The following is a 114,317-nucleotide window of genomic DNA, read 5'->3' as shown; positions in this document are numbered from 1 at the left end:
AGCTGCTTGGTGACCACGTCCGGGTGGAAGGTGCGCTCGTAGCGGGCGCGGGCGGCCCCGGCCAGTGCGGGCGCACCGGCGCGGGCGACCGGCAGGGCGGCGGCCAGCGCGGCCGGCTCCGGGGCGACGACCCAGCCGGCGTCGCCGAGACCGGTCCCGGCCGGCATGGGCGACCCGTCCCCGGTCACCCGGGGAGCGACCGGCGAGGCGACCTCCGACGCGACCGGCGAGGCGACGGCGGAGGCGACGGCGGCCGGGCCGGTGCCGGCGGGCTCGTGCGGGGCGTCGGCCCCGACCAGGTACGGAATTCCGCCGAGCGCCGTGCCGAGCACCGGCCGACCGCTGGCCAACGCCTCGATGATCACGGTCGGCAGCACGTCGTGCCACATGGAGGCGGCGATCACCACGGCGCTCGCCTCGACCGCTGCCCGCACCCCGGCCCGGTCGAGCTGACCGAGGTAGACCACGTCGGGTCGCTCGGCGGCGGCGGACTCCACGAGCGGGCGCAACTCGCCGTCCCCGGCGATGCGCAACGTGCCGAGCGTGCCCACCGGGTGCCGACGCCAGGCGTCCAACAGCAGGTCGACGCCCTTCTCCGGGCTGAGTCGGGCCATGTAGAGGAACCCGTCACCGAGCGGCGTCGGCCGGCCCGGGTCGGGAACGGAGTTCGGCTTCACCACGATGCGGTCGTCCGGAATGCCGTAGTCGCGGAGGTGGTCGGCGATCGCCGAGGTGAGCGCGACGTACCGGTCCACCGAACGCCAGGTGCCCCGGTGCACGGCCAGGGTGGTCGCCATCAGGGCGCTCTGCGCGGCCGAATCGCGGTAGCAGCGGTGCTTGATCGCCGGCACCCCGAGCGCCCGGCCCTTGCAGTCCTGACAGATCACGCCGTCGCGGAAGTAGATCCCCGAGGAGCAGACCTGCCGGTAGTTGTGCACCGTCTGCACCACCGGCACGCCGTGGCGGTGCGCGGTCCGCACCACCCACGGCGAGATCAGGGGGTACGGGTTGTGCAGGTGCAGGACGTCCGGCCGGTGCTCGGTGAGCAGTCGGCTCAGGTCCTGCTGGGCACGTGGCGCCCAGATCGGCGAGATCGGCAGCAGCGCCTTCGCCGCCTTCGACATCGACGGGATCTCGTCCGAACTGCGGATGAAGGGCAGCACCTCGACGCCGGCAGCGGTGAGCTGCGCCATCTCCGAGTCGACGATCGTGTTCTCGCCGGAGGGCTGAGCTTCCCGGTACCGGTTGTGCGCCACCACGATTCTCACGGGAAAGAAGGCTACCGTTGGCTGGTGCCCGAACTACCGGAGGTTGAGGCGCTCGCGGGTTACCTGCGGCAGCGCGCGGTGGGGCGGCGTGTCGACCGGCTGGAGATCGCCGCGATCAGCGCCCTGAAGACGTACGAACCGGCACCGACCGCGGTCGCGGGTCGGACGGTGGTCGACTCCAGTCGGCACGGCAAGTTCCTCGACGTGCTCTTCGAGGGTGACCTGCACCTCGTGGTGCACCTGGCCCGGGCGGGCTGGCTGCACTACCGGGAGGCGTTCCCGGCCACCACCCCGCTGCGTCCCGGTAAGGGTCCGATCGCGCTGCGCGTACGCCTGGACGACGGCTCCGGCTTCGACCTCACCGAGGCCGGCACCCAGAAGAAGCTGGCCGCGTACCTGGTCACCGACGTGTCAGCGGTGCCCGGGGTGGCCAAGCTGGGGCCGGACGCGCTCGCCGCGGACCTGCCCACGTTCGCCGAGCGGCTGCGGAGCCGGCGGGGGCAGGTCAAGGGGGTGCTGACCGACCAGTCGGTGCTGTCCGGGGTGGGTAACGCGTACTCGGACGAGATCCTGCACGCCGCGAAGCTGTCCCCGTTCGCGATCACCGACCGGCTCACCGATGCCCAGATCGCCACGCTGCACGCGGCCACCCGGCAGGTGCTCGGCGACGCGGTCGAGCGGTCCCTCGGTCAGCGGGCGGCGGAGCTCAAGGGCGAGAAGCGCTCCGGGTTGAAGGTGCACGCCCGCACCGGGCTGCCCTGCCCGGTGTGCGGGGACACGGTGCGCGAGGTGTCGTTCGCCGATTCGAGCCTGCAGTACTGCCCGACCTGCCAGACCGGCGGCAAACCCCTCGCTGACCGACGGTTGTCCCGCCTCGTACGGTGAGTAATTCCACTCGGCGACTACGGAGCGGAATCGGCCTTCCTGAGCGGAAGCTCCGGTCCGCCGTTCTCGCCAGGCGCGCATCCATCGGTATAGTGGCCCGGTCCCCGGCTTCTGAAATGGTGCGGAGCCGGCCAGATCCCGCCGGCACCATCGGTCGCCAATCTCCTTCGGGGCGGCGACCGGTCGGAGCTCGCGTGGGAGACTGGGACGGTGGGCGACCCGGGCCCTCACGCCGAGTGAGCGGCCCGTGTCATGCGGGAGGACATGGGTGAGGTGACGGCAAGCCTCCAGCGCCCGGTAACCAACGAAGGCCGGAGCAGACTCGTGCGGCACGTCGACAGCTTCGAGATCCAGCCGCCGACGCCGCCGTCACACAACGGCGTCCCTCGGTCGGCGTGGACCAGGGCTCGACGCCGGGTTTCCCGTTGGCACCGCCCCTACATCGCGATCCTGCTGCTGCTCGACTTCGGCGCGGCGGCGTTCGCCAGCTGGGTCGCGATCCAACTCTTCGACCAGGCGCCCTCCGGCTTCTCCGGCTCGCACCGCGACCTAACCTGGTTTCACACCATTTCCTACCTGTTACTCCCACTCGGGTGGGTAGTCATCCTCTGGAGCAACCGAGCCTACGACCGCCGATATCTGGGGCTTGGCCCGGACGAGTTCAAGCGGGTAATCAGGGCTGCGGTGACCGTGACGGCCAGCGTCTCCTTCCTCGCCTTCTCCACCAAGACCGCGCCATCGCGCTGGACCGTCGGCACTGCGCTACTCGGGGCGCTGCTGCTGATCCTCTGGTGCCGGTTCGTGGCCCGCTGGGCGCTGCACTACATCCGGCGTCGGGCCGGCCAGGCCTCGCACCGGATGGTGCTGGTCGGCACCCTCCCGGAGTGCCTGGAGGTCTACGCGGCGGTCACCCGTAGCCCGAACGCCGGTCTGATGCCGGTCGCCATCCACATCACCGACGGCTACGCGGCGGCCCGGGGGATGCCGACCCCGGTTCCGGTGTACGCCGGCCGCGACGTCCTGGCCCTGGTCCGTGAGGTCGGCGGGGACACCATCGCCGTCTGCGGGTCGGCCAGTGCCGAGCCGGGCGAGCTGCGTCGGCTGGCCTGGCAGTTGGAGGGCTCCGGCGTCGACCTGGTCGTAGCGCCACAACTCACCGACATCGCCGGGCCCCGGGTGCACATCCGGCCGATCGAGGGCCTGCCGCTGCTGCACGTCGAGGAGCCGACCCTCTCCGGTCCCGCGCTGCTGGCCAAGAACCTGATGGACCGGGTCGCCGCCGGTCTCGGTCTGCTGCTGCTGATCCCGCTCTTCGTGGCGATCGCCGTGGCGATCAAGATCTCGGACCGGGGGCCGGTGTTCTTCCGCCAGCCCCGGGTGGGGCACGAGGGACGCACGTTCCGGGTGTGGAAGTTCCGGACCATGTACGTCGACGCCGAGGATCGGCTGGCCAGCCTCGTCGACCGCAACGAGACCGACGGCATGTTGTTCAAGATGAAGCAGGACCCCCGGGTCTTCCCGGTCGGTGGCTTCCTGCGGGCCTCGTCGCTGGACGAGCTGCCGCAGCTGATCAACGTGCTCTGGGGTGAGATGTCGCTGGTCGGGCCCCGCCCGTTGCCGGCCGACGACGGCGACTTCCTGGGCGACGTACGCCGCCGCCTGCTGGTCCGCCCCGGCATGACCGGGTTGTGGCAGGTGTCCGGCCGCTCCGACCTGTCCTGGGACGAGTCGGTCCGACTGGACCTCTACTACGTCGACAACTGGTCGCTGGCGTACGACCTGAGCATCCTGTGGCGCACAGTCGGGGTGGTGCTCGCCCGCAAGGGCGCCTACTAGGGGGTTGGCGGGTCGGCTCGCAGGGGCAAGGATCGCTGCGTGGGTGCCAACCTCTCCGCCGTGGTCGGCGTCGTGTCGCTCGTCACCGCGCTGACCGCCGCCCTGTTGGCGGTGCTGCGGTTGCGCGCCCGCCGTGGGATCGCCACCGCCACCCAGCGGGCCACCTACGAGGTGCTGCACACCGCCGGCCTGGCCGCCGAACCGCTGCGGGCGGGGCTGAGCGAGTCGGGCGCCGCGAAGGCCGTACGTCATCTGCGGGCCCTGGTGGGCGCGGTCGGGCTCGCGATCACCGACACCGACCGGCTGCTGGCCCTCGACGGGCGCGGCACGCACCACGGCGAGCAGTTGCTCGCGGCGGCCCAGCGGACGGTCGACACCGGCCGCTCGACGGTGCTCGGTGAGCAGGAGTTGCACTGCGACCGGGTGGACTGCCCGATCCGTGGGGCGATGGTCGCGCCGTTGCGGGGGGCGGACGGTCGGGTGGTCGGCGCGTTGGTGGCCGTCGCCGACAGCCCACCACCACCGGGGCTGGTGCAGGCCACTCTCGAGACGGCGCACTGGGCCGGCAACCAGCTGGCCCTGGCGGAGCTGGACTCGTCCCGGGAACGGCTGGCCCGCGCCGAGATCCGCGCGTTGCGGGCGCAGATCAGCCCGCACTTCATCTACAACGCGCTGACCGCGATCGGCTCGTTCGTCCGCACCGACCCGGAGCGGGCGCGGGAGCTGATCCTGGAGTTCGCCGAGTTCACCCGCTACTCGTTCCGGGCGCACGGCGAGTTCACCACCCTGGCCGAGGAGTTGCGCTCCATCGACCGTTACCTGACCATCGAGCGGGCCCGGTTCGGCGACCGGTTGCAGGTGCGGTTGCAGATCGCCCCGGAGGTGCTGCCGGTGACCCTGCCGTTCCTGTGCCTGCAACCTCTGGTGGAGAACGCGGTCCGCCACGGGTTGTCCCGCAAGCCGGGCACGGGCATGGTGAGCATCGAGGCCCGGGACGCGGGTGCCGAGTGCCACATCACGGTGGAGGACGACGGAGTGGGAATGGACCCGACCACGCTGACCGCCGGCATCGCCGAGCTGGCCCGCGGCACCGGCGACCCGGGCGACGACACGGGCCGGCACGTCGGCCTCTCCAACGTCGACGAGCGGCTGCGGTCGGTCTTCGGCGACCGGTTCGGCCTGGTCGTGGAGACCGGGCTGGGCTCGGGCACGAAGGTGAGCATGCGGGTGCCGAAGTTCCACCCGGGTGTACGGGCCGGGTCGTGAGCGAGCGGACCGGGACGGCCGCGGTGAACACGTCCGGCTTCCTCCGGGTGCTGGCGGTGGACGACGAGCCGCCCGCGCTCGACGAATTGGCGTACCACCTTCGGGCCGACCCCCGCGTGGCCCGGCTGCTCACCGCCGGTGACGCGACCGAGGCGCTGCGGCTGCTGCGGGACGGTGACGTCGACGTGGTCTTCCTGGACATCCGGATGCCAGGGCTGGACGGGATGGAGCTGGCCCGGGTGCTGCGCCGCTTCGCCCGGCCGCCGGCGATCGTGTTCGTCACCGCGTACGACGACGGTGCGGTGGACGCCTTCGACCTGGGTGCCACCGACTACGTGCGGAAGCCGGTTCGCGCGGATCGGTTGGCCGAGTCCCTGCGTCGGGTGATCGGGTCGCGGGTGGTGCCGTCGCACCCGGCGGCGCTGGCCCGCGCCGAGGAGGACCCGACGATCCCGATCGAGTTGGCCGGCACCACGCGGATGCTGCCGCGTTCGGCGGTGCGCTGGGTGGAGGCGCAGGGGGACTACGCCCGGTTGCACACCGCGGACGGGTCGCACCTGGTGCGGGTCTCGCTCGCCACGTTGGCGGAGCGCTGGGCCGATGCAGGTTTCGTCCGGGTGCACCGGTCGTACCTCGTGCAGTTGAAGTTGATCGCGGAGCTGCGGTTGGTCAACTCCGGCTATGTCGTGGTGATCGACTCGACCGAGCTGCCGGTGAGCCGTCGGCATACCCGGGAGCTGAAGGACAAGCTGGTCAGGGCCGCGAAGCAGGACTGGAATCGCTGAATCGGGAATGCAAAGACGCCTACCGTACGTTGTACGCTAGTCCGTACGACTTCCGGGAGGCCGCCGTGACCGTGACCCCGTTCGACGCCGAGACCGAGTTCGATCGCCAAGTCGACCACCTGGTGCGACTGGGCTACCCGGCCCTGGCCGGGCTGTCCGAGACCGCCTTCCGGGACCTGGTCGCGCCACTGCGGGCCAGGGCGGCCGACGGCACCGCCGGGCTGCCCGCCCCCACCGACGCGCGAGTGCCCTTCCTGCTGGTCATCACCCGGGACCTGGTCGGAGTACCGGAACGCCTGGGGCTCGCCACGCTGGCCGGCAAGCGCAAGCCCGGTGTCGTCGACCGCAACTACGCCGAGGACGACCTGCCGCGCTTCGACCCGATCAAGGAGTTGGAGGTGCCGGCCGGGCCCGCGTACCTGCTCTTCGACGTCGACCGGGGCGAGGAGTTCCGCAACCTGGCCCCGGCCACCGCCATGGAGCAGATCACCGCCCAGGGTCGGCTGCCGCTCACCATCGACGAAGGGCTGGCCTTCGTCACGCTGCACCCGGCGGCGCTGGCCAGCAACAGGTGCTTCTCGCTCGTCGGGTCCCGGTGCGGTGACAAGCGGGTGCCGGCGCTCTGGATCAGCCAGGGAGCACCGAAGCTGGGCTGGTGCTGGTACGGCAACCCGCACACCTGGCTCGGCTCCGCCTCGGCCCGTCCGGAGCGCGTCGGCCTGGACTGAGCATCTACGAGGGGAAATGCCCGGTCGTGCGGATCCGACCGACCGGGCACCCCGCCGTCATCACCCGTGACCTATTCTCCTGACACCGATTCGCGTACGGGGCGCCCGGATCGGGGCAGGCGGAGTCTGCTCGGTCGCCCCACCACCATCACGTTGGGACATCGATGCAGCTAATCCCAGGCCGCCGCGGCCTGCTGGCCGGTGCCGTCGTGGCGGCACTCGTGCTGCCCGGGGCCACTCCGGCTCAGGCCGCGCCAACGGGCGTCGTCAGTGGACGAGTCACCACCAACACCGGCACCCCCGCCGCAGCGGTCCAGGTGCAGCTCTACCGGAGCGACAGCTACGCGTACGTCAGCTCCACCGACACGGACTCCGACGGCAACTACAGCCTCGGCGGGCTGCGGGCCGGCTCCTACCTGGTCGGCTACTTCTCGTGGGATCGGCCCGAGCAGTACCACCACCAGAAGGTCAGCCCCTTCGACGCGGACCCGGTGACCGTCACCGAGGGCGGCACCACCCGGGTCGACGAGCAGCTCTTCGAGATCGGCACCATCGCCGGTCGCCTCGTCGACACCGCCGGGGACCCGGTCGTGGACCTCAGCGTGGACGCCCGCGAGGTCGACACGGGTGCCCGGGCCTGGGGCCGCACCGACGACCAGGGCCGGTTCACGATCGCCGTCAAACCCGGTGGCTACGTCGTGAGCATGCGGCCGATCGAGGGCTCCTACCAGGAGCAGTACGTGCCCGGGAAGCTGGACGAGGAGAGCGCCGACGTCTTCCAGGTGAAGGCGGACGAGACGACCGCTGTCAACGACACCGTCCTGCCGACGGGTGTGCTGGCCGGGCGGTTCACCACCGCCGCCGGCGCGCCGCTCACCGACGCCTCGGTCGACGTCAGCGCCGCCGACTCCTACGGCGGAGCGTGGGCGCAGACCGACGCGAACGGTGAGTTCTCCGTCCAGGTCCTTCAGGGTGCGTACAAGGTCGGCCTGAGCGCCGGCGAACGGCAGCAGTACTACCGCGGCAAGCTGACCCGCGAGGAGGCCGACGTCGTCGAGGTCCGGGGCGGGCAGACGACGTCCATCAGGGACAGCCTGCTCGGCACCGGCACGGTCACCGTGTCCGCCGTCGACTCGGTCACCGGCGCCCCGATCGCCGACTTCTGCGCCCAGTCGGTCTGCAGCAACGGCACCGGCACCGCGACCGTCACCGACCTGCCGCAGGGCCGCCACACCATCTACGTGGACGCACCGGACGAGCTTCACTTCAACCGCGAGGTGACCGGGGTGCGGGTCAAGGCGAACAGCGACACCAAGCTCACAGTGAAGCTGAAGCCCGCCGCGGTCATCAGCGCCACCATCGTCGACCGGCAGAGCGGGTCGCCCGTGCCGAACATCTGCCTGGATGCGTTCCTGCCCAAGCAGGCTTCGCTCCGCGACGGCTACGGCGACTGCAGCGACCACTACGGCCGGATCCAGGTCGGGCCGCTCACCGCCGGCGACTACAAGCTCCTCGCGGTGCCGCGCAACGACACCCACGGCCGCCAGTGGGTGGGTGCCGACGGTGGCAGTGGCGACGAGCGGGAGGCCGCAGTCGTCACGGCGACCGCTGGTCAGGTCGCCACCGCGCCGCAGGTGAAGTTGGATCGGGCCGGCACGATCACCGGCACGATCACCGACCCGTCGGGGCAGCCGATGCCGAACGTCGGTGTGTCGATCCTGACCGCCCACCCCGGGGTCGGTGCCGAGGACGCCACCACTGACGAGAACGGCGTTTACACCCTCAAAGGGGTGGGCCCGTACGCCTGGCCGGTGGTGGTCGGCGGCTATCAGTACGCCAGCGAGTGGTCCGGCGACAAGACCAGCCGGTACACCGCCGCTCCGGTGACGGTGACCGCCGGTGCGACAGCGACCTACAACGCCCAACTCGACCAGGGCACCGAGCTGACCGGCACCTTCCGCACACCGGACGGCACGGCGTTCGACAGTGGGTTCGTCATCGCCCGCAGCGTCGACACCGGTGACATCGCGGGCAGTGGCTGGATCAGCGAGGGGCAGTTCAGCATGCACCTCAAGGGCCCGCAGCGGATCTTCTTCACCTACAACGTGTCGCTCGGCGACGAGTACTTCGACGGCCGCTACCTGGTCACCCAACCGGACGGCACCCGCAAGCTGGAGCGGTTCACCGTCCCGGCCAGCGGCAGCATGTCCGTCGGTCTGGTCCTCGCGACCGGCTGACGTCTCACGTGGCGGGGCCGGTGGCGGTGTGCCACCGGCCCCGTTTCGTGTCCGAGGAACCTTCCGCTCGTGCGCCGAGGGGTGACGGTCAGAAGATGTCGGCCAGCGGCAGGGCGAGGGGGAACGGCTGCTCGGTGCGGTAGACCTCACCGACCGGCGGAGTTGCCTGCTCACGGTAACCGCCCGCACCGTTGACCAGCACGGTGAGGGTTTGCTTGCGAGGCTCCACCAGCCAGTAGAGCGGAATGCCGGCGGCCGAGTACTCATGACGTTTGAGCACCAGGTCGCGGCCGGCGTTACTCGGTGAGATCACCTCGACGACGAGGAGCACGTCGGCCGGGTCGAGCGCGGCACCGCCGCTGGACAGTGCGCTCTCGCGTGCGACGAAGAGATCCGGCACGAAGTACGAGGAGCGTCTCGCGCTCACCCCGATGCCCTGGCCGACGAGCACACCGGTGGGGGCCTGCCGATCGAGGAGCCGGCGGAGGCGGTTGGCGACCGCGCCGTGGAAGACATCCGCGTGGGGGGACACGAGCAGGCTCCCGTCGAAGATCTCGTAGACCTGGTCGTCCTCGGGGAGGCCCCGGAGGTCGTCCACCGTCCAGGCGTCGCCCCAGCCGGGCCGGGCAGGGTTGGTCACCGTCACACCTCCTCTCTACCGGACCACCCTGACAGCTCGGACCGTCGTCCACAACGAGCCTCGGGCGTTCACACAGGCCAGCTTGCGTCGTCGGCGAGTTATCCACAGGGGTGAACGATTCTCCACAAGTTATCCACAGCGGCTGCCGGCAACGCGCGCCATGCTGTCGGGTGCCTGCGCTTGACAATCCACCCCGGCGGGCCAGACTGCCGGGGTGGCCAAGCAACTCCCTGACGTGGGGTCGGGCGGTGCGGCACCCCCGCCCCGGCGGGCCCGGATCGTGCTGGCCGAGATCAACCGGCAGGACACCCGCGCCGAGCGGACCCGCGCCGAGTTGGCCCAGCAAACCCAGGTCGGTGAGGCGCTGGTTCGCGGCCTGGTCCGGGCTCAACTCGCCCTGGCGCTGCGACTCTCGCTGGTGGTGGCCATCGGGCTGGGTGGACTGCCGTGGTTGTTCGCCATCGCGCCCACGCTCGGCCGGACCACGGTCGCCGGCGTCAACCTGCCGTGGCTGCTGCTCGGTGTGGCCTCCTTCCCGTTCCTGATCGGGGTGGGCTGGGCGTACGTGCGGCTGGCCGAACGCAACGAGCAGGACTTCACCGACCTGGTGCAGCGGCCGGAGCACTGAGGTGGGCAACGGTTTCGTGGTGCCGGCCATCGTGGCGGTCACCCTGGTCACCGTCGGGATCGGCTTCTACGGGCTGCGGTTGGCCCGGACCACGTCCGACTTCCTGGTCGCCTCGCGGGCGATCAGCCCGACCTGGAACGCCGCCGCGATCGGCGGGGAGTACCTGTCGGCGGCGAGCTTCCTCGGCATCGCCGGGCTGGTCCTCAAGTACGGCGTGGACGTGCTCTGGTACCCGGTCGGGTTCGCCGCCGGATACCTGGCCCTGCTGCTCTTCGTGGCGGCACCGCTGCGCCGGTCCGGCGCGTTCACCCTGCCCGACTTCTGCGAGCTACGGCTGGGGTCGCGTCGGCTACGGATCCTGGCCACCGCCTTCGTGATCTTCATCGGCTGGCTGTACCTGGTGCCGCAACTCCAGGGCGCCGGGCTGACCCTGGCCACGGTGGCCGGCTCGCCGTACCCTCTCGGTGCCCTGCTGGTGGCGGCCGTCGTCACCGCGAACGTGGCGCTGGGCGGCATGCGGGCGATCACCTTCGTGCAGGCGTTCCAGTACTGGCTGAAGCTGACCGCGCTCGCCGTACCCGTGATCTTCCTGGCTCTGCAGTGGCAGGCCGACGGCCGCCCGGCGGTGACTCCGCCCGACGGGCCGACGTTCCGCACCGCGACCACCGTCGTGGTCGAGCACCGCGCGACACTCACCCTGGCCGACGGCGACATCCGGGAGGTACGCCCCGGCGACGAGCTGACCTTCGCGGCGGGCGACAGGGTGCCGGAGGTGTCCGGGGTGGCCACCGAGGCGAGCGACTGGTTGCTGCCCAGCGCGGCGGGGGACGACGACCGAGGGCTCTTCGCCACGTACTCGCTGATCCTCGCCACCTTCCTGGGCACCATGGGCCTGCCGCACGTGCTGGTCCGCTTCTACACGAACCCGGACGGCGCGGCGGCACGCCGGACCACCCTGGTCGTGCTGGCCCTGGTCGGCGCCTTCTACCTGTTGCCCACCCTGTACGGCGTGCTCGGCCGGATCTACACGCCGCAACTGCTGGTCAGCGGGCAGACCGATGCGGTGGTGGTGTTGCTACCCGGCGCGACCCTCGGTGACGGGACGGTCGGCCGGCTGCTCGCCGCGCTCGTCGCGGCGGGCGCGTTCGCGGCGTTCCTCTCCACCTCGTCCGGGCTGCTGACCAGCGTCGCCGGGGTGATCTCGACGGACGTGCTCGGCCGAGGCTCGGTACGCGGCTTCCGACTGGCCACGGTGATCGCCGGAGCGGTGCCGACGGTGCTGGCGTTGCACGTCTCCGGGATGGACGTGTCACAGGTGGTCGGGTTGGCCTTCGCGGTCGCCGCGTCGAGCTTCTGCCCGCTGCTGGTGCTCGGCATCTGGTGGCGTGGCCTGACCGACCTGGGCGCCGCCGCCGGGGTGCTGGTCGGCGGCGGCGCGGCGATCGGGGCGGTGCTGGTCACCGTGCTCGGGCCGCCGTTGTCCGGCTGGCCGGCCACGCTCACCACGCAACCGGCCGCCTGGACGGTGCCGCTGGCCTTCACGGTGATGGTCGCGGTGTCGATGGCGACCCGCCGACGGGCACCCGCCGACGTCGCGGCCACCATGCTCCGCCTGCACACCCCCGAAGCCCTCCGGATGCAGTGAGCGCAGCCGCCGCGGCGCCCCTCAGCCATGACCACTCGCCGACGTCGCCGCCATGCGCCGTTACCCGTGGAGTCACCGTCGCCATGGCGACGGTGACTCCACGGGCGCCAACAGGTCAACAGGTGTCAGTGCCGGCGCAGAGCCGCTGCGCCACCGGGTCGGCGTACCGCCGCGCCTCCTTCGGCGTGGTGTCCATGTCCAGAGCGACCTGTGCCACCAGATCGCCCTGCCGGACGACGAGCCAGCGGCTCCGCACGCCCTCGATGTCCGAGCCCACCAGCAGAGACTCGTCACCGGCCCCCAGCCCATCGGTCAGGACCGACAGCGAGCTGTTCGGCGCCCCGGGGTTGCAGTTGGTGAAAAACGCGCGGATGGCGTCCATCTCCGCGGCGGCGTTGCCAGCCGAGTAGCGGACGACCCGCTGGATCATGCTGACGGTGGGCGACTCGAACAACACGGCTCGCTGGGCGAGACCGCCGCTGAACGTCCACGACGGCGCTTCGCGACAGTAGATCGACACCGACTCCAGGCTCCAGTCGCCGTCGATGTCGCCCGCTGTCATGGTGAAGCCAGCGGGCAGATCCGAGAGCCGCAGCATGGCTTCGGCCGGGATCGCCGGATCGGCGGAACCGGCCGACGGCCGGCCACTGGTACGTGCCGGGCTCGATGGCGGCACGGCGGGAGTGGTGCTGGTCAACGACGGCCGAGGTGGGGCCGGGGTGGCGGGCGGCGTGGGTGTCGGGGTGGGTGATCCGGTCGCCGGCAGCACCGGCGTCGGCGCCCCCTCCCGGTCGCTGGCCAGCGCCACCGCCCCGGTGGCCACCAGCGCCACCGCCACCACGCCGGCAAGCGCCGCCGCGATCCTCGTGTGCCGGGTCCGGCGCCGGCCGCGCTCCCGCACCTGGGCGGTCGGGGCCCAGGTCAGGTGCTCAGTGTCCTGAAACAGGTCGACGAAGGGCTGATCAGGCATTGCTGACCTCCTCGGGGAGGGTGGTGCCGAGCAGAGGTGCGAGGGCCTTGCGCCCTCGGGCGAGCCGGGCCTTGACCGTGCCGACGGGAACAGCCGTCCGCGTCGCGATGTCCGCGACCGAGAGATCAGCTATGTGGTACAGGACGATCGCCTCGCGTTGATCCCTCGGCAGCTGGCGTAACGCGGTGACCAACGCGACGGTGTTCTCCGATGGTGGTCCGACCGCGGTCGCCGGACCATTCCGCCGACGGGCGGTGATCCCGTTACGGATCTTCCGCCAACGATTCTGGAGGAGCCGGTTACCGACGACGTGCACCCACGCCTCCGGATCGTCGTACTCGCTGATGCGCCGCCAGCGTTGCCAGGCCCGCACGTACGCCTCCTGTGCGACGTCCTGCGCCTCGTGGATGTCGCCACCGAGCGCGTACAGCACGGTGACGACCCGGTGCCTGCTGGCTCGGTAGAACTCCTCGAAGCCGTCGTCTCTGTCCAACGTCCCTCCCCGTGTCGTTCCTGCCTCTGTCACCCGCGAGCACGGCGCCCGGTTGCATCAGGTGCCCGCACGGAGAGTGGAACGTCGGCGGCGGCCCGATTGAGGGCTGAGGTGAGCACCGAGGACTTATTACACTGCGTCCGTGACGTACCCCTCGGATCTGAGCAGGTCGATTTCCGAGCTGCTGTCGACACTCGGCCGTGGCGACGCAAGTAGCCGTTCCGAGTCGCAGCCGGTCGTGCAGGGCGTGGGCGAGGCGGCCGACGGAATGGTCCGGGTGGTCGCACTGCCCGGTGGACAGATCGAGTCGGTCCGGATCGACCCCCGCATGATGCGCGGGGCCTCCGAGAGTCTGGCCGAGGGAGTCCGCGAGGCAACCAACGCTGCCCTGGCCGACCTACGCTCGGCACTGGCCGAGGTCGCTGCCGCACCGGACACGACGGCGTTGCTGGAGCAACTGCGCGAGGTACAGCGCAGCGCGGTGCCGCAGTTGCAGGGCATCATCGACACTCTCGGCGATGTCCAGGAAAGCCTCTCCTCCGGCAGGCGGCCCTGAGATGGCCCGGGTTGTCGACCCGGACGGGCTGCGCGACGCCGGCACCAACCTGCAGGACATCTCCGACCGTTTCCTCACCGAGCTGCGCACGTTCCTGGCCGACCTTCAGGGGTTCGGCGCTCCCTGGGGCGGCGACGACATCGGCAGCCTGATCGGTGCCGCCTGCGAGGAGGTGACCGCGTACGCCGCCGAGTGCTTCGAGTCCGCGATCGAGGAACTCGGCGTGGTCGGCGTCGACCTCAACCGGATGGCGCACCTGATCGACGAGGACGAGCGGACTGTCGCGGAGCGCCTGGCCGGCCTCGGCCAGCAACTGGGGTGAGCTGACGTGGGACTGCAACTGCCGGGTGAGCTGGCCACCTTCCTCAGCATGATCGGTTACGACTGGCCGCAGGCGGACGAGACTGCCCTTGTCGAAATGGGGCAGCGCTGGCTCACCTTCAGCGGCACCCTCCAGACCCTGACCGCAGAGGCGGGGCAGGCGGCCCAGCCGGTCACGGCCGGCAACACCGGGGCCGACATCGATGCCTTCCAGCGATACTGGACCGAGCAGGACGGCCCAGCGCAGGTCCTACGGGACGGGGCGCTGGCGGCAACCCTCGCCGGCACCGGACTCATGATCGTCGGAGCCATCGTGCTGGCGTTGAAGATCCAGGTCATCGTGCAACTGGTGATCCTCGGCGTCCAGATCGCGCAGGCGGTGGCGACCGCTGCCGCCACGTTCGGCGCCACCCTCGCGGAGATTCCGATCTTCCAGATGATCACCCGTGAGATCGTCGGCCTGCTGATCGATGAGGTGATCGGCGCACTCCTCGATGGGTAGGGGCCGGGGAGGAAAGCTCGTCCGCGCCGCTCTCGAACACATCCGTAAGCAACGTAGACGTTCCCGCACAGGGGAAGGAACCGGCGGTATGACGCCGGAACGGCTCCGGCACACGCTGCTGGGCGAGCGTGACGGCCGGGCCTCCGGTTGGCACCACCGCCCAGGTGGCATCGATCCACCCGGTGCCAAGTTGCTGAAAGTGACACGCCGCGACACGAGAACCGGTGTCTACAACGGTCGAGTCGCGTTCCAGAACCGTCGTACCGGCGAATGGCGGGAGAAGCGAGGAGGTAGCACGTTCTTCCCGGACGATTGGACACCGGCACAGGTGGACAACGCCGTGAACCGCGGTTTCGACTCCCCCGATGTGGTCAAGGACCCGGAGACGGGGCGGTGGTCCAGCATCTTCCGCAACGTCGAACTGGAAGGGTTCTACGATCCGGACACTGACACACTCAGACACGGTTACCCCGTTCTGCGGCACCCTGGAGGTACTCCCTGAGCACCATCGACTTCTACTGGACCGAGCGAGGTCGGGCTGAGTACCGTACGACCGATCCACGGCTTCGGTGCATCGGAATGTGGCTTACCGGGGACATCCAAGTGGTGCACGAGCTCTGCCTCGACCTCTTGGCCGACCTGGAGGACATCTCGGCTGGGCGGAAGGAGAGCGAGAGCTGGGAGGGCAACGCGTGGGCTGCGGAACTCAGCGCCGGTGGCGTTGACCTGCAGAATCTCTGGCGGGATGTGCTCAAAGCCCACTATCCCCTTCCGGAAGTCCGCCGGGTCGTGGCTCAGTACTGGCGGTTGCTCGCCGAGGACCCGGACCGTACGCGTGCCGTGATGGAGTGGGAGCGCGAGAACGGCCGCCAGCACCCGTTCCAAGGACTCTGATGACGTGATCCACTCCAGATCGTCCGTCTGGAACTGATCAACCGCTGGTGCCGTCGTCCACGACGCCCTGGAGGGACTCCGTCTGGGCATGTAGATCACCTGGGCGATATACAGGCATCCCCTGTCACCAACCCCCATCGACAGAGGATCTAGTCGGTGATCTTGGGATGGCCCGTGCCGGCGTGTTTGATCCAGCAGGTACGGGTGTCGTGGTCGGGGAGGTACCAGATGCGACCGCCTGCGGTGACCTCGTACTGCCACTGCGGCAGCGTCTTCCCGTTGTGCCCGGCGGTAGCGAGAGCGCCCTTGAGGGGATGTTGTCTGGTGGTTGGCGGGGAGGGACAAGGGTTGGCTTCGATGGCGTCGAACGCAGCGCGCGTGTTGGCGGCGGCCTGCCGACACAGATCTTCCCAACCCTTGGCCGCATCGTTCGTGGCGAATCGCAGACTGTAGCCACCCAGGCGCGGCGGTGGCGCCGCACGGTCGCCTCGCTTGGCGTTCACTCGTCAGACGGGCGCGCCACCGGCCCGAAGTCATCGGAGCTCGGCTCGGCCAGAATCCGGTGGAGGTCAGGGTCCGCGTGAATTTCGGCAGTGTGCCGCCACTCGGTAAGCAACTGTGAGATCGCCGCAGTATTACCCATCGCGGCGGCCGCCTCCGCCGTCGCGACAAACTCGCCAGCCATCTGCTCGAGGTCCTTCGCTGGGAGAAAACGCACCCACGGCAGCACCGTAGGCAGGGACTCACGTACCAGGGTTGGATCCCGGCGGGCGACGCTGGCGAGTAACCGGGTGGTCAGATCCACCACCTCGCCCTCCGCTGCCGCTCGGTCAGCGGACATCAGCACCAGGTCGGCGGCGTCCCTGCGGCGCAACCGTACTGCGCGAGCGCGAGAGAGCCGATCCGCAGTCTCGGAGGGCTGGCGCAGTAGCTCCGAGAACGACACGGACTCCGAGGGCATCGACACGACATCAATACTACTTCAGAAGTGCCCGCTGACACCTACGACTTCAGGATGATCCCGGTCCGCCCGTCGCCGGACGGCGGAACTGGCGGTGGCCGGATAGCGTCGACCCATGACTGTTGAGCACCCCGCGCTCGCACTGCGTGGCCTGGCCAAGCGGTTCGACGGCACGATCGCGGTGGCCGGCGTCGACCTGGACGTCCCCGCCGGCTCCTTCTACGGCCTGCTCGGCCCGAACGGCGCCGGCAAGACCACCACCCTGTCGATGGCGGTCGGGCTGTTGCGGCCGGACGCCGGCTCGGCCCGGGTGCTCGGGCAGGACGTCTGGCAGGACCCGGTCGCCGCGAAGCAGCTTCTGGGCGTCATGCCCGACGGGGTACGCCTGTTCGACCGGCTGACCGGGGCGGAGCTGCTCGCGTACAACGGGTTGCTGCGGGGCATGGACCCCGCGGTGGTCGACCAGCGGGCCGCGGAGCTGTTGGACGTGCTGGCGCTCGGCGACGCCGGGCGGACCCTGGTGGTGGACTACTCGGCGGGCATGAAGAAGAAGATCGGCCTGGCCTGCGCGCTGCTGCACGGTCCTCGGGTGCTGGTGCTGGACGAGCCGTTCGAGGCGGTCGACCCGGTCTCCGCCGCATTGATCCGGGACATCCTCAGCAGGTACGCGGCCGGCGGCGGCACGGTGATCTTCTCCAGTCACGTGATGGAGGTCGTCGAGCGGCTCTGCTCCCACGTGGCGATCCTGGCCGGCGGCACCATCAAGCGGGTCGGCACGATCGACGAGGTCCGTGGTGACCGCTCGCTGGAGCAGGTGTTCGTCGAGGTGGTCGGCGGGCGCACTGCTACGGGCGAGGAGCTGTCGTGGCTGTCGCGGTGAGCACGGAAGCCGGGCCCGCCACGCCCGTACGCACTGTCTCCGCCCGGCACTTCGTGCGGCTCAAGCTGCGGGTGATGGGCAACAGCTTCCGGGGTCAGGGCTGGCGGATCGCACTGTTCATCGGCGGGGCGCTGCTCGGGCTCTGGTTCGCCGTCAGTGGCTTCTTCCTCTTCGCCCTGCCCGGCCTGACCGGCGACGGCCGGTACGCGGTGCTGGTCGGGGCGGCGGGCGGCGGCCTGCTGGTGCTCGGCTGGCTACTCCTGCCACTGGTCTTCTTCGGGGTGGACGAGACACTGGACCCGGCCCGGTTCGCGCTGCTGCCGTTGTCCCGCCGCACGTTGGTGACCGGCCTGTTCACGGCGGCTCTGATCAGCGTGCCGGTGTTCGCGGTGCTGATCGCGACGCTCGGGCTGGTGCTCACCTCCTGGTCGCTGGGCGGTTGGTCGGCGGGGCTGGTGGCCGTGGTCGGCGTTGTCGCGGGGCTGCTGCTCTGCGTGGCGGCCAGCCGGGCCGTGACCAGCGCCTTCGCCACCATGCTGCGGTCCCGGCGGGTCCGGGACCTGGCGGCGGTGCTGCTGGCGGTCGTCGCCGCACTTCTCGGCCCGTTGCAGATCTTCGGTCTCGCCGCGCTGCGGGAGACGGACTGGACCCGACTGACCGGCGCGGCGACCGTGATCGGCTGGACGCCGCTCGGCGCACCGTGGACGGCCGGCATCGACGTGGCCCAGGGACGGGTGTGGGCGGCACCGGTGAAACTGCTGATCACGGTGGTGGCGCTCGGCGCCCTGCTGCTTTGGTGGTCCCGGTCGCTCGAGTCGGCCATGGTGGGCGCGGCGAGCGCCGGTAAGGCCCCCGCGCGGCGCGGGGTGGCCGGTGGCGCCGTCGCCCAACTGTTCCCCCAGGTCACCGGCTGGGCCCGCCGGGACCGCTTCGGCGCGCTGGTCGCCCGGGAGGCACGGTACTGGTGGCGGGACGCGCGCCGCCGGGCCAACCTGATCACGATCGCGGTGGTCGGCATCTTCGTACCCGTGTTCATCAACGTCACGGGCGGGGACTTCGCGGCCACGGAGAGCGGAGGGCTGACGGCGGCTGCCAACGACAGCTCACCGGTGGTGGTCACCATCACCATGGTGCTCGTGGGTGTGCTCGCCGCCGCCACCCTGGCCAACCAGTTCGGCTTCGACGGCAGCGCGTACGCCGCGAACGTGGTGGCCGGGGTGCCCGGTCGGGTGGAACTGCGGGCGCGGATGTCTGCCTTCTCGCTGTACGTGCTGCCGATGCTGGCGTTCGTGTCGGTGGTGCTGTCGCTGCTGCTCAGTCGACCGGGTTGGATCGGGCTCACCTTCGGCAGCCTGGTCGCCACCTACGGCGCCGGGTTGGCGGTGAACAGTTTCGTCTCGGTGCTCGGGGCGTACTCGCTGCCGGAGACGAGCAACCCGTTCGCGATGAACAGCGGTGCGGGCCTCACGAAGGGGCTGCTCACCCTGCTGACCATGCTCGTGTCGGCGGTCGCGGGGGTGCCGATGGTGGTGGCCGCCGCTCTGCTCGGGGACGCCTGGCTCTGGCTGGCCCTGCCGGTCGGCGCGGCGTACGGGTTGGGTGCGGCGCTGCTGGGCGCGTACCTGGCCGGTGACGTGCTGGACCGCCGGATGCCCGAACTGCTGGCCACGGTCACGCCGCGCCGCTAACCGGCGCGGCGACCTGCCGCCTGGGCAGCGTCGACGACGAAGCCGCGCCACGCGGCCGGAGCGAAGGTGAGGACTGGGCCGGAGCGATCCTTGCTGTCCCGAACCAGAACGACACCCGGCAAGTTGTCCGCCACCTCGACGCAGTTGCCACCAGTGTCTGTCGAGCGGGTCGACGTGCGCCAGCGTGGTTCAGCGGTCATGGCGTCACCTTCAGCTTCCGAATCAGATCCATCGAGGCGCTTGTGGAGAGTGCTTCGCCGAGCAGGCTATCCCACTTGCGATCAATATGGTGGAGGATCTCCGGGTCGTCCATTACGTGTCCGCGTGCGGCGTTCTCCAGGTAGAGCACCCTGTCCCCGTCTGGCAGATCGGCGAACATGAAGCCACCCCCGAAGCCGGCATGCTCCCCGACGCTCAGTGGGATGACGTGCAATCGGGCGAACGGCAGGTCTGCCACTTCGAGCAGTCGGCCGAGCTGGGCATTGAGCACGGCGTGACCGCCCACCGGGCGGTGAAGGCCCATTTCATCAACCAGGAAAACGCAGACCGGCGGCGCATCCCGGGACATCAGCAGTTGGCGTTCCAGACGAACCGCGACAAGCTCGTCAACCATGGCCGGTGAATTCAGCCCACCCGCCGAGATAACAGCGCGGGCATAGTCCTCGGTCTGAAGGAGACCGGGCACAAGGCATGCCTCGAAGGCACGTAGACGCGTCGCCCGCTGTTCGTATCCGCGCCAGGGAACGAACCAGGATGGGCCATATTCCTGGTCCGCAGCCTTGAGGAGTTCGGCGAGGAGGCCGCCGGTTGCCAGGGTTTCGTCGGCGGCGACCGCGAATTCCATTGTCGGTCGGCGGCGGCCGGTTTCGATGGCCGCCACGGTGGATGGACTCCATCTGGTGGCCGTCGCCAACGCCTCCTGGGACACCTCGGCACCGGCCCGGGCGGCCTTCAACGCCTGTACCCACATTTCGACGTTCATCCTTACCTCTCCGGTAAGTACGCGACTGCGCTGTGTAGTAAGCCCTGGCATCCTCCCGTGTCCGCGCCTTTCCGTCCAGGGTGGAGGGCACGCGGCCCGGCCGGTGGAGGCGACGTCCCGGCGATCGGGTCCTGCGTCCGGGCCGCCCCGGTCATCCCCCGGCCGGGGCGGCCCTCGTCCAGCAGGAGGAGGTCAGCCATGTTCGGGTTCATCCGGGGCAGGAACGGGGCGCGGTGGTCGTACCGGAGGAGGAAGCCGGCAGGAACGGCGGCGGTGCCGGGCGCGGAGGGATCGCCGGGCGTGCCCCCTCGGCCGCCTGGGTGGGCGAACGAGCCGACGGTGGCCCTGCCGCGACCGGGCCGGGCCGGCTGGCTGACTCGGGCGCAGACCTGGCGGGCGAACGGTGGCCGGTGGTGACAGCCCCCGCCGACTGCTCGTCGCCAAGATCCGCGCAACATCAGGGTTGTTGCTGCCTCCCACGGGTCGGAGGCAGCAACAACCGGGAAGTTGCGCGGATCTTGGCGTGGGGCGTCGGGCGGCACCGGTGAGCCGAGTGGCACCGGTGAGCCGGTCACACCTGCCGATGCGGCCACTCTGGCGGTGCCGGGGCTGCGGTGCGCTCTGGCCCTGCCAGCCTGCGCGGTTGGCGTTGCTCGCCGAATACCGGGGTGACCGGGTAGGGCTGCTGGTCTACCTGGGCGCCCTCATGGCGGAGGCCGGTGACCAGCTCGCCCAGCTCAACGGGCGACCCACCGATCTGCACGAGCGCTTCCTGGGCTGGGCACGTGCCCGGGACGGCACAATGTTTCACGTGAATCATGAGCCGGGTGCCGAGATCCACTACACCGATCCGTTCGCGGTGCCGAGCGGGCAACGGTCACCGGTACGCCGACTGCGCGGCCGGCTCGCCGCACCGGTGACCCTCTGGACGGCCCCCGGCCCGGCCGGGCTGACGGTGTCGTCCACGCTGGTCGCCGAGGGGGAGCCGGACCGGCTGGTCGGGCTGATCGACCCGGAGTCCGACTTCTGGGCGGCAGCGGAGGATGCCGCCCGGTTCGCGGTCACGCCGCTCGGCCCACCGCACCGGCAACTCGCCGACCGGTTCGCCGGTCTGTTCCCCGCTCCCGGCGGGCTCTTCGCCGCCGACACCTGGATCGAGACCCCGTACGGGCCGGTCCCCTCGGATGCCGGCGGGTGGGCCGGGTGCCGCCTGGACACCGCCCGGGAGTACGGCTGGGGCCTGCTGGTGGAGGCCACCATCGAGGCGGTCGACCTGACCGGGGAGACCTCTCCGCTGCTGCACTATCGCGGTCGCTACCACGAGCTACCGGGCTGAACTGGCGGTCCACGGGGACCGACCGGTCACCGGAGTGACCTGGGTCACTCGGCGCAGCCAGCCAACCGCTCGGCGCAGTCGGCGACCGGCGTCGATCTCGGCCTTCCCCGTCGGGGAGCGCGCTCTCTACCGTGCGCGAAACTCCTCTGACGCCTGTGAAGGTGGTGATCCACAGATGTCCACGGACACACCCGCTCCGGCCGCTCCCCAGTCGGACAAGTACCTGACCGTACAACGGTCGGACGAGTTCGCCGGGCTGCGGCGTGCGCTGCGCGGCTTCGTCTTCCCGATGACCGTCGCGTTCTTCCTGTGGTATTCGCTCTACGTCATTCTCTCCGCGTATGCCCGGGACTTCATGGGCACGAAGCTGTTCGGCAGCAACATCAACGTCGCGCTGGTCTTCGGTCTGCTCCAGTTCGTCTCCACGTTCCTGATCGCCTGGCTCTACTCCCGGTACGCGGACCGGAAGATCGACCCGATCGCCGACCGGATCCGCGCCGAGATCGGGGAGGTGACCCATGAAGACGGTCCACGCGGTTGAGACGTTCCTCGCGGCCGAGGCGGGCAACCACACGGCACGCAACCTGACCATCACGCTCTTCCTGGTCTTCGTGGCGGTGACCCTCGGCATCACGATCTGGGCGAGCCGGCAGACCAAGACGGCCACCGACTTCTACGCGGGCGGCCGGTCCTTCTCGGGCTTCCAGAACGGCATGGCGATCGGCGGCGACTACATGTCGGCCGCCTCGTTCCTCGGCATCGCCGGCATCATCGCGCTCTACGGCTACGACGGCTTCCTCTACTCGATCGGCTTCCTGGTCGCCTGGCTGGTGGCCCTGCTGCTGGTCGCCGAACTGCTGCGCAACTCGGGCCGGTACACGATGGCGGACGTGCTGGCCTTCCGGATGCGTCAGCGCCCGGTGCGTACGGCGGCGGCGGTCTCCACCATCACGGTGTCGATCTTCTACCTGCTGGCGCAGATGGTGGGTGCCGGCGCGCTGGTCGCGCTGCTGCTCGGCATCCGGCCGGGGACGACCTTCCTCGGCATGGACGCGGACACCGCGAAGGTGGCCACCATCATCATGGTCGGCGCCCTGATGATCATCTACGTCACCGTGGGTGGCATGAAGGGCACCACCTACGTGCAGATCGTCAAGGCGTTCCTGCTCATGGGCGGCGCGCTGCTGATGACCATCCTGGTGCTGGCGAAGTTCAACTTCAACCTGTCCGCGCTGCTCGGCCAGGCGGCCGAGGCGTCCGGCAAGGGTGGGGCCTTCCTCGAACCCGGGTTGCGGTACGGCGTCGAGGTCGCCGGCAACTCGACACAGACCTTCTACAACAAGGTGGACCTGCTGTCCCTGGGCATCGCCCTGGTGCTCGGCACCGCCGGTCTGCCGCACATCCTGATCCGCTTCTACACGGTCCCGACCGCCAAGGCGGCCCGCAAGAGCGTGCTCTGGGCGATCGGCATCATCGGCACCTTCTACCTGCTCACCCTGGCCCTCGGCTTCGGTGCGGCGGCGCTGGTCGGCGGCCAGGCGATCACGGCGCAGGACAAGGCCGGCAACACCGCCGCGCCGCAGTTGGCCGAGGCGCTCGGCATCGACTTCTTCGGCGGTGAACTGGGCGGGGCGGCCCTGCTGGCGATCATCGCGGCGGTCGCCTTCGCCACCATCCTCGCGGTGGTCGCCGGGTTGACACTGGCCTCGTCGTCCAGCCTGGCGCACGACTTCTACGCGAACGTCCTGAAGCGGGGTGAGGCGTCGGAGCGGCAGGAGGTGCGGGTCGCCCGGATCTCCGCCCTGGCGATCGGCGCGGTGTCGATCGCACTGTCGATCTTCGCGCAGAACCTCAACGTGGCGTTCCTGGTGGCGCTCGCCTTCGCGGTCGCCGCCTCGGGCAACCTGCCGGCGATCCTCTACAGCCTCTTCTGGCGGCGGTTCAACACCTCCGGCGCGGTGTGGGCGATCTACGGCGGTCTGCTGTCGGCCGTGGTGCTGGTGTTCTTCTCCCCGGTGGTCTCCGGCGCGGCGACCTCGATGTTCCCGGACCACGACTGGCAGTGGTTCCCGCTGTCCAACCCGGGCATCCTCTCCATCCCGTTCGGCTTCCTGTGCGGGTGGATCGGCACCGTCATCTCGAAGGAGCACGACGAGGACAAGTACGCGGAGCTGGAGGTGCGCGCCCTCACCGGTGCGGGCGCCCACTGACGCTCGCGGGCGGGCTCCCGCCGACGCCTCGCGTCGGCGGGAGCCCGTCGCCGTATCCGCGGGTCGGTAGGCTGAGCGGTATGAAGGTTGTTGAGCGCTTCGGTTCCGGTCACCGCGTCCTCGTCACTGGTGGAGCCGGCTTCGTCCCGTCGCACCTGGTGGACGTCCTGATCGCCCGGGGCTGCACGGTGGTGGCGCTGGACAACTTCGTGACCGGTTCGAAGGAGAACGTCGCCCACCTGCTGGACCGGCCCACCTTCACGCTCGTCGAGGCGGACATCTCCGACGGCCTGCCCACTCACGACCCGGCGATGGCCGAGCGCTTCGACGCGATCCTGCACATGGCCTCACCTGCCAGCCCCACCGACTTCGCCCAACTGCCTGTCGAGATCCTCCGGGTCGGCTCGGTGGGCACCCTGCACCTGCTGGAGCGGGCGGTCGCCGACGGCGCCCGGTTCCTGATGGCCTCCACCTCCGAGGCGTACGGGGACCCGAAGGAGCATCCGCAGCGGGAGACCTACTGGGGCAACGTCAACCCGATCGGGGTCCGCAGCGTCTACGACGAGGCGAAGCGCTTCTCCGAGGCCGCGACGATGGCGTACCACCGCTACCGAGGGCTCGACGCGGCGATCGTCCGGATCTTCAACACGTACGGCCCGCGGATGCGTCCGGACGACGGCCGGGCCATCCCCACCTTCGTCTCCCAGGCGCTGCGCGGCGAGCCGATCACCGTGCACGGCACCGGCGACCAGACCCGTTCCATCTGCTTCGTCGAGGACCTGGTGCGGGGCATCCTGCTGCTGCTCGACTCGACCGAGACCGGTCCGGTCAACTGCGGCACCGAGCACGAGCTGTCCATGCGGCAACTCGCCGAGTTGATCGTGTCGCTCTCCGGCAGCAGCTCCGAGGTGACCTACGTCACGCGCAGCTCGGACGACCCGGAGATGCGCCGCCCCGACCTCACGCTCGCCCGCGAACTGCTCGGATACGAGCCGACGGTGGCGCCCGAAGACGGCCTTCGACGCACGATCGAGTACTTCCGGGCGCGGCTAGGGTAACCGGTCCGTCGCGTACCGCCTGCCGCTGAGTGTCGCCTGAAGGCGGTGGTGGCTCCCGCTACGTACCCTGAGTTACATGTCCGCGACTTCGTCTGCCGGCGTCCCTCATCCGTTCCAGCACCGCAGCGCCGGGCGCGCCTCGGTGCCCGGTCCCGATCGGGGCGCCTCCGGGCGCGCCCGTCCGACCGAGGCACGCTTCTACCCGTCGTACGACGAGGAGGAGCCCCGGCCCGGCGGCCCGAAGGGGCCCAGGGGGCCGGGCGGCCCGGGTGGCACCGGTGGGCCGGGGCGACGTGGCCCGCGGCCGCGCTGGGGTCGGATCGCCCTCGTGGCCGGGGTCGCGGTGCTGGTGCTGGCGCTCCTCGCCGGCGTTGGCGGCTGGCTCTACGCCCGCAACCTCAACAACGACCTGGCCCGCACCGACCCGTTCGCGGAGATCACCGGAGGCCGTCCGGTCAAGCCGGTCGACGGCGCGCTGAACATCCTGCTGGTCGGCAGCGACTCGCGGGACCCGGACGCGCCGGTCGACACCAAGAGTCAGTGGCGTGCCGACACGATCATCGTGATGCACATCCCGGCGGACCACCAGAAGGCGTACCTGGTCTCCATCCCACGCGACCTCTACGTGCCGATCCCGGAGAGTGCCGGCGCGGCCTGCGACTCCGGTGACCGCGCGAAGATCAACGCGGCGTTCGCGTTCGGCGGCCTGCCGCTGGCGGTCCGCACGGTGGAGTGCTTCACCGATGTTCGGATCGACCACGTGATGGCGATCGACTTCGGTGGGTTCAAGGAGGTCACCGACGCCCTCGGCGGGGTGGACCTGAAGGTGGAACGGACCATCACGTCGATCCACAAGCCGTACCGGACGTTCACCAAGGGCACGAACCACATGGACGGCGCGGAGGCTCTGGACTGGATCCGGCAGCGTAAGCAGTTCCCGGACGGGGACTTCGCCCGGATGCGGCACCAGCAGGAGTTCCTGCGGGCGCTGATGGACAAGGCGGCGAGCAGCGGCACGCTGGCGAACCCGAAGAAGCTCAACGATTTCCTCAAGTCGGTCACCGCGGCCGTAACCGTCGACCAGGGTTTCTCGGTTACAGACATGGCGCTGCAGTTCCGGAACCTGCGCGGTGAGAACCTCACCTTCGTGACCAGCCCGAACTCGGGCAGCGACACGATCAACGGCGAGTCGGTGGTGGTTTCGGACCGGGAGAAGGCGCTCGCCATGTACCGGGCCATGTCGGCGGACACCATGGAGGACTGGGTCACTGCCAATCCGCCGAAGAGCAACGACGGCGGCTGACCGGGGGCGGAGGGCCCGACGGCCGACCACTGGCCCGCCGTTCGGCTCATCGAGTGGCGACGATCGACCGAGTCCGTGGAAGTTGACGTCCGGATTGACCCGAGCTGAACTCGCAAAGTCGAATTGATGTCCGTACAGTGGTGCCGCCCCCTCCTGATCACGAGCTGGAGCACGCATGCCGGTTCAGGCCAGTCGTCGCCCTTCGTCCCCCGGGTCCGCCGCGCCCAGCGGTCGTGCTGCCGCAGCCATACCCGTGCAGGCACGCGCCTCGGGCGGCGGGCCGGGTGCGCGGCCGCCCGGCGTCGGCGGTGGCGGCCCTGCTGGTGGTGGCGGGCCGGCGAAGAAGCGGACCAAGCGCAAGGACCCACTGTGGGCCCGACTGACAGTGGTGTTCGGGGCGGTGCTGATGCTCGGCAGCGGCGTTGGCATCGTCGGCGGCAAGGTGCTGATCGGCCAGGCAACCGGGGACATCGCGCAACGTAACCTGCTGGGCGACGCCGGCAAGTCCGACGCCGAGGGCGGGGCGAGCCTCGACGGTCCGATCGACATGCTGCTGCTCGGCGTGGACGCCCGGGAGCGCTGGGCGGCCGACGACGTGCGCTCGGACAGCATCATCATCCTGCACATCCCCGCCACCCACGACCAGGCGTACCTGATCTCGATCCCTCGGGACACCGAGGCGCAGATCCCTCCGTTCAAGAAGAGCGGCTACGCCGGCGGCACCGGAAAGATCAACGGCGCGTTCCAGGCCGGTGCCGCCAACGGTGGCGGCTGGGAGGGTGGCGCGCAGCTGATGGCGCAGACCATCAAGCGGCTCACCGGGATCAGCTTCGACGGCGCGGCGATCATCAACTTCGGCGGCTTCAAGAACGTCATCGACACCCTGGGCACGGTGCGCATCTGCGTCAGCCAGGAGGTCAAGTCGCTGCACATGTCGTACGTCGACGGCAAGCCGATGTGGAACGCGGACGCCAAGAAGACCGGCAAGCCGCGGACCCCGGTGGTGCACAAGAAGGGCTGCCAGGAGATGGAGGGTTGGGCCGCGCTCGACTACTCCCGGCAGCGCAAGTCACTCAAGAACGGCGACTACGACCGGCAGGCCAACCAGCAGCAGCTGATCAAGGCGATGGCCAAGAAGGCCACCGACGGCGGGATGTTGACCAACCCGGCCAAGATGAACAACCTGATCAAGGCGGCTGGCAAGGCTTTCGTGCTGGACACCGGCGGCGTGGCGATCGAGAACTTCATCTTCACCATGCGCGGGGTCACCGCCAACGAGCTGACCATGCTCAAGACCAACGGCGGCACCTTCCACGCCAACGGCAACAACACCGAGGGCCTGAGCGAAGAGACGATGGCGATGTTCCAGGCCGTCAAGCAGGACAAGCTCGCCGAGTTCGTCTTCACCCACCCCGAGGTGATCTCCACCCGCAAGTGACGACCGGGAGTGGCGGAAAGCCAGCGACGGCGTCGTCACCGCCCGTAGCCTTGACGTGAGCAGGTTTCACGTGCGGCTGCGGGGAGGCGGTCACGTCCAGGTGGGGGCGGAACACGGCGGGCCGGAGCGCACCGGCACCGTCCACCCCCGCACGCCCCGCCCGCGGGTCGCGGATCATGCTCGGCATCGGCCTGGCCCTCGTCCTGCTGGCCGGGCTCGCCATGGTCGGGCTCAAGACGCTCAGCAACCGGTACGACCGAACGGTGACCAAGGAGCAGTTGCTCGACGCCGACGCCCGCACCGACCGCACCGACCTGGACGGGCCCCTCAACTACCTCCTGGTCGGCTCGGATCGCCGACCGGGCGACAGCGGGCCGGACCAACGCTCGGACACCATCCTCATCGTGCACGTACCCGCCGGGCAGCGGGAGGCGTACCTGGTGTCCATCCCGCGTGACCTGCTGGTCGCCATCCCGCCCGGAAACGGCTTCGGCGGCGGCCAAGACAAGATCAACGCGGCGTACGAGCACGGCGGAGGTGGGCAGGCCGGCGCCCGTCTGCTCTCCGCCACCCTGCACCGGCTCACCGGCATCCGGTTCGACGGCGCCGCACTCATCGACTTCTCCGGCTTCCGCAAGGTCATCGACCTGCTCGGCGGGGTGGAGATGTGCGTGGACACCGAGGTCCGCTCGATCCACACCGACCGGGTCTTCCCCACCGGCTGTCAGCGCATGGACGGGGCACAGGCGCTGGACTACGTACGACAGCGCTACGACCTGCCCGGTGGCGACTACGACCGACAGCACCACCAGCAACAGTTGCTCCGGGCGATGCTGGACAGCGCCGGCAAGGCGGACCTGCGCAGCAACCCGGTCAAGTTCGACCAGGTGCTCCGGGCGGTCGGCGGGTCGTTGACGGTCGACACCAACGGCGTACCCCTGGAGGATCTGCTCCTCGCGCTGCGCGCGCTGCCGCCCGACGGGATGCGCGGCGTCCAGGTGCCGTCGTCACCGCAGACCATCGACGAGGTCTCGTACGTGGTGCTGGACAACGGGGGCAACGGGCTCTTCGAGGCGGTTCGCGGCACTCGGGTGCCGGCCTGGGCACAGGCCAACCCGCGCTGGGTGACCCGGTTGTGACGGTGGCGACGGCCCTGTCGGTGCCGATCCGGCCGACGAGGATCTAGTGTTGCTTCCTGTGTTCGGACCCCAGGTTCCCACCGTGCCCGTGACCGAGATCGACGACGAGACCTACCTGCTGGATGTGCGGGAGGCCGACGAGTGGGCCGCCGGCCACGCTCCCGCCGCCCACCACCTGCCGATGATGGAGTTACCGGCACGGATGGCCGAGGTGCCCACCGACCGGGACGTGGCCGTCGTCTGCCGCTCCGGCGGGCGTTCCGCCCAGGTCGTCGCCTACCTGGTCAACAACGGGTGGGACCGGGTGCGTAACGCCGACGGTGGGATGCGCCAGTGGGCGGCGGTCGGCCGACCGGTGGTCGACGCGGACGGGCAGCCCGGCCAGGTCATCTGAGGCGGGCGGGATGGGCGGCCCACTGGTCTTCGCGCACCGCGGCGCCTCGTACGACCTGCCCGAGCACACCCTCGCCGCGTACCTGCGCGCTCTCGACGAGGGCGCCGACGGGCTGGAGTGCGACGTCCGGCTGACCCGGGACGGGCACCTGGTGTGCGTACACGACCGTCGACTCGACCGCACCAGCAACGGTCGCGGTCTGGTCAGCGCGCGAACGCTCGCCGAGTTGGACGCGCTGGACTTCGGCTCGTGGCATCCGGGCAGCGCACCGACCGGCGACCTGCCGCCGGACGAGTCGCACACGCGGTTGCTGACCCTGGCCCGGCTGTTGGACGCCGTACTCGACGCGGGTCGGCCGGTCCGGCTGCTGGTGGAGACGAAGCACCCGTCGCGCTACGGCTCGAACGTGGAGCGACGACTGGTCACCATGCTGCGCCGGTACGGGCTGGCCGACCCGGCGCCGGACGACCCGGTGCAGGTCACCGTCATGTCGTTCTCGCCGCTGGCGGTCCGCCGGGTCCGGGAGCTGGCCCCGACCCTGCCCACCGTGCTGTTGCTGGAGGGGTTGCCACGCTGGTTGCGGCTGGGTCGGCTGCCGTTCGGCACCCGGATCGCCGGGCCGGGCATCGGTCTGGTCCGGGGTCGGCCGCAGCTGCTGCCCGCACTGCGTGCGGCCGGCAACCAGGTGTACGTCTGGACGGTCAACGAACCGACCGACCTGGAGCTGGTGCTGTCCGCCGGGGTCGACGGGATCATCACCGACCGGCCGGCGTACGCCCTCGCCCGACTGGGCCGCTGACTCGGCCGGGGGTGTCCGAATCCGAGTCGACCGGGCAGACTCGGCACATGCCGGAGCGTATCGATTTTCCCGCTCTCCTCGGCGGCCACACAGTCGTCATCGAGATGATCAACTCTGGGGACGCGGGCCTGCCGGTCCTCACCCAACTGCTCCGGGTGGCCCAGCCGGCGATCGGTGCGACAGGCATGGCGTTCGTCGAGTTCGGCCCGACCGGCGGTCGGGTGATCTCCGCGACCGGCGCCGCGGAGTGGGCCCTCGGCCGTCCGCTGGCGGTCGACGACCCGGACACCGTCTGCCTGCTCGCCGGGCCTCGGGCACGCCAGGTGCGGGTGGGCCACCTCAACGGCAAACTGGCCGCCGAGCTGGCCGGCAGCGACCTGCGCTGGATGGTGGTCTCCCGGGCGGAGATCGGCGGCCACACCGTGGGCAGCCTGCACGCGCTCTACCCGGGCGACGGCGAACCGGGCCCGGAGCAGCAGGGGGTGGTCGCCTACCTCGCGTCCTGCGTCGCGCACATGTACGGCGACCAGAGCGGCCTGCCGGTGCACGGTGACGGCCCGGTGGTGGCGGCACTAGCCGACGGGTTGGCAGTCGTCGACCGGGACGGGCACGTCCGACTGTGGAACCCGGCCGCCGCCCAGGTCACCGGCCGGGCGGCCGAGCAGGCGCTGAGCCGCCCCCTGCCGTTCCCGCTGCCGCCCTCCGGTCAGGTGCGGGACCACCGGATGCCGGACGGCCGCTGGCTACGGATCACCTCCGGCGACCTGCCCGGCCCGGGCACGCTCCGGGTGGTCACCTTCCGCGACATCACCGACCAGCAGCAACGCGACCACGACCGCGATCTGTTCGTCGCCGTGACCAGCCACGAGCTACGGACGCCGGTCACCGTGATCAAGGGGTACGCGGACACGCTCACCGACCACTGGGAGTCGCTGACCGAGGTGGATCGGCGGCAGGCCGCCCGGGTGATCGGGCAGCGCGCCAACGAGCTGGCCCGGTTGGTCGACCGTCTCCTCTCCTCGGCCGCCGAGGCGGGGCCGGGCGACGAACCGGCGACACCGTTCGACCTCGGCGAGGCGCTGCGTGCCGCAGTCGTCGACCTGCCCGCGGAGTTGCGCCGTCGGCTGGTGCTGCTGCTCCCGAACGACCTGCCCAAGGCGCTCGGTCACCGGCCCAGCCTGGCCACGGTGTTGACCGAGTTGACGACCAACGCCGGCAAGTATTCTTCACCGGACTCCCCGATCGAGATCACCGCCTCGGTCGACGGCCAACTGGTAGCGTTCCGGGTCAGCGACCGGGGCATCGGCATTCGACCGGAGCACGTGGAGCGCGCGTTCGACAGGTTCTGGCAGGGCGAGTCCGGCGACCGACGCGGCTACCCGGGGGCGGGTCTCGGCCTCTATCTCGTCCGCCGGATCGTTGAACAACAGAATGGATGGGTATCCCTACGTCCGAGAACGGGCGGCGGTACGGTCGCAGAGGTGCGACTACCCCGCTGTTGACCGAGGTGGCGCGACGTGGAGGCGACGGTGGCAGCGGCAGTGACGGATCGGGCATGGTGCGTGGTGGTTCCCCACCATCCGGCCGGGGCACGGCTGGCCCGGCACCGGCTCGCCGACGAGCTGGCGGACGTCGTACCCCCGACGCTCCTCGCGGATCTGATCGCGGTGCTCGCGGAGCTGGTGGGTAACGCGGTGCGGCACGCCCGGCCGCTGCCCGGCGGAGTCATCCGGGTCGCCTGGCGGCTACGGTCCTCGGCCGAGGGTCCGCTGATCCAGTTGCGGGTCACCGACGGCGGCGCGAGCACCGGCCCGCGGATCCGGACGGCCGGCCTGGACGCGGCGGACGGTCGCGGACTGCACATCGTCGCCGGTCTGGCGACCCGCTGGGGGGCCGAACGGGACGGCATGGGCCAGCGCGTCTGGGCGGAGTTCGATCCGGCGCCGACACCCCGACCCGGCCTGGTGCCGGCGGGCTGAACCCCGCCGAACGCCCCCGGGTGGTGGCGACTTCGGTGGCCGCCGGGCGGAGGTCGGGTGGGTCCGGCCCACGGCGAGCCGGTCGGGCCTCTAGGCTGTGACGCCGTGAGCAAGCGTCGAAAGAGCCAGCGCACCGCCGCCGACACCGCCCCCCGCAAGGACAAGGTGCGGGACATCTTCGTGCCGCGTCCGTTCGACGGGTTGGTCGACGAGCCCGAGTGGATCGCCCTGCGCGAGCTGGTGCCGGCGGCCTCCGCGCCGCTGCGACTGGCACCCGCCCTGGTCGAGGAGTTCGGCGACCGGTCGGCGACGCTCGCCACGGTGCTGCCGATGGCCGCGCCGGCGATCACCAAGCCGGACGGCCGGGTGCTCATCGGCCTTCAGCGCCACCAGCAGTCCGGTGACGTCTCCCGGGACCTGGCCGAGGCGCTGCTCTGCGCCCTGCGGACCGAGCCGGGCGGTCAGGTGTCCGTGCCCCCGTTGCCCGGCCCCGGCCCACGCCTGCAGGACATCCTCGTGGACGGCCCACTGGACGTCAGCATGCACGAGGGCTTCGAGTTCTGGCTCGACCCCGGGGCCGCCGACGACCCGACCGTCCAGGCGTCCCTGGAGCGGGCGAACGCGGCCGTCTACCCGACGGTACGGCTGACCGCGGCGAAGGCCGCGTACTGGTGCCAGGTGCCGGAGAAGGCGCACGTGCGCTGGGTGTTGCCGGACGACGAGGACGCCGCCCTGGACGCGCTGGCCCGTCTCGGCGCGGCCGGCTCGCTGACGCTCGGCGAGCAGACCAAGTTCGCCGGCATGTTCCGCGCGCACGGCCGCCTGGTCCCGGTGTGGGACCTGCCGGAGGAGACTCCGGCGACGGACTGGGAGGACCCGGTGGCGCAGTTCGCCAAGCGCTACGCGGAGGCACTGGCCGCCGACGGCCCACTGGACGCCGCCGGCCGACGCGCCCGCCAGGGTCTACTCGGTCGCCAGCTCACCCTCCGCTGAGCCGCGGAAGGGCGCCTATTCCGGCGAGGGTGCCCTTCCCCGCAACGGGTCGCGGGTGATCGGGCAGGACATGCAGCGTGGGCCGCCCCGGCCGGAACCCAACTCGGACCCGGCGATCGGGATCACCTCGATACCGGCCCGCTCCAACTGGGCGTTGGTCTCGGTGTTGCGCTCGTAGCCGACGCAGAGTCGAGGCGCCAGGGCGAGGGTGTTGTTGCCGTCGTCCCACTGCTCGCGTTCCGCGGTGACCGGATCCAGCCCGGTGTCGATGACCCGGAGCACGTCGAGGTCCATCGCGTCGGCGGCGGCGCGCAGGAACGGCGCCGGACCGTCCACCCGCGGGTCCGCACCGTCCGCTCCGGCGATCACGGTGTACGCGGACAGCGTGCTCGCGATGTTGGGGTACATCAGTACGGCGTCCACGTCGACCATCGTGCAGACCGTGTCGAGGTGCATGGTGGCGCGTTTCTGCGCGATCGGCACCACCAGGATGGTGTGGGCCAGACCGGCCGCGAAGACCTGCCTGCCGAGGCGTTCGGCACCGGCCGGTGTGGTCCGCTCGCCCACCCCCACCGCCAGCACCCCGGGCGCGAGCAGCAGCACGTCCCCGCCCTCCAGGTGTTCCAGGTTCGGGCGGTAGACGAACTCGGTACCGGCGAACCGTGGGTGGTGACGGTAGATGGCGTCGGTCAGGGTGGTCTCGCGGCGGCGTGCGGGCATCGCCAAGCTGGTGACACCGACCCGGTCGCCGATCCAGAGCGACGAGTCGCGGGTGAACAACAGGTTCGGCAACGGATCGATGACGAAGTCGTGCCTGTTCATCAGGGTGTAGACCAGCCCGCCCGGTCGTTCCGAGCTGATCCGCAGCTCCTCGTGGGCCAGCCCGGCGGTGAGCACGTCGGCCAGGGCCGCCGGGTCCAGGTAGGAGAGGTGGTCGGAGACGCGGGCGCGCAGGGTGTCCCCGAGTCGCCGGGAGCGCAACACCTGTTCGGTGAGTTCGGCGCGGGCGTCCGCCACGGCGAGTGTCTCGGCCAACAGGGTGGCCAGGTAGAGCACCTCGACCCCGCGTTGGCGCAGGGCGGCGGCGAAGGCGTCGTGCTCCTCCTGGGCGCGCCCGACCCAGGGGATCGCGTCGAACAGGAGCGAGTCGTTGTTGCGCGGGGTGAGCCGGGCCAGTTCGGGGCCGGGCCGGTGCAGCAGCACTGTGCCGAGCCGGCCGACTTCACTGTCGACGTAGTGGGTCACTCCCGCAGCGTAGGGCAGGGTTTGGCGGCATCCGACAAAAGAACTGTGGATGAATATGGCATTCATCCACAGTCATTCCGGCGCTCCGGCTTGCCGAACACCGGGAGTGACAACGTAGGGTAGTGGGGACATAACTTCGAGGGACCTTTTGCCGGAGGTCACGATGACTGTCTTTCCCGCACGACGAGCCGTACCGTCCGCCCGGGCACTGCCGCCCGTCGCGGTGCCACACCCCCGGGTCGAGTCGCCGGGGGTTCTCGCACCAGTCCGTCCGACACCCCTCGAATGGGCCCGCCGTCGTCGGGCCGAGCGGGGTGCGCGTCGCCTGGAGGCGGCCGGCGCGCGGGCACTGGGCCAGCTCGACCACCTCGGGCCCGCCTGGCACGTCATCGAGTGGCCGCGTACGGACGTGACAGACGTCCTCGACCACGGTCAGGACGACCGTGCCGGGTTCCTCGCCATCGGGCCGAGCGGCCTCTTCGCGGTGACCATCGCCGACCACGGTCGGGCCAGGGTGCTCGTCGCCGGCGACGTCGTGCAGATCAACGGCAAGCGTCCCCCGTACGTGGCCGAGTCCCGCCGGGACGCCAAGCGGGCCAGCAAGGCCCTCTCCGACGCGGTGGGGCTGCCCGTCCCGGTGACTCCGGTGCTGACCTTCGTCGGCTCCGGCGTGATCAGTGTCTACGGCCTCCCTAAGGACTGTCTGATGGCCACCCACCGGGAGCTGGACCGGCTTCTCGTGGCTGGTGGCAGCCGGATCAGCCCGGCCACGGCCGAGAAGCTCTCCCGGGTCGCACAGCACCCCAGCACCTGGTTGAACGGCACGTACCGTCCAACGGCCGACTACCGGTGGTACGACGAGGGCCGAACGGCCGCTGACAAGCCGGCCCACCGCCGGTAACGTCACCGGCGACGCCACGCGGCTCCGGTCCCCCCGTTCACCTCACCGGTTTCGCGCCGTCACCAGCCGCGTCGGTGCAGACTGCGCGGTCCGGTGACCCGGTGCGCTCGGTGATTCCGTCGGCGACCCGCTAGCGTGGACAGTCGATCGGTGCACATAGGAGGCGCGGTGGCCCACGTCGAACTTTCGCTCTCGGAAGCGTTCGTGCCGGCGGCGCGAGCCTCGACAGAGCCGGAGTCCGACAATGTCGGCCAATGGTCCTCGACGGTGTCCCGGGCCGACGAGCCGTGCCTGCTGATCGACGCCGACACGAGGGTGGTGGCGATCTCCACGGCCGGCTGCGAGCTGCTCTGCCTGGGCGAGCCGGGCGGTCTGATCGGGCGGCCACTACTCGACGGCGGGTTGCGCCTGCTCGACTTCACCGCCAACCGGGGCGTGCTGACCGAGGCCGAGATCGACAAGATCCCGCCCCTGCTGGCGCTCTCGTCCGGCCGACTCGCTCGTGGGTTACTCCGAGTGCAGGCCGCCTCGCCTAGCAGCTCCGACGCGACCGTCGACGCGATCTCCACGCCGGTGCTCACCGACGGCGCCGTCGCCGGCTCGCTCACCTTCTTCTCTGAGGTCTGACCTGCGGCGGAGTGTGTCGTTCACCGCACGCGGCGATGCTCGGAGGAGCCCTCGCGCAACCCGTAAAGTGCCATCATGCTCGATATCGCTCTACTGCCCGGGGAATACGCTGTGTGTCGGCTGGCGGCCGGCACCCCGCTGCCGGAAGCGATGTCGAACGGCCTCGGTGACACCGACGTCGTCACGGTGAGCTGGACCTCCGACGGGATCTCGGTGATCTGCCCGACGGATCGGGCTCCGGCGCAGACCGTGGTGGAGACCGTGTGGCGCTGTCTCCGGGTCACCGCGTCCGCGGAACCGGGCGGAGTCGGCAGCCTGGCCGCGCTCGTCGACCCGCTGGCCGAGGCACGGGTCAGCGTGGTCACCTTCTCCACCTTCGACACCGACTACCTGTTGGTGCCGGCCGTCCGGCTGACCGAGGGCACGGCCGCGCTACAGCGCGCCGGGCACCGGGTCACCGGCTGATCTTCACCCCCGAGGGCCGCTCACCCTACGATGGGCTCGGCCACCCCGGCCGTGACGAATTCTCCGATGTCCCGAGGATCGGCCCGTGCCGTTCACCCCACCCCGCCCCGCGCCTCCCCCGGCGCGGACGACGATCCACGTCCCGCCGGCGACCCGCTCCCGGACGACCGGCCACGCCCCCGCACGCACCCTGGCGGTCACGCTCGCGGTGTTCGCCGTCGCGGCGCTGTCCGGGTGTGGCGCGCCTCCCGGGGTGAGGACGCCGACCGCCCTGCCCACCGGCAGCGCGTCTGCACCGGCGCCCGGCCCGAGCATCGCACCCACCACCCCACCGGTGACCGCGCCGCCCTCCGTTCCGGTCACGCCGACCACCGACGCCGGGTCGGTCGCGACGGCCTGCCGCAACGGGCCGACCGGGCAGCGGGTGGTGCAGTTGCTCCGTGGCCGGGCCGGGGTGCTCCCGGCCAACGTCCGGGTCCAGGTCCGCACCGGGCCACTCTGCGCCGCCGACTGGCAGTTCACCGTGCTGGCGGTGACCGGGCACGAAGAGCTCCAGGTGGTCACCCGGGGCCGGGCGAGCGCCCCGGAGCTGGTCACCGCCGGCACCGACGTCTGCACCATCGAGGTACGCGCCGCCGGGCCGCCCGGAATCCGCGCCCTGGCCTGTGAGGCTGGTCCGGCCACCCGGCCGGGTGCGTAGGCTGATCGGCATGCCGGGAACACCGCCGACACGCTTCGTCTACCTCGGGCCGGAGGGGACCTTCGCCGAGCAGGCCCTGCGCTCCGTCCCCGCCGCCGAGCGCGGCACCCGTACGCCCGCCCGTAGCGTCGGGGAGGCTCTGGACAGCGTCCGGGCCGGGGACGCCGACGCCGCGCTGGTGCCCTTGGAGAACTCGATCGGTGGCGCGGTGGGCGTCACGCTGGACGAGATGGCCGAGGGCGAGCCGCTGGTGATCACCCGGGAGGTGATCCTGCCGGTGGAGTTCGTGCTCGGTGCCCGACCGGGCACCTCGTTGACGTCGATCCGGACCGTGGCGGCCCACCCACAGGCGTCCACCCAGTGCCGAGGTTGGCTGCGTGACCATCTGCCGGACGGCGTGGTGGTCGACGTGCTGTCCAACGGGGCCGCTGCCGCCGGTGCCGGGGCGGGCGAGTACGACGCGGCGATCTGCGCACCGATCGGGGCGGCCCGGCACCGGCTCGCGATCCTCGCCGACAAGATCGCGGATCACCCCGACGCGGTGACCCGGTTCGCGCTGGTGTCCCGGCCGGGGCCGCCCCCGCCGCCGACCGGCGACGACCTCACCTCGCTCGCTGTCTACATCGCCCACGACCGGGTCGGCGCCCTGCTGTCGGTGCTCATGGAACTGGCCGTGCGCGGGGTCAACCTGACCCGGATCGAGTCCCGCCCGACCGGTGAGGCCCTGGGCCGGTACGTCTTCTTCCTGGACTGCACCGGGCACGTGGCCGACGTACGCCTGGGCGAGGCGCTGCAGGGGCTGCGCCGGGTCTGCGCCGACGTCCGCTTCCTGGGCTCGTACCCCCGGCACCGGTGGGCCGAGACGGCCGGCGAACGGCCGGTGCCCGCGCCCGCCGGCCTCTCCGACGTCGACTACGCCGACGCGGCGGCGTGGTTGGCTCGGCTGCGCACCGGCGAGTTGACCTGAGCGGGCCGGGCGCCCCGGTTCCGGGAGCGCCCCGCCCGGCGGTCAGCTCAGCAGACCGCCGAGCAGACCGCCCTCCTGCTGCTGTTGACCGCTGCCCATGACCGGCGGCTCCTCGGACGGCTGCACCACGACGAAGCCCTGACCGGCGAAGCTCATCGTGAACGATTCACCGGTGCGGCGACCCAGCAGCGTGCCGAGGCCCAGTTGCTCGGCCCGGTGGTAGCCGGTCTGGAGGCTGGCCGACCAGCAGACCGCGGCCTGCGGGTCGACGTACGTGGGGGCGTCCACGTTGAGCACGACCGGGGTGCCCTTGGTGGTGATGGCGATCCGTCCGTAGCCGCTGAAGACGCAGTTGAACAGGCCGGACGAGGAGGCCATACCGGCGCCGCCGACCATCCTGATGTCGTACTGGAGGGTCGAGTCGAAGGCGAGCACGCTGGAGCCGTTGATGGAGAGTGCGTCACCCGGCTCCAGGTCGATGATGTGCACGTCCTTGGCCAGCTCGGCGAGGAAGACGTCACCCTGGCCGGAGACCTTCATCAGCGGGACACCCTCGCCGGTGAGCTTCTGCTTGAGGAACTTGCCGAGGCCGCCCGAGCCGAGCGCCTGGAACTGCACGTTCCCCTGGTAGGCGACCATCGAGCCGACCCGGGCCATCGCCTCGCCGTTGAGTTCGATCTTCAGCATCTTGGAGTTCTGCAGCCGCATGCCGGGCTGAGCGGACTCCTTCTCCAGGTTCTCCGAGGAGAACAGCTCGCTGCGCATGAAAGGTGCCTCCTGACAGGGATTCGCGGTCGCTGCACCGACGGTAGGTTAAGGGGGCAACCACGGCACGGGTGGCGCGGCGACCGCCGGCCCCCCGGGGGGTCAGCCCCAGCCCAGTGCGTGCAGTCGCTCGTCGTCGATGCCGAAGTGGTGGGCGATCTCGTGCACCACGGTGACCGCCACCTCGTCGACGACGTCGTCGTCATCGTCGCAGATCCGCAGGATCGGGTGTCGGTAGATGAAGATCCGGTCCGGCAGCACGCCGGAGTAGTCCCAGCCACGGCTGGTGAGGGCGTGGCCCTCGTAGAGGCCGAGCAGGTCTTGCTCGCCCGGCGGCGGGTCGTCCTCGACGAGGATCACCACGTTGTTCATCAGGCCGAGCAGCTCTTCGGGCACCTCGTCGAGGGCCTCGCCGACCAACTCCTCGAAGCGCTCGCGGGTCATCTCCACCGGCACCTCACCCATTCTGCCCGATGGCGGGTCCGGCCCGCCGGGTCAGCGGTGCGGCCGACCGGCTCCGCGGGTCACGGAGAGAGCGACCGCCCGGGGTGGGCGGAGACTCTCTCCGTGGTCGAGCGGTGTCGGATCGACCGGCTCAGGAAGCCAGGCGCGCGTTGAGGGTGATCTCGGCACCCGGCGAGAGCAGTCGGGAGATCGGGCAGTTGGCCTTGGCGGCCTCGGCGAGCTTCTGGAACTCCGCGTCGTCGATGCCCGGAACCTGGCCGACGGTCTCCAGGTCGATGCGGGTCACGGTCATCCCGGCGTCGGTCTTGTCCAGGTGGACCTTCGCGGTGGTCTCGACCGAGGTGGGCGTCGAGCCGGCGTCGGCGAGGGCCTTCGAGAACGCCATCGAGAAGCAGCCCGCATGCGCGGCGGCGATCAGCTCCTCCGGGTTGGTGCCCTCGCCCTCCTCGAAGCGCGACTTGAAGGAGTAGTTGCCGGACAGGCCACCCTTACCGGTGCGGACGGTGCCGGCACCCTCGGTGAGATTGCCCTGCCATTGTGCTGAAGCGGTACGGATAGGCATGCAGAGAACGCTAGCGGAAAGGTGACCGCCGAGCGACCGACCGGCGCGGACGCACGCCCTGCGATCCCCGTCACGCGCCGCCGGCTGTGCCATGATTCGACCCAGGTCCGTGACCGGCGGAAGGATGTCCGATGCCCGAGGAGCTACCGATCCCACGGCAGGGCGACCGGTCCGACGGTCCAGCCGTCATCGAGTGGGGTGCCGACGACGATCCGACTCCGCGCGGCCGGTTCGGTTGGTCGGTGGCCGGGTTCGTGCAGGACCCTCGGCTGCCCCTGCTGCTGGCCGGTCTGGGCGCGGTGGCCGGGGTCGCGTCGATGGTCGGCGAGTGGTTGGTGATGAGCCTCCCGAACGCTGGGCCGGAGGGGGACACCACGATCGAGGTGCCCGCCGGGGTGTCCGAGGTCGGCGGCTTCGGTACCGGCTACCTGGTGGGGCTCCTCGTCCTGGTCTGCACGGTGGCACTCGCGCTGCGCGGCACGGCGGCGGTGCGGTCGAACGCCCGGCTGGTCGGTCTGACCCTGGCCGGTGCGCTGCTGGCGTTGCTGGTCGCCGCAACGGCCACCCTCAACGACTCCGGCCAGCGGACCTTCTTCTACTCGACGCAGGACGGCTTCCGGACGGAGTACGGCCGGGGTCTGGTGATGGCGTTCGCCGCCTGTGTGCTGCTCGGCGCGGCGCTGCGGCTGGCGTCGAACACCACGCCCGCACCGGCGGGCGACGAGCAGGCGGGAGACGGCTCAGCGGCACGCGGCTGGCGCCGCCGGCACCGTGGCCCGGTCGACGACGGCCTCCCCGGCCCAGCCGACCTGACCGTCACTCCCGCCACTCCCTTCGCCCGCCCGGACAACCAGACCTGACCCGTCCCGGGCCGCTGCCCCCCGGCGACCGCCGGTTGGCCCACTCCAGGTCGCCGAAGTGGGGGTGTCCGGCACCGCAACGCCCCCGAGTCGCCGACCTGGAAGTGGATCACGCGGTGGGCACCTCCGACTGATGGCCGGACGTCTGCCGTCGTTGGTGACCGATTCGCCTGGAAGACATGGTTGGGGCCCTTTTCCCGAGGTACGGTTGCTGCCCGCCGTCACGCCGGGCCTCGGCTTCCCGACCGCACGGCAGGCTGCGACGGCGGCGGGCGAAGGAGGAACGATGACCCGCCCGGGACTGCCCAAGCTGATCGCGACCGACCTCGACGGGACGCTCGTCCGCAGCGACGACACCGTCTCCGCGTACACCCATGGGGTGCTCGACCGGGTGCGGGCCGCCGGGATTCCGGTGGTCGGCGCGACCGGTCGCGGCCCTCGGCTGACCGAGTTGACCCGCAACGACATCCGCGCCGCCGACTTCCTGGTGATGGCCGGCGGCGGGCGGGTGGTCGACCAGAGCGACCCGTCGGGCCCGGTGGTGTTGCGCGACGAGCGGCTCCCCGCCGAGGTGCTGGCCCGGCTGCTCGCCGACCTGGAGGCCGAGGTCGGGCCGCTGACGGTGATGGTCGAGGCGTCCGACGAGCACGACGCCCCGCTCTGGGGTGACTACCACGAGAGTTGGCCCTACCAGGACCGGTTCGAGGCGCGGAGCCGCGCGGAGTGCCTCTCCTGCGACGTGATCAAGGCGTTCGCCCGGACCGCCGACCACCACGTGGACGAACTGCTGGCGGTGGCCCGCCGGATCGTCTCACCGCAGGTCGCCACGCTCACCCAGGCCGGGCTCGGCTTCATCGAGATCTGCCCGCCCGGCGTGGACAAGGCGAGCGGGTTGACCGTGGTGGCGCAGACGCTCGGGGTCGACCCGGCCGATGTGCTGGTCTTCGGCGACATGCCCAACGACCTGCCGATGTTCGAGTGGGCCGGCTGGGCGCGGGTGGCGGTGGCCAACGCGCACCCGGACGTCCGTGCCGCCGCCGACGAGGTGACCCTGCGCAACGACGACGACGGAGTGGCGGTATATCTGGACCGGCTACTGTCCCGGTGATGGGAGAGACACCCCGCCTGATCGCCACCGACATCGACGGCACGCTGATCCGCGACGACCACACCGTCAGCCCACGCACCGCCGACGTGCTCGCGCGGATCTCCGCGCGAGGCACGCCGGTCATCCTGGTCACCGGCCGTCCGGTCCGCTGGCTCAAGATGGTGTACGACCAACTGGCCGAGCCCCTACCGGCGGTCTGCGCCAACGGGGCCGTGGTCTACGACCCGGTCGACGACGAGGTGCTCCGCGCCGACCCGCTCGCGCCGCAGCACCTCGCCGAGGTGGCCCAGCGGCTACGCGCCGAGGTGCCCGGGATCAGCTTCGCCGTGGAGATCCTGGACAGCCGGCAGATGCGGCACGAGGCGCACTACCCACTGCGCTGGGATGTCGACCCGGAGGGCATCCGAGCGATCGAGACGCCGGAGGAGTTGCTCTCCCTTCCGGCGGTGAAGCTCCTCGCCCGAGCCGGTGAGCAGGACCCGGACGCCTTCGCCGAGCTGATCGCCACCGCCGTGGCGGGGCTCGCCGAGGCCACCCACTCGTCGTCGTCCGGCCTGGTGGAGATCTCCGCGGCCGGAGTCACCAAGGCGGCGGGCCTGGCCTGGTACTGCGATCGGATCGGGGTGGACGCCGCCGACGTGGTGGCCTTCGGCGACATGCCCAACGACGTGCCGATGCTGACCTGGGCCGGGCGGGGCGTGGCGGTCGCCAACGCGCACCGCGCCGTCCTGGCGGTCGCCGACGAGGTGACGACGACGAACTCCGAGGACGGCGTGGCGGCGTACCTGGAAAAGATCTTCGGGGTGGGCTGAGTCGGTCAGAGGTACTGGCCGGTGCTGTGGCCCTCACCGCCGCCGGGCTGGCCGATGCCCGACGGCATCCCGGGGACCATCCCGCCGGGGCCGCTGGGCAGAGCCTGGCGGCCCCCGCGCATCTGCTCCAACTGAACCCGCGCGGCCATCTGCTGAGCCACCAGGGCCGCCTGGATGCCGTGGAACAGGCCCTCCAGCCAACCGACGAGCTGGGCGTGCGCGATCCGCAACTCGCCCTCGCTGGGGGTCTTGTCCTCGGTGAAGGGCAGCGAGATGCGCTCCAACTCGTCCCGAAGCTCGGGGGCGAGGCCCTCCTTGAGCTCGACGATCGACCGCTCGTGGATCTCCCGCATCCGGTTGCGGCTGGCGTCGTCGAGAGGTGCCGCCTTCACCTCCTCGAGCAACTGCTTGATCATGCTGCCGATCCGCATCACCTTGGCCGGCTGTTCGACCAGGCGGGTCGGGTCTTCGCCCTGCCCCTCGTCGGTCTGCATCGTGCCGATCGGCTGCCCGTCCGGGCCGACCACCACAACGGTGCCGGAGTGGCCGGAGTCGTCGGTGCCGGGCTCGTCTTGTCCAGCGGAACGCGCGTCGGTCATGGGGTCCATCTTTACCCAGCGGTTGCGAACCATGCCGCCCGGGACCTACTCCCGGGGCCGAACCACCCGGCCGGGGCGCGCTACCGTCGCGCCATGCCTGCCGACCCGCGCGCCGTGTTGACCCGGCCCGCGCCGAAACCCGACCGGACCGTCGCGTACGGGGACCACCCGGATCAGGTGGCCGACCTGCGCCGCCCGGCGGGGACCGGCCCGGCCCGGCCGCTGGTCGTCGTGGTGCACGGCGGTTTCTGGCGGGCCGAGTACGACAGACGGCACACCGGCCCGTTGGCCGCGGCACTCGCCGCCGCCGGTCACCCGGTGGCGCAGGTGGAGTACCGGCGGACCGGGCAGCCGGGAGGCGGCTGGCCGGGCACGTTCACCGACGTGCTGACCGGGGTGGCCGAGTTGCCCGCGCTGGCCGCCGACGCGCTGCCGGGCCGGGTGAGCCGGGCCGCGCCGATCCTGCTCGGGCACTCCGCCGGCGGCCACCTGGCGATGTACGTGGCGGCGACCGCCCCGGCGACGGTGGCCGGGGTGCTCGCGCTGGCCCCGGTGGCCGACCTGGGTGAGGCGTACCGGCGGGACCTGGACGGGGGTGCGGTGGCCGCGTTGCTCGGCGGCGGTCCGACCGAGGTCCCGGACCGGTACGCGGCAGCCGATCCACGGATGCTGGTACCCATCCGGACACGCACAGTAGTGATGCACGGCTCGGAGGATCACCAGGTGCCGGCGGAGATGAGCCGGGACTTCGTCGCGGGGGCCCGTGCCGCAGGATCCGATATCTCCCTTGTTGAACTGCCCGGATGCGAGCATTTCGGGCTGATCGATCCGGAGTCGCCGGCGTGGCCTCAGGTCCTCGTTATGTTGCGGTCCCTGCACGATGATCACTAGCCATTGACGCAGCGTCGCGGACCAGGTAGAACGCCGGAGGGGCGGTGTTCGGCCCTGCAATGCTTCCTGGAAGGAACTCGGTGTCGCAGATGAATCGCAGGCGGGCGCTCCAACTGTTGGCCGCGCTCGGTACGACCGGGTTCGTCGCCGGATGTGGCTCCGACACCGACGCCCAACCGGCCGCTGACCTCAGCCCGGTCAAGATCGGTCTGATCACGCCGCAGGGCGGCGGGTTCAAGAGCATCGGCGACGACATCACCAACGGTTTCCAGATCTTCCTGGACCTGCACGACCAGAAGTTGGGTGGACACCCGGTCGAGCTGTTGACCGCCGACGAGGGTGACACCGCGAAGACGGGCAAGGCCGCCGTCGAGGGCCTGCTCAAGCAGGGCGTGCTGGCGCTCACCGGCGTGGTCAACTCGGCGGTGATGGTCGGCATCCGGGACACCGTCGAGGAGGCGCGCGTCCCGCTGATCGGCTCGAACGCCTCACCGAGCAGTCTGCAGAGCGTCTTCTACATCTGGCGGACGTCGTACGTGCTGGACGAGGCGGGCCGCGCGCTGGGCCGCTACCTGCGCGACCAGTTGCCGGCCAACGGCCGCGTCGCGATCATCGTGCCGGAGAACGTCGGCAGTCCCGACGTGGTGCGTGGCTTCAAGCAGGAGTTCGGCGCGACCGACTCGCGGATCAGCGACCCGGTGACGTACACGAGCGCCACCGCCAACCCGGGCAAGACCACCTACGCCTCGGACATCAGCAAGGCGCTGGCCAAGAAGCCGACCGCCGTCTTCTGCTTCTTCGCCGGGGCGGCCGCCGTGGAGTTCATCAAGCAGCTTCGGGAGAAGTTCTCCGGGCCCATCTACGCGCCCGGCTTCCTCACCGAGGGCACCGTGCTGGAGAACCTGAAGGAGAACGCGCTGGGCATCCAGACCGCGCTGAACTACTCGGCCGACCTGAACAACACCTCCAACCGGGTCTTCGCCTCGGCCTACCGCAAGAAGCACCAGGTCACGCCCACCACCTACGCCATGGCGTCGTACGACGCGGCACAGGTGCTCGACCAGGCCATCCAGCTGACCGGCGGAAAGCCCACGCCGAAGGACGTCAACCTTGCCCTGGGCAAGATCGGCCAGATCGACAGCCCGCGCGGCATCTGGCAGTTCAACCAGCCGCGCACCCCGCAGCAGAAGTGGTACCTGCGAGAGGTGCAGCGCGACGGTCAGGTCATGTCGAACGTGCTGATCAACGAGCTGGCCACGCTGGGCTGAGCACCCGCCACGACGAGGTCAGGGGCCGGTCTCCCGTTCGGGAAGCCGGCCCCTGGCGTACGAGCTGACGTGCGGTCAGTGCCGCAGCTCGGCGATGCAGCACTTCACACTGCCGCCGCCCTTCTTCAGCTCGGCCAGCTCGACCGGAACCGGGGTGTAGCCGGCGGCCTTCAGCTTGCCCGCGAGGCGGGTCGCCTCGCTGTTGAGCACCACGTTGGCACCGTCGCTGACCAGGTTGAGCCCGAAGGCCATCGCGTCCTCGTCGTCGGCGATCACCGCGTCCGGGAAGAGCTGGGTGAGCACCCGCTGGCTGGCGGCGGAGAACGCGCCCGGGAAGTAGACGACGTTCGAGTCGTCGATCGCCGCGAGCGCCACGTCGAGGTGGTAGAAGCGCGGGTCGATCAGCCGCAGCGACACCACCGGACGGCCCAACGCCTCCTGCGCCTCGGCGTGCGCCGGAATCTCGGTCCGGAAGCCGTGCCCGGCCAGGATGAGCCCGCCGTGCGCCTCCGGCACGTACGCGAAGTCGCCCTCGCCCTCGTTGGTCTCGCTCGGCGCGACGAACCGCCAGCCCTGCGACTCGTAGAAGGCGTGGTGAGCCGCGGCCTCGGCGGCCCGCTGCTCGTGCTTGAACCGTGCGCCGTAGACACTGCCGTCGACGGTGAAGGCGCCGTTGGCGGCGTAGACCATGTCGGGCAGGCCGTGCTCGGGCGTGAGCAGGTGCACCTCGTGGCCGAGGCCGATCAGCGTCTCGCGCAGCCGGTCCCACTGTTTGACGGCCAGGTCCCGGTCGACCGGGGTGGTCACGTCCATCCACGGATTGATCGCGTACTCGACCGCGAAATGCTCCGGCGAGCACATGAGATATGTCCGCTTTCGCGGGAATCGCTGCTGGTTCACGGTCACCAAGAGTAGGTACCGTAGAACTTTGGTAACAGCCACAACCGTTGCTTCCCAGAGGCGGAACGTTGCAGATAGACGCGGTCGACCAGCGGATCATTGCGTTACTCGTCGCGGACGCCCGAGCGTCGTACGCCGACATCGGCACCCGGGTGTCACTCTCCGCCCCAGCCGTCAAGCGTCGCGTCGACCGGCTCCGGGCCACCGGCGTGATCAGGGGATTCACGGCCGTGGTGGATCCGGCCGCCGTCGGGTGGACCACCGAGGCCTTCGTCGAGCTGTTCTGCGCCGGCCGGACGACACCCGCACAGATCGGCGTTGCCACCCGCCGGCACCCGGAGGTGGTCGGCGCCTACACCGTCTCCGGCGAGGCGGACGCGCTCGTACACCTGCGGGCCGCCGACATCGCCCACCTGGAGGCGGCACTGGAACGGTTGCGGGCCGAGTCCTTCGTGACGTCCACCCGCAGCACCATCGTGCTCTCCAGGCTGGTCGAGTCACCGGGCGTGGGCCCGTCGAACGGGGCTTGACCTCAAGCCGGGTTCACCTGCTCCAGTGGTGCGTGCGGACACGACGCGGAGGGGGAGACATGCGGGCGATCTGGCTACACGAGTTCGGCGGGCCCGAGGTGCTGGTGCCCGAAACCACACCCGACCCGACGCCCGGCCCCGACCAGGTGCTGATCGACGTGGCGCACGTGAACATCACCTTCGTCGAGACACAGCAGCGCTCCGGTCGCCCCGGCCCGTTCCGGGTCACCCCACCGCTGATCCCCGGCAACGGGGCCGGCGGAGTGATCACCGCCGTCGGGTCGGACGTCGACCCGACGCTGACCGGGCGTCGGGTGATCAGCGCCACCGGCGGCTCCGGCGCGTACGCCGAACGCGTGGTGGTGGACGCGTCCGCCCCGATCGAGGTGCCCGCCGAACTGGCCCTGGACGAGGCGGTGGCGCTGCTGGCCGACGGGCGTACCGCCATCATGCTGGTCGAGGCGGTGGCTGTCCGGCCGGGTGACCGGGTGCTGGTGGAGGCCGCCGCCGGCGGCGTGGGCAATCTGCTGGTGCAGCTCGCGTCCCGGTCCGGCGCGCGGGTGGTCGGCGCGGCCGGTGGGCAGCGCAAGGTCGAGCTGCTACCCGGCCTGGGCGCCGAACTGGCGGTCGACTACCGCCGGCCCGACTGGCCCGACCTGGTCCGAGCAGCGATGGGCGGAGTCGACGTGGTGTTCGACGGTGTCGGCGGGGCGACGGCTCAGGCGGCATTCGACCTGGTGGAACCGGGCGGTCGCATGATCAGCTTCGGCTTGGCCAGCGGCGAGTGGTCCCCGGTCTCGGCGGAGGTCGCCGCGGCACGGCAGGTCACCCAGATCCGGCCGAACGTGCCACCCGCGCGGCTGCGGGCGTACACCCGGCAGGCCCTGGCCGACGCGGTTGCCGGCCGCCTACGACCGCTGATCGGTCAGCGATTCCCGTTGGAACGCGCCGCCGACGCGCACGCCGCGATCGAAGCGCGCACGACGGTCGGCAAGACCCTGCTGGACAGGCTTTAGAGATACATCCCGGTGCGGTGCTCCGCGTCGTCGCGCCGAACCGGCTTGTCACCCTCGCCGAAGAACCGCTTACCGCCGAACTCGCCGTGCAGACGGTCGTCCAACTCGTCGGCGAGACCGGTCATCACCTGCACCGCGAGCATCAGATGGGTGGCCTGGAAATTGCGGCCGAAGACCGGGATGGACGCCCAGACGGTGTCGTCGGCGCAGTAGAGACGGCCGATCGGCATCCGGTTGGTCAGCTCGGAGAGCTTCACGTAGAGCCGCTCGGTCGGCTCCACCTCGGTGAGGATCGGGGAGAAGACGTCCACCAGGGGTGGGTTGTCCCGCACCCGCACGAAGACCATCGCCGAACCGGCCCGGATGTTGATGTCGCCGTCCGAGTCGACCTGCAACCGGTCGGTGTCCGACTTCAACATCGTGGAGACCACGGTACGGACCCGGTCCGCCAGGTCGAGCACGTCGTCCCGCTCGGCCTGCGCGGCAGCCGCCTCCGCCAGCGCCTCCTCCAGGTCGGCCTCGACATCGGCGTCCGGACCGAACTCGCTGCGCGCCGTGCCCAGCGCGTCCACCGCCAACGGCTCGCCGTCGGCGTCGTGCACCAGGTAGACGAGGAAGGCCGGGTGTGGGGCGCCGTAGACGTCGCGCAGCGTGCGGGAGAGCAACGCGGCGATCCGGGTCGAGTCGGCCGTCGTGGCGTCCAGCCCGAAGGAACCGCCGGAGCCGGCGACCACCCCGGGCGGCGACCACCCGAGCGCGATCATGTCCGCCACCGCGCCCCGGTCCAGTCGGTAGCCGGCCGGCAGCGTGGCGTTGCCGACCGCGCGGGCGGACAGCGCGCCGTCACCGCCCACGTCGACGCTGATCGAGTAGACGGCGTCTCCGGTGCCGGAGGCGGTGGGATCGAGGGTCACGTCGAGGTGCGCGCCCACCGGAAGGTCCCGCAGTCGTACGGCGAGCGCGCGGGCGAACTCCCGCCACGCCTCGGTCACCTTCGCCCGCAGGTCGGTGGTGCTGGGCTCGTCGAGCAGGATCGACTCCGCCGCGCTACCGGGCAGCTCACCGTCCGAGGCCGAGGGGTGGTCAGCCGTCATGATCGCCTCCGTCCGTCACGATCACCCTACCCACGCCACCCGTGCGTCGAATCAGCCCGGACCGGGATCGGACAACGGCGGTCAGGGAGCCGTCGGGTCCGTGGGGTCGGCCCCCAACTCGACCGGCCAGGAGCCGGCCAGCGCTCGGAGCCGGGCCGCGGCGTCCGCCGGGTCAGCACCCCGACCGACGGCCACCCCGAGCAGGTACGCGCTGACCGGCGCGCCCGGCCGCAACACCTGGTGGGCGACGTCGCGAGCCAGATCCAGCACCGCCGGGACGGGCACCCCGGCCGGGTCCAACTCCAACTCGGCGCACGCAGCGGTCACCCAGTCGTCCATCACCGTCATCGCGCCCACTCCTCCGCCCGGCGTACGTCCTCGTCAGTGTCGCAGTCGAACCAGGGCGGCGGGCCCTCGCCGGACCAGGCCACCTCCCGCACCACGAGACCGGCCAGCAGCGCGCGGACCGGGGCTCCGGAGAGACCGCCGTCCCGCTCGGCCGTCAACCGGTCCAGCCCGGCCCGCAACGCGGCGACCCGCCACACGCCGCAGAGTGACTGCCGCCGTCCGTCGCCGTCGACGAAGCACACCCCGTCAGGTCGCCGCTCGCTGCCGAGGCCACTGCGAGCCGACGGTGCCGGAGCGAGGCCGTCGGTCGCCGGTTCGGTGTCGAAGGTCTCCCGGTCGAGGTGGTTCAGCAGGTACCCGATCGCGGCCCGGGTGAGCAGCGGCAGGTCGGCGGCGAGCAGCGCGACCAGGCTGGTGTCGGGGTCCAGCAGCGCCAGGCCGGCAGCCGCCGCGGCGACCGGGCCGCCGCCCGGTGGGTCCTCCCGGACGACCCGCACGCCCGGGGGCACGGCGTCGGCCGGACCGACAAGCACCCGTGGCGTCGCGTCGGTGACGGCGGCGAACACCCGGTCGCGCATCGGCCGGCCGCCGACCGGGAGCGCGGGCTTGTCGACCCCGCCCATCCGGCGGGCGACCCCACCCGCGAGCACCACAGCGGCGTACGTCTCCACCCGGCCACGGTAGCCGCGCCAGCGCCCGATCGTGCCGGTGCCGCTCAGGCCCGCAACCGCCTCCTCCAACTGTGCTGACCCGACCCCTCGCCCCGGTGATCATGAAGTTGTCGGTCAACACGCCGACGACACGCGCGGACAACTTCATGATCGACGCACCAGGACGGGGGCGGGGTGGGGGCGGGGGCGCTTACGGCCGGTGGTCGTGCGGGCGGGCCGGCCTGGGGTGGAGGATGGCGGGATGGGACGGGCAACTGATCGACGGGGCGTACTCCGAATCGACCTGGATGCGGCGACCTCCGGGCGTGGGGCCGTCCGTCGTCCGGACACCCTCGCCGTGGAGGAGCCGCTGGAGATCCGGGTGGGCGCGGCCGGTCCCGGCCGCCGACGGCCGCTCGCCGTCACCATGCGTACGCCCGGCGACGACCTGGACCTGGCGATCGGTTTCCTCCTGACCGAGGGGCTGATCCGGTCGACCGACGACGTGTCGACCGCGCAGCTCTGCGCGGGCGCGGAGACGCCGAACACGTACAACGTGGTGGACGTGGTGCTCGCGCCCGGCGTGCCGGAACCGACCACCGACCCGTCCCGGAACTTCTACACGACCAGTTCCTGCGGTGTCTGTGGCAAGGCGAGCATCGACGCGGTACGCACCCGGTCACTGTTCCCGGTCGCGGCGGACCCGCTGACTGTGCCGGCCACGCTCCTCGCCGACCTGCCCGACCGGCTCCGCGCCGCCCAGCGCGGCTTCGACCGGACCGGTGGACTCCACGCGGCGGGGCTGTTCACCTCCGACGGTGAGCTGGTGGTGCTGCGGGAGGACGTGGGCCGGCACAACGCCGTGGACAAGGTGATCGGCTGGGCGGTCCGGGAACGACGCCTCCCACTGGCCGGGCACCTGCTGCTGGTCTCCGGGCGGGCCAGCTTCGAGCTGACCCAGAAGGCGTGGATGGCGGGGCTGCCGCTGCTGGCCGCGGTGTCCGCCCCGAGCACCCTCGCCGTCGAACTGGCCGACGAGGCGGGGATGACACTGGTCGGTTTCCTACGCGGCCGGACGATGAACGTCTACGCCGGGGCACAGCGGATCAGGGTGGAGCAGTCGGCCTGACGCTCAGCGATCGAGCAGGCCGAACAGGCCGAGTCGGACGGCGGCGTCACGGGCGATCAGGAAACCGGCGATGCCGAGGATCCAGCCGAAGGCACCACCGGCCTTGTTGACGATCCAGTTGTTGAGTCGGGCGAGCACCGGCTCGACCATCGTCGGGCGGGCCGACCTGGCACCCAGCAGGAGGACCGCTGGCAGCACCATGACCAGGCAGTATCCGGCCAGCAGCACCACCACGGTCGCCGAACCGACCCCGGAGGTGGCCAACAGCCCCACCGCACCGAGGTACGGCAGCATGGTCGCCACCTCGGCGAGCGCGGCGAGCAGCGCGAGCCCGACCAACCACCGGGCCGAGGAGTCACCGGCGGTGGCCCGGTCCCGCCATCGCAGCACGCCACCGGTACGCGGACGCCGTTTGCCGTCGTAGCGGAAGCTGAGCGCCAGCATGCCGACGCCCAGGACGAGTTGCGCCCAGAGCACCACGCGGTTGTCCAGCGCACCGCCCAGCGCGTCCGCCAGCGTGCTGCCACCGAAGACCAGCAGCAGCCCCACCGCCAGGTAGAACCCCGCGATCGTGGCGAGGTAGCCCAGGATCCGTCGGGCGTTGACCGGCCCGGGGGCGAGCAGCAGCCAGACCGGGATGAACAGGGTGCCGATGCTGGTGCTGTCGATCAGCGCCAGCCCGGCCAGCGACAGCGGCAATTCGGGGCTCACGAGATCATTCTGCGTGGCCGGAGGTGTCGCCGCGTCGATCGTGAAAGGGAGAACCGGGTACATCGTTCGAGGGATGCGCTTGCCGAGGGGCCCGCCCCGGGCGATCGACCTGGGCGATCGACCTGGGCGATCGACCTGGGCGATCGACCTGGGGCAGCGTTGACCACTAGCCAACCCTTGATCCACTCGGGTTCGTTGATATCGGGGCATCCTGACGACCGGGACACCCCGTTGTTCAGGAAGCCGAGTCGATCAACCCCGATCGCGCCACCGACACCGGCTGGTTGCCGCCTGGACCGCCCGGAGCTGGGCGCGGCCGGCTAGGCAGCCACGATCTCGACCGCGCCGTGAGAGATCTTGACGTCGAACACCATGCCGGTGCCCTTGGAGAGCTTGGCGAGTGTGGCGATCGACGGCGGCTGGTCGCCGGCCTCGAGTCGCGCGATGACCGACTGGGTCATGCCCACCGCGCGCGCGAGGGCGGTCTGGGTCAATTCATTGTCGGCGCGGTACCGCACGATACGCAGTGCGACCTCGCGGGCGAAGGCTGTCCGATCCCACTCTGCGCGGAAGGCCGGGTCCTGCCGACCGGCATCGTCGATGACCTGCTGCGAGGTCTTGAGTTCGGAACGCTTCATCAGTCCACCTCCACATCCTTGATCCTTCGCTCTGCCGCTGCGACAGCCCGGGTGAAGTTCCGCTGGCTGACCTTGGCCTCTGGGCCGATGGCGCCGACCACGAAAGCGTCGCCCACCTGTGTGTAGAAGACGCGCCACCGACTGCGCCCTCCGCGTGGGCGCAGCTCACGAAGCTTGTCGGCGATTCTGATCCTGCTGGAGTGCGGGTAGCCGAGGTTGGGGCCAAGGCTCTCCAGCTTTTCGACCGCGTGCCCGACGGCCGTCTGTTCGAGCACGGGTATGGCTTGCAGCTCGGTCGCGGCCTCTGGGTGAAAGAGGACCGGCCAGAGCCGACTATAGCAAAATTGCGATACAGCTGGCGGGAGTCGTCCCGGGTCGGGACGGCAATCGGGGAGCGGCTCCTCAGCGGCGACCACGTCGGCTCCTCCGGCGGGGGCGGAGCACGCCCGGCATGCCGACCGACGGCCAGCCGTCCAGCTCGGACGGCGGCACGCCCCGCCGGAGCAGGTCGTCCAGCAACACCGCCAGCGAGTAGTCGGGGTGCAGGCTGAGCGTGCGTTCGAGCGCGACAGCCGCCAGCGCCCCCTGCCCCGCGCGCCAGGCCGCGAACGCCAGCAGTGCCCCCGGCGCGGCGATCAACTCCGGCTCGGCCCGGCGCAGCACGTCGGTCCAGAGAGCGATGTCCCGGTCCCGACCGTCGGTGCGTTCCCAGGCGTGATCCCGGACCGGGAGGTGGGTCATCAGGAGGCTCAGCCAGGCCACCTCGTCGTCGTCGAGCCGCTCGTCGCGCCGCTGCCGACGCTGCGCCGCACGAACCGCCGCCACCCCGGCGGAGCGCAGAGCCCGCCCACCGAGCAGATCACTCTCGGGCGCCTGCTCGATCAGCTCGGTGATCCTCAGCTCGGCGCGGGCGGTGGCCGCGCGTACCGCCTCCCGGGGCGGCCCGTCGACAGGTGCCACCTGCGCCACCAAGGCGGCCCGGTCGGGGAGGGCGACCTGGCCGGCGAAGACCGCTGAGGCGGTCACCGGGTTGGCGCTCGGGTCGTAGCGCCGACCCTCGGGCGGGCAGCAGTCAGGCTCGGCACAGAGGTAGGACCACCAGCGGCCCTCGGTGACCCGCAACGCGTCGAGCACCTCCGTCCCACCGGCGGCCAGTGCGACGCGCACCGCGTCCACCGCCGGGGTGACCCGATCCGCCGACCCGTAGCCGACCACGGTGGCCGACTCCGCGCCCTGCCTGCGGATCACGCCGGCCAGGTGCCGCGCCCGCTCGGCCGGATCGGTCGACGGCTCGGGCAGATCCGCGCGGGCGGCGAAGATGATCTGCCGACCGAGCAACGCCACGGCCACCACGCTGTCGGTGGGATGGAACCCGAGCAGGTACGGCACGGCGGCGATCAGGTCGGCGGGTGAGCGGACGGTGAGCTGAGAACGTTCGATCGCTGTCATGCCGGTAGCGTGCTGCCGGCCGATTCGGGGCCGCTGCCCCTGTGGACGACACGCGGCTTATCCACAGTTACTCACCGTGTTTTCCCTGCTCAGCCCACTTCCACGGGTGTCGGAGGACGGCCGATCTGCGTCGGGCGGGGCCGTGGTGTCGTGGGGAGCGGTTACCGTGCGCTGATGGACCTGGTGTACCTACGCGCGCACCCGGCACACCTGCCGACCTTCCGGACCCACCAGCGCATCCGGGAGACGCCGGTCGCCGGTGGAAACATCTGCGACGCCGCCCGGCTCACCCTGGACGACGGCCACTCCGTCTTCGCCAAGTCCTGGCCCGAAAGGGCAGACCGGGCGGCACCGGAGGGCTTCTTCGCCGCCGAGGCCGCCGGGTTGCGGTGGCTGCGGGAGGCCGGCGCCGTCGGCGTACCCGAGGTGATCGTGGCATTGCCGGACCTGCTGGCGCTCGACTGGGTGGAGCCCGGCGAGCCGACGCCGGAGGCCGCCGAACGCTTCGGCCGGGAGTTGGCCGACCTGCATCGGGCGGGGTCGGCCGGCTTCGGTGCGCCCTGGCTCGGCTTCATCGGGTCGCTCCCACAGGACAACACCCTCACCGACGGGCCCTGGTCGACGTGGTTCGCCGAGCGACGACTCCTCCCCCATCTCCGACGTTCGGTCGACGGTGGTGCGCTGACCGGCGCCGACGTCACGGTGGTCGAGCAGGTCATCGACCGGGTCGACGGGATGGGCGGCGACGAGCCGCCCGCGCGCGTCCACGGCGACCTGTGGCCGGGCAACGTGCTGTGGGGAGCCGACGACCGGGCCTGGCTCGTCGACCCGGCAGCCCACGGTGGGCACCGGGAGACAGACCTCGCCCAACTCGCGCTCTTCGGCGGCGTCCCGCACCTGGATCGGGTGCTGGCCGCCTATCAGGAGAGCTGGCCGTTGCCGGACGGCTGGCAGGCTCGACTGCCTCTGCACCAACTGCATCTGCTGCTCGTGCACACCGCACTGTTCGGCGCCAGCTACCGAGATGCGGTGGTCCGGACCGCCCGTGCCGCCCTGGGGCGGGCCGAGCGCGCTACGGTCGACAGGTGAGCGTCGCCCCGGGGACCGACGGGGTCCTCGTCGACCGGTACGACCGCGTCGCCCGGGACCTGCGCGTGTCCCTCACCGACAAGTGCAACCTGCGCTGCACCTACTGCATGCCGGCCGAAGGTCTGCCCTGGCTGGCCGGTCCCCAGTTGCTGACCGACGAGGAGATCGTCCGGCTGGTCCGGGTGGCCGTCGAGCGTCTCGGTGTGACCGAGGTGCGGTTCACCGGTGGTGAGCCGCTGATCCGACCGGGGCTGGTCGGCATCGTCAGCGCGGTGGCCGCGTTGCAGCCCCGCCCCCGGGTCTCGCTGACCACCAACGGCATCGGTCTGGACCGGCTGGCTCCGGCGCTGAGCGCGGCCGGCCTGGACCGGGTGAACGTCTCACTGGACACCCTGGATCCGGGCCGGTTCGAGCGGCTCACCCGCCGCCCCCGCCTGGACGCGGTGTTGGCCGGGCTCGCCGGGGCGAAGGCCGCCGGGCTGAGCCCCGTGAAAATCAACTCCGTCCTGATGCGCGGGGTCAACGAGGACGAGGCACCGGCCCTGCTGCGCTTCGCCCTGGACCACGACTACCAGTTGCGGATCATCGAGCAGATGCCGTTGGACGCCCAGCACGGCTGGGACCGCGGCACGATGGTGACGGCCGAGGAGATCCTGACCTCCCTGCGTACCGCCTTCGATCTCAGCCCCGACCCGGCCGAGCGCGGGGCGGCACCGGCGGAGACGTGGTTGGTCGACGGCGGCCCCGCGCGGGTCGGTGTGATCGCCAGCGTCACCCGCCCGTTCTGCGGGGACTGCGACCGCACCCGGCTGACCGCGGACGGCCAGGTTCGTGCCTGCCTCTTCGCCACCGAGGAGTCCGACCTGCGCGCCGCGCTGCGCGGTGGCGCGGACGACGACGGGTTGGCCCGGCGCTGGCGCACCGCGATGTGGGGTAAGCGCGCCGGGCACGGCATCGACGATCCCACCTTCCTCCAGCCGACCCGGCCGATGTCCGCGATCGGGGGCTGAGACATGGGGCAGACGCAACTGACCGTCCGCTACTTCGCCGGGGCCCGCGCCGCCGCAGGTCGGGCCGAGGAGGTCGTGACCGCGGGTCGATCGCTCGACGATCTCAGCGCCGAGTTGACCCAGCGACACGGCGAGCGGCTGGCCGCGGTGCTGCGGGTGGCGAGTTTCCTCGTGGACGGCGTCACCTGTCATGATCGTCAGGCACCCCTACCGGCCGGGGCCACGATCGACGTCCTGCCCCCGTTCGCGGGCGGCTGAGGGAGGCGCAAGCATGTTGGCGGTTCTGGGGTTCGTGACCGTCCTGGCCACGGTCACCGGCCTCATCCACCTCTACCTGTGGAAGCGACTCGTTCGCGACACCACCACCCCGGGCCGTCGGCGACGGATCGGCGGGATCGCCGCCCTGGTGCTGGCGCTGCTCGTGCCGGCGACCATGGCCGGGACGCAGGCCGGGCTCTACTGGCTCGCCTGGCCGGGTTACCTGTGGCTCGCACTGATGTTCTACCTGCTCGTCGTGCTGGTCGTGCTCGAGGTGCCGATGCTCGTCACCCGGCTGGTGATGCGCCGCCGGGTGATCGCCGCGGAGCCGACCGCCGCCGCGCCCGAACCGGTGCTGGTCGGTGCGGCCGGGCCCACCGATCCGCCGGCCGCCGGTGCCGTCGCGGCACCGGACCACGACCCGGCCCGCCGGCTCCTGCTGGCCCGTAGCGCGGCCATCTTCGCCGGTCTCACCGCCACCGCCACCGTGGGGTACGGCGTCCGCACCGCCCTCGGCCCACCGCGCCTGGACCGGGTGCAGATCCCGCTCGCCAAGCTTCCCCGCAGCATGGACGGCCTGCGGATCGCGACCGTCTCCGACATCCACCTCGGCCCCCTGCGCGGCCGGGCACACACCGAGCGGATCGTCGCCGCGATCAACCGACTCGACGCGGACCTGGTCGCGGTCGTCGGAGACCTGGTCGACGGCTCGGTCGCCGAACTCGGCTCGGCCGCCGCGCCGCTGCGCGACCTTCGCTCCCGGTACGGCAACTTCTTCGTCACCGGCAACCACGAGTACTACTCCGGGGTGGAGGAGTGGGTCCAGGAGGTCGACCGGCTCGGCCTGCGGGTGTTGCAGAACCGCCGCCAGGAGATCCAGGCCCGGGGTGGCGTGCTCGACCTGGCCGGTGTGAACGATCTGGACGCGACGGGAGGCAGCGGCCTCGCCGCCGGGCCGGACTTCGCCGCCGCCCTCGGTGACCGCGACCCGAGCCGCCCGGTGGTGCTGCTCGCCCACCAGCCGTTGGCAGCGGTGGAGGCGGCCACGTACGGGGTCGACCTGCAACTGTCCGGGCACACCCACGGCGGCCAGATGGTGCCGTTCAACCTGGCCGTCCGGCTGGAGCAGCCGGTGGTCAGCGGCCTCGGCGAGGTCGACGGCACCAAGGTCTACGTGACCAACGGCGCCGGCTTCTGGGGGCCGCCGGTCCGGGTCGGGGCCGAGCCGCAGATCAGTCTGGTCGAGTTGCGCTCGGCATAGCGGACGTCACGTCCGCGCGTGGCGGCAGGCGGCCGGCGTGGCGGGCGTGACAGGATGCGGCGTGCCTCCGTTCAGCGCCGTACCCCCCGGTGGCCTACCGCCATTCGTCGCGGACCTGCACATCCATTCGAAATACTCGCGCGCGTGCAGCCGCGACCTCACCACCCCGAATCTGGCGTGGTGGGCCCGGCGTAAGGGCATCGGTCTGCTCGGCACCGGCGACTTCACGCATCCGGCCTGGTACGACCACCTGCGCGAGACGCTACGGCCCGCCGAGCCGGGGTTGTACCGGCTCGATGCCGACGCGGAACGGGACGTCGCCCGTCGGCTGCCTCCCCGCCTGGCGAGCGCCGCGGAGGCGGACCCGGTCCGGTTCATGCTGAGCGTGGAGATCTCCACCATCTACAAGCGGGACGACCGGACCCGCAAGGTGCACCACCTGATCTACCTGCCCGACCTGGACGCGGTGGCGCGGTTCAACACCGCGCTCGGCCGGATCGGCAACCTCGGCTCGGACGGCCGGCCGATCCTCGGCCTGGACTCCCGCGACCTGCTGGAGATCACCCTGGAGGCCAGCCCGGACGGCTTCCTGGTGCCGGCCCACATCTGGACGCCGTGGTTCTCCGCGCTGGGTTCGAAGTCGGGCTTCGACGCGATCGCCGACTGCTACGCCGACCTGGCCGAGCACATCTTCGCCGTGGAGACCGGCCTCTCGTCCGACCCGGCGATGAACTGGCGGGTCGGCAGCCTGGACGGCTACCAGTTGGTGTCCAACTCGGACGCGCACTCCCCGCCCGCGCTGGGCCGGGAGGCGACGGTGCTGACCGCCGAGCGCACCTACTTCGCCGTCCGGGAGGCGCTGCGGACCGGCATCGGCCTGGCCGGGACGATCGAGTTCTTCCCGGAGGAGGGCAAGTACCACGCCGACGGGCACCGGCTGTGCGGCGTCAACTGGCCGCCGGAGCGCACCCGCGCGGCCGGCGGAAAGTGCCCCGAGTGCGGCAAGCCGCTCACCGTGGGCGTGCTCAGCCGGATCGAGGAGCTGGCCGACCGTCCGGAGGGGCACCGGCCGGCGGACGCCCGGGACGTCACACACCTGGTGCCGCTGGCCGAGATCCTCGGTGAGATCAACAAGGTGGGCGCCCGGTCGAAGAAGGTCGAGGGGCGCCTCAACGAGCTGGTCGCAACGCTCGGCCCGGAGCTGGAGATCCTGACCACCACGCCGCTCGGCGACATCGCGCAGACGGGCGGGGAACTCCTCGCCGAGGGCATCGGGCGGTTGCGGCGGGGCGACGTACGCCGGGTGCCGGGCTACGACGGCGAGTACGGGGTGATCACGCTCTTCGACCCGGCGGAACTGGGTGCCCACGCGGGCACGGCACAGGAGACGCTGTTCGACGTACCCGTGCCGGCGCAGCGACGCCCCGCGGAGCCGACGGCCCGCGCGACGGCCCGCGCGACGGCCAAGCGCCCGGCGGCGGCCAAGGCCGAGTCGAAGCGAAAGCCGACCCCGCCGCCCGCGCCACCGATCGCGCCGCCGCCGTCACCGCACGAGCCGTTCGAGCCGATGCTCGCCGGGATGGAGGAGGTCGGCACCGGCCTGCTGGACCGGCTGGACGCGATGCAGCGGGTGGCCGCCTCCGCACCCGGCGGTCCGCTGCTCATCGTCGCCGGGCCGGGCACCGGCAAGACCCGGACACTCACCCACCGGATCGCGTACCTCTGCGCGGAGCTGAACGTCTTCCCGGAGCACTGTCTGGCGATCACGTTCACCCGTCGGGCCGCCGAGGAGCTTCGGCACCGCCTCGACGGTCTGCTCGGCCCGGTCGCGGAGGACGTCACTGTCGGCACGTTCCACGCGCTGGGATTGACCATCCTGCGGGAGAACGCCGGAGCCGTGGGCCTGCCGAGCGATTTCCGGATCGCCGACGACGCCGAACGGGCGGCGGCGCGCACGGAGGCCGGTGACGACAGCGCCGGCTACACGGCGCTGCTGCGCAAGCAGGACCTTGTCGACCTGGACGAGCTGGTGAGCCTGCCGGTGGAGCTGTTGCGGGCCGATCGCGGGCTGGTGGAACGCTACCGGGACCGCTGGCGGTGGATCTTCGTCGACGAGTACCAGGACGTCGACGCGACCCAGTACGAGCTGCTGCGGCTGCTCAGCCCGGCGGACGGCAACCTCTGCGCGATCGGCGACCCGGACCAGGCGATCTACTCGTTCCGGGGCGCCGACGTCGGCTACTTCCTGCGCTTCTCCGAGGACTTCACGGACGCCCGGTTGGTCCGACTGAACCGCAACTACCGCTCGTCGGCGCCGATCCTGGCCGCCGCCGTGCAGGCCATCGCGCCGTCCTCGCTGGTCCGTGGTCGGCGGCTCGATCCGGCCCGGCTCGACCCGGAGGCCCCGCTGGTCGGCCGTTACCCGGCGGCGTCCGTCGCCGAGGAGACCGACTTCGTGGTCCGTACCGTCGACGAGCTGGTCGGCGGGCTGTCCCACCGATCGCTGGACTCGGGCCGGATCGACGGCCGCTCCACCACGTTGTCGTTCTCCGACATCGCCGTGCTGTACCGCACCGACGCGCAGGCCGCGCCCGTCGTGGACGCCCTGACCCGGGCCAACATCCCGGTGCAGAAGCGGTCCCACGACCGGTTGCGGGACCGGCCCGGGGTGGCGGCCATCGCCCGCGAGTTGCGGCACGCCGACGGGTTGGCCGGCCCACTGGCCGCCCGGGTGCGGCTTGCCGGGCAGGTGGTCGCCGAGCGGTTCGCCGTGCCCACCCTGGACGGCGGCGGCGGCGCGGTGCGCCCCGAGGATGTCCGCTCGGCCGTGGACCTGCTGACCCCACTGGCCCGACGCTGTGGGGACGACCTGGAGACGTTCCTGTCGCAGCTCGCGACCGGCGCGGAGGTGGACGCGCTCGACCCACGCGCGGAGGCGGTCACGCTGCTCACCCTGCACGCCGCGAAGGGCCTGGAGTTCCCGGTGGTCTTCCTGATCGGCGTCGAGGACGGGTTGCTGCCGCTGCGGTGGCCCGGCTCGACTCCCGACGAGGACGCGGTCGCCGAGGAGCGCCGCCTCTTCTTCGTCGGCCTCACCCGCGCCCAGGACCGGCTGTACGTCAGCCACGCCGCCCGGCGTACCCGGCACGGTGTGGAGCGGGACTCTGCTCCGTCGCCGTTCCTCGGCGTCGTCGACCCCGGCCTGTTCGAGCGGTTCGGCGAGACGGAACCCCGCCGCCCCAAGGATCGCCAGCTCCGGTTGATCTGACGGTCCGAGAGTCGTGCCGCCGGCCGGCACGGGCCCTCGCCGCACTATTACGCGCAGGCGATATACCTGTGAGTCATAAGAATGACTCACAGGTATATCGCTCGCTGAAGTGGGCCGACGGACGGCTGCTACGTAGAGTGAAGGCAACAGGCTGGTCAGCCGAGTAGGGCAGCGAGCCAGGCGCCCGCGAGCAGGGCCGGTCCGAGCGGCAGCAGGGTGTCCCGGCGGACCCGCCGCGCGACGAGCAGGCCGACCACCAGCCCGCCGTGTAGCAGGTGTGGCAAGACCAGCCCGACGAGCAGGGCATCCCGGCCCAGCCAGCCGAGCGGCAGGCCCAGGACCGCGGCGAGTTTCACGTCTCCGAACCCCAGTCGTGAGCCGGGGAGCAGGGCCAGCAGGACGTGCGCCACTCCGGCGACCGTCGCGCCGGCCAGCGCGCCGACCAGTCGGGCCGACTCGTCGGCCAGCAGCGCCGCGCCGGTCAGCCCGGTGAGGGCCACCAGCCCGGCGGTGCGGACCAACGGGTCGGGCAGGCGCAGACAGGCCAGGTCCACCCGGGCCAGCACCAGCCCGACGGCCGCCACCAGGAGAAAGACCGGCAACGCAGGATCGTCACCACGAGTGACGGCAAGCCCGCCGAACACGGCCGCCGACACCGGCAGCCAGACCCGGCCCCCTTCGCCGCGTCGAGGCTGCGGCCGGGCCGGCGGGTCGGTGAAGCGCCGGGCCAGCGGGGGTACGACGAGACCGACCAGCCCGCCGAGCCACGCCACCCCGAGCACAGCAGCGGCCGACATGGGCCGGACGTTAGCGGCGCTCGCTCATCGGCGAGGTCCCCGATCGCGAATCCGCGCTCACCCGGCGGGGCCGTTCGGTGCTCACCACCAGCGCGACACCGGCGACGATGACCGCGCCGCCGAGCAGCACCTGCGGGGTGATCGGCTCGGCGACCAACAACGCGCCGAGCGCCACCGCGACAGCGGGGTTGACGTAGGCGTACGTCGACACCAACGAGATGGGCGCGTTGTGCAGCAGCCAGACGTACGCGGTGAAGGCCACCAGTGAGCCGGCCACCATGAGGTAGCCCAGTGCCAACCAGGAGCGGGTGCTGACCTGCGCCGGGTGGAAGTCACTCAGCTCGCCCCGACCGGCGGAGACGACGGCGAGCGCCAGTGCTCCGGCCACCATCTCGTACACCGTCGCGACGAACGGGTCGGTGGGCATCCGGACTCGCCCGGACAGGAACGACCCGACCGACCAGGAGACGGATGCCGCCACCACGGTCAACGCGCCCACCAGCGGCACCGCCGCCGAACTGCCGGCGGGCAGCACCAGCAGGACCAGACCGGCGAAGCCCACTGTGACCCCGGCGAACGTCCAGAGCGGGGGCCGGTCGCCGGTGGCCGAGCGCAACAGCACCACCAGCAGCGGAACCGTCGCCACCAGCAGCGCGGCGACACCGGAGGGCACCGCCACCCCGGGAGGTCCGGACTCGGCGAGTACCACCAGACCGTTACCACCGGCGAGCAGGAGTACGCCGATCAGCGCGGCGGACCCGAGTTGCCGCCGGTCCACCCGCAGCGCGCCGGGACCTCGGCGCAGCCGCAGCACCACCGCCAGGATCAGACCGGCCACGGCGAACCGCAGGGCGGCCGACAGCAGCGGCGGCAGCGTCTCCACCGTGATCCGGATGGCCAGATAGGTGGAACCCCACAGCAGGTAGACCACGATCAACGCGGTCCAGATCAGTGTCGGGGTGGCGCCTGCGCGGCGGGCCGCGAGGGCTGCGGCGCTCGGTGGAGGTGAGCTCATCAGTGGACCACGCTACGGTGACGTCGGAGTCGGCGTCGCGTATTGGTGGCCGGCCTCTCACCACTCGTGCAGGAGGGCGGCATGACGAACTACGGACCACCGGGCGGCGGCGACCCGGGACCGTGGCGTGGGCAGCGACCCGACGAGACGCCCGGACGGCCGGTGCAGCAGCCCTACCCTCCGGCGGTCCCGTCGTACCCGCGCGCACCCCAGGGGCGACCCGGGCCGTACGACGACCCGGGCCCCGCGCCGTACGGAGGGCAGGGCCCCGCGCCCTACGGAGGCGGTTCCGAGGGGCCCTACGGGCGCGAGCAGTCGCCCTACGGCACGTACGGGGCCGACCCGGCGTACGGCGGGCAGCAGTACCGCCCCGACGAGCACCCGTACGGCGGTGATCCTGCTCCGGCACCGAGCCGACGGGGTCGGGGGCCGCTGATCGCGGTGCTGGCCGTCGTACTGCTGGTGGTGGCCGCCGGTGGCGCGTTCTGGCTGCTGCGCGGGCAGGACGACCCGGTGCCGTCGGCCGCGCCGAGCGATTCGCCGGTCGCCGGTGAGCCGAGCGCGGACGCGGATGTGGACGGGGCCGAGCCCACGCCGAGCGGCGCGGCACCGGAGTCGTCGGCCGACCCCCGGTTCGCCAAGGTCGGCCAGTGTGTCCGCAACGACGGTGCCGCGGGTGGCAAGCCCAAGCTGCTGATCAGCGGTTGTGCCGCGAAGACCTACGAGGTGCTGAGCCGGATCGACGGCGCGACCAGCGGCGAACGCGACGCCGAGGCCAAGTGCAGCAAGGTCGAGGGTTACACCAACTGGTACTTCTTCGACAGCGAGCTGGACACTCTCGACTTCGTCCTCTGCCTCAAACAACGCTGAGACCACCCACCCCGGGGATATGACATGACGACCTACGGACCGCCGGGCTCCGGCCAGCCGGACGACCCTCAGCAGCGCCCTCCCACCGGGTCCGACGGCTCACCACCGGTCAATCCGACACTGCCCCAGTGGGGTCCGCCACCGCCGGCGGACGACCCGACGCGGCAGCAGTGGGGGCCACCGCCGAGCGATCCGGAGCCGCCCACCGCGCCGATGTGGGCACCCCCTCCGACCTCGGGCCCGGGTCAGCCGCCCGCCTCGGGGCCGGGTTACCCGCCGACCTCCGGTGCGGGATACCCGCCCGCCTCCGGCCCGGGTCATCCGCCGCCCGGGCCGTTTCCGCCGGCCGGGCCGGTGCCGGGTCAGCCGCCCGCGCCGTGGGGTCCACCGCCTCCCGGCGGCTTCGGTGTGCCACCCGTCCCGCCGGCGAAGAACAACGGACGCAAGGTCGCTCTCATCATCGGGCTGGTGGTGCTGCTCCTGCTCTGCCCATGCCTCGGCCTGGCCGGTTGGGCGATCTGGAGAGTCGCGGACGCCGGCAACGACGTCGAGCCCAGGCCGTCGGTGAGCATGCCGGTCCGTCCGCCGGTCGTGCCCAGCGCCGTACCGACGCCGGACCTGCCGGACCTGCCGGACCCGGACGAGGAGTTCGCCCGGGGCGACTGTGTGGTCAACGAGGGCACCGAAGAAGACGCGGAGCTGCGCAAGGTGCCGTGCGGCCCGAACACCTACCAGGTGCTGCTGCGGATTCCGGCTACCACCGATGGGGACCGGTGCGAGACGCTCGCGCCGCAGGCGACGGCGAACTACGTGCACGACAACTCGATCGATCTGTTCGACTACGTCCTCTGCCTGAAGGAACGCTAGCCGCCGCTTGGCAAAACTAGGGCTGTCTAGCGTCCAAGCTAGACAGCCCTAGTTTTGTCTCGACGGCCTCGACACGCCGGTAGCCCCATCTATCCATGTCTAGCCCCGCAGCTAGAGGGCCCGATACTCTCCAATGCGTGGATCCGGTCCGCAATCCGTACGCGCCGGGCGCCGGTCAGCGTCCGCCCGAGCTCGCCGGGCGGGGGCGCGAGCTGGACGTCTTCGACATCGTGCTGGAACGCATCGCGCGAGGCCGCCCCGAACGCAGCCTGATGCTCACCGGGCTGCGGGGCGTCGGCAAGACGGTCCTGCTCAACACCCTCCGTTCCCAGGCGATCAACCACCTCTGGGGCAGCGGCAAGATCGAGGCACGACCGGACCAGTCGTTACGTCGCCCGGTCGCCGCCGCCCTGCACATGGCGGTCCGGGAGCTGGCACCCCGACACCGCGCGCCCGACCGGATCGACACGTTCCTCGGCGTCCTCAAGGCGTTCGCCCAGCGCTCCGCCCCATCCGGCCGTGGCGGCGCCGCCCCGAAACTGCGCGACCGGTGGCAGCCCGGCATCGACGTGCCGGCGGCCAGCGGCCGAGCCGACTCCGGCGACATCGAGATCGACCTCGTCGAGCTGCTCAGCGACGCCGCCGCGGTGGCCAGTGACGTGGGCACCGGCATCGCCATCTTCATCGACGAGATGCAGGATCTCGGCCCGGAGGACGTGTCGGCGCTCTGCGCCGCCTGCCACGAGCTGTCCCAACTCGGCGCGCCCCTGATCGTGGTCGGCGCCGGGCTGCCGCACCTGCCGGCGGTGCTCAGCGCCGCCAAGTCGTACTCCGAACGGTTGTTCCGCTACCAACGCATCGACCGGCTCGACCGGATCGCCGCCGACCAGGCGCTCTGCGCGCCGGCCGAGCGCGAGGAGGTCGAGTACGAGCAGAAGGCACTCGACCTGCTCTACGAGAAGTCCGGAGGCTATCCCTACTTCGTGCAGGCGTACGGCAAGGCGACCTGGGATCACGCGCCGCGCTCGCCGATCACCGCCGCCGACGTACGGGTCGCCGCGCCGGAGGCGGAAGCGGAGCTGGCGGTCGGGTTCTTCGGCTCCCGATTCGAACGGGCCACCCCCGCCGAACGCGAGTACATGCGGGCGATGGCCACCATGTCCGCGGTCGAGGGGGACTCCTCAGCGGTGGTCCGCGACGACATGGACGCCGCGGTGCCCACCGCCGAGATCGCCCGGGCTCTCGGTCGCAAGCCCGCCAGCCTGTCCCCGGCCCGCGACGCGCTGATCAAGAAGGGGCTGATCTACTCCGGTGAGCGCGGCACCGTCGCCTTCACTGTGCCGCACTTCGGCCGGTACCTGCGCACCCAACCGGCCTGACCGTCGTCGAACGCGCCGAGGCGGGTCAGACCTTGGACCAGGGCGCCGGAAAGAGCACTTCACCGCGAGGCGGAGGGCCTTCCTCGCTGGTGGACGGGGGCAGCACCAACGCCTGCCAGGGCTCCCCCAGGCCAGCCCACGGGCCGGTCAGGCCCAGCTCGGTCGCCGGGCCGAACCCGAACCGGCGGTAGAACGCCGGGTCACCGAGGACCACGACCAGCCGCTCGCCCAGCTCGGTGGAGGCATCCAGCGCGGCCTGCACGACGGCCGTGCCGTGCCCGACGCGCTGCCGGTGCGGTGCGACCGCCACCGGGCCGAGTGCCAGGACCGGCACGTCCGAGCCCCGCTCCGGCCGCACACGTACCCGGGTGAGCAGCGCGTAGCCGACCACCTCACCGCCGTACTCGGCGACCATGGCCAACTCCGGCAGCCAGGCGGCGGTGCCCCGCAACTCGTCGACCAGGCCCACCTCCGGCGGCGTCGCCACGTCCGGACGGGCGAAGGCGGCGGCCAGCACGCGGCGAACCGAGCCGGCGTCGGCCGGATCCTCGGGGCGTAGCCGCAGCGTGGTCACCCGCGCGACGTTACTCGCCACAGCCGGTCCATCCGTGACTGTCGCTCGAATCGGCGTGGCGCACGTGCACAGGCACCGATCCGATCCGGCCGTTGCCCGGGTAGCAAACGCCGCGACGGGGTATGACTGATCCATGACGCCCGTACGCTCTCTCGCCCGAGCCATGCTGAGCGGCATCTTCGTGGTCCAGGGTTACCGCAACTTCCGTGACCCGGGCCGACTCGTGGTGGCCGCCCAGCCGGTGACCGAGAAGGTCGCGCCGCTTCTGAAGAAGGCACACCCGAGCTTCCCCACCGAGACCGAGACGTTGATCCGACTCAACGCCGCGGTGCAGTTCAGCGCCGGGTTGATGCTGGCCACCGGTCGGCTCAGTCGACCCGCCGCGCTGGTCCTCGCCGGTACGCTGGTGCCGGTGACGGTCGCCGGGCATCCCTTCTGGAAGAACGACGATCCGACGGCTCGGAACAACAACCAGATCCACGCCATGAAGAACCTGGGCCTCCTCGGTGGTCTGCTGCTGGCCGCCGCCGACACCGGCGGCAAGCCCGGTCTGCGGTGGCGGACCGGTCATCGCATCGGCCACTCTCGACGTTCCGTGCAGCGCGCCGTCCGTACCGCCCGGCGCGAGGCTCGGATCGCCGTCCGATCCGCCTCCACCGCACGTCGACTCCCCGGCTGAACTGCATCGATCCGTCTCCGAGCCACCCCCACCCCCCGCTAAGGCCGCGAATTACCTGAACCACCCGGTAGGCGTTAACGCGGTGGAAATGTCAAAAACATGTGTGGGATCGGACACGGTCGCATAACGCGGGAGGCACTGACGTGAGGCGCCGTTCTAGGCTCCGTGCAGGACCTGGACGGATAGGACGACCTTGGTACGGGGGTGGCCACGCCATGCCGACGGCTGTCGGTAGACGGGCGGACCGCCTCGCCCCAATCCAACGCATGACGCGTGGGATCGATCGCAGGAACGTCGTACGGGGCGCCATCGTGGCCGCCGTCGCCTACGCCGCATGGCTCGCCATCGGCACCTTCGGGCGTCCGTACAACTTCTTCGATATGAAGATCTACCACGGCGCCGTGGTGTGGTGGGCGAGCGGTCACGAGCTCTATGAGTTCATCGCGCCCGGGACCACGCTGGGCTTCACCTATCCACCGTTCGCCGGCCTGGCCATGTTGCCGATGGCGCAGCTCCCGATCGGCATGGCCGGCTTGGTCAACGCCGCCGCCAGCATCGCCGCGTTGGCGCTGGTCCTGGCCGGGTTGCTGCGCCCCATCGTGGACCGGTTGGCGTGGCCACTGTGGTTCACCGTGGCCCTGGCGGTGCCGCTCGCGGTCGCCATCGAACCGGCTCGGGAAACCCTCGGCTACGGCCAGGTCAACATCCTGCTGTTCGCCCTGATCATGGCGGATCTGATCGGCCTCCGCTGGCGCTCCCGCCGAGGCACCCACTACGCCGCGAGCGACGGCCCTCTGCTGCGTTTCGTCTACGGCGGAGCGTGGGCCGGTGCCGGCATCGGCCTGGCCACCGCGGTCAAGCTCACCCCCGCACTGTTCATCGCCTACCTGCTCATCACCCGCCAGTGGCGGGTGGCGGCCACCGCCATCGGCACCACGATCGGCGTGACGGTGGCGAGCTTCGCGATCGTCGGCGACGAGTCACGGACGTACTTCGGCAGCGTGCTCTGGCAGACCGAGCGGGTCGGCGCGGCGGACATGACGCCCAACCAGTCCCTCGCCGGTCTGCTCGCCCGGCTGTACGACTCGATCGAGACCCCCGGGCTGCTCTGGTTCGCCTTCTCGGTGCTGATCCTGGCGCTGGGCCTGTCCCGGGCGGCCAGTTCCCGCGCCGACGGTGATGAGCTGACCGCGTTCACGCTCGTCGGTCTGACCGCGAACGTGATCAGCCCGATCTCCTGGACGCACCATTTGGTCTGGGTGATCCCGGCGATCATCGTGCTGGCCGATGCCGCAGTGCGTCGCCGGGAGGCGAGCCGCACGATGCCCCAGCGCACCGGCCAGGGGCCCGGGTTCGGCGGGCTGCCGGGGGTCAACGGCCTTCGCCCGCCGATCTGGTATCCCACCCTGACCGGGCTTCGCCACGGCGTCGCCGCGATCGGGCTCTACCTGCTCTTCCTGATCTCCCCGATCTGGCCGTACGAGCACCAACTGCCGGAGATGTCGCACTACCAGGACGGTCTGTTCGGGGCCCTGATGGAGAACTCACTCGCGGTCGCGCTGATCGTGCTGGTCGCCACGCTGCCCTGGCGGCCCGGTGCCGAGCCCGCGTTCTACGGCGACCGGCTCGCCCGGGCGGCGGTGCTCAGCAGCCGCCGGTGAGCCCGGTCAGGGGCAGTTGACCCACTCCTCGGTGCCATCGGTGAAGACCTGCCGTTTCCAGATCGGCAGGCGCGCCTTGACCTCGTCGACCAGCCGGGCGCAGGCCGCGAAGGCCGCCGCCCGGTGTGCGGTGCTCACCGCGGCGACCAACGCCACGTCGCCGATCGCCAGCGGGCCGACCCGGTGCGAGACGGCCACCGCGTAGACGTCGGGTTCCGCGGCGATCTCGGCCGCCACCTCGCGCAGCACCTGGGCGGCGCTCGGGTGCCCCTCGTACTCCAGGCTGGTGACCTGACGCCCGTGGTCGTGGTCGCGGACCACGCCCTGGAAGGACACCACCGCGCCGGCCCGCCGGTCGGCGACCGCCGCCTCGTGGGCGGCGAGGTCGAGCGGCTGGTCGGTGACTTCACCGTAGGTGATCGTCGGTGCGGTCATGACGCACGCTCCCCGGGTAGCAACGGCAGCGGCACGATCGGCACCCGGTCACCCGGCTCGCCCCTGGTGCCGGGTCTGATGACGGCGAAACCGTCCGCGCCGGCCAGGCCACGCAGCATCGCCGAGCCGACGTGTCGCACCGGGTAGGCGGTGCCGGCGGCCCGGTCCAGTCGAACCAGCGCCAGGTGTGTGTGGTCACCCCGACCGGACACCGCCTCGGCCAGCGTGGCCTGCGGCAGCACGGGCATCGAGCGGCCCTGGAGGCCGGCGAGTAGCGGTGCGACGAGCGACACCAGCGCGACGATCGCGGACTGCGGGTTGCCCGGCAGCCCGGCCACGAACCGGATCCGCCCGTCGGGGTCGGCCAACCGGGCCAGCAGCATCGGGAAGCCCGGTCGGACCGCGACGGTGTTGACCACGTAGTCGGCGCCCAGCGCCTCCAGGGTCGGGTGCAGGTGGTCGACCGGGCCGTTCATCGTGCCCCCGGTGGTGCACACCAGGTCGGCGCCGGCCAACGCCGAGCGCAGGGCCGCCACGTGCGCGGGCAGCGTGTCGGCGACCGGACCCACCACGTCCGACGGGCGGACCTGACAGCCGTAGCGCCGAAGCCACGCGGGCACCGCCGGACCCAACGCGTCGCGAACACGACCGGCCGCGGGCGGCCCCGCGGTCAACAGCTCGTCGCCGAAGACCAGCAGAGCGGCGCGCGGTGCCCGCCGGACCAGCAACGTGTCGTGCCCACAGGAGGCCGCCAGGCCGATCACCGCCGGGTCGACGGGCGTGCCGACCGGCAACAGCTCCTCATCGGCGTACGCCTCCTCGCCGGGCCGCCGCCACTCGGGCGTCTGCCGGGGCGTGCCGCTGATCAGGCCGGTGCTGGATGCGGCTGACTCCTCGACGCGCAGCACGGCGGTTGCGCCCTCGGGCACCATGGCACCGGTTGCGATCTCGACTGTCGTGCCGTCCTCGGTGAGCGGCGCCGGGCTGCTGCCCGCCAGCACGCGGCCGACGACCCGCCAGGGGCCGGTGCCGCGCACCGCCCAGCCGTCCACGCTGGAAGTCGGGAAGGCCGGAAGGTCGGTGCGGGTGGTCAACGGCTCGGCCAGGGTGAAGCCGTCGATGTCGGCTAGTGATCGGGCGACGGCGGGCAGTGCGGCGGCCAGACCGACCGCGTAGACCCGCGACCGCGCTTCCTCCCAGCCGGCCGGCGGGGGCGCGGCGACCCGATCCGCGGTAGGTGCGGTTTCCGTGCTCACCGACCGAGCCTATCGGCACGCACCGACACCCGTCCGGGCCTGCCGTGGACCGGCTGCGGTGCCGCCGCCGATCCGGGTGCTCCTCGCCGCGCCGGTGACCCCGCTGAGTCAGTGGTCGCCGCCACGTAGCTGGTCGACAGTGTGCCCGAGGATCGGCCCGAGCACGGCCAGGCCGTCCCGGGCGCCGCCGGTCGAGCCAGGCAGGTTGACCACCAGCATCCGGCCGGCCACCCCGGCCAGGCCGCGGGACAGCACCGCCGTGGGCACCCGGTCGCGGCTGTGCGCGCGGATCGCCTCGGCGATGCCGGGGATCTCGTAGTCCAGCACGCCCCGGGTCACGTCCGGCGTCCGATCCGACGGGGTCACGCCGGTGCCACCGCTGGTCAGCACCACGTCGACACCATCGGCGCGGGCCGCCCGCAGGGCAGCGCCGACCGGCTCCCCGTCGGGCACCACCACCGGCTCGTCGACCTGGCAACCCAACTCCCGCAGGCCCGCGACGAGCAACGGACCGCTGGTGTCGGCGTAGACGCCGGCCGCGGCCCGGTTGGACGCCACGACCACCCGGGCCCGGATCACGGCCGGTCCTCCGGCCGCACCCACTCGCCGGTCTTGCCGCCCTCCTTGCGCAGCACCCGGACCGCCTCCACCGAGGCGGCCGGATCGACCGCCTTGACCATGTCGACCAGGGCGAGACCGGCGACGGCGACCGCCGTCAGCGCCTCCATCTCCACCCCCGTGCGGTCCGCGGTGCGTGCGGTGGCCGTGATCTCCACGGTGTCGGCGGTCAACAGCAGGTCGACCGTGACGCCGTGCAGCGCGATCGGATGACACAGGGGGATCAGATCCGGCGTGCGCTTGGCCCCCATGATCCCGGCCAGCCGACCGACCGCCAACGCGTCGCCCTTCGGCAAACCGTCGCGATGCAGCAGGTCGATCACCTCGGGCGTGGTCCGTAGCCGGCCGGCCGCGACGGCCAGCCGGCCCGTCACCGCCTTGGCGGAGACGTCGACCATGCGGGCCGCGCCGGCTCGGTCGACGTGGCTGAGCTGCACGGGTTCGGTCACGCTCGTGAGCCTATCGGTGCGGTACGACGGCGCTGGAGAAGGAGCGGCGTCGCGTTGACCGCCACACCGGGTGCTGACGGCGCGTCGGCCCGACGCCGCTCCTCCCTTACCGACCCGCCGCCCGGTCGCTGGGGAGACCTGTCGGCGGGGTCGTGTCGACGGACCGGTTCTGTCCACTGACAGAACCTCCCCCGTTCGCCGATACGGCCGGTAAGTTACCGGGCCGGTCGATAAGAAATCGATAAGCGCAGGTGAGCCAGGTCAGCGCGGGGTGTGGTCGTCGGCTTCGACACCCGCCAACTCGGCCAGGCGACGTTCAGCGTCGACGCGCTCCGGCACGCCCATCCGTCGAAAGATCGCCAGGGCCCGTTCCCAGTGCCTCCGGGCCTCCGCCGGGTCCACGCCGGCGAAGTGCTCGGCGAGGCCGGCCAGGGCGCGCCCCTGCTCGTACGGGTGCTCGATCCTGGTCGCCAGCCGCAGCGCCTCCTCGTAGAGTTCGGCTGCCTCGCCTCCCCGTTCCTGCGCCAGCAGGGTGCGTCCCAGTTCGTTCAACGCGGCCGCCTCGACGTGCCGCTCGCCGGAGCCGGTCGCCAGCTTCCGGGCCATCTCGTGTTCCTGCTGCGCCTCCGCCAGACGTCCCAGACCTCGGTAGGCGATCCCGAGGTCGTTGCGTACCTCGGCCTCCGCGTACCGGTGACCGGTGCGCTCCCGCAGAGCCAACGAGGCCAGCAGAATCCGGACCGCCTGGGGGAGGTCGCCCATCCGAACCCGCACCCCGCCGATGTGGCTGAGCGCGTTGAGCGTGTGGAACTCGTCGGAATTCGTCCCGGCCCACCACAGGTGCAGGCGATGTATCCGCAACGCCTCCTCGTAGCGACCGAGAGCCGTGAGCGCCAAGCCGAGATTCGGCAACAGGATGGATCCGCCGATCTCCCCGTATGTCTTGTAATCACGCAGACACTCGACGCCGAGTCGCACCGACTCGGAAAGGTGACCGCTCCACCAGTAGACGGCGGCAAGGTTCGCCCGGTATCGGGCGGCGTTCAACACGTCCCGCGAGTTGCGCGACAGGTCGACCGAACGTGTCAGGTGGTCGATCGCGCCCCGCTTGTTGCCGGTGCGGACGTACGCGGACGCCAGGTAGTTGTTCATCAACGCCAGTGCGTCGGCGTCCCCGGTCGCCTCCGCCGCCTTCACCCCGGCGCGGTGGGTCAGGATGATGTCCTCGAAATATCCGCGGATGTAGCAGAACCGCCAGAGGGCGCGGGCCGACTGCCACGCATGCTGGTAGAACCCCGCTTCGAACGCCGAGACGACAATCGTCACCAGGTCCGTACGTTCGGCCTCCATCCAGTCGACCGTCGGCTCCCCGAGGGCCTCGACGAGTTCGAGCCGTCCGGGTGGGTCGTGCCTGACCTGGGTTCTGATGACGCCGGGCTCCAGCAGATCGGCGACCCTCAGCGCCGCCCCCAGCATGAAGTCGAACAGGCGAGCCAGCCCGAGTCGACGGTCGTCCAGGGAGTCGTCGTGGGAGCAGAGTTCGATGGAGTACTGGCGCATGAGGTCATGCAGCCGATACCGGTCGGTTTCCAGGTCCTCCACCAGGTTCCGGTCGACGAGGTCGTCCAGCGCCGCGCGGGCCTGCGCCAAGGTCAGTCCGGTCAGTGCGGCGACTGCGGGCGGCCCGAAACGGTTACCGGGATACAGACCCAGGAACCGGAAGACGCGTTTGGTCGAGTCCGGGAGGGGCTCGTAGGAAGCGGCGAAGGCGCCGGTGACGGTGCTCTCCTCCTGCGCCAGATGGTGTAGCACCAGCGGGTCGCCGGCCATCTGTTCGACGAAATCCGCCAACCGCCAGCCGCGCCGATGTGCCAGCCTGGCACCGGCCAGCCGAATCGCCAAGGGCAGGTGTCCGCACCGTCGAACCACCTCAGCGGCGGCCGCCAGCTCTGCTTCGACCCGGTCCCGGCCGATGCTGAGGCTCAGCAGCTCCACACTCTCCTGCGGGCTCAGGAGCGGCAGCGTCCGCGACGGTCCGACCTCCGGGTGGTACAGACGTCGTCGCGAGGTCACCAACACGACGGTGCTCGACTCGGCCGGCAGCAGGGGCATCACCTGCTCGCTACTCGCGGCGTTGTCGAGCACGACCACCGACCTTCGGCGAGCCAGTTCCTGCCGCCACAACTCCACTCGCGCGTCCAGCTCGACCGGGACACGCTCGGCCGGAACACCGAGCTGTCGAAGCAGAACGACGAGGGCGCTCCCAGGCTCCACCTGGCGCTTCTCGCCGTGCCCGCTGAGGTCGATGAACAGCGCGGCGTCCGGGTATCGATCGGACAGCCGACGAGCCAGGTGCACGGCGAGGGTGGTCTTACCGCTGCCCGCCATCCCGTCGATGATGTGCACGGCGGGCACCCGCTTCTCGACTCTCCGGGTCTCCGCCAGCAGTCGGGACACCACGTCCTCGCGACCGACGAAGTCGGTGACCGCCCGAGGCAGGTGATCTTTCGGATCGGCATCAGCAGCGCCCGACCGCCCCGGGCCGATCCCGCCGCCCCTTGAGGCGGGGCTCGGGCGCGACGCCGCCGCGACGATGGAGCGGCGCAAATCGTGGAGGTTGCTTCCCGGACCGACCCCCAACTCCGTGCGGAGCCTTGTCCGGATCTCGTCGTACGCGGCCAGCGCCTCCGCGGTGGATCCCCGCTCGAACAGCGCACGCACGAGAAGGAGGTAGGCCGGCTCACGGAGAGGGTGGCGAGCCACCACGTCACGTAGCAGCGGAATCGCCAGGTCGTCCCGGCCTGATCGCAATTGGACGTCGGCCAGGAGCTCCATGGCCGACAGCCGCTCCTCTTCGGCGGCCACGGTTCGGGCGGTGAGGACGGGTCCGAGGGGGATACCGGCGAGCATCGGACCCTGCCAGTGCGCCAGGGCCCGGCTCAGCAGGTCCCTGGCACGATCCAGGTGACCCGCCGCCAGCGCTTCCCTACCCGCGCACCGCTCGAACTCGAAGCAGAAGATGTCAATCAGTTCCGGACGCGCATCGAGTCGATAGCCGTTGCGCTGGCGTGCGACGACCACCTGACCGCCCGGGAAAGCCTCGAAAGTCCGGCGCAGATTGGCCGCATAGGTCCGCACATTAGCTACGGCTGATCGCGGTGGGCTATCAACCCATAACTCGTCGACGAGGTCGTCCATTGGCACCAGTCGGCCGGGCTGCAAGGCGAGCATCGCGAAGATGGCCTGCTGTTTGGGCGTACCGAGGCGCAGCATGCGGGTAGACAGTTGCACCGAAAGACCGCCCAGAACCCGAATCTCCACCGGACCCCTTGTTCAGCCACGAGGTATTCAGTCGATCACGCAACGAAGTCTACGGCCCGGCTCCGGTGACTTGTCGCTCACGGGGTGGAGCGGGTGGCCGCCGGTGATCCCGAGATTACGGTGAGGAGCTTCGTTCGAATGCCTATCCGCAGCCGCACCCTGCCGGCGGCAAGTTGCATCGCCGCCGGCCGAGATGCAAATTCCACCTACCGTCCGCCCGATCCAGTCGAAGGCTCACACCTTTCCCCGGCCCGCCCAGACACTCGGGGAGCGCCAACTCTGCCCGTGCCGCCCTTGCGCCTTGGCCAAACTCCGGATGAGGTGACTACCGGGAGGAGTCAGACTCAGCGAATAACGGGACCATAATCTCGCCCGATACCGTCTGCAGTCGCGAGGTGTCCAACGAATCCAGAAGAGGCGAGTCCGACCGCACTCCGTTCAGCAACGATGGACAGAACGTCACAAAAATACTCCATCTTGGCTAATGTTGCGCATACCGACATTTATTTCTTCTAAGCTGTCGATCCTTCTCTTAAGCTGCCTTTCGGAGGAAGACCTCCCCTTTGGGGTAGGTCCCGAATAGACACAGCACAGAGAGGGGCATCGCGATGCGCGGCAGCGAGTGGAACTGACCCCTCGACCGGGGACGAGCACAGGCCCCGGACGGTAGGCTACGAGCACGGCAGAGGCAGGCTTCGGGAGTTGCATGACCCTTCCTCAGCGACGAGAGATTGAGACCGATCGGCGGCTACGGCTGCTCGTCGGTCTCGTCGTCGTTGTGGCGACCGTCATCACGGCAACCTCGCTACCGGTCGCAGCGCGCTCGGCGATGTCCGCCACCCCGAACGATGCCGCGATCCTCGTCGCCCTCACCATCGCCATCGCCCTGGGAACCCTGGTCAAAGCGAGGGTGCGGATCCGATCCACCACCCACTCGATCAGCTGGACCGAGGCTGCGATCATCATCGGCCTCGCCCTCGCCCCCGCCCAGTCGGTGGTGCTCTGCACCGCCGTGGGCATCATGTTCGCCTCGCTCCGCCTACCGCCGATCAAGATGGCCTTCAGCGTCGGTAAGAACGTCATCGTGGCCTGGGGTGCCGGCATCACGCTGGCGATGACGGCCTGGACCTGGCCGCCGGAGAACACCGCCGCTCTCGTCGTGCCGGTGGCCGCCTCGTACCTGGTCGCTGCCCTGCTGGACGACCTACTGGCGATCCCGGTCATCGCACTGGCCTCCAACACCAGGATCTCGAAGCAGTTCCGGACCAACCTCGACCTTCGACTCGCCGGCTTCGCCGTACGGTTCGTCGTAGCGGTCTGCACGCTGCTGATCCTCGACGCGAACTTCAAGCTCCTGCTGGCTGTCCCACCACTCGTACTCAGCCTGCACCTGGCCTACTCCACGAGAATCCGCTCCAGGACCGAACAGCAGGCGTGGCAGCGGCTCGCCCGCACCACCGACGCGCTCAACGTGGTCGACCTCGACGCCGTCCTCACCACCGCCGTCACCCAGGCCGCCGAGTTGTTCTCCGCCGACGAAGTCGAGATCGAGCTGCGGGACGGCGGTCGCACCGTACGCGGCGGCACCGGCGGCATCACCTTCGACGGCCCGACCGGCACCCCCACCAACGTGGACGGCACAGTCGTGCCCACGCCGCTGGAAGGCCACGACCGGACCGTCGACGTCGGCGTCCTTCGGCTGCGCTTCCGCGGCCCGGTGCAGCTCTCCGAGCGCGAGCAGTACACCCTGCGCACCTTCGCCTCCGCCCTCTGCACCGCCGTGCGCAACGCCCTGGCGTACGCCGAACTCGCCCGGGTGGCGGACGAACACGCCTACGCCGCCGCCCACGACGCGCTGACCGACCTGGCCAACCGCCGCCAACTCCTCGACGAGGGCACCGAGCAGTTGAGCTGCCGCCACGCCGACGGCGTGACCGCCCTGGTGCTGATCGACCTCAACCACTTCAAGGAGGTCAACGACACACTCGGGCACGCCGCCGGTGATCAGGTGCTGGTGCAGGTAGCCGACCGGTTGCGGGGCGCGGCCCAGTCGAGTGACCTGGTGGCCCGCCTCGGCGGCGACGAGTTCGCCGTACTCCTGCGTGGTCTACCGGCCCCGGCGGTGGCCGCGCACCGCGCCGAGACGCTGCTCGCCGCCCTGCACGAGCCCTTCGAGTTGGACGGCATGCGGATCAGCGTGGAGGCCAGCGGCGGGATCTCGGTCGCCCCGTCCAGTGGTGGCATGGCCGAGCTGCTGCGCCGCGCCGACGTCGCCATGTACCAGGCCAAGCGGGCCGGGCAGAGAATCGCCACGTACGCCCCGACGCGGGACACCGCCGACCTGGGCCGCCTCACCCTCGGCGGCGACCTGCCACGTGCGGTGGCCGACCACGAGTTCGTCGTCAACTTCCAACCGATCGTCGACCTGGGCACCGGCGAGGTGACCAGCGCCGAGGCGCTGGCCCGCTGGCACCACCCCACCCACGGCATGATCGACCCGCTGCGCTTCCTGGAGGCCGTCGAACGTTCCGGCCTGCTGCCGGCCTTCGCCGAGGCGATCCTCGACCAGGCATTGATCGCCGCGGCCAGCTGGCGGGACGCCGGCTTCGACGTGCCGGTCGCGGTCAACGTGTCCCCACGCAGCCTGCTCGACGCGCGGTTCCCGGGCTCGGTGCTGGCCCGTCTGCGCGCCCACGACCTACCACCGGACCGACTGGTGCTGGAGCTGACCGAGACGCTGACGCTCAGCCAACTCGACGTGGTCGACCGGGTGCTCAGCCGGCTCCGCGACGAGGGAGTCCGGCTGGCGCTCGACGACTTCGGCACCGGCTACTCGTCGCTCTCCCTGCTCTCCCGAATCCCGGTCCACGAGCTGAAGATCGACCGCAGCTTCGTGACGACGATGGACAGCTCCGCGGAGGCCGCCGCCGTCATCCGCTCCACCCTCGACCTGGGCCGCAGCCTCGACCTCGACGTGGTGGCCGAGGGGGTGGAGAGCGAGCCGCAACGGCGGGCGCTCTGGGAGTTGGGCTGCGTCGCCGGTCAGGGGCACCTCTTCGCCCGGCCGATGCCGGCCGGCACCCTGCTCGCGGCGATGCAACGCGGCTCGGGCGGCCGACCCGGCACCCTGGCCGCACCTCTGCACGACGCCGGCGCGGTGATCAGGTTGAGCCAGAACCGCCGCCAGACCGGCCGGTCGCGCACCGACCGCCTCCCGCACCTGCCCGCCTGACCAGGCATCGGCCCGCTGCCGAAGCGAGCCGGTCTGCCAGACTTGCGCCGTGATCGCCGACGCCCCGACCACCCGCCGCCGTCGCCGACACTGGCGGACGGTCGACACCGCCGCCGGCGGGCTCGCCCTCGACCTCGGCCTCTACGCCGCCTCGACGATCTTCGCCGCGATCACCGCGGTCACGTCGACCCTGCTGCCGCACCGGGCCTGGGGCGCTGTCGCCGCCGTCGGCTACCTGGTCGCGACGCTCGTGGTGACCGCCCAACTGCTGCTACGCCGACGCTCACCGACATCGCCGCTGGTCGGGCTGCCGGCCCGCTGGGCGATAACCGCCCTCGCCTGGGCGGGCACCGCACTACTGCCCCTGCTCTGGCAGAGCGTCGAGCGGGCCGGCGGGCGCACCGACCGCGCCCAGGAGGAGGTGCTGGTCGTGGAACACGCCGGCACCCGACTCCTGGAACACGGCACCCCGTACCTCGGGCCGGACGCGATCGCCGCCCTGCCACCCGGCGAGCAACTGATGGGCTACACCCCGTACCAGCCCGGCATGGCGATGTTCGGCCTACCCAGAGCACTCGCCGACACCTGGTGGACCGACTCCCGGGTCTGGTTCGCGGTGGGCACCGCACTGGCCCTCGCCCTCGCCGTGACCGCCCTGCGCCGAACGACCACCGACACCGACCAGGCCGACACCGCTCACCGCCGGAACGCCGCACTGCTGCGCGGCGTCCAGGCCGCCACCGTCCTGCCGATCTGTGCCCTCACCCTCGCCACCGGCGGCGACGACCTGCCCGTACTCGCGCTCTGCCTGCTGGCCCTCGCGCTCGCCGCCGCCGACCGACCCGGCCGGGCCGGCCTCGCGGTCGGGCTGGCCGGCGCGCTGAAACTGTTCGCCTGGCCGGTCGCCCTGGTCCTGATCGTCTGGGGTCTGACCCGACGCGCCGGCGCGCGGGTCGCCGCCGGTGCGATCGGCCTGCCGGTCGCCGCCCTCCTGCCCGCGATGCTCGTCGACCGCGACGCGCTGACCGAGAACGTGCTGCGCTTCCCCCTCGGCCACGGCCTGGTCACCAGCCCCGCACAATCCCCGTTCCCCGGCTACCTGATCGCCACCGGGCTGCCCGCCGGTCGGCTGATCGCCGCCGCCCTGCTGGTCGCAGCGGGCATCGCCATCGCCGTCCGACTCGCCCGCCGCCCGCCCCGCACGGCAGTCGCCACCGCCGCCATCTGCGGATACGGACTACTCGCCGCCATCGCACTGATGCCCTCGACCCGCTTCGGCTACCTGCTGTACCCGCTCGCCCTGCTCACCTGGGCACCTGCCCTGCACCGCACCGCCGACACGGCGCCGACCACGGTTCCCGGCCACGTGTCCGGTCGGGCTTCTTCCGCGTAACTGCCGCACGCAGGACCGCCTCAGGGCGTACACCTGAAGGCATGACCACCTACCGCGACCGGGCCGACGCCGGCCGGGTGCTCTCCGACCGGCTCACCGCACTCGTCGGCGAACCCGACGTCGTCGTCCTCGGCCTCGTGCGCGGCGGCGTACCGGTCGCCCAGGTCGTCGCCGAACGGCTCGGCGCACCACTGGACGTGCTGGTCGTCCGCAAACTCGGCATGCCGTGGGCCCGGGAGGTCGCCTTCGGCGCGCTCGGTCCGGGCGGTGTCCAGGTGCTCAACGACGCGGTGGCCAGCCGCCTCAGCAGCGACGACATCGCCGAGGTCAGCCAACGGGAGCAGGCTGAGCTGGAGCGCCGCGAACGGCTCTACCGGGGCGGTCGCGCACCACTGGACCTCACCCGACGGACCGCGGTGATCGTCGACGACGGTCTCGCCACCGGTGCGACCGCCCGCGCCGCCGTGGAGGTCGCCCGTCAACTCGGGGCGAACCGGGTCGTGGTCGCGGTCCCGGTCGGCGCACAGGAGGCCTACGAACTCCTCGCCGCCGAGGCGGACCAGGTCATCTGCGCCCAACGCCCACCGGACTTCGGCGCGGTGAGCGTCTACTACGACGACTTCCACGAAGTGTCCGACGAAGAAGTCACCGAGGCGCTCACAGCAACTGCATAGGTCCAGCAGGTACCGTCGGGCGATGAGTAGTCTCACCTGTCCCAAGTGTCGTGGAGAAATGCGCCAGTACGAGCGCAGCGGAGTCGTCATCGACCAGTGCGGGGAGTGCCGAGGCATCTTCCTGGACCGCGGCGAGCTGGAGAAGCTCTTCGAGGCGGAGGCCAACTGGAGCCGCCAACAGAGCGGTGGCGCACCCGCCCAGCAGCCGGCCGGCTACCCGCCCCCGCCGCCCCCGGCCCCCCACCAGCCTGGCTACGGTGCCGTCCCGCCGCCGCCCCCGCCCGCACACGGCTACCCGCCGGCGCCGGCGTACGGCCACCAGCAGCAGCACCACGGCTACCACGGCCACTACCGGCAGAAGAAGCGCAAGGGCTTCCTCGACGAGATGTTCGGCTGATCCCACCGCCGACAGCGCGCCCGGGTCGATCCACGCGTCGACCCGGGCACAACGCCGTGGTGCGCTCCTCACGCCGCGTCCCCGGCCACCCCGTCGATGATCGGTGGGCGGAATCCGTCGTGCCAGGCTGGTTCGCATGACCGTGATCCGGGCCGACGAGGCCCTGGCCCAGGCGTACACCGGGATCAGCGCGGCGGTCGACGGCCTGGACGACGCCGGCCTGCAACGATCCACCCGCTGCCACGGCTGGCTCGTCGCGGACCTGCTCCTACACGTGCTCGGCGACGCCCAACGCGCGCTCGTCGCACTGGCCAGCCCCACGGAGGGCCCCGCCGACGTCGACGACGTGAGCTACTGGCGTGACTTCCCCGGCGGTGACGACGAAGCCACCCGGCACGCCTGGTGGGTCCGACGCTCGGCCGGCGCCTTCGACAGCCCGACCGGAATCGTCCGGCTCTGGCGAGAAACCGCACCGGCTGCGGTCCGCGCCGCCGCGTCGACCGACCCCGAGGGGTACGTGACCACGCAAGGGCACGTGCTGCGCGTACCGGATTTCCTCGCCACCCTGACGACCGAGGCTGTCGTCCACCACCTGGACCTGATCGTGGACCTGCCCGGCGCGCCGCCCCCGGGTCCTCTGGCGACACGCGTCGCGGTGACCACCATGGACGGCCTGCTCAGCGACGACACCGTACGCCCCACCGCCTGGACCGACCACGATTTCCTCCTGAAGGCCACCGGACGCGTGCCGCTCACCGACCGGGACCGGCTGGAGTTGGGCGAGTCGGCGGGCTGGTTCCCACTGCTCGGCTGAGCTGGTCGCGCTTCGCCACTTTCGCCTGATGTTGTGGATGTCGTCGACCACGCCGCCTTCTTCGCAATGCTGCGAGCGTTCGTCAGCCGGCCAAGTGTCCGCCCAGGATCTCCTCCGCGGTTCTCGCCTTACGCGCCAATGCAACTGACGCTCCTGCGTACAACAAACCAATTATTTCCCTCGCCGGCCCACAGGTCGTTCCTACCCCGTAGATCGATTTATGGGGGCGAACAGAGAGGCCGCAGATGCCATGACTCCTGAGGAATGCAGTGAATGCGTCCAACAGACGCTGACTTCCCACCAGCCTGAATTGCGCAAACTCCGACGATCGATAACCCGGCCGCCGGTAACTTCCAATTGAGCCGTCTCCGTCGACGACACCACGCCAGAAGTCGCGTGACTCGCCCAGTCGTTCGCCGAGCGGGCCTTCGTACCTCCCCAACTGGATCATGCGCTCTGCCAGGCGAGTCGAGCGCACCGAGAACTGGCACGACCCGTGCGTGGGGCTAGGTTCTGAGATGCTGCTGGTCGAACCGAGGAACGTACGAAGCGAGACAAGGTGTTCGCGGTCGCGCTGGGCGAGGCCAACGGAGATCTGCGGGAGATGGCGCGCGCGGTACGTGACGCACCCGTCCGCGAAGAGAAACCCGAGCCAGTAACATGCCTCCGGCGTCAACAAGTCGAACGCATCGTGACGAAGCGTGTGAACAACCCGGCGGATCACTACACCGCGCCGTATCAACAAGCCCCGCATTCCAGGCTCTGTAAGCCCGAATATCTTCGCAACCTCTGCCAGCGACAGACCCTCGACGTACTGCCTGACCGCTTCCACGCGTTCCAATTCGGTCAACTTGGCAACGGACCGCGCAGGCACCCCTCGCCTACGCAACAGACCAGAAATCGCCTGCCTACTGACACCGTACGAATTGGCGATTCGAGTCAGACTCTCGCCCGTTGCCGCACGATGCACGGCATCCTCGACTTGCGCCGGCGTCAGACGGGCACTCGTGCCTCTCATCCGATCGCCATGTCCACGAACCTCGACAGGTGCAATTGCGCAGCGACGGTTACGGTGTCAGTTGGCCCATTCCGATGCTTGGCAATTATGAAATCCGCCTCGCCCGCCCGCGGCGACTCCTTGTCGTAGTAGTCGTCACGGTGCAGAAGGATGACAACATCGGCATCTTGCTCGATCGAGTTGTGCGTGGCGATGCCGTTGGCGATGAAGTTGTGCTTACCGAGGACGGTCGCGTCGAACACTTCCTGCTCGCCGATCGACTCGATTGACACGACCGAGTCCCAGAAGATGTCGTTGGTCGCGTGCAGGTCCAGGTCAGCCGCGTCAAGGACGGTGGCGATCGCCGCCAGTCGGGAGCGACTGGGCGCACGCTTCCAGAGAGTACTTCCACAGAACTGGGTGCCGATGGCCTTCGCGAACTCACGGTGAGTCATGCCCTGCTCGACCAGAATCTCCTTGACCCTGGTCCATACCTCGCGCGGCACGGTGTCGACATTGGTGTTGCTCTCCGTCGTTTCCAACGCGGCAAGCAGAGCGGCGCAGCCGTCCGACCGCTGCCCGTACACGCCGACTTCGCGCAGGAACCTCAACTGGTCGTCCCGGCCGGAAATGTCGAGCGTGTACTGAGGACGGTGCCCCGAAACTGGCACCACCTTCAGTCGGGCCGTGATGCCGTACCTCAGAAGGAGTCGAGAGATGTCTTCGAGCATTCGCCGGCTCGTGGACGAGAAGTAGACGCGCCCGCCGCGGCCTGAGCTGTTGACGGTCACCGAACCATCGGTGGCCCACAGGTGCCGCAGGAAGGAGGTGATCTGCTCCTTGGGCAGGCTGAAGACGGCCGGAGGGAGAAACTTCTCGTGCGATCTCAAACCGAAGAGGCCGAGGTCGTCCAGCCAAGCGGCGATCGGGTTGCGCCGACCGCGAGCCAGGCGATAGGGCGCTGGCAGCCGCAGGGTCGTCACCCGCGCAGCCGCATAATCGTCGCGGACGGCCGAAATCCCAAAATGCTTCGCCGCGTCGGACACGGCCTGAAGGTTCAGCTCGTCACAGCTCGCGTACCGGATGGGTTGACGTCGCACGAAGGATCCGTCGCCCAACAGGTGCGCCAACATCACCACCTCCGCCTCGGCCCACGGGCGGGTCATCATCGGCGGCGGTAGGTGACGTGGCGTGGCGATGCGATCTCCCGGCGACAGTTCACCGAGTGGCACCCACCCCGTGAAGGCCAGGAAGGGATGGTTCGCCGTGGCGTCGATCTGCTTGCCCGACGCAAGGGTCAGCCGAAACACTTCGCGAGTGCCGCTGGGGAAGACATGGGTCATGGTGCGGGCTGTGTAGCGAAGGCTCTCGTCCAACGCCCAGACGGGAATGTCCTTGGTGTTGTTGGACAACAATTCACCTAGTGTGATCTCGGTGTTGTCATCGGCCCGAATCACTCGGCTCTCCGCCGTAAGGCAGCCAGATTCCCGCAAATCGGACAGTTGGGGGCGCTTGTCGGTGCGCTGCTCCGGGCCACGGTTCAGCTGACTGACCGCGATGACCGGGCACTCGACCTCCTTGGCCAGCAGCTTGAGGCCACGGGAGAGGTCCGCGACCTCCTGCTGACGACTCTCGGTGCGCTTCGGTGAGGTCATCAGTTGGAGATAGTCGACCACGATCATCTTGAGGTCGTGCCGCTGCTTGAGCCGCCGCGCCTTGGCCCGGATCTCCATGAGGTTCATGCTCGGCGTGTCGTCCACGAAGAGCGGCGCCTCGCTGATCTCGCCCATGCAGCGAGCCAGCTTCGTCCAGTCGTCGTCGGAGAGCTGCCCGCTGCGCAGCACGTGCAACGGCACCCGCGCCTCGGCCGAGAGCAGTCGCATGACGATCTCGACCTTGCTCATCTCCAGCGAGAAGATGGCCGCCGCCTGGTTCGCCCTGATGGCCGCGTTCCGGGCGAAGTCCATGCTTGCTGTGCTGTTGTGCGTCGGGATCATGGCCCGACCGGCCAGGTACAGGTGCTCGTCGTTGTCGACCGTCACGCAGCGCACGGGCACGCTGGGGACCGGCCGGACGTCGACGATGAACCGGGAGGTCGTCCGAACGTCGGAGGCGGTACGGCGCCGTTCGGCGTGTGCATCCTGTTTCCGCTTCAGCCGGAAGACAGGGTCCGGTGTGGAGAAGTTCAACGTGTAGGCGATCGACGATTCCGGAGTGCGGCCGCGTACGGACTTCCGGTTGACAGTGCAGCGGTATCCGAGGCTGACCACGAGCTCACGCACGTCCTCTGCCAGCCGCTTGGAGGTCGACGTGTATTGCAGGTTGCCTGAAGGGGCGACAGTGCCGTCGGTGTCCATCAGGCCCGCCAGCAACGCGCGGCGCTGGGCCTCGGAGGCGCGCAGGTAGGCGCCTGGGATGTGCTTGTCGCCTGCCACCCCGATCGTGCGCAGCAGCCCGACGAAGGAACGGTTCTTGTTGTGGCAGTCGGCACACTTCCGAGTTGCTGAATTCTCGCGCAACGCACGGGTGGAGACGCCACAGTCCACGCAGACCCCAATCCCCGGAACGACAGGCTCTGCCTCCAGGAGGATGGTGTAGACCATCGGTCCACCGGGCCGCACCGAGAAGCCGTCCGCCTCGATGTGCGTGACCATCTCCGGATCCGCGGTGGTGAAGCGGCTGGCGTGGGTGTGCCCATCACCGAGCCAGACTCCCAATGTGTACGGCGGGATCAACAGCTCCCGGTCCGGGAGCTGAAGGGGGGCAGTGTTCCGTACCGCGTGGTTGAGCCGTCGATCGGCGGTGTCAGTGCGGAGTGTGGCCGCGATCTCGGCAGTGGTGACGACACCGCCGTGGTCGGCCTGGCTGTCAGCGTTGCCCTTCCGTGCGGTCCGCTCAAGAAGTGCGCTCAGAAGAGGTCCGGCCGGATAGCCGGGCGCCGCCCAGTTCCGCGTCCTGCCGGCTCGGACGATGGGGCGGCTGATCCGGCCGATCGACCCGACTTCGCGGGCGACGGTGTGCAGGACATGCCGGAACTCCGGGCCGACCTGCGCAATCGTGTCGAAGAGTGTGACGGGCTGGTTGCCCCTGGCGCCGAGACTCTCGTGCGCCGCGCGTACGTTGGCCATCGACGACTCGGACCAGCGCCGGCTCTGCCGCACCGGCCCCTGCCGTCTGCTCGCTCGGGTGGTCGTCTTCCACAGGTGCTCCGCGTCCGCCACGATGACCGTGCCGTCGGAGAACTCGACTTCGTAGCAGGGCCGGCCATGCATCACGTCGAAGGCGTGCGTGACGGTGGTGGGACTGCCGTCCGCCGCCATCAGTTGATCACCCACTCGGATCTCGCCCATCGTGGTCCAGCCGCCCGGGGTCGGCAGTGGGGTGTCGAGTGCGAGCGCTTTGCCCAGCCCAGGTCGTCCCGCGACGATTACCAACTGACCGGCGTGCAGGCCGTTGAGCAGCCGGTCCAGGTCGCTGAAGCCGGTCGGCACACCGGTCATCACACCACCCTGCGCACCCACCGCCTCGATCTCGTCCAGCGTCGGCTGCAACATGTCGGCCAGGACCGCGAAGTCCTCGCTGACCCGGCGTTCGGTGACGTCGTAGACGGCCTGCTGGGCGAGGTCCACGATGTCGTCCACGTCGCGGCTGCCGCCGCTCGCGGTGCCGTAGCCCAGCTGCACGATCTTGGTGCCGGCCTCGACCAGCCGGCGCAGCACCGCCCGTTCGCTGACGATCCGCGCGTAGTAGGCGGCGTTCGCGGCGGTCGGCACGCTGGCGATGAGCGTGTGCAGGTACGGCGCGCCGCCGATGCGGGCCAGGTCACCGGAGTCGGTCAGGGCGGCGGCCACGGTGATCGGGTCGGCGGGCTCACCCCGACCGTAGATGTCCAGGATGGTGTCGAAGATGGTGGCGTGGACCGGCCGGTAGAAGTCGTTGGTCTTGAGGATCTCGACGACGTCGGCGATGGCGTCCTTGGAGAGCAGCATGCCGCCGAGAACGCACTGCTCGGCTGCCACGTCCTGCGGCGGGGTCTTGTCGAACTGGCCGTCCCGCTGGGCGGGTGGTTGACCTCCGCCGGAGCGTGACTCTGCCCGCATGTCGTCGGTGACCGACACGGGTCCCCCCTCCACTGCGCCGAACCCGATCCCAGCTCTACCGCTGGGGTACGACGCTTCTCGTCCGACCGGGCCGGCCGATCGGGGGCCATCGGGCCGGCGGTCGAGGGCCAACCATACGGACCCCGAGGTCAGAGACTCAACAACGCCGGTGGACGAGCCTCGGGACAACCTGTGGATGTCGGTGGACAGCATGTGCGCGGCGTGTGCACAGCCTGTGGACAACTGTTGGGGAATTCTTCGTCATAGCTTTCTGACCTGCGGAAACATGCTCCCCAGCCTGTGGAGGAAGATATTTCGGTCGGCTCTGTGACACGATCGTCCCGTACTATCTCCAGCGAACGGCTACACCTGGACAGCGGATTCCGTTTTGGGTTCAGAAGGGTCACACTCCGGCCGTGAGTTACCGGGACTGGGGACGCGGGGATGGCAGCCCGCGCGAGCGCCCGCCGACCGCCTCGTGGAGTGAGCGCGCGGCGTCCCTTCCGGTTGACCCGTACGACGAGGAAGGGCGCTACCGCACCTCCAGTCGGCGGCGCGCGTTGGACCGTGGTCAGGACGAGCCCGTCGACGCCTACCTGCCCCGGTGGGCCCTGGAGTCGGGTGTCCGGCACGCGGACGGCGGCGGCCGCCACGCGGCACCGGACGAGGACGACCGCGAGATACCCACGTCCGGTGCCGGCCGACGGTCGACCGAGGCGTCGAGCAGCCGCCGGCGGCGGGGCACCGAGACGGGTTGGCGCGAGCAGGCGGCGATCGGTGCCGCGCCCGACTCGGACCACACTCGGGAGTGGACCCTCGACCGCCCGCAGGAGCAGGGGTACGCGGGCCGTCGTCGCGCCGACGCCGAGGAGGACGAGCCGGTCTCCGGTGCGGTCCGGGAACGCCGCCCTCGTCGGGCGTCCACCGCCCGTCCCCAGGTGATCTGGTCGGGCGGGGATGTGGAGTCCACCCCGAGCGAGCCGCCGGCGCCCGAGCCGGAGGTGAAGCGCCCCACCCGGCGGAGCCGCCGTGCGGCGGAGGAGTCCTGGACCCGTCCGCCTGCCGACCCGTGGGCTCGAGGGGCGGACCGGCCGGCTGAGCCCGAGCCGTCCTATCCGCCTGCGGTGGATCCGTGGGACGCCTCGGGCGTGCACGCGTGGCCTTCGGCGGCCGGCACGGATCTGAGTGAGCAGTGGTCGGCGGTGGAGAGCGTCGGCGGCTGGGAGCGGTCCGACCGCACCGGTCAGTGGGAGCGGTCCGCGATCGAGGACGACCAGTGGGACCAGACGCTGGCGCCGCGTTCCGACCGGTCCGTGGCCGCTGAGGGTTGGCCGGCACGGGACGAGGGGTTCTGGCCCGGCACCCGGCTGGCCGATGACGATCCCCGCTGGATGGATCCGACGACGTCGGCACCCCGGTCACCGGTGGTGGGCTACACGGCCCCGCGACCACGCAGCGCGCCGGTGCCGAGCGGTGGGGCACCACGACGTCGGGCGGATCGCCCTCCGGTCGGGGCGGCGTCGGTGCGTCGGCGGGTCGAGTCGGCGGCCTCCGGTGCGTTCTCTCGACGTCTTGAGGACGACCTGCTGGACCCGGATCCGGGCGGTTCGGTCCGGCCGTTGCTGTACACGGCGGCCTGTTACCTGGTGCCCGCGATGCTGATCTTCGTGTGGCTGTTGACGTTGGACGGTCAGGCACCGGCCGGTTGTGTGACCGATATCAGCGGGGGCGGGTGCGACTCGGCCCGTTCGCGTGCGTTGGAGTCTCTCCTTGCCGGGTCGCCGCGCTTCGGTTTGGCGTTGGTGAGCAGTCTGGTGGTGGCGGCTCTGCTGCGTCGGGTGGGCACGACGTGGCGCTCGGCGACCATCGCCGTCGCCGCCGCAGTGGTGGGCGGCGGCCTGTCCACGGTGCTGATCAGCGCGGTGACCGGCCAGCCGATCGGGTGACGGCCCAGCGGGTGGCGCGGCACGGCTCGGCTGCCCGCTCCCTGAGCGGGTCGGTTGACGACGGTACGCACGAGGGCCCGCACCGATCGCTCGGTGCGGGCCCTCGTGGTGGTGTTGCGGACGTCAGCCCTGAACGACGTTCAGGTTGAACGACGCGGTCACCTCAGGGTGCAGCTTGATCTTCACCGGGTAGGTGCCGGTCGACTTGATGTGACCGGGCACCTCCAGCCGACGCCGGTCGAGGACCGGGCCGCTGGCCGCCTTGACGGCGTCCACGATCTCGGCCGGGGTGACCGAGCCGAAGAGCCGTCCGCCGTCGCCGGCGCGGACCTTCAGGTTGACCTTGAGACCCTCGAGCTGAGCCTTGACCTCGTTGGCGTGGTCGAGGTCGCGGATCTCACGGGCCGAACGGGCCCGCTTGATGACCGTGACCTGCTTTTCCGCGCCCTTGGTCCAGGCGATCGCGAAGCCCTGCGGCAGCAGGTAGTTACGGCCGTAGCCGTTCTTGACCTCGACGATGTCGCCCGGGGCACCGAGGCCGGACACTTCCTGAGTCAGGATGATCTTCATATCGGTGCCTCCTCTCAGCGGGTGGTGGCCGTGTACGGCAGGAGCGCCATCTCACGGGCGTTCTTGACCGCACGGGCGATCTGCCGCTGCTGCTGCGAGGTCACGCCGGTCACCCGCCGAGCGCGGATCTTGCCGCGGTCGGAGATGAACTTGCGCAGCAGCGCGGTGTCCTTGTAATCGATGTAGGTGATCCCGTCCTTGTCGAGCGGGTTCACCTTCTTCTTCGGCTTGCGAAGTGCCGCAGCCTTGGCCATTGCACGTGCTCCTGGTTTGCGATCGCGGGCGCTCGGCGCCATTAGAACGGAGGCTCCTCGTCGAAGTTGCCGCCCGATCCAGCACGCGCGGGAGAGGGAGCAGCCGAAGCCCAGGGGTCGTCGAAGTTGCCTCCGCCGCCACCCTGGTTGCCACCGCCACCGCCGCCGAAGCCGCCGCCACCGCCGCCGGAGCGGGACATCTTCTGCACCTTCGCCGTGGCGTAGCGCAGCGATGGGCCGATCTCGTCGACCTCAAGCTCGATGACGGTGCGCTTCTCACCCTCGCGGGTCTCGTACGACCGCTGACGCAGCCGGCCCGACACGATCACCCGGGCGCCACGCTGCAGCGACTCGGCGACGTGCTCGGCGGCCTGCCGCCACACGGTGCATGCGAGGAACAGCGGCTCGCCGTCCTTCCATTCGTTCGTCGCCTTGTCCATGAAACGGGGCGTCGAAGCGACTCGGAACTTGGCGACCGCAGCCCCGGAGGGGGTGAACCGCAACTCGGGGTCATCGGTCAGATTGCCGATGACCGTGATGGTGGTGTCTCCTGCCATGACCATCTCCTCGCGCACTCAGCGTCTCGTCGTACAGGCTCGCAGAGCCGTACGACAGAGTCGCGGAGGCTGATCCGGGCGAACCGGGTTGAATGCTTAGCGCATCTCCGGCCGGATGACCTTGGTGCGCAGCACGGACTCGTTGAGCCGGAGCTGACGGTCCAGCTCGGCCACGGCAGCAGGCGTGGCCTGCAGGTCGACGACGGCGTAGATGCCCTCGGCCTTTTTGTTGATCTCGTACGCGAGGCGCCGGCGGCCCCACACGTCCGTCTTCTCAACCGAGCCACCCGCGGTCCGAATCACGTTCAGGTACGTGTCGAGCGACGGGGCGACGGTGCGTTCCTCGAGGCTGGGATCGAGGATCACCATGATCTCGTAATGACGCAAGACGTGCTCACCTCCTGTGGGCTATGCGGCCACGGTCCTTCCGTGGCAGGAGGTCGTGCGTCGCTGCCCGCACGCGCCGGGGGAACCCGACCGGACGCGGACAACCTGACCAGGATAGCCGGTCCGGACGATCATGCCCGGAGTGGTGGGGCACTGGCTCTGCCGTGCCGACGGGGGCCCACCTTCCGACCGTCAACCGGTCGGTGGTGGACCCCCGTCTACGAGGCCGCGAGGCGTCTGGTCCGCATTCCTTGGGTGGGACCTGGGGAGGAACGACCACACCGATGAGGTTGGACCGAAGACGCCCCGCGGAGCTTTATCGTGTTGTTACCTGACGATACAACGGCATCCGTACCTTGTAGGGGGAAAAGCCCAAATTGCCGAGATTCTTGTCGGTACCCGTCCGGTATGCGGAGGTCTCCTCCGCCACGCCGGGCCGCGCGGCGGAGGTGACCTCGCTGCCGACCACCGATCCTCCGGTCACCAGCCGGGGCGATCTCACGCCGCCGGAGGCCCGGACACTGATCGCCGGTTCGAATCCATCAACGATCGTCGGTCCGCCCGGTGACGCGATCGCCCGCGACACCGCCCCGGCCGTCACCAGCCGGTCAGGGTCGCGACGTAGGCTCGCTCGCATGCGTATCGGAGCCCACGTCGATTCGACCGACCCGCTGGCGGAGGCAGCCGCCCGGTCCGCCGACACCGTGCAGTTCTTCCTCGCCGACCCCCAGGGATGGAAGGCACCCAAGCCCCGGGAAGACGCCGATCGGCTACGCGCGGCCGAGGTCGACCTCTACGTGCACGCGCCGTACGTCATCAACGTCGCCACCCTCAACAACCGGATCCGGATCCCCAGCCGAAAGCTGCTGCTCGGGCATGCCAAGGCGGCCACCTCCATCGGCGCCAAGGGCCTGATCGTCCACGGTGGGCACGTCAACGCCGGGGACGACCTGGCCGTCGGCTTCGACAACTGGCGCAAGACATTCGCGTACGCGGCCGAATCCGGCGGCTTCGGCGTGCCGGTTCTGATCGAGAACACCGCCGGCGGCGACAACGCGTGCGCCCGGCGACTGGACGCACTCGCCCGCCTCTGGGACGCCGTCGGCGACTACGAGGTCGGCTTCTGCCTGGACACCTGCCACGCGTACGCGGGCGGTGAGGAGCTGCTCGGCCTCGTCGACCGGGTCAAGGCGATCACCGGAAGGATCGACCTGGTGCACGCCAACAACTCCAAGGGCGCGTTCAACTCCGGCCAGGACCGGCACGACAACCTGGGCGGCGGCACCATCGATCCGGAGCTGGTCGTCGCGGTGATCCGGGCGGCCGGGGCACCGGCGGTGGTCGAGACACCCGGCGGTGTCGAGGGCCAGGCGGCCGACATCGATTTCCTCCGTCAGCAGCTCGGGACGGCGAGCCCGGCAGCATGACGACCGGACAGCCCGGGCCCGGGAACGCCCGGCCCACCTTCACCGACTCGGACGCCGAGACCCGACCCGCTACCGCATCCGAGTCGGGCACCCCAGCCCAGCCGGCTCGCTCCTCCGATGCCGGCTCCGCCGCGAGCCCCGCGCAGACCGACCGCACGCCGGCCGCCCCGACCAGGGACGCCAAGGAGAGCACGAACGGCAAGAACGGCATTCCGGCCAAGGACCGCAAGGCCGACGTCCCGGCCAAGGACCGTAAGGCCGACGTCCCGGCCAGGGCCGGCAAGGGAAGCGAGGATGCCGAATCCAGCACCCCGGCCACGGACGGCAAGGGGGGCGGGGACGCCGGATCCGGCACCCCGGCCACGGACAGCGAGCACGACAAGGACAGCGCCCCGGCCAAGGGCAGCACGGACAGCGCCCCGGCCAAGGACGGCACGGACAGCGCCCCGGCCAAGGACGGCAAGGGCAGCACGGACAGCCCGGCGAAGGACGACGCGGCCGAGGCCAAGGCGTCGCAGCCGCGGGCGAGATGGTGGCGTAGGGCGGGTAAGGGCAGGACCGGCGAACCGGTGAAGACCGACGGTGTGGCCACGCCGGTCGTAGCGGACCGTTGGGAGGCGTTCGCCTCCGCGCCGGAGCCGCGGCCGTCCATCGCCACCCGGGCAGGCCGAGCGGTCGGCCGCTTCCTGATCCACGAATGGACCCTGGCCGCTCTCTGCTCGTTGGCGCTGGCCGTTCTGATGACCTGGCCGACCCTGCGCTATCCCCGCTACACGCTCCCGCAGGACTACTGGGACCCGAGCCTGCAGGCCTGGCAGATGGCCTGGTCCGGGCACATCCTGCTGGCCGACCCGGCGCGTCTGTGGCAGTCCAACACGTTCTTCCCCGAACTGTGGAGCTTCGCGTTCTCCGACACCCTGCTCGGGTACGCCCCGGCCGGGATGTTCGGCAGCGGCCCCGAGGACGCGTTGCTGCGCTACAACATCATGTTCGTGCTGGCGCACGCGCTCGCCACGCTCGGGGCGTACGCGCTGGCTCGTCAGCTCGGGGCCGGCCGGATCGGTGCCGCCGTCGCCGGGGTCAGCTACACCTACGCGCCGTGGCTGCTGGCTCAGGCCGGGCACCTGCACGTCATCTCCAACGGCGGGATTCCGCTGGCGCTGGCGATGTTGGCGCGCGGGCACGGCTGGTCCCTGCGGCACGGCTACCGGCCGGAGCGCCGACACGACGGTTGGGTCTACGCCGGGTGGATGGTGGCGGCCTGGCAGCTCAGCCTCGGCTTCGGCATCGGGCTGCCGTTCGCGTACTTCCTGGGCGGCGCGGTACTGGTCGCGGTCCTCCTCTTCTACGTGCGGCGGCTACGCACCCGCCAGGCCGTGCCGTTCGGTCGTCGGTTGTTCCTCGCCGACGTGCTCGGCGGGTTGTTCTTCGCCGGGGTGGGCCTGCTGATGGCCTACCCGTTCTACCGGGTGACCGAGTTGCACCCGTACGCCGAGCGGACCATCGCCGACATCGGCATCTTCTCGCCACCGGCGTCCGGGTTCGTGACGGCGCCGGCCGAGTCGCGGATCTGGGGTGGTCTGCACGAGGGCGCTCGCGCCGCCCTGCCGTGGCACCCGGAGATGACCCTGCTGCCGGGCTTCGTGCTCTACGCGCTCGCCCTGGGTGGGCTGTTCTTCTCGGTCTGGCGGCTGCGGCACCGGCTGCTGCTGCTCGCCGGGGTGCTGGTGACCATGGCCTTCGCGATGGGCACCCGTTTCTTCGACGGCACCCTCACCTACGTGCCGCTGTTCGAGCACCTGCCGGGCTGGAGCGCGTTGCGTACCCCGGGTCGTTTGATGTTGTGGACCACGTTGTTGCTCGGCCTGCTCGCGGCCGGCGCGGTCACCGCCCTCACCGACCGGGTCCGCGACTTGACCGCGCAGCGGATCCCGTCGTGGCCGGGTCCGTGGCTGCGGATGGCCACCCTGCTGCCGTTGCTGCTGGTGACAGTCGAGGGCCTGAACACCACGCCGCATCCGGTGGTGCCGACCCAACCGGCCGCGATGCGTTCGGCGCAGGGGCCGCTGCTGGTGCTGCCCAGTAACCAGAGTCTGGACCAGCACGTGATGCTCTGGTCGACGAGCGGTTTCCCCGACGTGGTCAACGGCGGTAGCGGCTTCACTCCGCGTCAGCTCGACGACGTTCGTCGGGTGAGCCAGTCGTTCCCCGACCAGACCAGCGTCGACTACCTGCGCACGCTCGGCGTCCGCACTGTGGTGCTGCTGCGCGGCCAGGTGCCGGGCACACCGTGGGAGATCACCATCGACACGCCGGTGGAATCGCTCGGCATCAGCCGGCAGGACGTCGGTGACGCTGTGGTGTATCGGCTCTGAAAGCTCTACTGCGGTTTTCCGGGGAGCCCACCCGGCTCCGGGCGGGCTCCCCGAGAAACCTGACGTGGTGCGGGCCGCGTTGCGCCTAAGAAATCAAGTGGTTGCCGGCTCTCGCGGGGGTTCGCTTTTCGTAGGTAGGCGCCAGCGGTCCAGCCAGGGGGCGTCCGGCGCGCCGTCGAGCACGCCGCCGTCCGGGTCGTCCGGGTAGGTCGCCCGCACCGCGTCCCGTTCGGGGTGCAGGATCTCCTGGACGACGAGCACGCAGAGCACCACGACAGTGGTCAGCCGCAACGTCGAGGCCAGCACGAACACCCCCTCCGGGAAGACCGGGCGACTGGTGGCCGCCCCGAGCAGTTCACCGTAGAAGGCGACGAAGTAGCAGACCTCGGCGATCTGCCAGGCCAGGAAGGCACCCCACTTCGGACGGGCCAGCACCACCAGCGGCAGCAGCCAGAGCACGAACTGCTGGGACCACACCTTGCTGAAGATGAGGAACGCCGCGACCACCAGGAAGGCGAGCTGCGCCAGCCGCGGTCGGCGCGGCGCGCGCAGCGCCAGCACTGCCACACCGAGGCAGGCCAGCCCGAACAACGCGTACGAGATGGTGTTGAGGGTGGGGATGTTGGCGTTCAGCCACTCGAACGGGCCGAGCTGCCCGGGGTCGTTGCCGACCTTGCCGTCCAGGTAACGCCCGATGTACCAGAGCGTGCCCCAGTCGATGGGCCGGGTGGTGTTGAGTTCGAAGAACCGGTCCCAGTTCTCCGGGTAGGCGCGTGCGGCCGGCAGGTTCACCAGCACCACGGCCGCGATCGCCGTACCGGTGGCGACGAGCGCGGCGCGGAGCCGGTCGGCGCGCAACGCCAGGACGAGGATCGGCCCGAGCAGGAACAGCGGCCAGAGTTTCGCCGCGCCGGCGAGCCCGAGCAGCACACCGGCCACGGCCGGTCGTTTCCGCGCCCAGGCCAGCAGGCCGAAGGCGGCCAATCCGATGGCGAGCAGATCCCAGTTGACGGTGGCGGTGAGCACCAGAGCCGGGGCGAGCGCGAACATCGCCGCGTCCCAGGGTCGTCGGCGGCGCAGGGCCAGGATCACCGCCACGGTGGCCACCGCGAGCGCGCCCAGCACCAGCGCGTTGAGGTTGTAGAACCACTGGCCCTGGTTGATGCTCGGGTCGCCGTCGCCGATGGCGTGCACCGGCAGGCCCAGCGCCCCCATGAAGTAGCCGGTCAGCACCGGGTACTCGACGGGGTGGTCGCGGTAGGGCACCTTGCCCTCGTTGAGCCCTTCGGCGTAGTAGAGGGCGAGGACGTCGGTGTAGCAGAAGCGCGTGTACTGGACGTTGTTCTGCCAGGCGCCGTCCTGACAGGGCGACTTCTGCACCCAGTGCAGCGCGAGCGTGAGACATACCAGCGCCAGCACGATCCGGACGGCGGTCCAGAAACGATGGTCCCGGCCCGCCGGGCGGTCCAGCGCTGTCGCGTGGTCGCCCAGCGGTCCGCCGATCGCGCTGGACATGCCGCGGACGAATCCGTCGGAGCGCGACGGGTGGTCGGTGGTACCGGCGTCGTCGATGCCGGGCGTCGACTGGGTGCTCATGAAGAGGCATCCTGCCGTACGGAAGGGGTGCCCGTCCCGTCCCGACGCGGAGATCCCGGGTACGAACACCGCCGCCGGCGGGACGTGTCGTCCGGCCGGCGGCGGTGTGCGGAGGGTACGGGTCAGTCTCGGTTGGGCGGTAGGCCGGGCAGCACTCCACCGCCGCCACCACCGCCTCCCGGGCCACCGGGATTACCACCTGGGTTCCCGCCGGGGTTGCCCCCGGGGTTACCGCCGGGGAGACCGCCGCGCGGGCAGAACGGGTCGGTGAGCGGGTCGCACTGCGGCCCGCCCGGCTGGCCGCCCGGCGGCGGTGGCGGGGCCACCGGCTCCTTGCCGTTGCCCTTCGTGACGTCACCCTCGCCGGTGACGCTGGGCAGGGGGATCTCCTCCTGGCCCTTGAGGGCGGCGTTCATGAACTTCTCCCAGATCGGGCCGGGGAGCGTCGAACCACCGATGTCCTTGCCGCTGGCGAGCCGGATCTCCGGCTTCTTCGGGTCCTTGCTACCGACCCATACCGCAGTGGCGTTCTGCGGGGTGTAGCCCACCGTCCAGGCGTGCGAGTTGTCGTCCTTGTCGTACTCCCAGGTGCCGGTCTTGGCGGCGGCCTGACGGCCGCTCTCCAGCGACATGTTGTTCGACCCGGCCCCGGGGATCTGCTTCAGGACGGCGGTGACCTCGTCGGTGACCTTCTTGGAGATCCGCTGCTCGGGCTTGATGCGCTCGCTGCCGACCACCTTCCACTTACCGGTGTCCTTCTCCTGCTGCTCGACCTTGAGGACGAAGTGGGCCTTGATGTACTTGCCGTCGTTGGCGAACGTCGCCATGGCGTTGGCGTGGTCGAACACGGTGATCGGGTACTTGCCGAAGGCGGTGTAGTTGTCGAACGGGTTGGGGCCCTTCTTCGACAGGTCGAAGGCCTGCGGCGGGTCGACGCCCCACATGGTGGTCACGCCGGCCTTGCGGGCCATGTCGACCACCTTGCCTGCACCGATCGTGTCGGCGACCCAGTAGAACGGCACGTTGTACGACTGGATCGTCGACTCTTCGAGGGTGCACCACTTGCCACACTTGAGGTTGGTGCGGCCGGCGTTGCCGATCGCGACCGCGGAGCCCTCGGGCTTGTACGGCGTGGGGTCCCAGTGCGACTTGACCGAGATGCCGGCCTCGATCGCGGCGGCCAGGGTGTACACCTTCATCGACGAGCCCGGCTGGTGGCCACCGGTCAGGTCACCGTTCTTGTCGGTGTTCTTGCCGGCGTAGTCGAAATCGGCACCGCTGTCGCCGCCGTAGTAGGCGAGCACTCGACCCTTCTTCGGGTCGATCGACACCATCGCCGCCATCAGGTTCTTCGGCTGGTCGTTGAGCTCGGAGCCCTTCTTCGACTGCATCGCGATGTTCTCGGCGGCGGTCTGCAACTTCGGGTCGATGGTGGTGGTGATCCGGTAGCCGCCGTCGCGCAGCGCGTCGACGCAGCTCACCTTGCCCTCCGCTCCGGTGTCGGAGCAGAGGCCCATCGCGTCCATCTCCTGCCGGACGTAGTTGATGACGTTGCCGCGCGGGCTGTCGACACCGAACCCGTTGCCGCCCTTCTTCGGCGGCAGCACCTTCGGGTACTCGGTGGGCGACGCGGGTCGGTTGGGCGCGTCCACCCAGCCTTCCTTCTTCATGCCGCCGATCACGTAGTCCCACCGCGCCTTGGCGTCGGGCAGGTTGACCGCCGGGTCGAACCCCTTGTGGGTGTCGCTGGCCACCGGCTGCTTGATGACCGCGGCGAGCACCGCGCCCTCACCCACGCTGAGGTCCTTCGCGGACTTGCCGAAGTAGGTCTGCGCCGCGGCCTCGATGCCGTAGGCACCGCGCCCGAAGTAGATCACGTTGAGGTAGTGCTGCATGATCTCCGGCTTGCTGTACGCGTCGTTGAGCTTGGAGGCGAGGATCGCCTCCTTCACCTTCCGGCCGTACGTGTCGTCCTGAAGGTTCTCGAACGCGTTGCGGGCGTACTGCTGGGTGATCGTCGACGCACCCTGCTTGTCGCCGCCGGAGATGTTGTTCCAGCCCGCCCGGACGATGCCCTTGTAGTCGACGCCCGAGTGCCGGTAGAAGTTCCGGTCCTCGGCTGCCGCCACCGCGTCCTGCACGTGCTGTGGGATCTGGTTGATGGTGACGAAGGTGCGGTTCTCGCTGCCCAGCTTGGCCAGCGGGGTCTTGCCGTCCTTGGCGTAGACCGTGGTGGACAGCGGCAACGGCAACTCGTCGGGCATGACCACGTTGGTCGAGTAGTAGGTGAACCCGACCACACCGATGCCGGCGAGCATGATGAAGGCCGCGAACGCGGCGATCATCAGGTTCATCCGCTTGCGCTTCTTCGCCCGCGCCGCGGCGCCCGAGTCACCCGCGCCACGGCCGCCCCGGCCCGGCCCGTTGGGTCCGCCGGGACCACCAGGGCCGCCAGGGCCACCGGAGACCGGTGAGACGCTCGCCCGTGCGACGGCGGCACGGCCACCCACCGACGCGGAGCCGACACTGGCCCGGCCCGCCGAGGCGGTGCCGACCGAGGCCGCACCGACGGCGGCGGCACCGACCGCGGCCCGACCCGCCGGTGCACCGGGCGCCGGGGACACGGGCACCGAGGCCCGGCCCGCGCCGGCACGTCCGGCTGCCGCACCCGGTGCCGGCGACACCGGCACCGACGCCCGCCCGGAGCGCCCCGGGGCCGCCGAACCCACCGAGGCGGAACCGGCCGCCGCGGCGGTGCCGCGCGGCACCGAGGCGGATCCGCCGACGGTGGCCCGCCCGCCGGCTGCGCGTGGTGTCACCGAGGCACGGCCCGGGGTCGCCGCGCCGCCCTCCGAGGCCGACCAGCCACCGGCGCGGGAGTCGCCGCCGGATCGGCCGTACGCGTCGGCCGCGCCCGGTCCGGGGTCACCGTCCGGGCCCGGGTACTGGGCCCGTCCGCGCGCAGAACTGGGATCGCCGTACGAGTTCATTCCTCACACCCTGCCGGTCGCGGTGGGGCGCTGCTGCGCCGCCACCGGGTTGCCGTGAGTTGCTTCACCCGGGACGCCGGCACGGGGATGCCGGTTCACCGTGGTACTTGCAGTATCAATCGGGCCAATCGGACTAACGAGCGGTCGACCGTCCCGGGTTTCGTCTACCGCCCCGGGGCCGGTCCAACCTGCTGCGTTCACCGTTGCGCCTCTCGCCTCCGCCGACCCGCAACCTCGGCCGCCACATCCGGCTCGCCGGTGCCGTCGCCGTCGCCGGTCAGTCCGTCCCGGCCGAGCAGGTACTGCTCGACGAGATGGTTCCAGTCACAGCCGAGGCACACCTCGACCACGAAGACCTGGAACTCACGCAGCGTCATCGCCAGCACGGGCAACTCGGCGAGTGTCCGGGCCTGTCCGGCGGACTGCTTGAGCTCGTCGCCGTAAATGTAGTGGACGAGGGTCAGGTTCTCGCTGCGGCAGATCGGGCAGCGCCGGTCGGTCGGCTCACCGTGGAAGCGGGCGGCGTTCTTCAGGTACGGCGACGCGTCGCAGACGTCGTAGGTGCCGACCCGGCCCGCCAGAAGCTCACGCAGCACTGCTCGCTTCTGGAGCGAGTAGTCGACGACCTGGCGCTGCGTACGCATGCGGAGAAGGGTACGCGGTCCGGCCCGAGCAGGCGACCACGCTCACGATCCGTGACGATGACATCTCGGAGAGGGGGTTTGCCCTGGCCGGTGCGAGCCGCTAACGTGCGATGTATCGGTCCGATACATCGCGGCGGTTACCACTTCATGCCGGAGGGTAAAGAGAGGGCGGCCAGTGCTCGAGTTCGCCATCCTCGGCCTCCTGCAGGAGTCTCCGATGCACGGCTACGAGCTGCGCAAGGAGTTGACCGCCAAACTCGGCGCGATCCGGGCGGCGATCAGCTACGGCTCGCTCTACCCGACCCTGCGCAGGCTGCAGGCGGCGGGATGGATCACCGAAGCTGCCGAGACACCCGCCACTGCCGAGGAGGTTCCCGCGCTGACCAGCCGACGAGGTCGGGTGGTCTACAAAATCACCGCGGAGGGCAAGGAACGCTTCGCCCAACTGATCGCACAGGCCGGGCCCGAGACGTACGACGACACGGGCTTCGGGGTGCACTTCGCGTTCTTCGCCCGGACCGACCAGGCGACCCGCCTGCGCATTCTGGAGGGTCGCCGCCGCAAGATCGAGGAGCGTCGCGAAGGGCTTCGCGACGTGCTGGGCCGGGCGGCCGAGCGCCTCGACGCTTACACGCTGGAACTGCAGCGCCACGGTCTTGATGCCTGTGAGCGCGAGGTCCGCTGGCTGGAGGAGCTCATCGCCAACGAGCGCTCCGGCCGAGCCCCGACGGTCCCGAACATCGGGACAGCCGGCGGCCGACGAGAAGACAACAGCCCGCCTCCGCCTGGAGAGACCAGGAATGAGCGGCCGTGACAGAAAAGAAGGAGGCAGACGCTATGGGCTCCGTCCGCGTCGCCATCGTCGGTGTGGGTAACTGCGCCTCGTCCCTGGTTCAGGGCGTCGAGTACTACCGGAATGCCGACCCGAACGACCGCGTCCCGGGTCTCATGCACGTCGCCTTCGGCGACTACCACGTCAACGCCGTGGAGTTCGTCGCGGCATTCGACGTGGACGCCAAGAAGGTGGGCATGGACCTCGCGGAGGCGATCGTCGCCAGCGAGAACAACACCATCAAGCTCTGTGACGTGCCGCCGACCGGCGTCAGCGTGCAGCGCGGCCCGACCTTCGACGGTCTGGGCCAGTACTACCGCGAGATCGTCGAGGAGTCCGACGCCACCCCCGTCGACGTGGCGCAGGCGCTGCGCGACGCGCAGGTCGACGTCGTCGTCTGCTACCTCCCGGTCGGCTCCGAGCAGGCCGCCAAGTTCTACGCGCAGGCTGCGATCGACGCCGGTTGCGCGTTCGTCAACGCCCTGCCGGTCTTCATCGCCTCCGACCCCGAGTGGGCCAAGAAGTTCGAGGACGCGGGCCTGCCGATCGTCGGCGACGACATCAAGAGCCAGGTCGGCGCGACCATCGTGCACCGCGCTCTCGCGAAGCTCTTCGAAGACCGGGGCGTCGAGCTGCTGCGCACGTACCAGCTCAACTTCGGCGGCAACATGGACTTCATGAACATGCTGGAGCGCAAGCGGCTGGTCTCGAAGAAGATTTCGAAGACCCAGTCGGTCACCTCGCAGATCCCGCACGAGATGAGCAAGAGCGACGTGCACATCGGCCCGTCGGACCACGTGCCGTGGCTGGACGACCGCAAGTGGGCGTACATCCGCCTGGAGGGCCGCTCGTTCGGTGACACCCCGCTGAACGCCGAGCTCAAGCTCGAGGTGTGGGACTCGCCGAACTCGGCCGGCGTCATCATCGACGCGGTCCGCGCCGCGAAGATCGCGCTGGACCGGAAGATCGGCGGCCCGATCCTGTCGGCGTCGTCGTACTTCATGAAGTCCCCGCCGGTGCAGTACGCCGACCACGACGCCCACCAGGCCGTCGAGGAGTTCATCGCCGGTGAGGTCGCGCGCTGACCCGCTGAACACCACCAGCACCGGCGAGGGCCGGGTCCGAACGGACCCGGCCCTCGCCGCGTGTCAGCTCGTCATCTCCAGGTACGGCGACAGCCGCAGCGCCAACTAGTCGGCCGAATCGTTCTCACCGCCACAGCCGCAGGTCGCCGGGTGGGCGTCTGTCAGGTTTCGTGATGCCGACGGGCTTGATCGACTCGGGTTCGGCGATGTCGGGGTATCCCGGCCAGGCGGATACCGCCGTTTCGGTGAACTGGAGTGGATCTAGGCGGTCGCCCGCTGGCGATGTCGGACCGCCGTCGGCGGCGGTCACCCGGGGACATCGGCCAGGCGGTCTAGGACCACGCGTGCCGCAGGGCGACAGCGGCTTCCAACTCCAACAGCTTGATCTTGCGCGGCAGGCCTCCACCGAAGCCGACCAGCTTGCCGCCCGCGCCGACGATCCGGTGACACGGCACGATCACCGGCACCGGATTGCGGTTGCAGGCCACGCCCACCGCCCGCGCCGCCCCGGCATCGCCGACCAGGCGCGCCACCTCGCCGTACGTCAGCGTCTCCCCGTAGGGGATTCGGGTCATCTCCCGCCACACGGCCCGCTCGAAGTCGGAGCCCCGGGGCATCGACACCGGGATGCCGAAGCCGGTCAGCTCACCGGCGAAGTACGCCCGCAGCTCGGTCACGGCCTGCTGGGACAACGCGTCGCCGGGCTCGTCGACGGCTGCTTCGACCCGGCCGAAGGCGGCGCCGCAGACGTTCGTGCCGTCGGTGGCGACGGAGAACTCGCCGATCGGTGAGTCGAGCACTGTCCAGCGCATCAGCTCATTCTCCCCGACCCGGGCGACGTTGCCGGCACGGCTACCAGCGTCGGTCGAACGCCACGCCTCGGCGACCCGGGTCGCCTCCTTCGCCGCGGCCCGATCGGCGCGTTTCACTCGGCCCCGAAAAGATCATCTCCGCGTCGAGCGCGACCGTTGGATGTTGCGCCAAGTCGATACCGTGCAGGTCGTGGCAACGGGGACGCTGATCTTTCTGATCATCGGTGGGGCGGGCATCGGGGTGCTCGCGCTCGCCCTACTCGGCACCGAACTGTTCCAGTTCGGGCACGCCGACGTGGACGGCCCGATCTCGGTCGAGACGGTGGCCGGCTTCGCCGGAGCATTCGGGTTCGGCGCGGCGATCGTCAACGAACTGCTCGGTGCGCGTACCCCGGGAATGGTCGTCGGCGCGGTGGTCGGCGGCGTGCTCGCGGCCGTGCCCACCGGCTGGTTGGCCTCCCGGCTGAGCCGGGCGGCGCGCAACATGCGCACCGACCCCACCCCCACCCGGGACGACCTGGTCGGCGCGCTCGGCCTGGTCGTCACACCGGTGCCGGTCGACGGGTACGGCGAAGTCCGGATCCGCCTCGCCGGCCAACCGGTCAAGCTCAGCGCCCGCGCGGACCAGCCCATACCGATCGGCGCCCAGGTCTTCGTCGTGCAGGCGCTCAGCGAGACCAGCGTGCACGTCGAGACCTACTGATCAACCCCCTCGTAGACGGGACTTCCATATGGCCCTGTTAATCGCCATCGGCGGCGCGGTCCTCCTCGCGCTGATCCTGGTGCTCTTCGTGCTCTCCCGAATCAAGGTGGCCGGGCCGAACGAGGCGTTCATCGTCACCGGTCGCAAGGGCCGCACCACGCAGACCGCCGACGGCGGACGGTCGACCGACACCTCCGGGCAGAAGGTCGTGCTGGGCGCGTCGGTGTTCGTGCTGCCGGTGGTGCAGAAGCTCCAGTCCCTGGACCTGTCCAGCCGACGGATCGACGTCGGCATCCGGGGCGCGGTGAGCAAGCAGGGCATCCGTGCCGATCTGCACGGCGTGGCGATCGTCAAGGTCGGCGGAACCGAGGACGCGATCCGGGCCGCCGCCCAGCGGTTCCTGCACCAACAGGACGAGATCGACAACTTCACCCGCGAGGTGCTCGCCGGCGCGCTGCGCTCGATCGTCGGCCGGCTCACCGTCGAGGAGGTCATCCGGGACCGGGCGGCGTTCGCCAGCGCCGTGGCCGAGGAGGCCGAGCACTCGATGACCAACCAGGGTCTGGTGCTGGACACGTTCCAGCTCCAGGACATCCTCGCCGAGGGCTCCTACCTGCAGGACCTGGGTCGACCGGAGGCCGCCCGGGTGCTCAAGGACGCGGCGATCGCCGAGGCGCGGGCCCGACAGCAGGCCGAGCAGGAGCGGCTGCTCGCCGAGGAGGCGATCGCGGAGGCGAACCGGAACCTGGCCCTCAAGCAGGCCGGCATCCAGGCCGAGATCGACGCGGCGAAGGCGAAGTCCGCCGCCGCCGGCCCGCTCGCGCAGGCGGAACGGGACCAGGCGATCCTCTCCGAGCAGCAGAAGGTCGCCGAGCGCAACGCCGAACTCAAGCAGCGCCAACTCGACACCGAGGTGCGTAAGCCGGCTGACGCGGCCCGGTACAAGGTGGAGCAGGAGGCGGAGGCGTCGCGCAACGCGGCGGTGTTGCACGCGGACGCGCAGCGGCAGTCGGTGATCGCCGCCGCGCAGGCCGCCGCCGAACAGGCGCGGCTCACCGGTGAGGGCGAGCGGGCCCGGCGTGCCGCGCTCGCCGAGGCTAACGCGATCGAGGGCGCCAAGGAGGGTGAGGCCGAGCAGCGTCGGCGTTCCGCCATCGCCGAGGCGGTGGAGCGGGAGGGTCAGGCCGAGGCGGCGGCCATCCTGGCCAAGGGTGAGGCCGAGGCGGACGCGATGGCGCGCAAGGCCGAGGCGTTCGCCGCGTACGGCGAGGCGGCGGTGCTGGACCTGCTGGTCAGGGTGCTGCCGCAGGTGGTGGAGGCAGCCAGCGCGCCGATCGGGGCGATCGACAAGATGACTGTCATCTCCACCGACGGTGCCTCGTCGCTGACGAAGTCGGTGGCCGGCAACGTGGCCCAGGGGCTCCAACTCGGCAGCGACCTGACCGGGATCGACCTGGCCGGTCTGCTGGCCCGGCTCGGCTCGGCGTCTACCCCGACCGGCAACGGCACCTCGACCGGCAAGGGCACCCCGGCCGTGGACGGGACCGCCGTCGAGACCCGCTGACGCCGTACGCCGACGGGTGCCGCCCCCCGACGCGGGGCGGCGCCCGTCAGATCCAGCTAGTCGACCAGGCCCTCGGCTCGGGCCCAGCGCAGCAGCTCGGCCTCGGCGGCGTCACGGTCCAGCGGGCCGTGTTCGAGGCGCAGCTCCTTGAGGTGCTTCCAGGCCCGACCCACCACCGGTCCCGGCGGTACGCCGAGCAGCTCCATGATCGCGTTGCCGTCCAGGTCGGGGCGGACGCGGGCCAGGTCCTCCTCGGCCGCGATCCGGGCGATCCGCTCCTCCAACGCGTCGTAGTCCGCGGCCAACTGCGCGGCTTTGCGCCGGTTGCGGGTCGTGCAGTCCGAGCGGGTCAGCTTGTGCAGTCGGGGCAGCAGGTCACCGGCGTCCGCGACGTAGCGGCGTACCGCCGAGTCGGTCCACTCGCCCCGCCCGTACCCGTAGAAGCGCAGGTGCAGCGCGACCAGCGCGGTCACCTTCGCGGTGATCTCCTTCGGGTACCGCATGGCCTTCATCCGGGCCTTGGTCAGCCGCGCGCCGACCACCTCGTGATGGTGGAAGCTGACCCGGCCGTCGGACCCGACGGCCTTCGTCGCCGGCTTGCCCACGTCGTGCAGGAGAGCGGCCATCCGCAGGACGAAGTCACACCCGTCGTCCTCGTGCGAGACGGCGTTCGAGACGACCGTCAGGGTGTGCTCGTAGACGTCCTTGTGCTGCGCGTGCTCGTCGATCTCCAGCTTCAACCCGGTCAGCTCCGGCAGGAACCGCTCGGCCAACCCGGTGTCGACGAGCAGCCGCAGACCGGTGATCGGATCGGCGCCGCAGAGCAGCTTGGTGAACTCGTCGCGGATCCGCTCGGCGGTGATCCGGTCCAGGTCCGCCGACATCTCGGTCATCGCCCGGTGCACGTCCGGGTGCACGGCGAAACGCAGCTGGGCGGCGAACCGGGCGGCCCGCAGCATCCGCAACGGGTCGTCGCCGAACGACTCACCGGGGGTGCTCGGGGTACGGATCACCTTGGCCGACAGGTCGTCCAACCCGCCGTGCGGATCGGTGAACCGGTGTTCCGGCAGGCTGACCGCCATCGCGTTGATGGTGAAGTCCCGCCGCTTCAGGTCCTCGTCGAGGCTGGTGCCGTAGACCACCACCGGGTTGCGGCTGATCTGGTCGTACGACTCGGCGCGGAACGTGGTGATCTCCAGCCGGAGACCGTCGCGCTGCGCGCCGATGGTGCCGAACTCGCGACCGGTCTCCCAGATCGACTCGGCCCACCCCTTGAGGATGCGCAGCGTCTCGTCGGGGTGCGCGTCGGTGCAGAAGTCGAGGTCGTCCCCGAGTCGGCCGAGCAGCGCGTCGCGCACCGAACCGCCCACCAGGTGCAACTCGTGACCGCCGCGGACGAAGCGACGGCCCAACTCGTCGGCGACCGGGGAGACTCGGAGCAGTTCGGCGACGGCGTTGCGCTGCGCGGCGGTGAGTTCGCGGCGGTCGGCGGCGTGTGGAGCGGAGGCTTCGGACATGGGATCGCCAGCTTATCGGGCCGGGGTGTGATCCGATCCGCCGGGCGCGGGTAACGGGTGGGGGTTGACTATGGTCTGTGGCGTGCGGGTCGTCGTCCGACCCGACGTACCCCTGGGAGGCTGGAGATGAGCGGCGGGCTCTACCGCAGCGCCAACGCCGCGAACGACGGCGGCCCTGGCATCCGTCCCGGGGACGGCGCCACCTTCATCTCCGCCGAGCCGCTGAACCAGCCGGCCCTGGAGTCGACCGCGCCGCCGCAGGAGCAGGTGGGCGAGGCGAGCGCGGCAGCCAACAGCGCGGTGATGGCGATCGGCAGCCTGGTCAGCCGGGGTACGGGCTTCCTGCGGACGCTGGTGCTGACCGCCGCGCTCGGTGGGGCGCTGGTCGGTGACGCCTACACCACCGCGCAGATCCTGCCGGGAATGGTCTACGAGTTCCTGCTCGGCGGAATCCTCACCAGCGTGCTGATCCCGGTGCTGGTCCGTCGGCGCAAGGTCGACACCGACGGCGGCCAGGCGTACGCCCAGCGGCTGTTGACCCTCGCGGTGCTGACCCTGGCGGGAGCAGCCCTGCTGGCCGTGCTGGCGGCGGGCTGGCTTACCAAGCTCTACACCAGCGACAACCGCGGAGCGGACTACCAGGAGCTGGTCACCAGCCTGTCGTACCTGATGTTGCCGATGATCTTCTTCACCGGCCTCAGCGCGTTGATCAGCGCGGTACTCAACACCCGGGGTCACTTCGCCGCCCCGATGTGGGCGCCGATCCTCAACAACATCGTGGTGATCGCCACCGCCGGTCTCTACATCGCGATCTTCGGTGCGGAGATCGTGAAGCCGGACGAGATGACCACCGGCCGGATCCTCCTGATCAGCGGTGGCACCCTGCTCGGTGTCGCGATCCAGGCCGCCGGCCTGCTGCCGGCGCTGCGCAAGGTCGGCTTCCGGTGGAAGCTCCGCTTCGACTTCCGCGCGCTCGGCCTGCGTGAGCTGGGCCGGCTCGGCGGCTGGATGTTCTGCTACGTGGCGGTCAGTCAGGTCGGCCTGATCGTGCTGTTCAACCTGCTCAACCGGGCGGGCGACGGGGACGCCGGCGCCCTGATCTACAACAACGTCTTCCTGCTGCTGATGATGGCGCACGGCATCATCGCCGTCTCGATCATCACCGCGTTGATGCCCCGGATGAGCGCCGCCGCCGCCGACGGCCGCTACGCCGACGTGGCCGCCGACCTGTCCCGGGGCACCCGGACGGTCTCCGCGGTGCTCGCTCCGATCGCCGTCTGCTACGCCGTGCTCGCCACCCCGCTAGCGGTGGTGCTGTTCCGCTACGGCGCGTTCAGCGACGAGAACGCCGCCGACACCTCGCTGGTGCTGCTGCTGGCCGCGCTCGCTCTGGTGCCGTTCGCGATCAGCCAGCTCTTCACCTTCGCCTTCTACGCCCTGCCGGACACCCGCACCCCGGCGTTGATCAACATTCCGGTCGTGGCGCTGCGGATCGGCGTGCAGATCGTGCTGTTCGCCGCGTTCGCCGCCCACTTCGCAGCGGCCGGGATGATGATCGGTAACGCTGTCTCGTATCTGGCGGCGGCGATCGGCTCCGCCTGGCTGCTCCGTCCGCGGGTCGGTCGGATCGGGCTGGGCCACATCATGCGCACCCTGGGCCGGGTCCTGGTCGCCGCGCTCGGCGCCGCGCTGGTCGGCCTGCTCGTGATCAACCTGCTACCCGGTGGCGAAACGCCGAGCTGGGCCCAGGCCGTCATCCAACTGGTGATCGGCGGAGCGGTGATCGGTGGGACCTACCTGGGTCTGGCCATGCTGCTGCGGATCAGTGAGATCACCGAGGTGGTCGGCATGGTCCGACGTCGCCTCGGTCGCTGATCGCCAGCAACCGATCACAACAAGTTGGCACACATACAGAACGTCACTGCGGATCACCAGGCTGGGGATGCACCTGTGGATAACTCCGCGATTCGCCGGTCAACCACCGCATCGGCCTGTGGATAACCAACCGTACGGCTGAGCGTGGCAGGCCGATCGGTGGGAACCCGTCGGTTGTTGGGAGCGTCCCACCAGCCCAGCCCCGACGTCGGTCACTTGCGGTGAAGCCGTAGATTAGCTAGTACATGTGCCAGCAACGTGGCTGACAACGGTCGTAACCGGACGAGTTCTCCGACTGCCGGGCACCCGCCAGGTGCGGCGGGAAGATGACATGTCGGGGAGACGGGCAACCCGGGTAAGGTCGCTCTCGACGGGTACGGCAGGGGCCGACGCTGCGCGTCGAAACCGGTCGGCCGGTTCCTTCAACGGCAGAGCGGGAAGCCACATGCCCAGCAGTGCGGGTCCATCGATCGACACGATCACCGAGGGAGGACGGGTGACCCAGGTCGGCGAGGGTCAGGAGGCGGACGAAAGCGCTCCTCCGGTCATGACCTTCGGTGCTCCCACGGCCGGTGAAGTCCTCGCCGAGCGGTACGAGCTGGTTGAGCACATCAACAACGACAGCGCGGGTCGGCTGGTCTGGCGTGGGGTCGACGTCATCCTGCGCCGTCCCGTCGCGGTGGTGCTGCGCTACCCGGGTGGCGACTCCGCCACCGAGATGCTTCAGGCCGCCGTCGCGGCCAGCCGGGTCATCCACCCGAACCTGGTCGGCGTCTACGACGCGATCGACGAGGCCGACCGGGCGTACGTGGTGCGCGAGTGGGTCGACGGGCAGTCCCTGCGGGACCTCACCGCCGAAGGCCCCCTGGACCCGGCCCGGGCCACCGCGATCGGCAACGCCGTCGCCAGCGCTCTCGCCGCGGTGCACGCCACCGGCATGGTGCACGGAAACGTGCACCCCGGCACCGTCATGATCAGTGACGAGGGCCGAGTCGTCCTGGCGGACGCCCGCACCGACGGCGACGACAGCCAGGAGAACGACATCCGGGCGGTGGGCGGCGTCCTCTACTTCGCCCTGACCGGTTACTGGCCGCACGCCGAGGCACCGCTGCGGGGCGCCACCGCCGGTCACGGCCGCGCCGCCATCCCGGACGCCGTTCGGGACGCCACGGGTGCCCTCGCGGCGCCCCGCCAGGTCCGTGCGGGCGTGCCCGCTTACCTGGACGACCTGACGATGGATCTGCTCGACGCGCAGATCGCTCCGCCGTCCTCCGACGTGCTCGCCGCCGAGTTGGCCCGACTCGACGTGCCGGCCGAGGAGGAGCACTACCTCGACAACAGCGGGCCGCTGCGGTTCGCCGCCGAAACCGGCGACGAGCCGTCGCCGCTGGCCGCTGCCGGAGGTCGCAAGGTCGCCCTGGGCATCGCCGGTCTGCTGGTGGTCGCCCTGGTCGGTCTCCTGATCGGGATCAGCACCCTGGGCGACGACGGCGACAAGGACCCGCAGGCCAACCAGCCTCCCGCTCCCACGTCCAGCGCACCGGCCGGCGATGCCACACCGGCCGCGAACCAGGTGCGCCCGCTAGTGGTGAAGGATGTCCGGATCATCGACCCGGACAGCAAGGACCGCAGCGAGGTCGGCGGGGCCGAGAAGGTCATCGACGGTGACGAGGACAAGGGCTGGGAGACCGAGACGTACCAGGGCCGGCCCAACTTCGGCAACCTGAAGAAGGGCATGGGGGTCTGGCTCGACCTCGGCGAGCCGCACAGCGTCAAGTCGGTGCAGGCCGTGCTCTCCGCACCGGGCGCGTCCGCCCAGCTCATGTCCGGCACGACCAATCCGCCGTCGAACTCGAGTGGCGACAAGCAGTTGGTCGCCAACTACACGGACCTCATCGGGCAACCCTTCGAGGACCACGACGGCGCCACCATGGCGTTCAACGGCTTCGACGCCGACAAGAAATACCAGTACCTGCTGTTCTGGATCACCGAACTGCCACCGTCCGAGGGTGGTTTCAAGCTGGGGGTGCAGGAGATCACGGTCCAGGGGTCGTGAACCCGGCACTGTCGTCCGGGCACCGCAACCGCTGGACATGGTGATGGACGAGCACGCGACAGCCACCGACCTGGAGCTACTGCGTGCTCATGTCGACGGTGACCCGCACGCCTTCGCCGAGTTGTTCCGCCGGCACCGCGACCGGCTCTGGGCCGTCGCCCTGCGAACCCTCGGTGACCGCGAGGAGGCAGCCGACGCTCTGCAGGACGCGCTGCTGTCCGCGCACCGGGCCGCGGGCCGGTTCCGGGGCGACTCGGCCGTCACGACCTGGCTGCACCGCATCGTGGTGAACGCCTGTCTGGACCGGATCCGCCGCCGGCAGGCACACCCCACCGTGCCGCTGCCGGACGGCAACCGTACCGAGGACGGCTCAGGTGTCGGCGGGCCCGAGCCGGCCGCCGCGGCCCCGGACCACGACACCGCGCTGGTGGTCCGTGAGGCGCTCGCCGCACTGCCCCTCGAACAGCGAGCGGCGCTGGTGTTGGTGGACGTCCAGGGCTACGCGGTCGCCGAGGTCGCCCGCATCCTCGGCGTCGCCGAGGGGACGGTGAAGAGCCGGTGTGCCCGGGGTCGGGCCCGACTGGCGGTGATGCTCGGGCACCTGCGCCCCACCGTGGCCGCCGCGCCCCCGCCCCGAGCGGATCCGGCCCGCCCGATCCGAGACGTGCCGGGCGTCACGCCGGGGAACCCGGGCCCGGCACAGGGCGTCGGATCGAGGTCGAGCCGGTTCCGGCGGGACGCCAACCAGGAGGACACGTGACGACCGAGGGGTTCCGGGAGGTCGACGCCGACCTCCTCGCTGACTACCTCGGCGGGGCGTTGGACGGCACCCCGCAGCAGGAGGAAGTCGCCCGACTGGTGTCCACGGACCCGGCCTGGGTCGAGGCGTACGCGCAGCTGGCACCCGCGTTGACTGAGGTCAGCGCGAGCCTGGCCCGCTGGGCCGAGCCGGCACCGGAGATGCCGCGGGCGATCGTCGACCGCATCTCCGCCGCGCTGTCCGTCGCAGAGCCGACATCCGGCGACCCGGTGCCGGAGCACACCGGGCACGAGGCCGGCACGGGCGGCGACCCGGCGACGCGAGCTGTCGTACCGGCCCAGGGCGGCCGCCGCCCGGTCACCCCCACGATGGCCAGGTCGGGGCGTCGTGCATCCACCGGGCCTGGTCGGCGGTGGCGCGAATGGGTCCGCCGCGGCGGACCGGTGGCCGCCGGCGCGGTCGCCGTCGTAGCTGTCGCGCTCGGCCTCACCCAACTCTCCAGGAGCGCCTCACAGGACACCAGCGGCACCAGCGCCCTCGACCGGCCGGCCAACGCGCCCGCAGACCCCGCGGGGGCCGACGCGGCCCGCACCACCGGGCCGACACTGCGCAGCGGTACGGATTACACCCCGCAGATCCTCGGCAACGACCAGGGCGTCGGTAGGCAGCGTGCGCCGACTCCCAGCCGAGCGACCGGAACCGCGCCTGGAACGGCGCCGGAGGTGGACGCCGAGGGCGGCCGCCGTCCCTCGCCCGACGGGTCGGAGCAACTGACCCGGCTGACCGACGAGGCCGCGTTGACGACCTGCCTGGCCAGCGTGGCGGCGGAGCACGGCAACGGCCCGCTGGTGGTCGAGCTGCTGGACTACGCCCGGTTCCAGGGCGAGCCGGCGCTGGTCATCCGTTTCACCGACGCGACCGGGGCCCGGTGGGCCTGGGTGAGTGGTCCGGAGTGCGGCGTGCCCGGGTCCGGCTCGGACAGCCGGTATTCGTCGCGGGTAGGGTGAATCCACGGTCGATGGCGCGATGGCCGCCCACGTGACCTGACCCACCGGATGCCCGGCTCGGGAATCCCCGGTTCGTACGATGACGTTCTGGAAGTCAGCTGCCGGCCCCACCCAGGCGTCGGCGACTCGGATCGGCATCGGTGCTCGCGCCGAAGCCGAACACACACAACTCGGGAGACGGCAGTGGACGAGGTCCGCAACCTGATCATCATCGGCTCCGGGCCGGCTGGCTACACGGCGGCGGTCTACGCCTCGCGCGCCAACCTGAAGCCGCTGATCATTGAGGGCGTGCAGTCCGGTGGTGCCCTGATGACCACGACCGAGGTGGAAAACTTTCCCGGCTTCGCCGACGGCATCCTCGGCCCGGAGCTGATGGACAACATGCGCAAGCAGGCCGAGCGGTTCGGTGCCGAGTTCCTCACCGACGACGTGACCCGGGTCGAGCTGGTGGACACCGGCGACGTCGGCTCCGGCGCGGTGAGCACCGTCTGGGTCGGCGAGACCGCCTACCGGGCCAAGTCCGTCATCCTCTCCACCGGTTCGGCCTGGCGTCCGCTGGGCGTGCCCGGTGAGCAGGAATACCTGGGTCACGGCGTGTCCGCGTGCGCCACCTGTGACGGCTTCTTCTTCCGTAACCAGCACATCGTGGTCGTCGGCGGAGGTGACTCGGCGATGGAGGAGGCCACCTTCCTCACCCGCTTCGCCGACTCGGTCACGATCATCCACCGCCGCGACTCGTTCCGGGCCAGCAAGATCATGGCCGACCGGGCGCTGAGCAACGAGAAGATCAAGGTCGAGTGGAACAGCACCGTCGAGGAGATCCTCGGCGACGACGGCAAGGTCACCGGCGTACGGGTCCGCAACGTGCACACCGGCGAGACCAAGGTGATGGACGTGACCGGCGTCTTCGTGGCCATCGGTCACGACCCGCGCAGTGAGCTGTTCCGCGACCAGGTCGAGCTGGACGACGAGGGTTACGTCAAGGTCCAGGCTCCCAGCACCCGCACCAACGTGCCCGGCGTGTTCGCCGCCGGCGACGTGGTCGACCACACCTACCGTCAGGCGATCACCGCGGCCGGCACCGGTTGTGCCGCCGCGCTCGACGCTGAACGGTTCATCGCGACGCTCGGCTGAACCAAGGAACACATCCCGGAGGAGGGGCATAGTGGGAAATACCAAGGCGGTAACGGACAAGAGCTTCGTCGCCGACGTGCTGCAGGCCGACAAGCCGGTTCTGGTGGACTTCTGGGCCGAGTGGTGCGGCCCCTGCCGCAAGGTGTCGCCGCTGCTCGAGGAGATCGCCGGCGAGATGGGTGACCAGGTCACCATCGTCAAGCTCAACATCGACGAGAACCCGGAGACCGCACGGGCCTACCGGGTGATGTCGGTGCCGACGCTCACCGTCTTCAAGAACGGCCAGCCGGTGCAGTCGATCGCCGGCGCCAAGCCGAAGGGCGAGCTGGTCCGGCTCATCCAGTCGGCCCTCTGACCGGCAGGAGCACCAACCGAACCCCGTACCCGCTCGCCGGGTGCGGGGTTCGGCGTTCCCCGGGCTGTTTTTCCTGGCCCCGCCACCTCGCCGCCCCGGAGCGCATAGCCTCAAGCGAGGCCGCCCGGCCAGCCAGCGTCGTGCAGAGGGGGTCGTGCGTGCGTCCGATCCGACCCGGTGACCGGGGACCAGCGGTCACGGAGATCCGTACCATCCTTCTCAGCCTCGACATCCTCGCCGCCGCCGGAACGCACGCCGACGAGTTCGACCTCGACACCGAGCGGGCGGTCCGCGCCTTCCAGCAGTCCCGTGGGCTCAGCGTGGACGGCCGGGTCGGTGCGGAGACCTGGCGCGCCCTGGACGCCGCCCGGTGGCGGCTCGGCGCCCGCACCCTCTACCACGCCGTCCCCGAGCCGCTCACCGGCGAGGACGTCCGATCGCTCCAGGAACGGCTCCTGGAAATGGGGTACGACGTGGGCCGGGCGGACTCCATCTACGGCATCCGGACCGCCCGCGCGGTGGCCCAGTTCCAGCGCGAGGTAGGGCTCACCCCCGACGGCGCCTGCGGCCCACACACGATGAACGCGCTACGCCGGATCGGCCGCAAGGTGGTCGGTGGCCGCCCGCAGTGGCTCCGCGAGTCCGACGCGATCCGGCAGTCCGGGCCCGCGCTGGTCGGCAAGACGGTGGTCATCGACCCCGGGCACGGGGGCACCGACCCCGGGATGGTGGTGCCCGACGGGTCGCTTCGCTGGACCGAGGCGGACCTGGTGCACGACCTCGCCAGCCGGCTGGAGGGACGACTCGCCGCGTCCGGGGTGCGGGTGCAGCTCACCAGGGGGCCGGCACCGGACAGCTGCCTACCGGACACCGAGAGGGCTCTGCTGGCCAACTCACTCGGTGCCGACGTGTTCATCTCACTGCACCTGGACGGCCACGCCAACCCGGACGCGGAGGGCGTCGCGACGTACCACTACGGCACCGACAACGGGGTGACCTCGGCGACCGGTGAACGCCTGGCCGGTCTCGTGCAGCGGGAGATCGTCGCACGGACCGGGCTGCGGGACTGCCGTACCCACGCCAAGACCTGGGAGCTGCTACGACTGACCCGGATGCCCGCCGTCCGGGTCGAGGTCGGCTACCTCACCTCACCCACGGACCGCGCCCAACTGGTCGACCCGCGGTTCCGGGACCGGGTGGTGGAGGCGATCGTGGCTGCGGTGCAGCGGATGTACTACCCGATCGAACGGGACGTCCCGACCGGCTCGCTGGACGTCAGTGAGCTGCGGGCGGTCGTGACCGCCGGCACGGTGGTCGACTGATCGTCGCCCGGCTCAGCCGTTGGTGGAACGGGTCGCCGGGGCGGGACGAACCGGCCGGAGCAGGGTCTCCGGACTCATCGAGCCGAGCAGCTTCTCCAGCGCGTACTCGACGTCGGACTTCCAGCTCAGCGCGGTGCGCAACTCGAGACGCAGCCGGGGGAAACGCGGGTGCGGACGTACCGTCTTGAACCCCACCGACAGGAAGAAGTCGACAGGTGCCACACAGCCACCCGACGGATCGTCGGCGTCACCGAACTTGGCGTCACCGAACGCCTCGATGGCCTTGATCCCCCGCTTGGTCAGGTCCCGGGCGACGCCCTGCACCAGCATCCGGCCCAGCCCGCCACCGGCGAACGCGGCGACCACGTTGGCCGTCATCAGCAGTGCCGCGTCGGCGGAGACCGGTGACGTCGGGAACGCCATCGAGCGGGGCACGTAGGCGGGCGGGGCGTACATCACGAAACCGGCCGGCATGCCGTCGACGTAGGCGAGCTTGCCGCAGGAGCCCCACTCCAACAGGGTCTGGGAGACCCACGCCTCCTTCTCCAGGCCCGGATCACCAGCGGCGCAGGCCCGGTCGGCGGAGACCGGGTCGAGCTCCCAGTAGACGCACTGCCGGCA

General features: G+C 70.7%; 111 protein-coding genes and 1 pseudogene (2 of these 112 cut by a window edge). 72 read left to right on the top strand and 40 right to left on the bottom strand.

Going from position 1 to position 114,317, the window contains the following annotated elements:
• Nucleotides 1-1,268: the 5' portion of a glycosyltransferase family 4 protein gene (locus O7617_RS12635; RefSeq protein WP_282263681.1), read on the bottom strand. The gene continues 46 nt to the left of window position 1, outside the view; only the first 1,268 of its 1,314 coding nucleotides appear in the window; its start codon is at nt 1,266-1,268; its stop codon lies off the left edge, out of view.
• A 24-nt stretch (nt 1,269-1,292) separates the two neighbouring features.
• On the opposite strand from O7617_RS12635, the gene O7617_RS12630 reads away from it, so the two are divergent.
• The 6 genes from O7617_RS12630 to O7617_RS12605 all read left to right on the top strand — a co-directional run bounded on the left by O7617_RS12630 (nt 1,293) and on the right by O7617_RS12605 (nt 9,005).
• Entirely contained in the window at nt 1,293-2,153 is an 861-nt protein-coding gene (locus tag O7617_RS12630; protein WP_282263679.1) for a DNA-formamidopyrimidine glycosylase family protein, read from the top strand.
• Nucleotides 2,154-2,417: 264 nt separating this feature from the next.
• Complete coding sequence (locus O7617_RS12625) at nt 2,418-3,989, top strand: sugar transferase (RefSeq protein ID WP_282264720.1); 1,572 nt, start codon at nt 2,418-2,420, stop codon at nt 3,987-3,989.
• A 39-nt stretch (nt 3,990-4,028) separates the two neighbouring features.
• Nucleotides 4,029-5,255 carry a histidine kinase gene (locus O7617_RS12620; RefSeq protein ID WP_282263677.1) on the top strand — a complete coding sequence of 409 codons (1,227 nt, stop codon included), beginning with the start codon at nt 4,029-4,031 and terminating at the stop codon, nt 5,253-5,255.
• 23 nt (nt 5,256-5,278) lie between these two features.
• Nucleotides 5,279-6,040 (top strand): LytTR family DNA-binding domain-containing protein, encoded by a 762-nt coding sequence (locus O7617_RS12615; protein ID WP_282264719.1) that lies wholly within the window; start codon nt 5,279-5,281, stop codon nt 6,038-6,040.
• Between the two features lie 65 nt (nt 6,041-6,105).
• Nucleotides 6,106-6,768, top strand: a complete 663-nt coding sequence (locus tag O7617_RS12610) for a DUF5701 family protein (protein ID WP_282263676.1) — start codon at nt 6,106-6,108, stop codon at nt 6,766-6,768.
• Nucleotides 6,769-6,932: 164 nt separating this feature from the next.
• Nucleotides 6,933-9,005 (top strand): carboxypeptidase-like regulatory domain-containing protein, encoded by a 2,073-nt coding sequence (locus O7617_RS12605; protein ID WP_282263675.1) that lies wholly within the window; start codon nt 6,933-6,935, stop codon nt 9,003-9,005.
• Nucleotides 9,006-9,093: 88 nt separating this feature from the next.
• Here the strand turns inward: O7617_RS12605 and O7617_RS12600 are convergent, their stop codons facing one another.
• On the bottom strand, nt 9,094-9,645 hold the full coding sequence (locus tag O7617_RS12600; RefSeq protein ID WP_282263674.1) for a Uma2 family endonuclease: 552 nt from the start codon (nt 9,643-9,645) through the stop codon (nt 9,094-9,096).
• A 214-nt stretch (nt 9,646-9,859) separates the two neighbouring features.
• On the opposite strand from O7617_RS12600, the gene O7617_RS12595 reads away from it, so the two are divergent.
• Together O7617_RS12595 and O7617_RS12590 are read left to right on the top strand one after the other, a co-directional pair.
• The gene (locus O7617_RS12595; protein ID WP_282263672.1) at nt 9,860-10,273 is read left to right on the top strand and encodes a hypothetical protein; all 414 of its coding nucleotides are present in this window, start codon (nt 9,860-9,862) and stop codon (nt 10,271-10,273) included.
• Between the two features lies 1 nt (nt 10,274).
• Nucleotides 10,275-11,918, top strand: a complete 1,644-nt coding sequence (locus O7617_RS12590; protein WP_282263671.1) for a cation acetate symporter — start codon at nt 10,275-10,277, stop codon at nt 11,916-11,918.
• A 115-nt stretch (nt 11,919-12,033) separates the two neighbouring features.
• Here O7617_RS12590 and O7617_RS12585 read toward each other — a convergent pair whose 3' ends face one another.
• Nucleotides 12,034-12,888 (bottom strand): hypothetical protein, encoded by an 855-nt coding sequence (locus O7617_RS12585; RefSeq protein WP_282263670.1) that lies wholly within the window; start codon nt 12,886-12,888, stop codon nt 12,034-12,036.
• Entirely contained in the window at nt 12,881-13,381 is a 501-nt protein-coding gene (locus O7617_RS12580; RefSeq protein ID WP_282263668.1) for a SigE family RNA polymerase sigma factor, read from the bottom strand. The genes O7617_RS12585 and O7617_RS12580 overlap by 8 nt, the downstream gene beginning before the upstream one ends.
• A gap of 142 nt (nt 13,382-13,523) precedes the next feature.
• Between O7617_RS12580 and O7617_RS12575 the strand changes: the two genes are divergently transcribed.
• From O7617_RS12575 to O7617_RS12555, 5 genes are all read left to right on the top strand, one after another.
• A complete protein-coding gene (locus O7617_RS12575; RefSeq protein ID WP_282263666.1) occupies nt 13,524-13,937 on the top strand; it encodes a YbaB/EbfC family nucleoid-associated protein in 414 nt (137 codons plus the stop codon).
• 1 nt (nt 13,938) lies between these two features.
• Nucleotides 13,939-14,259 carry a hypothetical protein gene (locus O7617_RS12570; RefSeq protein ID WP_282263665.1) on the top strand — a complete coding sequence of 107 codons (321 nt, stop codon included), beginning with the start codon at nt 13,939-13,941 and terminating at the stop codon, nt 14,257-14,259.
• 6 nt (nt 14,260-14,265) lie between these two features.
• A complete protein-coding gene (locus O7617_RS12565) occupies nt 14,266-14,760 on the top strand; it encodes a hypothetical protein (RefSeq protein WP_282263663.1) in 495 nt (164 codons plus the stop codon).
• 88 nt (nt 14,761-14,848) lie between these two features.
• A complete protein-coding gene (locus tag O7617_RS12560) occupies nt 14,849-15,262 on the top strand; it encodes an EndoU domain-containing protein (protein WP_282263662.1) in 414 nt (137 codons plus the stop codon).
• Between the two features lie 104 nt (nt 15,263-15,366).
• A complete protein-coding gene (locus tag O7617_RS12555) occupies nt 15,367-15,654 on the top strand; it encodes a hypothetical protein (RefSeq protein WP_282263660.1) in 288 nt (95 codons plus the stop codon).
• Between the two features lie 149 nt (nt 15,655-15,803).
• Here the strand turns inward: O7617_RS12555 and O7617_RS12550 are convergent, their stop codons facing one another.
• Nucleotides 15,804-16,157 carry a hypothetical protein gene (locus tag O7617_RS12550; RefSeq protein ID WP_088987123.1) on the bottom strand — a complete coding sequence of 118 codons (354 nt, stop codon included), beginning with the start codon at nt 16,155-16,157 and terminating at the stop codon, nt 15,804-15,806.
• A complete protein-coding gene (locus O7617_RS12545) occupies nt 16,154-16,615 on the bottom strand; it encodes a hypothetical protein (RefSeq protein WP_282264718.1) in 462 nt (153 codons plus the stop codon). Before O7617_RS12545 ends, O7617_RS12550 begins: the two co-directional genes overlap by 4 nt.
• A gap of 115 nt (nt 16,616-16,730) precedes the next feature.
• Here O7617_RS12545 and O7617_RS12540 point away from each other — a divergent pair, with 115 nt between their 5' ends.
• Both O7617_RS12540 and O7617_RS12535 read left to right on the top strand, forming a co-directional pair.
• Nucleotides 16,731-17,495, top strand: a complete 765-nt coding sequence (locus O7617_RS12540) for an ABC transporter ATP-binding protein (RefSeq protein ID WP_282263657.1) — start codon at nt 16,731-16,733, stop codon at nt 17,493-17,495.
• Nucleotides 17,480-19,183: an ABC transporter permease gene (locus O7617_RS12535; protein ID WP_282263655.1), complete on the top strand. Its 1,704-nt coding sequence runs from the start codon at nt 17,480-17,482 to the stop codon at nt 19,181-19,183. Before O7617_RS12540 ends, O7617_RS12535 begins: the two co-directional genes overlap by 16 nt.
• Here the strand turns inward: O7617_RS12535 and O7617_RS12530 are convergent.
• Together O7617_RS12530 and O7617_RS12525 are read right to left on the bottom strand one after the other, a co-directional pair.
• Entirely contained in the window at nt 19,180-19,383 is a 204-nt protein-coding gene (locus O7617_RS12530; RefSeq protein WP_282263654.1) for a DUF397 domain-containing protein, read from the bottom strand. The genes O7617_RS12535 and O7617_RS12530 overlap by 4 nt on opposite strands.
• The gene (locus tag O7617_RS12525) at nt 19,380-20,165 is read right to left on the bottom strand and encodes a helix-turn-helix transcriptional regulator (protein WP_282263653.1); all 786 of its coding nucleotides are present in this window, start codon (nt 20,163-20,165) and stop codon (nt 19,380-19,382) included. Before O7617_RS12525 ends, O7617_RS12530 begins: the two co-directional genes overlap by 4 nt.
• A gap of 583 nt (nt 20,166-20,748) precedes the next feature.
• On the opposite strand from O7617_RS12525, the gene O7617_RS12520 reads away from it, so the two are divergent.
• From O7617_RS12520 to O7617_RS12465, 12 genes are all read left to right on the top strand, one after another.
• Nucleotides 20,749-21,501 (top strand): flavin reductase family protein, encoded by a 753-nt coding sequence (locus O7617_RS12520; protein ID WP_282264717.1) that lies wholly within the window; start codon nt 20,749-20,751, stop codon nt 21,499-21,501.
• 175 nt (nt 21,502-21,676) lie between these two features.
• Nucleotides 21,677-22,042 (top strand): DUF485 domain-containing protein, encoded by a 366-nt coding sequence (locus tag O7617_RS12515; protein WP_282263649.1) that lies wholly within the window; start codon nt 21,677-21,679, stop codon nt 22,040-22,042.
• Nucleotides 22,020-23,711 carry a cation acetate symporter gene (locus O7617_RS12510; protein WP_282263648.1) on the top strand — a complete coding sequence of 564 codons (1,692 nt, stop codon included), beginning with the start codon at nt 22,020-22,022 and terminating at the stop codon, nt 23,709-23,711. Before O7617_RS12515 ends, O7617_RS12510 begins: the two co-directional genes overlap by 23 nt.
• 80 nt (nt 23,712-23,791) lie before the next feature.
• Nucleotides 23,792-24,769: an NAD-dependent epimerase/dehydratase family protein gene (locus tag O7617_RS12505; protein ID WP_282263646.1), complete on the top strand. Its 978-nt coding sequence runs from the start codon at nt 23,792-23,794 to the stop codon at nt 24,767-24,769.
• A 76-nt stretch (nt 24,770-24,845) separates the two neighbouring features.
• On the top strand, nt 24,846-26,072 hold the full coding sequence (locus O7617_RS12500) for an LCP family protein (RefSeq protein WP_282263644.1): 1,227 nt from the start codon (nt 24,846-24,848) through the stop codon (nt 26,070-26,072).
• 253 nt (nt 26,073-26,325) lie between these two features.
• Nucleotides 26,326-27,510 carry an LCP family protein gene (locus O7617_RS12495; protein ID WP_282263643.1) on the top strand — a complete coding sequence of 395 codons (1,185 nt, stop codon included), beginning with the start codon at nt 26,326-26,328 and terminating at the stop codon, nt 27,508-27,510.
• Nucleotides 27,511-27,686: 176 nt separating this feature from the next.
• Nucleotides 27,687-28,649: an LCP family protein gene (locus O7617_RS12490; protein WP_282263641.1), complete on the top strand. Its 963-nt coding sequence runs from the start codon at nt 27,687-27,689 to the stop codon at nt 28,647-28,649.
• Between the two features lie 58 nt (nt 28,650-28,707).
• Nucleotides 28,708-29,043 carry a rhodanese-like domain-containing protein gene (locus O7617_RS12485; RefSeq protein WP_282263640.1) on the top strand — a complete coding sequence of 112 codons (336 nt, stop codon included), beginning with the start codon at nt 28,708-28,710 and terminating at the stop codon, nt 29,041-29,043.
• A 10-nt stretch (nt 29,044-29,053) separates the two neighbouring features.
• Entirely contained in the window at nt 29,054-29,842 is a 789-nt protein-coding gene (locus O7617_RS12480) for a glycerophosphodiester phosphodiesterase family protein (RefSeq protein WP_282263639.1), read from the top strand.
• A gap of 47 nt (nt 29,843-29,889) precedes the next feature.
• Nucleotides 29,890-31,344: a PAS domain-containing sensor histidine kinase gene (locus O7617_RS12475; RefSeq protein ID WP_282263637.1), complete on the top strand. Its 1,455-nt coding sequence runs from the start codon at nt 29,890-29,892 to the stop codon at nt 31,342-31,344.
• 60 nt (nt 31,345-31,404) lie between these two features.
• Nucleotides 31,405-31,821 (top strand): ATP-binding protein, encoded by a 417-nt coding sequence (locus tag O7617_RS12470; protein ID WP_282264716.1) that lies wholly within the window; start codon nt 31,405-31,407, stop codon nt 31,819-31,821.
• 105 nt (nt 31,822-31,926) lie between these two features.
• Nucleotides 31,927-32,814: a DUF5926 family protein gene (locus O7617_RS12465; RefSeq protein WP_282263636.1), complete on the top strand. Its 888-nt coding sequence runs from the start codon at nt 31,927-31,929 to the stop codon at nt 32,812-32,814.
• A gap of 15 nt (nt 32,815-32,829) precedes the next feature.
• Here the strand turns inward: O7617_RS12465 and O7617_RS12460 are convergent, their stop codons facing one another.
• Nucleotides 32,830-34,059, bottom strand: a complete 1,230-nt coding sequence (locus O7617_RS12460; protein ID WP_282263634.1) for an arginine deiminase — start codon at nt 34,057-34,059, stop codon at nt 32,830-32,832.
• Nucleotides 34,060-34,222: 163 nt separating this feature from the next.
• Here O7617_RS12460 and O7617_RS12455 point away from each other — a divergent pair, with 163 nt between their 5' ends.
• From O7617_RS12455 to pheA, 5 genes are all read left to right on the top strand, one after another.
• Nucleotides 34,223-34,960, top strand: a complete 738-nt coding sequence (locus O7617_RS12455) for a hypothetical protein (RefSeq protein WP_282263633.1) — start codon at nt 34,223-34,225, stop codon at nt 34,958-34,960.
• Between the two features lie 168 nt (nt 34,961-35,128).
• Nucleotides 35,129-35,587 carry a hypothetical protein gene (locus O7617_RS12450; protein WP_282263632.1) on the top strand — a complete coding sequence of 153 codons (459 nt, stop codon included), beginning with the start codon at nt 35,129-35,131 and terminating at the stop codon, nt 35,585-35,587.
• 75 nt (nt 35,588-35,662) lie between these two features.
• Nucleotides 35,663-36,052 (top strand): ACT domain-containing protein, encoded by a 390-nt coding sequence (locus O7617_RS12445; protein WP_282263630.1) that lies wholly within the window; start codon nt 35,663-35,665, stop codon nt 36,050-36,052.
• Between the two features lie 190 nt (nt 36,053-36,242).
• The gene (locus O7617_RS12440) at nt 36,243-36,752 is read left to right on the top strand and encodes a hypothetical protein (protein ID WP_282264715.1); all 510 of its coding nucleotides are present in this window, start codon (nt 36,243-36,245) and stop codon (nt 36,750-36,752) included.
• Between the two features lie 10 nt (nt 36,753-36,762).
• Nucleotides 36,763-37,719, top strand: a complete 957-nt coding sequence (pheA, locus tag O7617_RS12435; protein WP_282263628.1) for a prephenate dehydratase — start codon at nt 36,763-36,765, stop codon at nt 37,717-37,719.
• A 42-nt stretch (nt 37,720-37,761) separates the two neighbouring features.
• Here the strand turns inward: pheA and O7617_RS12430 are convergent, their stop codons facing one another.
• The 3 genes from O7617_RS12430 to O7617_RS12420 all read right to left on the bottom strand — a co-directional run bounded on the left by O7617_RS12430 (nt 37,762) and on the right by O7617_RS12420 (nt 39,511).
• Nucleotides 37,762-38,484, bottom strand: a complete 723-nt coding sequence (locus O7617_RS12430) for an AIM24 family protein (RefSeq protein ID WP_282263627.1) — start codon at nt 38,482-38,484, stop codon at nt 37,762-37,764.
• Nucleotides 38,485-38,586: 102 nt separating this feature from the next.
• The gene (locus O7617_RS12425) at nt 38,587-38,934 is read right to left on the bottom strand and encodes a metallopeptidase family protein (protein WP_282264714.1); all 348 of its coding nucleotides are present in this window, start codon (nt 38,932-38,934) and stop codon (nt 38,587-38,589) included.
• 145 nt (nt 38,935-39,079) lie between these two features.
• Entirely contained in the window at nt 39,080-39,511 is a 432-nt protein-coding gene (locus O7617_RS12420; RefSeq protein ID WP_145778392.1) for an OsmC family protein, read from the bottom strand.
• A gap of 131 nt (nt 39,512-39,642) precedes the next feature.
• Between O7617_RS12420 and O7617_RS12415 the strand changes: the two genes are divergently transcribed.
• From O7617_RS12415 to O7617_RS12405, 3 genes are all read left to right on the top strand, one after another.
• On the top strand, nt 39,643-40,371 hold the full coding sequence (locus O7617_RS12415) for a hypothetical protein (protein ID WP_282263623.1): 729 nt from the start codon (nt 39,643-39,645) through the stop codon (nt 40,369-40,371).
• Nucleotides 40,372-40,657: 286 nt separating this feature from the next.
• On the top strand, nt 40,658-41,479 hold the full coding sequence (locus O7617_RS12410; RefSeq protein ID WP_282263622.1) for an HAD hydrolase family protein: 822 nt from the start codon (nt 40,658-40,660) through the stop codon (nt 41,477-41,479).
• On the top strand, nt 41,479-42,291 hold the full coding sequence (locus O7617_RS12405; protein WP_282263621.1) for an HAD family hydrolase: 813 nt from the start codon (nt 41,479-41,481) through the stop codon (nt 42,289-42,291). Before O7617_RS12410 ends, O7617_RS12405 begins: the two co-directional genes overlap by 1 nt.
• Nucleotides 42,292-42,296: 5 nt before the next feature.
• Here O7617_RS12405 and O7617_RS12400 read toward each other — a convergent pair whose 3' ends face one another.
• Nucleotides 42,297-42,899 (bottom strand): bacterial proteasome activator family protein, encoded by a 603-nt coding sequence (locus O7617_RS12400; protein ID WP_282263620.1) that lies wholly within the window; start codon nt 42,897-42,899, stop codon nt 42,297-42,299.
• Between the two features lie 84 nt (nt 42,900-42,983).
• On the opposite strand from O7617_RS12400, the gene O7617_RS12395 reads away from it, so the two are divergent.
• Entirely contained in the window at nt 42,984-43,781 is a 798-nt protein-coding gene (locus O7617_RS12395) for an alpha/beta hydrolase (protein WP_282263619.1), read from the top strand.
• A gap of 80 nt (nt 43,782-43,861) precedes the next feature.
• Nucleotides 43,862-45,049, top strand: coding sequence for an ABC transporter substrate-binding protein (locus O7617_RS12390; RefSeq protein WP_282263618.1), 1,188 nt, complete (start codon nt 43,862-43,864; stop codon nt 45,047-45,049).
• Nucleotides 45,050-45,124: 75 nt separating this feature from the next.
• Here O7617_RS12390 and ddaH read toward each other — a convergent pair whose 3' ends face one another.
• Nucleotides 45,125-45,958, bottom strand: a complete 834-nt coding sequence (gene ddaH, locus O7617_RS12385; RefSeq protein WP_347660641.1) for a dimethylargininase — start codon at nt 45,956-45,958, stop codon at nt 45,125-45,127.
• Between the two features lie 59 nt (nt 45,959-46,017).
• Between ddaH and O7617_RS12380 the strand changes: the two genes are divergently transcribed.
• Nucleotides 46,018-46,479 carry an Lrp/AsnC family transcriptional regulator gene (locus O7617_RS12380; RefSeq protein WP_282263617.1) on the top strand — a complete coding sequence of 154 codons (462 nt, stop codon included), beginning with the start codon at nt 46,018-46,020 and terminating at the stop codon, nt 46,477-46,479.
• 59 nt (nt 46,480-46,538) lie between these two features.
• The gene (locus O7617_RS12375) at nt 46,539-47,495 is read left to right on the top strand and encodes a zinc-binding dehydrogenase (protein ID WP_282263615.1); all 957 of its coding nucleotides are present in this window, start codon (nt 46,539-46,541) and stop codon (nt 47,493-47,495) included.
• Here the strand turns inward: O7617_RS12375 and O7617_RS12370 are convergent.
• From O7617_RS12370 to O7617_RS12360, 3 genes are all read right to left on the bottom strand, one after another.
• Nucleotides 47,492-48,589, bottom strand: coding sequence for a hypothetical protein (locus tag O7617_RS12370; RefSeq protein WP_282263614.1), 1,098 nt, complete (start codon nt 48,587-48,589; stop codon nt 47,492-47,494). The two genes, O7617_RS12375 and O7617_RS12370, sit on opposite strands and share 4 nt — an antisense overlap.
• 81 nt (nt 48,590-48,670) lie before the next feature.
• Nucleotides 48,671-48,937: a DUF6457 domain-containing protein gene (locus O7617_RS12365; protein WP_282263613.1), complete on the bottom strand. Its 267-nt coding sequence runs from the start codon at nt 48,935-48,937 to the stop codon at nt 48,671-48,673.
• A complete protein-coding gene (locus tag O7617_RS12360) occupies nt 48,934-49,677 on the bottom strand; it encodes an NTP transferase domain-containing protein (protein ID WP_282263611.1) in 744 nt (247 codons plus the stop codon). Before O7617_RS12360 ends, O7617_RS12365 begins: the two co-directional genes overlap by 4 nt.
• 172 nt (nt 49,678-49,849) lie before the next feature.
• On the opposite strand from O7617_RS12360, the gene fdhD reads away from it, so the two are divergent.
• On the top strand, nt 49,850-50,716 hold the full coding sequence (fdhD, locus tag O7617_RS12355; RefSeq protein WP_282263610.1) for a formate dehydrogenase accessory sulfurtransferase FdhD: 867 nt from the start codon (nt 49,850-49,852) through the stop codon (nt 50,714-50,716).
• A 3-nt stretch (nt 50,717-50,719) separates the two neighbouring features.
• Here the strand turns inward: fdhD and O7617_RS12350 are convergent, their stop codons facing one another.
• The 4 genes from O7617_RS12350 to O7617_RS12335 all read right to left on the bottom strand — a co-directional run bounded on the left by O7617_RS12350 (nt 50,720) and on the right by O7617_RS12335 (nt 53,514).
• A complete protein-coding gene (locus O7617_RS12350; RefSeq protein WP_282263608.1) occupies nt 50,720-51,427 on the bottom strand; it encodes a GAP family protein in 708 nt (235 codons plus the stop codon).
• A 320-nt stretch (nt 51,428-51,747) separates the two neighbouring features.
• Nucleotides 51,748-52,065: a helix-turn-helix transcriptional regulator gene (locus O7617_RS12345; protein WP_282263606.1), complete on the bottom strand. Its 318-nt coding sequence runs from the start codon at nt 52,063-52,065 to the stop codon at nt 51,748-51,750.
• On the bottom strand, nt 52,065-52,481 hold the full coding sequence (locus O7617_RS12340) for a type II toxin-antitoxin system RelE/ParE family toxin (RefSeq protein ID WP_282263604.1): 417 nt from the start codon (nt 52,479-52,481) through the stop codon (nt 52,065-52,067). Before O7617_RS12340 ends, O7617_RS12345 begins: the two co-directional genes overlap by 1 nt.
• Nucleotides 52,468-53,514 carry a DUF4192 domain-containing protein gene (locus O7617_RS12335; RefSeq protein WP_282263602.1) on the bottom strand — a complete coding sequence of 349 codons (1,047 nt, stop codon included), beginning with the start codon at nt 53,512-53,514 and terminating at the stop codon, nt 52,468-52,470. The genes O7617_RS12340 and O7617_RS12335 overlap by 14 nt, the downstream gene beginning before the upstream one ends.
• A 174-nt stretch (nt 53,515-53,688) precedes the next feature.
• On the opposite strand from O7617_RS12335, the gene O7617_RS12330 reads away from it, so the two are divergent.
• The 5 genes from O7617_RS12330 (at nt 53,689) to O7617_RS12310 (ending at nt 60,400) form a co-directional block, all read left to right on the top strand.
• Nucleotides 53,689-54,603, top strand: a complete 915-nt coding sequence (locus tag O7617_RS12330) for a fructosamine kinase family protein (RefSeq protein WP_282263601.1) — start codon at nt 53,689-53,691, stop codon at nt 54,601-54,603.
• Nucleotides 54,600-55,613 (top strand): GTP 3',8-cyclase MoaA, encoded by a 1,014-nt coding sequence (gene moaA / locus O7617_RS12325; RefSeq protein ID WP_282263600.1) that lies wholly within the window; start codon nt 54,600-54,602, stop codon nt 55,611-55,613. Before O7617_RS12330 ends, moaA begins: the two co-directional genes overlap by 4 nt.
• A gap of 3 nt (nt 55,614-55,616) precedes the next feature.
• Entirely contained in the window at nt 55,617-55,871 is a 255-nt protein-coding gene (locus O7617_RS12320; protein WP_282263599.1) for a MoaD/ThiS family protein, read from the top strand.
• A gap of 13 nt (nt 55,872-55,884) precedes the next feature.
• Complete coding sequence (locus O7617_RS12315; RefSeq protein ID WP_282263597.1) at nt 55,885-57,132, top strand: metallophosphoesterase; 1,248 nt, start codon at nt 55,885-55,887, stop codon at nt 57,130-57,132.
• A 61-nt stretch (nt 57,133-57,193) separates the two neighbouring features.
• Entirely contained in the window at nt 57,194-60,400 is a 3,207-nt protein-coding gene (locus O7617_RS12310; RefSeq protein WP_282263596.1) for a UvrD-helicase domain-containing protein, read from the top strand.
• Nucleotides 60,401-60,555: 155 nt separating this feature from the next.
• Here O7617_RS12310 and O7617_RS12305 read toward each other — a convergent pair whose 3' ends face one another.
• Nucleotides 60,556-61,197, bottom strand: coding sequence for a prepilin peptidase (locus tag O7617_RS12305; RefSeq protein ID WP_282263594.1), 642 nt, complete (start codon nt 61,195-61,197; stop codon nt 60,556-60,558).
• Nucleotides 61,198-61,207: 10 nt separating this feature from the next.
• Complete coding sequence (locus O7617_RS12300; protein WP_282263593.1) at nt 61,208-62,212, bottom strand: EamA family transporter; 1,005 nt, start codon at nt 62,210-62,212, stop codon at nt 61,208-61,210.
• 402 nt (nt 62,213-62,614) lie between these two features.
• Between O7617_RS12300 and O7617_RS12295 the strand changes: the two are divergent.
• The 3 genes and pseudogenes from O7617_RS12295 to O7617_RS12285 all read left to right on the top strand — a co-directional run.
• Nucleotides 62,615-63,082 (top strand): annotated as a pseudogene (locus O7617_RS12295) (flagellar basal body protein FliL); the annotation flags it as partial.
• Nucleotides 63,083-63,490: 408 nt separating this feature from the next.
• A complete protein-coding gene (locus O7617_RS33455) occupies nt 63,491-63,949 on the top strand; it encodes a hypothetical protein (RefSeq protein WP_348774194.1) in 459 nt (152 codons plus the stop codon).
• Between the two features lie 137 nt (nt 63,950-64,086).
• The gene (locus tag O7617_RS12285; RefSeq protein ID WP_282263589.1) at nt 64,087-65,328 is read left to right on the top strand and encodes an ATP-binding protein; all 1,242 of its coding nucleotides are present in this window, start codon (nt 64,087-64,089) and stop codon (nt 65,326-65,328) included.
• A 25-nt stretch (nt 65,329-65,353) separates the two neighbouring features.
• Here O7617_RS12285 and O7617_RS12280 read toward each other — a convergent pair whose 3' ends face one another.
• Nucleotides 65,354-65,902: an N-acetyltransferase gene (locus O7617_RS12280; protein WP_282264712.1), complete on the bottom strand. Its 549-nt coding sequence runs from the start codon at nt 65,900-65,902 to the stop codon at nt 65,354-65,356.
• A 133-nt stretch (nt 65,903-66,035) separates the two neighbouring features.
• On the opposite strand from O7617_RS12280, the gene O7617_RS12275 reads away from it, so the two are divergent.
• Nucleotides 66,036-66,581 (top strand): DoxX family protein, encoded by a 546-nt coding sequence (locus O7617_RS12275; RefSeq protein ID WP_282263587.1) that lies wholly within the window; start codon nt 66,036-66,038, stop codon nt 66,579-66,581.
• A 215-nt stretch (nt 66,582-66,796) separates the two neighbouring features.
• Nucleotides 66,797-68,242 carry a glycosyltransferase 87 family protein gene (locus O7617_RS12270; RefSeq protein ID WP_282263586.1) on the top strand — a complete coding sequence of 482 codons (1,446 nt, stop codon included), beginning with the start codon at nt 66,797-66,799 and terminating at the stop codon, nt 68,240-68,242.
• A 6-nt stretch (nt 68,243-68,248) separates the two neighbouring features.
• On the opposite strand, the gene O7617_RS12265 is transcribed toward O7617_RS12270, so the two are convergent.
• The 5 genes from O7617_RS12265 to O7617_RS12245 all read right to left on the bottom strand — a co-directional run bounded on the left by O7617_RS12265 (nt 68,249) and on the right by O7617_RS12245 (nt 74,291).
• Nucleotides 68,249-68,677 (bottom strand): molybdenum cofactor biosynthesis protein MoaE, encoded by a 429-nt coding sequence (locus tag O7617_RS12265; protein WP_282263585.1) that lies wholly within the window; start codon nt 68,675-68,677, stop codon nt 68,249-68,251.
• Nucleotides 68,674-69,933 (bottom strand): molybdopterin molybdotransferase MoeA, encoded by a 1,260-nt coding sequence (locus O7617_RS12260; protein ID WP_282263583.1) that lies wholly within the window; start codon nt 69,931-69,933, stop codon nt 68,674-68,676. The genes O7617_RS12265 and O7617_RS12260 overlap by 4 nt, the downstream gene beginning before the upstream one ends.
• A gap of 108 nt (nt 69,934-70,041) precedes the next feature.
• The gene (locus O7617_RS12255) at nt 70,042-70,512 is read right to left on the bottom strand and encodes a MogA/MoaB family molybdenum cofactor biosynthesis protein (RefSeq protein WP_282263582.1); all 471 of its coding nucleotides are present in this window, start codon (nt 70,510-70,512) and stop codon (nt 70,042-70,044) included.
• Nucleotides 70,509-71,000: a cyclic pyranopterin monophosphate synthase MoaC gene (gene moaC, locus O7617_RS12250; RefSeq protein WP_282263581.1), complete on the bottom strand. Its 492-nt coding sequence runs from the start codon at nt 70,998-71,000 to the stop codon at nt 70,509-70,511. The genes O7617_RS12255 and moaC overlap by 4 nt, the downstream gene beginning before the upstream one ends.
• 261 nt (nt 71,001-71,261) lie before the next feature.
• Nucleotides 71,262-74,291 (bottom strand): AfsR/SARP family transcriptional regulator, encoded by a 3,030-nt coding sequence (locus O7617_RS12245; RefSeq protein ID WP_282263580.1) that lies wholly within the window; start codon nt 74,289-74,291, stop codon nt 71,262-71,264.
• Nucleotides 74,292-75,027: 736 nt separating this feature from the next.
• Here O7617_RS12245 and O7617_RS12240 point away from each other — a divergent pair.
• From O7617_RS12240 to O7617_RS12220, 5 genes are all read left to right on the top strand, one after another.
• The gene (locus O7617_RS12240; RefSeq protein WP_282263578.1) at nt 75,028-77,553 is read left to right on the top strand and encodes a bifunctional diguanylate cyclase/phosphodiesterase; all 2,526 of its coding nucleotides are present in this window, start codon (nt 75,028-75,030) and stop codon (nt 77,551-77,553) included.
• Nucleotides 77,554-77,602: 49 nt separating this feature from the next.
• The gene (locus O7617_RS12235) at nt 77,603-78,946 is read left to right on the top strand and encodes a glycosyltransferase 87 family protein (RefSeq protein WP_282263577.1); all 1,344 of its coding nucleotides are present in this window, start codon (nt 77,603-77,605) and stop codon (nt 78,944-78,946) included.
• A gap of 41 nt (nt 78,947-78,987) precedes the next feature.
• Complete coding sequence (locus tag O7617_RS12230) at nt 78,988-79,620, top strand: phosphoribosyltransferase (RefSeq protein ID WP_282263576.1); 633 nt, start codon at nt 78,988-78,990, stop codon at nt 79,618-79,620.
• Nucleotides 79,621-79,642: 22 nt separating this feature from the next.
• A complete protein-coding gene (locus O7617_RS12225) occupies nt 79,643-80,017 on the top strand; it encodes a zf-TFIIB domain-containing protein (RefSeq protein WP_282263575.1) in 375 nt (124 codons plus the stop codon).
• Between the two features lie 136 nt (nt 80,018-80,153).
• On the top strand, nt 80,154-80,831 hold the full coding sequence (locus O7617_RS12220; RefSeq protein ID WP_282263574.1) for a maleylpyruvate isomerase N-terminal domain-containing protein: 678 nt from the start codon (nt 80,154-80,156) through the stop codon (nt 80,829-80,831).
• A 1,014-nt stretch (nt 80,832-81,845) separates the two neighbouring features.
• On the opposite strand, the gene O7617_RS12215 is transcribed toward O7617_RS12220, so the two are convergent.
• The gene (locus O7617_RS12215; protein WP_348774193.1) at nt 81,846-85,817 is read right to left on the bottom strand and encodes a replicative DNA helicase; all 3,972 of its coding nucleotides are present in this window, start codon (nt 85,815-85,817) and stop codon (nt 81,846-81,848) included.
• Between O7617_RS12215 and O7617_RS33450 the strand changes: the two genes are divergently transcribed.
• Both O7617_RS33450 and O7617_RS12210 read left to right on the top strand, forming a co-directional pair.
• Nucleotides 85,743-85,916 (top strand): hypothetical protein, encoded by a 174-nt coding sequence (locus O7617_RS33450; protein ID WP_348774211.1) that lies wholly within the window; start codon nt 85,743-85,745, stop codon nt 85,914-85,916. The two genes, O7617_RS12215 and O7617_RS33450, sit on opposite strands and share 75 nt — an antisense overlap.
• A 428-nt stretch (nt 85,917-86,344) precedes the next feature.
• Nucleotides 86,345-87,874: a hypothetical protein gene (locus O7617_RS12210; protein ID WP_282263570.1), complete on the top strand. Its 1,530-nt coding sequence runs from the start codon at nt 86,345-86,347 to the stop codon at nt 87,872-87,874.
• Between the two features lie 123 nt (nt 87,875-87,997).
• Here O7617_RS12210 and rplI read toward each other — a convergent pair whose 3' ends face one another.
• The 4 genes from rplI to rpsF all read right to left on the bottom strand — a co-directional run bounded on the left by rplI (nt 87,998) and on the right by rpsF (nt 89,642).
• Nucleotides 87,998-88,444, bottom strand: coding sequence for a 50S ribosomal protein L9 (rplI, locus tag O7617_RS12205; protein WP_030331806.1), 447 nt, complete (start codon nt 88,442-88,444; stop codon nt 87,998-88,000).
• Between the two features lie 14 nt (nt 88,445-88,458).
• A complete protein-coding gene (gene rpsR / locus O7617_RS12200) occupies nt 88,459-88,698 on the bottom strand; it encodes a 30S ribosomal protein S18 (RefSeq protein WP_013289355.1) in 240 nt (79 codons plus the stop codon).
• A gap of 41 nt (nt 88,699-88,739) precedes the next feature.
• Nucleotides 88,740-89,273: a single-stranded DNA-binding protein gene (locus O7617_RS12195; protein ID WP_278136685.1), complete on the bottom strand. Its 534-nt coding sequence runs from the start codon at nt 89,271-89,273 to the stop codon at nt 88,740-88,742.
• Between the two features lie 78 nt (nt 89,274-89,351).
• The gene (gene rpsF / locus O7617_RS12190) at nt 89,352-89,642 is read right to left on the bottom strand and encodes a 30S ribosomal protein S6 (RefSeq protein WP_007073791.1); all 291 of its coding nucleotides are present in this window, start codon (nt 89,640-89,642) and stop codon (nt 89,352-89,354) included.
• A 635-nt stretch (nt 89,643-90,277) separates the two neighbouring features.
• Between rpsF and O7617_RS12185 the strand changes: the two genes are divergently transcribed.
• Nucleotides 90,278-91,069 (top strand): deoxyribonuclease IV, encoded by a 792-nt coding sequence (locus O7617_RS12185; RefSeq protein WP_282263568.1) that lies wholly within the window; start codon nt 90,278-90,280, stop codon nt 91,067-91,069.
• Nucleotides 91,066-93,444 carry a hypothetical protein gene (locus O7617_RS12180; RefSeq protein ID WP_282263566.1) on the top strand — a complete coding sequence of 793 codons (2,379 nt, stop codon included), beginning with the start codon at nt 91,066-91,068 and terminating at the stop codon, nt 93,442-93,444. The genes O7617_RS12185 and O7617_RS12180 overlap by 4 nt, the downstream gene beginning before the upstream one ends.
• Before the next feature lie 93 nt (nt 93,445-93,537).
• On the opposite strand, the gene O7617_RS12175 is transcribed toward O7617_RS12180, so the two are convergent.
• Together O7617_RS12175 and O7617_RS12170 are read right to left on the bottom strand one after the other, a co-directional pair.
• Nucleotides 93,538-95,040, bottom strand: a complete 1,503-nt coding sequence (locus tag O7617_RS12175) for a glycosyltransferase 87 family protein (RefSeq protein ID WP_282263564.1) — start codon at nt 95,038-95,040, stop codon at nt 93,538-93,540.
• 122 nt (nt 95,041-95,162) lie between these two features.
• Nucleotides 95,163-97,394, bottom strand: coding sequence for a transglycosylase domain-containing protein (locus tag O7617_RS12170; RefSeq protein WP_282263563.1), 2,232 nt, complete (start codon nt 97,392-97,394; stop codon nt 95,163-95,165).
• Here O7617_RS12170 and O7617_RS12165 point away from each other — a divergent pair.
• Entirely contained in the window at nt 97,357-98,088 is a 732-nt protein-coding gene (locus O7617_RS12165; RefSeq protein WP_282263562.1) for a hypothetical protein, read from the top strand. The genes O7617_RS12170 and O7617_RS12165 overlap by 38 nt on opposite strands.
• A gap of 139 nt (nt 98,089-98,227) precedes the next feature.
• Here the strand turns inward: O7617_RS12165 and O7617_RS12160 are convergent, their stop codons facing one another.
• Nucleotides 98,228-98,674: a DUF5318 domain-containing protein gene (locus tag O7617_RS12160; protein WP_282263560.1), complete on the bottom strand. Its 447-nt coding sequence runs from the start codon at nt 98,672-98,674 to the stop codon at nt 98,228-98,230.
• 175 nt (nt 98,675-98,849) lie between these two features.
• Between O7617_RS12160 and O7617_RS12155 the strand changes: the two genes are divergently transcribed.
• The 3 genes from O7617_RS12155 to O7617_RS12145 are packed head-to-tail and all read left to right on the top strand — an operon-like array spanning nt 98,850 to nt 100,700.
• Nucleotides 98,850-99,488, top strand: a complete 639-nt coding sequence (locus tag O7617_RS12155; protein ID WP_030331823.1) for a PadR family transcriptional regulator — start codon at nt 98,850-98,852, stop codon at nt 99,486-99,488.
• Between the two features lie 23 nt (nt 99,489-99,511).
• Nucleotides 99,512-100,591 (top strand): inositol-3-phosphate synthase, encoded by a 1,080-nt coding sequence (locus tag O7617_RS12150; protein ID WP_282263558.1) that lies wholly within the window; start codon nt 99,512-99,514, stop codon nt 100,589-100,591.
• Nucleotides 100,575-100,700 (top strand): hypothetical protein, encoded by a 126-nt coding sequence (locus O7617_RS12145; RefSeq protein ID WP_282263556.1) that lies wholly within the window; start codon nt 100,575-100,577, stop codon nt 100,698-100,700. The genes O7617_RS12150 and O7617_RS12145 overlap by 17 nt, the downstream gene beginning before the upstream one ends.
• A gap of 223 nt (nt 100,701-100,923) precedes the next feature.
• On the opposite strand, the gene O7617_RS12140 is transcribed toward O7617_RS12145, so the two are convergent.
• On the bottom strand, nt 100,924-101,403 hold the full coding sequence (locus tag O7617_RS12140; RefSeq protein WP_282264711.1) for a methylated-DNA--[protein]-cysteine S-methyltransferase: 480 nt from the start codon (nt 101,401-101,403) through the stop codon (nt 100,924-100,926).
• A gap of 160 nt (nt 101,404-101,563) precedes the next feature.
• On the opposite strand from O7617_RS12140, the gene O7617_RS12135 reads away from it, so the two are divergent.
• Together O7617_RS12135 and O7617_RS12130 are read left to right on the top strand one after the other, a co-directional pair.
• Nucleotides 101,564-102,106: an NfeD family protein gene (locus O7617_RS12135; RefSeq protein WP_282263555.1), complete on the top strand. Its 543-nt coding sequence runs from the start codon at nt 101,564-101,566 to the stop codon at nt 102,104-102,106.
• A 28-nt stretch (nt 102,107-102,134) separates the two neighbouring features.
• Nucleotides 102,135-103,670: an SPFH domain-containing protein gene (locus O7617_RS12130; protein WP_282263554.1), complete on the top strand. Its 1,536-nt coding sequence runs from the start codon at nt 102,135-102,137 to the stop codon at nt 103,668-103,670.
• A 56-nt stretch (nt 103,671-103,726) separates the two neighbouring features.
• On the opposite strand, the gene O7617_RS12125 is transcribed toward O7617_RS12130, so the two are convergent.
• Nucleotides 103,727-105,187, bottom strand: a complete 1,461-nt coding sequence (locus O7617_RS12125) for a CCA tRNA nucleotidyltransferase (RefSeq protein WP_282263553.1) — start codon at nt 105,185-105,187, stop codon at nt 103,727-103,729.
• 126 nt (nt 105,188-105,313) lie between these two features.
• Between O7617_RS12125 and murJ the strand changes: the two genes are divergently transcribed.
• From murJ to O7617_RS12090, 7 genes are all read left to right on the top strand, one after another.
• Nucleotides 105,314-107,062, top strand: coding sequence for a murein biosynthesis integral membrane protein MurJ (gene murJ, locus O7617_RS12120; RefSeq protein WP_282263552.1), 1,749 nt, complete (start codon nt 105,314-105,316; stop codon nt 107,060-107,062).
• A 445-nt stretch (nt 107,063-107,507) separates the two neighbouring features.
• Complete coding sequence (locus O7617_RS12115) at nt 107,508-109,118, top strand: protein kinase family protein (RefSeq protein ID WP_282263550.1); 1,611 nt, start codon at nt 107,508-107,510, stop codon at nt 109,116-109,118.
• A gap of 43 nt (nt 109,119-109,161) precedes the next feature.
• Nucleotides 109,162-109,878, top strand: a complete 717-nt coding sequence (sigM, locus tag O7617_RS12110; protein ID WP_282263549.1) for an RNA polymerase sigma factor SigM — start codon at nt 109,162-109,164, stop codon at nt 109,876-109,878.
• A complete protein-coding gene (locus tag O7617_RS12105) occupies nt 109,875-110,885 on the top strand; it encodes a hypothetical protein (RefSeq protein WP_282263548.1) in 1,011 nt (336 codons plus the stop codon). The genes sigM and O7617_RS12105 overlap by 4 nt, the downstream gene beginning before the upstream one ends.
• A gap of 183 nt (nt 110,886-111,068) precedes the next feature.
• Nucleotides 111,069-112,019: a thioredoxin-disulfide reductase gene (gene trxB / locus O7617_RS12100; RefSeq protein WP_282263547.1), complete on the top strand. Its 951-nt coding sequence runs from the start codon at nt 111,069-111,071 to the stop codon at nt 112,017-112,019.
• Between the two features lie 31 nt (nt 112,020-112,050).
• The gene (gene trxA / locus O7617_RS12095; protein WP_088987049.1) at nt 112,051-112,374 is read left to right on the top strand and encodes a thioredoxin; all 324 of its coding nucleotides are present in this window, start codon (nt 112,051-112,053) and stop codon (nt 112,372-112,374) included.
• 158 nt (nt 112,375-112,532) lie between these two features.
• Nucleotides 112,533-113,696 carry an N-acetylmuramoyl-L-alanine amidase gene (locus O7617_RS12090; RefSeq protein WP_282263546.1) on the top strand — a complete coding sequence of 388 codons (1,164 nt, stop codon included), beginning with the start codon at nt 112,533-112,535 and terminating at the stop codon, nt 113,694-113,696.
• Between the two features lie 12 nt (nt 113,697-113,708).
• On the opposite strand, the gene O7617_RS12085 is transcribed toward O7617_RS12090, so the two are convergent.
• Nucleotides 113,709-114,317 carry the 3' portion of a GNAT family N-acetyltransferase gene (locus O7617_RS12085; protein ID WP_088987047.1) on the bottom strand. Its footprint extends 57 nt past the window's final position, so the window shows 609 of its 666 coding nt (coding positions 58-666); the start codon falls outside the window, past its right edge; it ends in the stop codon at nt 113,709-113,711.

It is taken from the genome of Micromonospora sp. WMMD1155, assembly GCF_029581275.1.
Classification (GTDB): Bacteria; Actinomycetota; Actinomycetes; order Mycobacteriales; family Micromonosporaceae; genus Micromonospora.
Note: the sequence above shows the minus strand (reverse complement) of the source record. Positions and strands in the feature narration are given on the sequence as shown.

Coding starts and splice junctions, on each gene's coding strand:
- O7617_RS12625 (WP_282264720.1), top strand. CDS start 2,418: ATGGGTGAGGTGACGGCAAGCCTCCAGCGCCCGGTAACCAACGAAGGC.
- O7617_RS12605 (WP_282263675.1), top strand. CDS start 6,933: ATGCAGCTAATCCCAGGCCGCCGCGGCCTGCTGGCCGGTGCCGTCGTG.
- O7617_RS12585 (WP_282263670.1), bottom strand. CDS start 12,888: ATGCCTGATCAGCCCTTCGTCGACCTGTTTCAGGACACTGAGCACCTG.
- O7617_RS12570 (WP_282263665.1), top strand. CDS start 13,939: ATGGCCCGGGTTGTCGACCCGGACGGGCTGCGCGACGCCGGCACCAAC.
- O7617_RS12560 (WP_282263662.1), top strand. CDS start 14,849: ATGACGCCGGAACGGCTCCGGCACACGCTGCTGGGCGAGCGTGACGGC.
- O7617_RS12545 (WP_282264718.1), bottom strand. CDS start 16,615: ATGCCCTCGGAGTCCGTGTCGTTCTCGGAGCTACTGCGCCAGCCCTCC.
- O7617_RS12540 (WP_282263657.1), top strand. CDS start 16,731: ATGACTGTTGAGCACCCCGCGCTCGCACTGCGTGGCCTGGCCAAGCGG.
- O7617_RS12530 (WP_282263654.1), bottom strand. CDS start 19,383: ATGACCGCTGAACCACGCTGGCGCACGTCGACCCGCTCGACAGACACT.
- O7617_RS12525 (WP_282263653.1), bottom strand. CDS start 20,165: ATGAACGTCGAAATGTGGGTACAGGCGTTGAAGGCCGCCCGGGCCGGT.
- O7617_RS12520 (WP_282264717.1), top strand. CDS start 20,749: ATGCGGCCACTCTGGCGGTGCCGGGGCTGCGGTGCGCTCTGGCCCTGC.
- O7617_RS12515 (WP_282263649.1), top strand. CDS start 21,677: ATGTCCACGGACACACCCGCTCCGGCCGCTCCCCAGTCGGACAAGTAC.
- O7617_RS12510 (WP_282263648.1), top strand. CDS start 22,020: ATGAAGACGGTCCACGCGGTTGAGACGTTCCTCGCGGCCGAGGCGGGC.
- O7617_RS12505 (WP_282263646.1), top strand. CDS start 23,792: ATGAAGGTTGTTGAGCGCTTCGGTTCCGGTCACCGCGTCCTCGTCACT.
- O7617_RS12500 (WP_282263644.1), top strand. CDS start 24,846: ATGTCCGCGACTTCGTCTGCCGGCGTCCCTCATCCGTTCCAGCACCGC.
- O7617_RS12490 (WP_282263641.1), top strand. CDS start 27,687: ATGCTCGGCATCGGCCTGGCCCTCGTCCTGCTGGCCGGGCTCGCCATG.
- O7617_RS12480 (WP_282263639.1), top strand. CDS start 29,054: ATGGGCGGCCCACTGGTCTTCGCGCACCGCGGCGCCTCGTACGACCTG.
- O7617_RS12475 (WP_282263637.1), top strand. CDS start 29,890: ATGCCGGAGCGTATCGATTTTCCCGCTCTCCTCGGCGGCCACACAGTC.
- O7617_RS12455 (WP_282263633.1), top strand. CDS start 34,223: ATGACTGTCTTTCCCGCACGACGAGCCGTACCGTCCGCCCGGGCACTG.
- O7617_RS12445 (WP_282263630.1), top strand. CDS start 35,663: ATGCTCGATATCGCTCTACTGCCCGGGGAATACGCTGTGTGTCGGCTG.
- pheA (WP_282263628.1), top strand. CDS start 36,763: ATGCCGGGAACACCGCCGACACGCTTCGTCTACCTCGGGCCGGAGGGG.
- O7617_RS12430 (WP_282263627.1), bottom strand. CDS start 38,484: ATGCGCAGCGAGCTGTTCTCCTCGGAGAACCTGGAGAAGGAGTCCGCT.
- O7617_RS12420 (WP_145778392.1), bottom strand. CDS start 39,511: ATGCCTATCCGTACCGCTTCAGCACAATGGCAGGGCAATCTCACCGAG.
- O7617_RS12415 (WP_282263623.1), top strand. CDS start 39,643: ATGCCCGAGGAGCTACCGATCCCACGGCAGGGCGACCGGTCCGACGGT.
- O7617_RS12410 (WP_282263622.1), top strand. CDS start 40,658: ATGACCCGCCCGGGACTGCCCAAGCTGATCGCGACCGACCTCGACGGG.
- O7617_RS12405 (WP_282263621.1), top strand. CDS start 41,479: ATGGGAGAGACACCCCGCCTGATCGCCACCGACATCGACGGCACGCTG.
- O7617_RS12400 (WP_282263620.1), bottom strand. CDS start 42,899: ATGGACCCCATGACCGACGCGCGTTCCGCTGGACAAGACGAGCCCGGC.
- O7617_RS12395 (WP_282263619.1), top strand. CDS start 42,984: ATGCCTGCCGACCCGCGCGCCGTGTTGACCCGGCCCGCGCCGAAACCC.
- O7617_RS12375 (WP_282263615.1), top strand. CDS start 46,539: ATGCGGGCGATCTGGCTACACGAGTTCGGCGGGCCCGAGGTGCTGGTG.
- O7617_RS12370 (WP_282263614.1), bottom strand. CDS start 48,589: ATGACGGCTGACCACCCCTCGGCCTCGGACGGTGAGCTGCCCGGTAGC.
- O7617_RS12365 (WP_282263613.1), bottom strand. CDS start 48,937: ATGACGGTGATGGACGACTGGGTGACCGCTGCGTGCGCCGAGTTGGAG.
- fdhD (WP_282263610.1), top strand. CDS start 49,850: ATGGGACGGGCAACTGATCGACGGGGCGTACTCCGAATCGACCTGGAT.
- O7617_RS12345 (WP_282263606.1), bottom strand. CDS start 52,065: ATGAAGCGTTCCGAACTCAAGACCTCGCAGCAGGTCATCGACGATGCC.
- O7617_RS12335 (WP_282263602.1), bottom strand. CDS start 53,514: ATGACAGCGATCGAACGTTCTCAGCTCACCGTCCGCTCACCCGCCGAC.
- O7617_RS12330 (WP_282263601.1), top strand. CDS start 53,689: ATGGACCTGGTGTACCTACGCGCGCACCCGGCACACCTGCCGACCTTC.
- O7617_RS12320 (WP_282263599.1), top strand. CDS start 55,617: ATGGGGCAGACGCAACTGACCGTCCGCTACTTCGCCGGGGCCCGCGCC.
- O7617_RS12315 (WP_282263597.1), top strand. CDS start 55,885: ATGTTGGCGGTTCTGGGGTTCGTGACCGTCCTGGCCACGGTCACCGGC.
- O7617_RS12305 (WP_282263594.1), bottom strand. CDS start 61,197: ATGTCGGCCGCTGCTGTGCTCGGGGTGGCGTGGCTCGGCGGGCTGGTC.
- O7617_RS12300 (WP_282263593.1), bottom strand. CDS start 62,212: ATGAGCTCACCTCCACCGAGCGCCGCAGCCCTCGCGGCCCGCCGCGCA.
- O7617_RS12275 (WP_282263587.1), top strand. CDS start 66,036: ATGACGCCCGTACGCTCTCTCGCCCGAGCCATGCTGAGCGGCATCTTC.
- O7617_RS12270 (WP_282263586.1), top strand. CDS start 66,797: ATGCCGACGGCTGTCGGTAGACGGGCGGACCGCCTCGCCCCAATCCAA.
- O7617_RS12265 (WP_282263585.1), bottom strand. CDS start 68,677: ATGACCGCACCGACGATCACCTACGGTGAAGTCACCGACCAGCCGCTC.
- O7617_RS12240 (WP_282263578.1), top strand. CDS start 75,028: ATGACCCTTCCTCAGCGACGAGAGATTGAGACCGATCGGCGGCTACGG.
- O7617_RS12230 (WP_282263576.1), top strand. CDS start 78,988: ATGACCACCTACCGCGACCGGGCCGACGCCGGCCGGGTGCTCTCCGAC.
- O7617_RS12225 (WP_282263575.1), top strand. CDS start 79,643: ATGAGTAGTCTCACCTGTCCCAAGTGTCGTGGAGAAATGCGCCAGTAC.
- O7617_RS12220 (WP_282263574.1), top strand. CDS start 80,154: ATGACCGTGATCCGGGCCGACGAGGCCCTGGCCCAGGCGTACACCGGG.
- O7617_RS12215 (WP_348774193.1), bottom strand. CDS start 85,817: ATGCTGCTCTCCAAGGACGCCATCGCCGACGTCGTCGAGATCCTCAAG.
- rplI (WP_030331806.1), bottom strand. CDS start 88,444: ATGAAGATCATCCTGACTCAGGAAGTGTCCGGCCTCGGTGCCCCGGGC.
- rpsR (WP_013289355.1), bottom strand. CDS start 88,698: ATGGCCAAGGCTGCGGCACTTCGCAAGCCGAAGAAGAAGGTGAACCCG.
- O7617_RS12185 (WP_282263568.1), top strand. CDS start 90,278: ATGCGTATCGGAGCCCACGTCGATTCGACCGACCCGCTGGCGGAGGCA.
- O7617_RS12180 (WP_282263566.1), top strand. CDS start 91,066: ATGACGACCGGACAGCCCGGGCCCGGGAACGCCCGGCCCACCTTCACC.
- O7617_RS12175 (WP_282263564.1), bottom strand. CDS start 95,040: ATGAGCACCCAGTCGACGCCCGGCATCGACGACGCCGGTACCACCGAC.
- O7617_RS12165 (WP_282263562.1), top strand. CDS start 97,357: ATGATGAAGGCCGCGAACGCGGCGATCATCAGGTTCATCCGCTTGCGC.
- O7617_RS12170 (WP_282263563.1), bottom strand. CDS start 97,394: ATGAACCTGATGATCGCCGCGTTCGCGGCCTTCATCATGCTCGCCGGC.
- O7617_RS12160 (WP_282263560.1), bottom strand. CDS start 98,674: ATGCGTACGCAGCGCCAGGTCGTCGACTACTCGCTCCAGAAGCGAGCA.
- O7617_RS12150 (WP_282263558.1), top strand. CDS start 99,512: ATGGGCTCCGTCCGCGTCGCCATCGTCGGTGTGGGTAACTGCGCCTCG.
- O7617_RS12140 (WP_282264711.1), bottom strand. CDS start 101,403: ATGCGCTGGACAGTGCTCGACTCACCGATCGGCGAGTTCTCCGTCGCC.
- O7617_RS12135 (WP_282263555.1), top strand. CDS start 101,564: ATGTTGCGCCAAGTCGATACCGTGCAGGTCGTGGCAACGGGGACGCTG.
- O7617_RS12130 (WP_282263554.1), top strand. CDS start 102,135: ATGGCCCTGTTAATCGCCATCGGCGGCGCGGTCCTCCTCGCGCTGATC.
- O7617_RS12125 (WP_282263553.1), bottom strand. CDS start 105,187: ATGTCCGAAGCCTCCGCTCCACACGCCGCCGACCGCCGCGAACTCACC.
- murJ (WP_282263552.1), top strand. CDS start 105,314: ATGAGCGGCGGGCTCTACCGCAGCGCCAACGCCGCGAACGACGGCGGC.
- O7617_RS12115 (WP_282263550.1), top strand. CDS start 107,508: ATGCCCAGCAGTGCGGGTCCATCGATCGACACGATCACCGAGGGAGGA.
- sigM (WP_282263549.1), top strand. CDS start 109,162: ATGGACGAGCACGCGACAGCCACCGACCTGGAGCTACTGCGTGCTCAT.